General features: G+C 68.1%; 107 protein-coding genes (2 of these 107 only partly in view). 60 read left to right on the forward strand and 47 right to left on the reverse strand.

Features of this window, described 5'->3' with window-relative positions:
• On the reverse strand, window positions 1-38 hold the beginning of the coding sequence (locus ACLBWH_RS04360) for an RluA family pseudouridine synthase (RefSeq protein WP_447797039.1). It extends 910 nt beyond the left edge of the window; the window shows 38 of its 948 coding nt (coding positions 1-38); it begins with the start codon at window positions 36-38; its stop codon lies beyond the left edge, outside the window.
• Window positions 39-55: 17 nt separating this feature from the next.
• Here ACLBWH_RS04360 and ACLBWH_RS04365 point away from each other — a divergent pair, with 17 nt between their 5' ends.
• Entirely contained in the window at window positions 56-514 is a 459-nt protein-coding gene (locus ACLBWH_RS04365) for a M67 family metallopeptidase (RefSeq protein WP_447797041.1), read from the forward strand.
• A complete protein-coding gene (locus ACLBWH_RS04370) occupies window positions 515-1,159 on the forward strand; it encodes a histidine phosphotransferase family protein (protein WP_322847510.1) in 645 nt (214 codons plus the stop codon). It begins immediately after the preceding gene.
• 177 nt (window positions 1,160-1,336) lie between these two features.
• Here ACLBWH_RS04370 and ACLBWH_RS04375 read toward each other — a convergent pair whose 3' ends face one another.
• From ACLBWH_RS04375 to ACLBWH_RS04390, 4 genes are all read right to left on the reverse strand, one after another.
• Entirely contained in the window at window positions 1,337-2,302 is a 966-nt protein-coding gene (locus ACLBWH_RS04375; RefSeq protein WP_447797044.1) for an FAD:protein FMN transferase, read from the reverse strand.
• A gap of 10 nt (window positions 2,303-2,312) precedes the next feature.
• Entirely contained in the window at window positions 2,313-3,152 is an 840-nt protein-coding gene (locus tag ACLBWH_RS04380) for a DUF4198 domain-containing protein (RefSeq protein WP_447797046.1), read from the reverse strand.
• A 14-nt stretch (window positions 3,153-3,166) separates the two neighbouring features.
• Window positions 3,167-3,646, reverse strand: coding sequence for a DUF2271 domain-containing protein (locus tag ACLBWH_RS04385; RefSeq protein WP_038661005.1), 480 nt, complete (start codon window positions 3,644-3,646; stop codon window positions 3,167-3,169).
• A 62-nt stretch (window positions 3,647-3,708) separates the two neighbouring features.
• Window positions 3,709-4,362 (reverse strand): PepSY-associated TM helix domain-containing protein, encoded by a 654-nt coding sequence (locus ACLBWH_RS04390; RefSeq protein ID WP_447797047.1) that lies wholly within the window; start codon window positions 4,360-4,362, stop codon window positions 3,709-3,711.
• 136 nt (window positions 4,363-4,498) lie between these two features.
• Here ACLBWH_RS04390 and ACLBWH_RS04395 point away from each other — a divergent pair, with 136 nt between their 5' ends.
• The 3 genes from ACLBWH_RS04395 to fghA are packed head-to-tail and all read left to right on the forward strand — an operon-like array spanning window position 4,499 to window position 6,861.
• Window positions 4,499-5,605, forward strand: coding sequence for an S-(hydroxymethyl)glutathione dehydrogenase/class III alcohol dehydrogenase (locus tag ACLBWH_RS04395; RefSeq protein ID WP_447797048.1), 1,107 nt, complete (start codon window positions 4,499-4,501; stop codon window positions 5,603-5,605).
• 32 nt (window positions 5,606-5,637) lie between these two features.
• Window positions 5,638-6,021, forward strand: coding sequence for a VOC family protein (locus ACLBWH_RS04400; protein ID WP_447797050.1), 384 nt, complete (start codon window positions 5,638-5,640; stop codon window positions 6,019-6,021).
• A gap of 3 nt (window positions 6,022-6,024) precedes the next feature.
• Window positions 6,025-6,861 (forward strand): S-formylglutathione hydrolase, encoded by an 837-nt coding sequence (gene fghA / locus ACLBWH_RS04405; RefSeq protein WP_447797052.1) that lies wholly within the window; start codon window positions 6,025-6,027, stop codon window positions 6,859-6,861.
• Between the two features lie 127 nt (window positions 6,862-6,988).
• On the opposite strand, the gene ACLBWH_RS04410 is transcribed toward fghA, so the two are convergent.
• A complete protein-coding gene (locus ACLBWH_RS04410) occupies window positions 6,989-7,297 on the reverse strand; it encodes a polyhydroxyalkanoic acid system family protein (RefSeq protein ID WP_322847502.1) in 309 nt (102 codons plus the stop codon).
• 103 nt (window positions 7,298-7,400) lie between these two features.
• Here ACLBWH_RS04410 and purL point away from each other — a divergent pair, with 103 nt between their 5' ends.
• From purL to bfr, 3 genes are all read left to right on the forward strand, one after another.
• Window positions 7,401-9,620, forward strand: coding sequence for a phosphoribosylformylglycinamidine synthase subunit PurL (gene purL / locus ACLBWH_RS04415; protein WP_322847501.1), 2,220 nt, complete (start codon window positions 7,401-7,403; stop codon window positions 9,618-9,620).
• 271 nt (window positions 9,621-9,891) lie between these two features.
• A complete protein-coding gene (locus ACLBWH_RS04420; RefSeq protein WP_081974359.1) occupies window positions 9,892-10,062 on the forward strand; it encodes a (2Fe-2S)-binding protein in 171 nt (56 codons plus the stop codon).
• Window positions 10,063-10,171: 109 nt separating this feature from the next.
• The gene (gene bfr, locus ACLBWH_RS04425; RefSeq protein ID WP_322848041.1) at window positions 10,172-10,687 is read left to right on the forward strand and encodes a bacterioferritin; all 516 of its coding nucleotides are present in this window, start codon (window positions 10,172-10,174) and stop codon (window positions 10,685-10,687) included.
• Window positions 10,688-10,738: 51 nt separating this feature from the next.
• Here the strand turns inward: bfr and ACLBWH_RS04430 are convergent, their stop codons facing one another.
• The 8 genes from ACLBWH_RS04430 to ACLBWH_RS04465 form a co-directional block, all read right to left on the reverse strand.
• Window positions 10,739-11,137, reverse strand: coding sequence for a glycine zipper 2TM domain-containing protein (locus ACLBWH_RS04430; RefSeq protein WP_447797055.1), 399 nt, complete (start codon window positions 11,135-11,137; stop codon window positions 10,739-10,741).
• A 71-nt stretch (window positions 11,138-11,208) separates the two neighbouring features.
• Entirely contained in the window at window positions 11,209-11,856 is a 648-nt protein-coding gene (locus ACLBWH_RS04435) for a peptidylprolyl isomerase (RefSeq protein ID WP_447797057.1), read from the reverse strand.
• A gap of 510 nt (window positions 11,857-12,366) precedes the next feature.
• Window positions 12,367-12,759, reverse strand: a complete 393-nt coding sequence (locus ACLBWH_RS04440) for an Hpt domain-containing protein (protein ID WP_322848040.1) — start codon at window positions 12,757-12,759, stop codon at window positions 12,367-12,369.
• A 114-nt stretch (window positions 12,760-12,873) separates the two neighbouring features.
• Window positions 12,874-14,247 (reverse strand): ribosome biogenesis GTPase Der, encoded by a 1,374-nt coding sequence (gene der, locus ACLBWH_RS04445; RefSeq protein ID WP_447797059.1) that lies wholly within the window; start codon window positions 14,245-14,247, stop codon window positions 12,874-12,876.
• Between the two features lie 215 nt (window positions 14,248-14,462).
• Window positions 14,463-15,788, reverse strand: a complete 1,326-nt coding sequence (locus ACLBWH_RS04450; RefSeq protein WP_322847497.1) for an outer membrane protein assembly factor BamB family protein — start codon at window positions 15,786-15,788, stop codon at window positions 14,463-14,465.
• Window positions 15,785-16,540, reverse strand: coding sequence for a tetratricopeptide repeat protein (locus ACLBWH_RS04455; protein WP_447797061.1), 756 nt, complete (start codon window positions 16,538-16,540; stop codon window positions 15,785-15,787). The genes ACLBWH_RS04450 and ACLBWH_RS04455 overlap by 4 nt, the downstream gene beginning before the upstream one ends.
• Window positions 16,541-16,846: 306 nt before the next feature.
• Window positions 16,847-17,722, reverse strand: a complete 876-nt coding sequence (gene panB, locus ACLBWH_RS04460) for a 3-methyl-2-oxobutanoate hydroxymethyltransferase (protein ID WP_447797063.1) — start codon at window positions 17,720-17,722, stop codon at window positions 16,847-16,849.
• Between the two features lie 92 nt (window positions 17,723-17,814).
• Entirely contained in the window at window positions 17,815-18,162 is a 348-nt protein-coding gene (locus tag ACLBWH_RS04465; RefSeq protein WP_447797065.1) for an ArsC family reductase, read from the reverse strand.
• A 171-nt stretch (window positions 18,163-18,333) separates the two neighbouring features.
• Here ACLBWH_RS04465 and ACLBWH_RS04470 point away from each other — a divergent pair, with 171 nt between their 5' ends.
• The 8 genes from ACLBWH_RS04470 to ACLBWH_RS04505 all read left to right on the forward strand — a co-directional run bounded on the left by ACLBWH_RS04470 (window position 18,334) and on the right by ACLBWH_RS04505 (window position 28,282).
• The gene (locus tag ACLBWH_RS04470) at window positions 18,334-20,379 is read left to right on the forward strand and encodes an NAD(+) synthase (protein ID WP_447797066.1); all 2,046 of its coding nucleotides are present in this window, start codon (window positions 18,334-18,336) and stop codon (window positions 20,377-20,379) included.
• 42 nt (window positions 20,380-20,421) lie between these two features.
• The gene (locus tag ACLBWH_RS04475) at window positions 20,422-21,282 is read left to right on the forward strand and encodes a CDP-alcohol phosphatidyltransferase family protein (RefSeq protein ID WP_447797068.1); all 861 of its coding nucleotides are present in this window, start codon (window positions 20,422-20,424) and stop codon (window positions 21,280-21,282) included.
• Window positions 21,279-22,370 (forward strand): inositol-3-phosphate synthase, encoded by a 1,092-nt coding sequence (locus tag ACLBWH_RS04480; RefSeq protein WP_322847491.1) that lies wholly within the window; start codon window positions 21,279-21,281, stop codon window positions 22,368-22,370. Before ACLBWH_RS04475 ends, ACLBWH_RS04480 begins: the two co-directional genes overlap by 4 nt.
• A complete protein-coding gene (locus ACLBWH_RS04485) occupies window positions 22,370-23,074 on the forward strand; it encodes a phosphocholine cytidylyltransferase family protein (protein ID WP_447797070.1) in 705 nt (234 codons plus the stop codon). The genes ACLBWH_RS04480 and ACLBWH_RS04485 overlap by 1 nt, the downstream gene beginning before the upstream one ends.
• A gap of 142 nt (window positions 23,075-23,216) precedes the next feature.
• Window positions 23,217-24,266 (forward strand): RICIN domain-containing protein, encoded by a 1,050-nt coding sequence (locus ACLBWH_RS04490; RefSeq protein WP_447797072.1) that lies wholly within the window; start codon window positions 23,217-23,219, stop codon window positions 24,264-24,266.
• 64 nt (window positions 24,267-24,330) lie between these two features.
• Entirely contained in the window at window positions 24,331-25,077 is a 747-nt protein-coding gene (gene otsB / locus ACLBWH_RS04495; protein WP_447797074.1) for a trehalose-phosphatase, read from the forward strand.
• 23 nt (window positions 25,078-25,100) lie between these two features.
• Window positions 25,101-26,879: a glycoside hydrolase family 15 protein gene (locus ACLBWH_RS04500; RefSeq protein ID WP_447797075.1), complete on the forward strand. Its 1,779-nt coding sequence runs from the start codon at window positions 25,101-25,103 to the stop codon at window positions 26,877-26,879.
• Window positions 26,861-28,282, forward strand: coding sequence for an alpha,alpha-trehalose-phosphate synthase (UDP-forming) (locus tag ACLBWH_RS04505; RefSeq protein WP_322847486.1), 1,422 nt, complete (start codon window positions 26,861-26,863; stop codon window positions 28,280-28,282). The genes ACLBWH_RS04500 and ACLBWH_RS04505 overlap by 19 nt, the downstream gene beginning before the upstream one ends.
• Here ACLBWH_RS04505 and ACLBWH_RS04510 read toward each other — a convergent pair.
• From ACLBWH_RS04510 to ACLBWH_RS04520, 3 genes are all read right to left on the reverse strand, one after another.
• Window positions 28,221-29,324 (reverse strand): mechanosensitive ion channel family protein, encoded by a 1,104-nt coding sequence (locus ACLBWH_RS04510; protein ID WP_447797078.1) that lies wholly within the window; start codon window positions 29,322-29,324, stop codon window positions 28,221-28,223. The genes ACLBWH_RS04505 and ACLBWH_RS04510 overlap by 62 nt on opposite strands.
• A 366-nt stretch (window positions 29,325-29,690) precedes the next feature.
• Complete coding sequence (locus ACLBWH_RS04515) at window positions 29,691-30,143, reverse strand: hypothetical protein (RefSeq protein WP_447797079.1); 453 nt, start codon at window positions 30,141-30,143, stop codon at window positions 29,691-29,693.
• 16 nt (window positions 30,144-30,159) lie between these two features.
• Window positions 30,160-30,726 carry an HNH endonuclease gene (locus ACLBWH_RS04520; RefSeq protein WP_038664347.1) on the reverse strand — a complete coding sequence of 189 codons (567 nt, stop codon included), beginning with the start codon at window positions 30,724-30,726 and terminating at the stop codon, window positions 30,160-30,162.
• Window positions 30,727-30,833: 107 nt separating this feature from the next.
• On the opposite strand from ACLBWH_RS04520, the gene gluQRS reads away from it, so the two are divergent.
• The 7 genes from gluQRS (at window position 30,834) to ACLBWH_RS04555 (ending at window position 36,151) form a co-directional block, all read left to right on the forward strand.
• Window positions 30,834-31,706, forward strand: coding sequence for a tRNA glutamyl-Q(34) synthetase GluQRS (gene gluQRS, locus ACLBWH_RS04525; RefSeq protein WP_447797082.1), 873 nt, complete (start codon window positions 30,834-30,836; stop codon window positions 31,704-31,706).
• A 3-nt stretch (window positions 31,707-31,709) separates the two neighbouring features.
• Window positions 31,710-31,940 carry a twin transmembrane helix small protein gene (locus tag ACLBWH_RS04530; RefSeq protein ID WP_038664354.1) on the forward strand — a complete coding sequence of 77 codons (231 nt, stop codon included), beginning with the start codon at window positions 31,710-31,712 and terminating at the stop codon, window positions 31,938-31,940.
• 4 nt (window positions 31,941-31,944) lie between these two features.
• Window positions 31,945-32,493 carry a cob(I)yrinic acid a,c-diamide adenosyltransferase gene (locus ACLBWH_RS04535; RefSeq protein ID WP_447797084.1) on the forward strand — a complete coding sequence of 183 codons (549 nt, stop codon included), beginning with the start codon at window positions 31,945-31,947 and terminating at the stop codon, window positions 32,491-32,493.
• Between the two features lie 360 nt (window positions 32,494-32,853).
• Complete coding sequence (gene egtB, locus ACLBWH_RS04540; RefSeq protein ID WP_447797086.1) at window positions 32,854-34,104, forward strand: ergothioneine biosynthesis protein EgtB; 1,251 nt, start codon at window positions 32,854-32,856, stop codon at window positions 34,102-34,104.
• Window positions 34,105-35,082: an L-histidine N(alpha)-methyltransferase gene (gene egtD / locus ACLBWH_RS04545; protein ID WP_447797087.1), complete on the forward strand. Its 978-nt coding sequence runs from the start codon at window positions 34,105-34,107 to the stop codon at window positions 35,080-35,082.
• Between the two features lie 56 nt (window positions 35,083-35,138).
• The gene (locus ACLBWH_RS04550) at window positions 35,139-36,008 is read left to right on the forward strand and encodes a 3-hydroxybutyryl-CoA dehydrogenase (RefSeq protein WP_447797089.1); all 870 of its coding nucleotides are present in this window, start codon (window positions 35,139-35,141) and stop codon (window positions 36,006-36,008) included.
• Window positions 36,005-36,151, forward strand: a complete 147-nt coding sequence (locus ACLBWH_RS04555) for a hypothetical protein (protein WP_322848336.1) — start codon at window positions 36,005-36,007, stop codon at window positions 36,149-36,151. Before ACLBWH_RS04550 ends, ACLBWH_RS04555 begins: the two co-directional genes overlap by 4 nt.
• Before the next feature lie 144 nt (window positions 36,152-36,295).
• Here the strand turns inward: ACLBWH_RS04555 and ACLBWH_RS04560 are convergent, their stop codons facing one another.
• The 4 genes from ACLBWH_RS04560 to ykgO form a co-directional block, all read right to left on the reverse strand.
• Window positions 36,296-37,612 carry an amino acid permease gene (locus tag ACLBWH_RS04560; RefSeq protein WP_447797091.1) on the reverse strand — a complete coding sequence of 439 codons (1,317 nt, stop codon included), beginning with the start codon at window positions 37,610-37,612 and terminating at the stop codon, window positions 36,296-36,298.
• A 25-nt stretch (window positions 37,613-37,637) separates the two neighbouring features.
• Window positions 37,638-38,969: a NupC/NupG family nucleoside CNT transporter gene (locus tag ACLBWH_RS04565; RefSeq protein WP_322848334.1), complete on the reverse strand. Its 1,332-nt coding sequence runs from the start codon at window positions 38,967-38,969 to the stop codon at window positions 37,638-37,640.
• 233 nt (window positions 38,970-39,202) lie between these two features.
• Window positions 39,203-39,850 carry an HAD family hydrolase gene (locus ACLBWH_RS04570; RefSeq protein WP_447797094.1) on the reverse strand — a complete coding sequence of 216 codons (648 nt, stop codon included), beginning with the start codon at window positions 39,848-39,850 and terminating at the stop codon, window positions 39,203-39,205.
• A 10-nt stretch (window positions 39,851-39,860) separates the two neighbouring features.
• Entirely contained in the window at window positions 39,861-39,986 is a 126-nt protein-coding gene (gene ykgO, locus ACLBWH_RS04575; protein WP_003046794.1) for a type B 50S ribosomal protein L36, read from the reverse strand.
• A gap of 138 nt (window positions 39,987-40,124) precedes the next feature.
• On the opposite strand from ykgO, the gene ACLBWH_RS04580 reads away from it, so the two are divergent.
• From ACLBWH_RS04580 to ACLBWH_RS04605, 6 genes are all read left to right on the forward strand, one after another.
• Window positions 40,125-40,736, forward strand: a complete 612-nt coding sequence (locus ACLBWH_RS04580; protein WP_322848332.1) for a DUF4136 domain-containing protein — start codon at window positions 40,125-40,127, stop codon at window positions 40,734-40,736.
• 52 nt (window positions 40,737-40,788) lie between these two features.
• Window positions 40,789-41,898, forward strand: a complete 1,110-nt coding sequence (locus ACLBWH_RS04585; protein WP_447797096.1) for a M14 family metallopeptidase — start codon at window positions 40,789-40,791, stop codon at window positions 41,896-41,898.
• Complete coding sequence (locus ACLBWH_RS04590) at window positions 41,898-42,362, forward strand: GNAT family N-acetyltransferase (RefSeq protein WP_447797098.1); 465 nt, start codon at window positions 41,898-41,900, stop codon at window positions 42,360-42,362. Before ACLBWH_RS04585 ends, ACLBWH_RS04590 begins: the two co-directional genes overlap by 1 nt.
• 13 nt (window positions 42,363-42,375) lie before the next feature.
• Window positions 42,376-43,062: a 2,3-diphosphoglycerate-dependent phosphoglycerate mutase gene (gene gpmA / locus ACLBWH_RS04595; protein ID WP_038664381.1), complete on the forward strand. Its 687-nt coding sequence runs from the start codon at window positions 42,376-42,378 to the stop codon at window positions 43,060-43,062.
• Window positions 43,063-43,534: 472 nt separating this feature from the next.
• Window positions 43,535-44,011, forward strand: a complete 477-nt coding sequence (purE, locus tag ACLBWH_RS04600; protein ID WP_322848329.1) for a 5-(carboxyamino)imidazole ribonucleotide mutase — start codon at window positions 43,535-43,537, stop codon at window positions 44,009-44,011.
• Window positions 44,011-45,066, forward strand: coding sequence for a 5-(carboxyamino)imidazole ribonucleotide synthase (locus ACLBWH_RS04605; RefSeq protein WP_447797099.1), 1,056 nt, complete (start codon window positions 44,011-44,013; stop codon window positions 45,064-45,066). The genes purE and ACLBWH_RS04605 overlap by 1 nt, the downstream gene beginning before the upstream one ends.
• Before the next feature lie 6 nt (window positions 45,067-45,072).
• Here the strand turns inward: ACLBWH_RS04605 and ACLBWH_RS04610 are convergent, their stop codons facing one another.
• From ACLBWH_RS04610 to ACLBWH_RS04625, 4 genes are all read right to left on the reverse strand, one after another.
• Window positions 45,073-45,834, reverse strand: a complete 762-nt coding sequence (locus ACLBWH_RS04610; protein ID WP_447797101.1) for a TonB family protein — start codon at window positions 45,832-45,834, stop codon at window positions 45,073-45,075.
• 10 nt (window positions 45,835-45,844) lie between these two features.
• Window positions 45,845-47,743 carry a CocE/NonD family hydrolase gene (locus ACLBWH_RS04615; RefSeq protein ID WP_447797103.1) on the reverse strand — a complete coding sequence of 633 codons (1,899 nt, stop codon included), beginning with the start codon at window positions 47,741-47,743 and terminating at the stop codon, window positions 45,845-45,847.
• A 78-nt stretch (window positions 47,744-47,821) separates the two neighbouring features.
• On the reverse strand, window positions 47,822-48,121 hold the full coding sequence (locus tag ACLBWH_RS04620; RefSeq protein WP_322848325.1) for a hypothetical protein: 300 nt from the start codon (window positions 48,119-48,121) through the stop codon (window positions 47,822-47,824).
• A 10-nt stretch (window positions 48,122-48,131) separates the two neighbouring features.
• Window positions 48,132-50,981, reverse strand: a complete 2,850-nt coding sequence (locus ACLBWH_RS04625; protein ID WP_447797105.1) for a M16 family metallopeptidase — start codon at window positions 50,979-50,981, stop codon at window positions 48,132-48,134.
• 196 nt (window positions 50,982-51,177) lie between these two features.
• Between ACLBWH_RS04625 and clpB the strand changes: the two genes are divergently transcribed.
• Window positions 51,178-53,757, forward strand: a complete 2,580-nt coding sequence (gene clpB, locus ACLBWH_RS04630) for an ATP-dependent chaperone ClpB (protein WP_447797107.1) — start codon at window positions 51,178-51,180, stop codon at window positions 53,755-53,757.
• A 63-nt stretch (window positions 53,758-53,820) separates the two neighbouring features.
• Here clpB and ACLBWH_RS04635 read toward each other — a convergent pair whose 3' ends face one another.
• From ACLBWH_RS04635 to xseA, 4 genes are all read right to left on the reverse strand, one after another.
• Entirely contained in the window at window positions 53,821-56,829 is a 3,009-nt protein-coding gene (locus tag ACLBWH_RS04635; protein WP_447797482.1) for a TonB-dependent receptor plug domain-containing protein, read from the reverse strand.
• A gap of 335 nt (window positions 56,830-57,164) precedes the next feature.
• Window positions 57,165-58,004 (reverse strand): M23 family metallopeptidase, encoded by an 840-nt coding sequence (locus ACLBWH_RS04640; RefSeq protein ID WP_447797109.1) that lies wholly within the window; start codon window positions 58,002-58,004, stop codon window positions 57,165-57,167.
• Window positions 58,001-58,201, reverse strand: a complete 201-nt coding sequence (locus ACLBWH_RS04645; protein ID WP_038664415.1) for a DUF2093 domain-containing protein — start codon at window positions 58,199-58,201, stop codon at window positions 58,001-58,003. The genes ACLBWH_RS04640 and ACLBWH_RS04645 overlap by 4 nt, the downstream gene beginning before the upstream one ends.
• 14 nt (window positions 58,202-58,215) lie before the next feature.
• Window positions 58,216-59,634: an exodeoxyribonuclease VII large subunit gene (xseA, locus tag ACLBWH_RS04650; RefSeq protein WP_322848320.1), complete on the reverse strand. Its 1,419-nt coding sequence runs from the start codon at window positions 59,632-59,634 to the stop codon at window positions 58,216-58,218.
• Between xseA and purD the strand changes: the two genes are divergently transcribed.
• Window positions 59,633-60,892, forward strand: a complete 1,260-nt coding sequence (gene purD, locus ACLBWH_RS04655; protein WP_447797111.1) for a phosphoribosylamine--glycine ligase — start codon at window positions 59,633-59,635, stop codon at window positions 60,890-60,892. The two genes, xseA and purD, sit on opposite strands and share 2 nt — an antisense overlap.
• 71 nt (window positions 60,893-60,963) lie before the next feature.
• Here the strand turns inward: purD and ACLBWH_RS04660 are convergent, their stop codons facing one another.
• The 3 genes from ACLBWH_RS04660 to tsaD all read right to left on the reverse strand — a co-directional run bounded on the left by ACLBWH_RS04660 (window position 60,964) and on the right by tsaD (window position 66,207).
• Window positions 60,964-64,014 (reverse strand): TonB-dependent receptor domain-containing protein, encoded by a 3,051-nt coding sequence (locus ACLBWH_RS04660; RefSeq protein ID WP_447797113.1) that lies wholly within the window; start codon window positions 64,012-64,014, stop codon window positions 60,964-60,966.
• Window positions 64,015-64,172: 158 nt separating this feature from the next.
• Window positions 64,173-65,150, reverse strand: a complete 978-nt coding sequence (locus tag ACLBWH_RS04665) for an NAD(P)H-dependent glycerol-3-phosphate dehydrogenase (protein ID WP_447797114.1) — start codon at window positions 65,148-65,150, stop codon at window positions 64,173-64,175.
• A 28-nt stretch (window positions 65,151-65,178) separates the two neighbouring features.
• Complete coding sequence (gene tsaD, locus ACLBWH_RS04670; protein ID WP_447797116.1) at window positions 65,179-66,207, reverse strand: tRNA (adenosine(37)-N6)-threonylcarbamoyltransferase complex transferase subunit TsaD; 1,029 nt, start codon at window positions 66,205-66,207, stop codon at window positions 65,179-65,181.
• 163 nt (window positions 66,208-66,370) lie between these two features.
• Between tsaD and hemC the strand changes: the two genes are divergently transcribed.
• The 4 genes from hemC to ACLBWH_RS04690 are packed head-to-tail and all read left to right on the forward strand — an operon-like array spanning window position 66,371 to window position 69,542.
• Window positions 66,371-67,285: a hydroxymethylbilane synthase gene (gene hemC / locus ACLBWH_RS04675; RefSeq protein WP_447797118.1), complete on the forward strand. Its 915-nt coding sequence runs from the start codon at window positions 66,371-66,373 to the stop codon at window positions 67,283-67,285.
• Window positions 67,282-67,971 carry a uroporphyrinogen-III synthase gene (locus ACLBWH_RS04680; RefSeq protein ID WP_447797120.1) on the forward strand — a complete coding sequence of 230 codons (690 nt, stop codon included), beginning with the start codon at window positions 67,282-67,284 and terminating at the stop codon, window positions 67,969-67,971. Before hemC ends, ACLBWH_RS04680 begins: the two co-directional genes overlap by 4 nt.
• Window positions 67,968-68,930 (forward strand): hypothetical protein, encoded by a 963-nt coding sequence (locus ACLBWH_RS04685; RefSeq protein ID WP_447797122.1) that lies wholly within the window; start codon window positions 67,968-67,970, stop codon window positions 68,928-68,930. The genes ACLBWH_RS04680 and ACLBWH_RS04685 overlap by 4 nt, the downstream gene beginning before the upstream one ends.
• A 30-nt stretch (window positions 68,931-68,960) precedes the next feature.
• A complete protein-coding gene (locus ACLBWH_RS04690; protein ID WP_447797124.1) occupies window positions 68,961-69,542 on the forward strand; it encodes a class I SAM-dependent methyltransferase in 582 nt (193 codons plus the stop codon).
• Window positions 69,543-69,757: 215 nt separating this feature from the next.
• Here the strand turns inward: ACLBWH_RS04690 and ACLBWH_RS04695 are convergent, their stop codons facing one another.
• Window positions 69,758-70,549 (reverse strand): DUF72 domain-containing protein, encoded by a 792-nt coding sequence (locus ACLBWH_RS04695; RefSeq protein ID WP_447797126.1) that lies wholly within the window; start codon window positions 70,547-70,549, stop codon window positions 69,758-69,760.
• 34 nt (window positions 70,550-70,583) lie between these two features.
• Here ACLBWH_RS04695 and ACLBWH_RS04700 point away from each other — a divergent pair, with 34 nt between their 5' ends.
• A complete protein-coding gene (locus tag ACLBWH_RS04700; RefSeq protein WP_447797128.1) occupies window positions 70,584-71,867 on the forward strand; it encodes a glycosyltransferase in 1,284 nt (427 codons plus the stop codon).
• Here the strand turns inward: ACLBWH_RS04700 and ACLBWH_RS04705 are convergent.
• Both ACLBWH_RS04705 and ACLBWH_RS04710 read right to left on the reverse strand, forming a co-directional pair.
• Entirely contained in the window at window positions 71,830-73,083 is a 1,254-nt protein-coding gene (locus ACLBWH_RS04705) for an NAD(P)/FAD-dependent oxidoreductase (RefSeq protein ID WP_447797484.1), read from the reverse strand. The genes ACLBWH_RS04700 and ACLBWH_RS04705 overlap by 38 nt on opposite strands.
• A gap of 54 nt (window positions 73,084-73,137) precedes the next feature.
• Window positions 73,138-74,544, reverse strand: a complete 1,407-nt coding sequence (locus ACLBWH_RS04710; protein ID WP_322848309.1) for a helix-turn-helix domain-containing protein — start codon at window positions 74,542-74,544, stop codon at window positions 73,138-73,140.
• A gap of 96 nt (window positions 74,545-74,640) precedes the next feature.
• On the opposite strand from ACLBWH_RS04710, the gene ACLBWH_RS04715 reads away from it, so the two are divergent.
• The 7 genes from ACLBWH_RS04715 to ACLBWH_RS04745 all read left to right on the forward strand — a co-directional run bounded on the left by ACLBWH_RS04715 (window position 74,641) and on the right by ACLBWH_RS04745 (window position 82,410).
• Complete coding sequence (locus ACLBWH_RS04715) at window positions 74,641-76,167, forward strand: acyl-CoA carboxylase subunit beta (protein ID WP_447797130.1); 1,527 nt, start codon at window positions 74,641-74,643, stop codon at window positions 76,165-76,167.
• 44 nt (window positions 76,168-76,211) lie between these two features.
• Window positions 76,212-76,502 (forward strand): hypothetical protein, encoded by a 291-nt coding sequence (locus tag ACLBWH_RS04720; RefSeq protein WP_447797132.1) that lies wholly within the window; start codon window positions 76,212-76,214, stop codon window positions 76,500-76,502.
• Window positions 76,499-76,711, forward strand: coding sequence for a hypothetical protein (locus ACLBWH_RS04725; protein WP_447797134.1), 213 nt, complete (start codon window positions 76,499-76,501; stop codon window positions 76,709-76,711). Before ACLBWH_RS04720 ends, ACLBWH_RS04725 begins: the two co-directional genes overlap by 4 nt.
• A complete protein-coding gene (gene mce / locus ACLBWH_RS04730) occupies window positions 76,708-77,139 on the forward strand; it encodes a methylmalonyl-CoA epimerase (protein ID WP_322848305.1) in 432 nt (143 codons plus the stop codon). Before ACLBWH_RS04725 ends, mce begins: the two co-directional genes overlap by 4 nt.
• Window positions 77,126-79,333, forward strand: coding sequence for a methylmalonyl-CoA mutase (scpA, locus tag ACLBWH_RS04735; RefSeq protein ID WP_447797137.1), 2,208 nt, complete (start codon window positions 77,126-77,128; stop codon window positions 79,331-79,333). The genes mce and scpA overlap by 14 nt, the downstream gene beginning before the upstream one ends.
• The gene (bioB, locus tag ACLBWH_RS04740; protein WP_447797139.1) at window positions 79,330-80,319 is read left to right on the forward strand and encodes a biotin synthase BioB; all 990 of its coding nucleotides are present in this window, start codon (window positions 79,330-79,332) and stop codon (window positions 80,317-80,319) included. Before scpA ends, bioB begins: the two co-directional genes overlap by 4 nt.
• A 93-nt stretch (window positions 80,320-80,412) precedes the next feature.
• Window positions 80,413-82,410 carry an ATP-binding protein gene (locus ACLBWH_RS04745; RefSeq protein ID WP_447797141.1) on the forward strand — a complete coding sequence of 666 codons (1,998 nt, stop codon included), beginning with the start codon at window positions 80,413-80,415 and terminating at the stop codon, window positions 82,408-82,410.
• A gap of 118 nt (window positions 82,411-82,528) precedes the next feature.
• Here ACLBWH_RS04745 and ACLBWH_RS04750 read toward each other — a convergent pair whose 3' ends face one another.
• From ACLBWH_RS04750 to ACLBWH_RS04760, 3 genes are read right to left on the reverse strand one after another with little or no spacing between them, the layout of a single operon-like run.
• Entirely contained in the window at window positions 82,529-82,702 is a 174-nt protein-coding gene (locus tag ACLBWH_RS04750) for a Trm112 family protein (RefSeq protein WP_322848302.1), read from the reverse strand.
• Window positions 82,699-83,325: an LON peptidase substrate-binding domain-containing protein gene (locus ACLBWH_RS04755; RefSeq protein ID WP_447797144.1), complete on the reverse strand. Its 627-nt coding sequence runs from the start codon at window positions 83,323-83,325 to the stop codon at window positions 82,699-82,701. Before ACLBWH_RS04755 ends, ACLBWH_RS04750 begins: the two co-directional genes overlap by 4 nt.
• Window positions 83,322-84,215, reverse strand: a complete 894-nt coding sequence (locus tag ACLBWH_RS04760; RefSeq protein ID WP_447797485.1) for a tetratricopeptide repeat protein — start codon at window positions 84,213-84,215, stop codon at window positions 83,322-83,324. The genes ACLBWH_RS04755 and ACLBWH_RS04760 overlap by 4 nt, the downstream gene beginning before the upstream one ends.
• 381 nt (window positions 84,216-84,596) lie before the next feature.
• Here ACLBWH_RS04760 and ACLBWH_RS04765 point away from each other — a divergent pair, with 381 nt between their 5' ends.
• Window positions 84,597-85,886: a pentapeptide repeat-containing protein gene (locus ACLBWH_RS04765; RefSeq protein ID WP_447797146.1), complete on the forward strand. Its 1,290-nt coding sequence runs from the start codon at window positions 84,597-84,599 to the stop codon at window positions 85,884-85,886.
• Between the two features lie 80 nt (window positions 85,887-85,966).
• On the forward strand, window positions 85,967-86,410 hold the full coding sequence (locus tag ACLBWH_RS04770) for a hypothetical protein (protein ID WP_447797148.1): 444 nt from the start codon (window positions 85,967-85,969) through the stop codon (window positions 86,408-86,410).
• A 33-nt stretch (window positions 86,411-86,443) separates the two neighbouring features.
• On the opposite strand, the gene ACLBWH_RS04775 is transcribed toward ACLBWH_RS04770, so the two are convergent.
• Window positions 86,444-88,546, reverse strand: a complete 2,103-nt coding sequence (locus tag ACLBWH_RS04775) for a RelA/SpoT family protein (RefSeq protein WP_447797150.1) — start codon at window positions 88,544-88,546, stop codon at window positions 86,444-86,446.
• Between the two features lie 156 nt (window positions 88,547-88,702).
• Here ACLBWH_RS04775 and ACLBWH_RS04780 point away from each other — a divergent pair, with 156 nt between their 5' ends.
• Genes ACLBWH_RS04780 through ACLBWH_RS04790 form a run of 3 tightly spaced genes read left to right on the forward strand, consistent with a single transcriptional unit; the run spans window position 88,703 to window position 90,750 of the window.
• Window positions 88,703-89,185: a winged helix-turn-helix transcriptional regulator gene (locus ACLBWH_RS04780; protein ID WP_447797152.1), complete on the forward strand. Its 483-nt coding sequence runs from the start codon at window positions 88,703-88,705 to the stop codon at window positions 89,183-89,185.
• A gap of 43 nt (window positions 89,186-89,228) precedes the next feature.
• Window positions 89,229-89,810 (forward strand): LOG family protein, encoded by a 582-nt coding sequence (locus ACLBWH_RS04785; protein ID WP_447797154.1) that lies wholly within the window; start codon window positions 89,229-89,231, stop codon window positions 89,808-89,810.
• Window positions 89,800-90,750 (forward strand): phytoene/squalene synthase family protein, encoded by a 951-nt coding sequence (locus ACLBWH_RS04790; RefSeq protein WP_447797487.1) that lies wholly within the window; start codon window positions 89,800-89,802, stop codon window positions 90,748-90,750. The genes ACLBWH_RS04785 and ACLBWH_RS04790 overlap by 11 nt, the downstream gene beginning before the upstream one ends.
• 145 nt (window positions 90,751-90,895) lie before the next feature.
• Here the strand turns inward: ACLBWH_RS04790 and ACLBWH_RS04795 are convergent, their stop codons facing one another.
• Entirely contained in the window at window positions 90,896-91,126 is a 231-nt protein-coding gene (locus tag ACLBWH_RS04795; protein WP_322848295.1) for a hypothetical protein, read from the reverse strand.
• A gap of 96 nt (window positions 91,127-91,222) precedes the next feature.
• Here ACLBWH_RS04795 and ACLBWH_RS04800 point away from each other — a divergent pair, with 96 nt between their 5' ends.
• The 4 genes from ACLBWH_RS04800 to ACLBWH_RS04815 all read left to right on the forward strand — a co-directional run bounded on the left by ACLBWH_RS04800 (window position 91,223) and on the right by ACLBWH_RS04815 (window position 95,845).
• Window positions 91,223-93,067 carry an ABCB family ABC transporter ATP-binding protein/permease gene (locus tag ACLBWH_RS04800; RefSeq protein WP_322848294.1) on the forward strand — a complete coding sequence of 615 codons (1,845 nt, stop codon included), beginning with the start codon at window positions 91,223-91,225 and terminating at the stop codon, window positions 93,065-93,067.
• 49 nt (window positions 93,068-93,116) lie between these two features.
• Complete coding sequence (recQ, locus tag ACLBWH_RS04805) at window positions 93,117-94,889, forward strand: DNA helicase RecQ (RefSeq protein ID WP_447797157.1); 1,773 nt, start codon at window positions 93,117-93,119, stop codon at window positions 94,887-94,889.
• A 90-nt stretch (window positions 94,890-94,979) separates the two neighbouring features.
• Window positions 94,980-95,414 (forward strand): TIGR01244 family sulfur transferase, encoded by a 435-nt coding sequence (locus ACLBWH_RS04810; protein WP_447797159.1) that lies wholly within the window; start codon window positions 94,980-94,982, stop codon window positions 95,412-95,414.
• Between the two features lie 5 nt (window positions 95,415-95,419).
• Entirely contained in the window at window positions 95,420-95,845 is a 426-nt protein-coding gene (locus ACLBWH_RS04815) for a hypothetical protein (RefSeq protein ID WP_447797160.1), read from the forward strand.
• A 36-nt stretch (window positions 95,846-95,881) separates the two neighbouring features.
• Here ACLBWH_RS04815 and ACLBWH_RS04820 read toward each other — a convergent pair whose 3' ends face one another.
• Entirely contained in the window at window positions 95,882-96,955 is a 1,074-nt protein-coding gene (locus ACLBWH_RS04820; RefSeq protein ID WP_447797162.1) for an alkene reductase, read from the reverse strand.
• Between the two features lie 51 nt (window positions 96,956-97,006).
• Between ACLBWH_RS04820 and ACLBWH_RS04825 the strand changes: the two genes are divergently transcribed.
• From ACLBWH_RS04825 to ACLBWH_RS04850, 6 genes are all read left to right on the forward strand, one after another.
• The gene (locus ACLBWH_RS04825; RefSeq protein WP_447797164.1) at window positions 97,007-97,957 is read left to right on the forward strand and encodes a DMT family transporter; all 951 of its coding nucleotides are present in this window, start codon (window positions 97,007-97,009) and stop codon (window positions 97,955-97,957) included.
• The gene (locus ACLBWH_RS04830; protein ID WP_322848288.1) at window positions 97,954-98,607 is read left to right on the forward strand and encodes a COQ9 family protein; all 654 of its coding nucleotides are present in this window, start codon (window positions 97,954-97,956) and stop codon (window positions 98,605-98,607) included. Before ACLBWH_RS04825 ends, ACLBWH_RS04830 begins: the two co-directional genes overlap by 4 nt.
• Before the next feature lie 293 nt (window positions 98,608-98,900).
• On the forward strand, window positions 98,901-99,179 hold the full coding sequence (locus ACLBWH_RS04835; protein ID WP_322848287.1) for a FeoA family protein: 279 nt from the start codon (window positions 98,901-98,903) through the stop codon (window positions 99,177-99,179).
• A 2-nt stretch (window positions 99,180-99,181) separates the two neighbouring features.
• Window positions 99,182-101,044 (forward strand): ferrous iron transporter B, encoded by a 1,863-nt coding sequence (gene feoB / locus ACLBWH_RS04840; RefSeq protein WP_447797167.1) that lies wholly within the window; start codon window positions 99,182-99,184, stop codon window positions 101,042-101,044.
• An 18-nt stretch (window positions 101,045-101,062) separates the two neighbouring features.
• A complete protein-coding gene (ssb, locus tag ACLBWH_RS04845) occupies window positions 101,063-101,647 on the forward strand; it encodes a single-stranded DNA-binding protein (protein WP_447797168.1) in 585 nt (194 codons plus the stop codon).
• Window positions 101,648-101,763: 116 nt separating this feature from the next.
• Window positions 101,764-103,236: a sensor histidine kinase gene (locus tag ACLBWH_RS04850; RefSeq protein ID WP_447797488.1), complete on the forward strand. Its 1,473-nt coding sequence runs from the start codon at window positions 101,764-101,766 to the stop codon at window positions 103,234-103,236.
• Here ACLBWH_RS04850 and ACLBWH_RS04855 read toward each other — a convergent pair whose 3' ends face one another.
• From ACLBWH_RS04855 to metX, 3 genes are all read right to left on the reverse strand, one after another.
• Complete coding sequence (locus tag ACLBWH_RS04855; RefSeq protein WP_447797170.1) at window positions 103,237-103,638, reverse strand: response regulator; 402 nt, start codon at window positions 103,636-103,638, stop codon at window positions 103,237-103,239.
• A gap of 87 nt (window positions 103,639-103,725) precedes the next feature.
• Window positions 103,726-104,313 (reverse strand): methionine biosynthesis protein MetW, encoded by a 588-nt coding sequence (metW, locus tag ACLBWH_RS04860; RefSeq protein WP_322848283.1) that lies wholly within the window; start codon window positions 104,311-104,313, stop codon window positions 103,726-103,728.
• Window positions 104,310-105,425, reverse strand: a complete 1,116-nt coding sequence (gene metX / locus ACLBWH_RS04865; RefSeq protein WP_447797173.1) for a homoserine O-acetyltransferase MetX — start codon at window positions 105,423-105,425, stop codon at window positions 104,310-104,312. Before metX ends, metW begins: the two co-directional genes overlap by 4 nt.
• A 60-nt stretch (window positions 105,426-105,485) precedes the next feature.
• On the opposite strand from metX, the gene hisC reads away from it, so the two are divergent.
• Entirely contained in the window at window positions 105,486-106,580 is a 1,095-nt protein-coding gene (gene hisC / locus ACLBWH_RS04870) for a histidinol-phosphate transaminase (RefSeq protein ID WP_447797175.1), read from the forward strand.
• Window positions 106,580-107,485 (forward strand): prephenate/arogenate dehydrogenase family protein, encoded by a 906-nt coding sequence (locus ACLBWH_RS04875; RefSeq protein WP_447797176.1) that lies wholly within the window; start codon window positions 106,580-106,582, stop codon window positions 107,483-107,485. The genes hisC and ACLBWH_RS04875 overlap by 1 nt, the downstream gene beginning before the upstream one ends.
• Window positions 107,486-107,522: 37 nt before the next feature.
• Here ACLBWH_RS04875 and ACLBWH_RS04880 read toward each other — a convergent pair whose 3' ends face one another.
• From ACLBWH_RS04880 to ACLBWH_RS04890, 3 genes are all read right to left on the reverse strand, one after another.
• The gene (locus tag ACLBWH_RS04880; protein WP_447797178.1) at window positions 107,523-110,852 is read right to left on the reverse strand and encodes an error-prone DNA polymerase; all 3,330 of its coding nucleotides are present in this window, start codon (window positions 110,850-110,852) and stop codon (window positions 107,523-107,525) included.
• Window positions 110,853-110,973: 121 nt separating this feature from the next.
• Window positions 110,974-112,527, reverse strand: coding sequence for a Y-family DNA polymerase (locus ACLBWH_RS04885; protein WP_447797180.1), 1,554 nt, complete (start codon window positions 112,525-112,527; stop codon window positions 110,974-110,976).
• Window positions 112,436-112,792 carry the 3' end of a hypothetical protein gene (locus tag ACLBWH_RS04890; RefSeq protein ID WP_447797181.1) on the reverse strand. The gene runs 417 nt beyond the window's last position, so the window shows 357 of its 774 coding nt (coding positions 418-774); its start codon lies off the right edge, out of view — the gene reads right to left on this strand; the stop codon is at window positions 112,436-112,438. The genes ACLBWH_RS04885 and ACLBWH_RS04890 overlap by 92 nt, the downstream gene beginning before the upstream one ends.

The following is a 112,792-nucleotide window of genomic DNA, read 5'->3' on the forward strand; positions in this document are numbered from 1 at the left end:
GCGATCGTCGCTTCGATGATGGAAACCCCCCGGTCCATGACTTAGGGATGTGGGCATGACGGTGATGATTACAAGCGATCTTGTCGGACAGATATTGCGCGCAGCCGCCGCCACGCCGGATGTGGAAGTGTGCGGGCTGCTGTTCGGCAGCGCGACCACGATCACCGCGATCCGGCCGTGCCGCAACGTCGCGGCCGATCCGGCGCGCTGGTTCGAGATCGATCCCGCCGCGCTGATCGCCGCGCATCGTGCGTCGCGCAGCGGCGGGCCGGCGATCGTCGGTCATTACCATTCGCACCCCAACGGCGACCCCCGCCCCTCGCCGCGCGACGCGGCGAGCGCTGCGCCCGACGGCACGCTGTGGCTGATCGCCGCGGGTGGAAGGCTGCGCGGCTGGCGCGCGGGCGCCGGCGGTGCCGTGGAGGGACGGTTCGATCCCGTCGCGCTCGGCGACGACCCTTGCGCAGCGGAGCCGGCTCGGCCACATCGGTCATCGCTTTTTCGAGGAACCTGAATGTCCGTCAGTCCGGTCGATTTCGCCAGCCTGCTCTGCTCGCGGCTGTGCCATGACCTGCTCTCGCCGGTCGGCGCGCTCAACAACGGGCTGGAGCTGCTGACCGACGAGACCGACGAGGAGATGCGCGCCCGCGTCTTCCAGTTGCTCAGCGAGAGCGCCCGCGCCTCCGCCAACAAACTCAAGTTCTTCCGCTTGGCCTTCGGCGGCGCCGGCGGCTTCGGCGAACAGGTCGACAGCCGCGAGGCGAAGGCGGCGATCGAGGGCCTGTTGATCGACAACAAGCGCACCACCTTCAACTGGTGGGTCGAGGCGGAGACGCTGCCCAAGACGGCGCTGAAAGTCATGCTCAACCTGACGCTGATCGCCAGCGAATCGCTGGTCCGCGGCGGCACGCTCGACGTCGGCGGCGAAGAGAACAACGGCCAGCTCGAGATCGTCGTCAAGATCGAAGGGCCGCGCATCATCCTAGCCCCCGAATTGCGCACCGCGCTCAACCATGGCGAAGGCCCCGAGGGCGTCACCCCCCGCACCGCCGCCGCCTATCTCGTCCACAGCCTGGTGACGCAGGCCGGCGGCACGATCCAGATCAGCGAACCTACCGAGACGATCATGATCTTCGGCGCGGTGTTCCGGGGGAAGTAAGCGGGAGCGGCCGCTGCACGTCCGTAGCGGCATCGCTCGTCCCGAAGGCGAAACCTCTCGGGAAGCCCACCGGATACACATCAAGGCTGCACCCCGGCCTTCGCCGGGGTACGTAAGGCGTTTCGCAGAGGTCTCGTTTTCGCGGGCACACACAGTCACGACAACCAACCACCCCGATCAGTCCGCCAGCATCGCCGCCAGCGCCGGCGTTAGCCTTTCGCCCCCAGCCGCCACGACGATCCGCGCCGCGATGCCCTGCTGCGTCGCCAGCGCGATGCCGGCATCCGGCCCGAGCACGGTCAGCGCGGTCGCCCAGGCATCCGCGGTCAGCGCATCCGCCGCGATCACGCTCACCGACACCACACCGTTGTCCGTCGACCGCCCGGTCCGCGGGTCGATCGTATGCCGCCCGCGCCGATAATCCCCCGACGTCGCCACCGCCAGGCCGTGCAACGCGATGCGCAGCGGCGCGACATCGATCCCCGGCGGCGTCTCCAGATCGACCCACCACGGCTGGCCGTCCGGCCGCACCCCGCGCCCGACCAGTTCGCCGCCGATCTCGACCAGCGCATGACCGACGCCGAGCCGTGCCAGCGTCGCCGCCACCGCATCGACCGCAAAGCCCTTGGCGATCCCCGACAGGTCGAGCGCCACCCCGCCCGGCTGCGACAATCGCCGGTCGCCGGCGCTCCAGCCGAGCCGCCGCCAACCGGAAGCCGCCCGCGCCGCTTCGAGCGCAGCCGCATCTGGCGCAGCCGCCGCTGGTACCGGCCCAAATCCCCACAGATCGACGAGCCGCCCGATCGCCGGATCGAACGCGCCGCCGGTCGCCTCGGCGATCGCCAGCCCGCGCGCCATCACCTCGGCGAAGTCGGGCGGCAGCACCATGGCGCTTCCCGCCGGCGCGCGGTTGAAGCGCGACAGCAGCGACGCGGGCAGCCAATGGCTCATCTCCGCGACGATCGTGTCGAGCCGCGCGACCACCGCCGTCCGTAGCGCGATCGCCGCCACCCCGGCCGGCGGGACGGCGCGCACGCTCCACCGCGTGCCCATCGTCTCGCCGCCGAGGTCGGTCACCGCCGCCGCCGGATCGCACGCCGCCACCGCCGCGGCGGAGATCGCCGCAGGAAGCGCGATCCTCACCGCGCCGCCGTCACGGCGTCAGCACTTCCAGCGTCGTGACATAGCTCATCCGCCGCTCGGTCGCGCGCGGCGTGGTGGTCCTGGCGTCGGTAGCGGTGGCGTTGAGCCAATACATGCCCGCCGCCGGCCAGGTGACGCTGACCACGCCATCGGCGCCGGTGGTCAGCGTCATCGCATTCTCGTCGTTGCGATAGCGCTTGCCGCCGGGGATGACGGTGACCTTCAGCCCCGCCGCCGGCTTGCCGTCGATCAGGAAGCGGAACTTCGCCGCCTCGCCGGCGATCAGCTCGTCCGGATGCGTGACCGGCGCAAACTCCAGGCCCTTGCCGGTCGGCGCGAACACCGTCGTCGTCGGGGCGCCCGCGGTCAGAAACACCTCGTTGCGCGACGAGGTCTCGGTCAGCGTCACGTCGGTCGCATTGGCCGGGATGTCGGCGACGGTCAGCGGTGCCGGCTGGCCGGGGCGCGGCGGGCCGCCGCGGCCGCCGACGCGCTTCTCGACGCCATCGACCTTGAAGCTGCCCATCACCCCCGCCATCGCGGTGCCGACCTTCCACGTCCCGGGCTTGTCGAGCTGGACGTCGAACACCGAGCGATAACGCCCGGTCGCGCCATTCTGGAGCTGCCCGGGCGTGCCGTCGGGCTGCCACACCTTGATGCCGTCGAGCCGCAGCGGTTGGTGATCGAAGAAGAACAGATCGTTCGACACCGCGGCGTCGATCGTCACCCAGCTGTCGGTGCCGGAAAAGACCGTGCCCGAGGGCAGCAGCCACATGCGATGCGCGGACAGCATCGCCGGCGTGGCGAGCAACGCCGCGGCGGCGAGCAGGCGGACGGTGAAGGGCTTCATGATCGGCGCTCCTCTCAACGGGCGGACACGGTGACGGCGCCGAGTTCGGTCTTGCCCGAGCCGCGCGCGCTGGGATTGGGAACGGTGAGCGGCAGCGTCACCAGCTCGCGCCCGCCGGTTTCGCGCGCCGCCTCGACGGTGAGCACATAGGCGCCGGGCTTCAGCCCGTCGGGCAGCTTGACGCTATATTGGCCCGGTGCGCGCGTCGCGCCGCTGATCCCGTCGGCGGGGACGGTCATCGACCGCCCGCCCTTGCGCCACCAGGCGCGCAGATCGGCGAGATATTTGGTGCCCGCGTCCTTGCCGGTCTTCTTGGTCTCGTACCACAAGGCCACCGTCCGTGCCGCGCCGCCGCCGGCGGGCTCCAGCCAGATCGCGACATAGGGCCGGTGATATTCGGCGACGTCCTGTTTGGGGATCGTCACGGTGACGGTCGCGGCACCCGCCGGTGCGGCGATCACGCCGCCCAGCAGGGCAAAGGTCGTTGGGCGCATGGTTCGTTCCCCTTTCAAATCAGTCATTCCCCGTCCGTGCTTTCGGTATCGGCGTCACAATATCAGTGGATGAAGACGAGGATCAGCACGACCGGACCGACCACACCGAGCGCGACGATCGGCCAGGTCGCCGGCCGGTGCTTGCCGTGCATCTGGAGCAGCAGCAGCCCGGTCAGCGTGAACAGGATGCAGGCGCCTGCGAACACGTCGAGGAACCAGCCCCACGCACTGCCCGCGTTGCGGCCTTTGTGCAGGTCGTTGAGATAGGCGATCCAGCCGCGGCTGGTCACTTCGGCGGTGATCTTGCCGTTCGTCCGGTCGATGCTGACCCAGGCGTCGCCGCCGGGCCGCGGCAGCGCGACATAGACGTCGCCGTCCGACCATTCGCCCGGTTTGCCCGCCGCATCGAGCCCCACCGCACGCGCCACCGCCGCCGCGACGCGCGGCGGCAAGGCCGCGTCGGCCGCCGTCGGCGCCTTAAGGTCGCGCAGCAACGGCGGCGGCAGCACGCCCGCTTTGTCGGTCACCACCGGCGTCGCACCGATCGATGCGGCATGGTTGAGCGTGATCCCGGTGACCGCGAACAGCAGCATCCCGACCAGCGACACCGCCGCGCTCATCCAATGCCAGGTGTGCAATTGCTTGAGCCACCAGCCGCGCCATTTGCGCTTGGCCTGACGCGCCGGAGCGGCGGAGACGGATCGGACGATGCTCACCGCTCCCGGCTAGCGGGCAAAGCAGCGTATTTCAACTGTCTTGCGAATGATTATCATCCGCACGCACGCGCCCGGCGCTTGCCCCGCCCCACCGACAAGCGGTAACCGCAGCGCACGCATTACCGGAGCCTGCCCCATGAAGACCCGCGCCGCCGTCGCCTTCGAAGCCAAGAAGCCGCTCGAAATCGTCGAACTCGACCTCGACGGCCCCAGGCCAGGCGAGGTGCTGGTCGAGATCATGGCGACCGGCATTTGCCACACCGACGCCTATACGCTCGACGGGCTCGACAGCGAGGGGCTGTTCCCCAGCGTGCTCGGCCACGAAGGCGCCGGCATCGTCCGCGAGATCGGCGCGGGCGTGACCAGCGTCGCGGTCGGCGATCACGTGATCCCGCTCTACACGCCCGAATGTCGCCAGTGTAAGTCGTGCCTCAGCCAGAAGACCAATCTGTGCACCGCGATCCGCGCGACGCAGGGCAAGGGCCTGATGCCCGACGGCACCACCCGGTTCAGCTACAAGGGCCAGGCGATCTTCCATTACATGGGCTGTTCGACCTTCTCGAACTTCACCGTGCTGCCCGAGATCGCGGTCGCCAAGATCCGCCCCGACGCGCCGTTCGACACGAGCTGCTACGTCGGCTGCGGCGTCACCACCGGCGTCGGCGCGGTCGTCCACACCGCGAAGGTGCAGCCGGGCGACACCGTCGTCGTCTTCGGCCTCGGCGGCATCGGCCTCAACGTCATTCAGGGCGCCCGGCTCGCCGGTGCGAAGATGATCGTCGGCGTCGACATCAACCCCGACCGCGAGGAATGGGGCCGCAAGTTCGGCATGACCCATTTCGCCAATCCCAAGCAGGTCGGCGACATCGTCGCGCATATCGTCCAGCTTACCGACGGCGGCGCCGATTACAGCTTCGACGCGACCGGCAACACCGACGTGATGCGTCAGGCGCTCGAATGCTGCCACCGTGGCTGGGGCACGTCGATCGTGATCGGCGTCGCCGAGGCGGGCAAGGAGATCAGCACGCGCCCGTTCCAGCTCGTCACCGGCCGCAACTGGCGCGGCACCGCGTTCGGCGGCGCGCGCGGACGGACGGACACGCCCAAGATCGTCGACTGGTATATGGACGGGATGATCCAGATCGACCCGATGATCACCCACCGGCTGACGCTCGACGAGATCAACAAGGGCTTCGACCTGATGCATGCCGGCGAAAGCATCCGCAGCGTCGTGATCTACTGACCCTCCCGTTCGACGCGACAAGGACCAAATCGATGTTCTCCCACATCATGCTCGGCACCGACGACATGGCCGCCTCGAAAGCCTTCTACGACGCGACGCTCGCCGCGCTCGGCGTCGCGCCCGGGATCAGCGATCCCAAGGGCCGCACCGCCTATCGGCACGCCGGCGGCCGGCTGCTGCTGAGCACCCCGATCAACGGCGAGCCCGCCTGCCATGCCAATGGCGGCACGGTCGGCTTTGCCGCCGACTCGCCGGAGGCGGTTGAGGCATGGCATGCCGCCGGGCTCGCCCACGGCGGCACCGCGATCGAGGAGGCCCCGGGCCCGCGTCCGTCGCCGTTCGGCCCGCTCTATCTCGCCTATCTCCGCGATCCCGCCGGCAACAAATTGTGCGCCGCGCACCGTATGGCGGCCTGAGCAATGACGATCGAAACCGTCTCCACCGCGGCGGCCTTCGGCGGCACGCAGGGCGTCTACCGCCACACGTCGACCGCGACCGGCACGCCGATGACCTTTTCGGTCTACGTCCCACCGCATGCGGAGGGGCAGAGGCTGCCGGTCGTCTGGTATCTCTCCGGGCTGACCTGCACCCACGCCAACGTCACCGACAAGGGCGAATATCGCCGCGCCTGCGCCGAGCTGGGGCTGATCTTCGTCGCGCCCGACACCTCGCCGCGCGGCGAGGGCGTCGCGGACGACCCTGCCTATGATTTCGGCCAAGGCGCGGGCTTCTACGTCGACGCGACGCAGGCACCCTGGGCAGCGCATTTCCGCATGTGGTCCTACGTCACCGAGGAGCTTCCGGCGCTGATCGCCACGCATGTCCCCGCCGACATGGATCGCCAGTCGATCATGGGCCATTCGATGGGCGGCCACGGCGCGCTCACCATCGGCCTGACGCTCGCCGATCGCTTCAAGGCGGTGTCCGCCTTCGCGCCGATCGTCGCCCCGGGGCAGGTGCCGTGGGGCGAGAAGGCACTCGGCGGCTATCTCGGCGACGACCGGGCAGCGTGGCGCCGCCACGATGCCGTCGCGCTGATTGAGGACGGCGCGCGGGTTCCCGCGCTGCTGGTCGATCAGGGTGATGCCGACCAGTTCCTCGCCGACCAGCTCAAGCCGCAGCTGCTGGCCGATGCGTGCGAGGCGGCGGGCATCGACCTGACGCTGCGGATGCAGCCGGGCTACGACCATAGTTATTACTTCATCTCGACCTTCATGGCCGACCACCTCGCGTGGCACGCCGAACGGTTAACGTAAGGCAGCGAAGCAACCCGTCCTCACCCTTCCCACCCGGCTGCGCCGGGCGGGCCCCTTCCCTCTCCCGGCGGGAGAAGGAGAGACGGCGAAGCCGGCGATGGGTGAGGACGATGTCGGCGTTGAAAGGTTATCCCTTCAGCATCTTCTCCGCGCTGGTCTTCACAAAGTCCGCGATCGGGCCGGACATCATCGCCAGCATCATCGGCACCTTCACCGTGCCGCTGACGTTGCCCTCGCCCACCGCCATGTCGACGGCGACCTTCTGCCCCATCGCGACGATCGCCAGCGCCAGCGCATCCGGGCCGGTCCATTCCGCATCGACCGTGCCGCCGCCGGGGATATGCTGCGCCAGCTTGGGCAGCCCCGCCTCGATCCGCCGCCGCGCTTCCTCGCGACCGAGGCTGTGGGGAATGTCGAACGGGATCGCGGCCATCATCGTCTCCGGAAAGCAATTGCCGCGCGCCCTGCCCGTCCCATCCGTACAGCGTCAACCGATCAGCGATGGTGACGAACCCGCCCCGTCCCGCTAAGGCGCGCGCATGACCGAGATCACGCCCCAGATCGTCGCCGACCACGGCCTGTCCACGGAAGAATATGAGCGCGTCCTCCACGCGCTGGGCCGCGAGCCCAATCTCGTCGAGCTCGGCATCTTCTCGGTGATGTGGTCCGAGCATTGCAGCTATAAATCGAGCCGCCTCCATCTCAAGAAGCTCCCCACCGAAGGCCCGCAGGTGATCTGCGGCCCCGGCGAGAATGCCGGCGTGATCGACATCGGCGACGGCCAGGCCGCCATCTTCAAGATGGAGAGCCACAACCACCCCTCGTACATCGAACCGTATCAGGGCGCCGCGACCGGCGTCGGCGGCATCCTGCGCGACGTCTTCACGATGGGCGCGCGGCCGGTCGCGAACATGAACGCGCTGCGCTTCGGCTCGCCGACGCACCCCAAGATGCGCCACCTGATCGCCGGCGTCGTCCACGGCATCGGCGGCTACGGCAATTGCGTCGGCGTTCCCACGGTGGGCGGCGAGGTCAATTTCCACCCCGCTTATGACGGCAACATCCTCGTCAACGCGATGACCGTCGGCGTCGCCGATCAGGACAAGATCTTCTATTCCGCCGCCAGCGGCATCGGCAATCCGATCGTCTACGTCGGCAGCAAGACCGGTCGCGACGGCATCCACGGCGCGACGATGGCGTCGGCCGATTTCGGCGAGGACGCCGACGCCAAACGTCCGACCGTGCAGGTCGGCGACCCCTTCACCGAAAAGCTGCTGATCGAGGCGTGCCTCGAACTGATGGCGACCGACGTGATCGTCGCGATCCAGGACATGGGCGCCGCCGGCCTCACCTCGTCCAGCGTCGAGATGGCGTCGAAGGGCGGCGTCGGCATCGAGCTGGTGATGGACGACGTCCCCCAGCGCGAAACCGGCATGACGCCGTACGAGATGATGCTCTCCGAATCGCAGGAGCGCATGCTGATGGTCCTGAAGCCCGGCCGCGAGGCGGAGGCGGAGACGATCTTCCGCAAATGGGAGCTCGACTTCGCGGTTATCGGCCGGGTCACCGACACCGGCCGCATGGTGCTGACCTTCAAGGGCGAGACCGTCTGCGACATCCCCTTGGGCCCGCTCGCCGACGAGGCGCCGCTCTACGACCGTCCGCACGTGCCGACGCCCAAGCCGGCGCCGCTGACCAACGTACCGCAGAGCAAGGACATCGCCGCCGACCTGCTGACGCTGATGGGCTCGCCCGACGTCGCCAGCCGCCGCTGGATCTGGGAGCAATATGATCACATGGTCGGCGCCGACACGGTGCAGGCCCCCGGCGGCGATTCCGCCGTCGTCCGCGTCCACGGCACCGACAAGGCGCTGGCGATCACCACCGATTGCACCCCGCGTTATTGCTTCGCCGACCCCGTCGAGGGCGGCAAGCAGGCGGTCGCCGAGGCGTGGCGCAACCTGACCGCGGTCGGCGCGACGCCGCTCGCGATCACCAATTGCCTTAATTTCGCCAATCCGCAGCGGCCCGAGATCATGGGCCAGATCGTCGGTTGCCTCGACGGCATGGCGCAGGCGTGCCGCGCGCTCGACTTCCCGATCGTCTCGGGCAACGTCAGCCTCTACAACGAATCGAAGGCGACCGGCGGCGGCAGCGCGATCCTGCCGACCCCGGCGATCGGCGGCGTCGGTCTGCTCAAGGACTGGACCAAGAACGCGACGATCGCCTTCAAGGGCACCGGCGACATCATCCTGACGGTCGGCAAGCGTGGTGGCCATCTTGGCCAGTCGCTCTACCTGCGCGAATGCCACGGCCGCGAGGAAGGCCCGCCGCCGCCGGTCGATCTCGAGGCGGAGCGCAAGACCGGCGACCTGATCCGCACCGCGATCGCCGATGGCCAATTGTCGGCCGTCCATGACGTCTCCGACGGCGGCATCGCGGTGACGGTCGCCGAGATGGCGCTTGCCGGCAACATCGGCGCGATGATCGACCGCAAGCAGCCGTTCGACTGCGCCCGCGCCTTCTTCGCCGAGGATCAGGGCGTTTACGTCGTCACCGTCCACGACCACGCGCTGCTCGACTTCCTCGGCGCCGCGCATGCCGCGGGCGTCGAGGCCGAGCCGCTGGGCCGCACCGGCGGCAAGCGCCTGATCTTCGAACGCCCCGACCGCGACGACGTCGTCACGATCGAGGCGCTGCGCAGCGCACACGAAGGCTTCTTCCCGAAACTGATGGGCGCCGATTCGGCGCTCGCATAAACTCTGCACCTCCCCCGCCAGGGTCCCGCCAGGGGGAGGTAGCGCGCTTAAGGCGCGACGGAGGAGGAGGACAGGTGGGATTTCCGTTATGGAGCTCCCACCCGTCCTCCCCCTCAACCATTCGGCCAACGCCGAACGGTCCCCCTCCCCTTGCCGGGGGAGGATTTTCGCGCATGCGACGAACCGTGCGTCAGCGACTGCGAATTAGTCGCAAATCCACTTGCGAACGCCTCGCAGTATCCGCATACAGGCGGCGAAGCGAGGAGCATCCATGGTTGTCTGCGTTTGCAATGCCATACGAGAATCCCAGGTCCGTGCCGCCGCACGCAGCGGCTGCCAGACGGCGTGTCAGGCCTATCAATCGCTGGGGTGCCGGGCGAAATGCGGCCAGTGCGTCGTGGTAGCGAGAGCCATTATCGACACCGAACGCGCTGCTGCCTGACGTTCGCATCGCAAAAAACCGCAGAATTCTGCGGTTTTTTCCTTGCGGCTTTGCCTATCCGACGCCTAGATCGTGCGCGACACGGACTATCTAGGGTGGACATATGGCGATCAAGGGCGACCCGCGGGTCATCGAATATCTCAACGAAGCGCTCAAGAACGAGCTGACCGCGATCAACCAATATTGGCTGCACTATCGCGTCCTCGACCATTGGGGCGTCTACAAGCTCGCCCAGTACGAGCGGATGGAGTCGATCGACGAGATGAAGCACGCCGACTGGCTGTCGGAGCGCATCCTCTTCCTCGACGGCCTGCCCAATTTCCAGCTGCTTGGCCGCCTGCGCATCGGCGAGACGGTGGAGGAGATCCTCCGCGCCGATCTCGCAATGGAGGAAGAGGCCGTCGTCCAGCTCAAGGGCGCGATCGCTTATTGCGAAGAGGTCAAGGACTTCATCAGCCGCGATCTGTTCACCCGCATCCTCGCCAGCGAGGAAGAGCATGTCGACACGCTCGAGCGGCAGTTCGAGATGATTGAGCGGATGGGCATACACAATTACGTGCAGCTCAATTCGATCAGCGAGCACGATTCGCCCAAGTCGGGCGCCGCACCGCACCTCAACGGCTGATCCGCATAGCAAAACGGCCCCGCGTGATCGCGGGGCCGTTGAACGTTCAGCTTAGCGGCACTTGACCTTGCCGCGATCGACAGACCGGCCGAGCAACGCGCCGCCGCCCGCACCGAGCAGCGTACCGAGCGTCCCGCCGCCGACGAGGTTGCCGAGCACGCCGCCACCCACCGCACCGACCACTAGGCCCGTCGTGCCATCGTTGCGCTTGCAATAGGCGCGGCCGTCGCGACCACGGTAGATCCGGTCGTCACGACCCAGGCGGCGCTCGCGATAGCGACCGTCGCGATAGGAATTGGCGGGGTCCCAATTGCCGTCATTGTCGCCCTGCCAGCGATTGTCGCGCCGCTGGTCCTGATAGCGATCACCGCGCTGCGCGGCGGCCGGCTCCATGGCGATCGGCGACACCATCGCCACGGTCGCCAGCACGGCTAGAAATCCGGTCTTCATCGCTGCTCTCCTGAAAGATAGCGTGATAACCGGGGCGGCGGGCAATGGTTGCACCAGCCCCTTGATCTGCCTCAATTTGGTTTGCGATCACTCGTCTTGACCAGCCATGGCTTGACCAGTCCCGTCGGGTGCGGCGTGCCGGTCAGCCGACGCGCGGCGACCAGCCGGATCGGCTTCAGCAGCAACTGCCCGCCCATCCCGCCCCCGGTCGGCAGCGCGAGGATGCGCTTCACCACCGGCATGCCCGACACGACATGACCGAACGCGGCATAGCCGGGATAGTCGCCCTTGGCGTCCATGCTCGGCATCGCGCCGACGGTGATGAAGAAATTGCCGCCGGCCGACCCCGCATCGGCCCGCCGCGCCATCGAGATCGTACCGTCGACATGACGCAGCCCGGTCATCGCGGTCGTCTCCAGCGGGAACGGCGGCAGGATGCGCCGCGCATCGGTGCGGATACCACCCTGGATGAAGCCATAGGTCGGCGCGCTGCGGTTGCGAGCGGACCGGTAGAAGCTCATCCCGTCGAACCGCCCGTCGTCGACATAGCCCATGAAATTGGCGACAGTCCGCGGTGCGTGGCGTGCATCCAGCGCCAGCACGATCGGCCCATATGGCGTGTCGAGCCGCACCCGGACGATGGCCGGCTCGCGCGGCGCCGCCGCCGGCGTAGCGGTGGATAGACCAAGGGTTGCAAGCAGGATCCGGGGCAAACGCATGCCGCCCCCGCTATGCCGATCGCGTCGCCTGCACAACCGCTACGAACAGCCGCACGATTTACGATTGTCCTTAACGAAAGCGTGATTGCGCCTTTTGCAATTGCAGCGAACCGTGCTGCGATGCACAAAGACCGTGCCTTTCAGGCATCCTCTCCTAAAAACTTTTCGGCCGGTCGCAAGACCGGCCTTTTTTTTGGCACCGGACTGGGGTATTCGATCCTTGCCCAGAACGCGCCGTCAACGAAATATACGGAGCGGAGCCAGCCGGTAAAACCGGCACCGGCACGTTTCGGGACGCGGGGGATCGAGCGTAGCGGCCTACGGACTCTCCCCCGCGGTACCTTTTTCTGAAATCAACCGGATCTATCCGTCGGGACTGCGTATCTATGTGGTCAGATGCGACGAGGAAGTTGGCGCGATCGACGAGCACGACGGGGTTCAACCAGAGTTTCCGCGTCGAATAAGGCGAGTTCCGATCGGCTCGGAACATCCAAGCGTCGACCGCCCTCTTCAGACCTTCCGCCCGAATCCCCCCGGCACCGGCCGGCGCGGGACCAGCGGGTTGGCTTCGCGTTCGAGCAGGCCGAGCGTTTCGAAGAACAGCGGGCGCAATTGCACGACCAGCTCCAGCGCCTCTTCGCAGGTGTCCTGGCGCTCGACGCAGCCGCGGGCGAGTTCCTCGATCGATTCGGCCAACGTCGCCAGCGGCTCGGCGCCGAACTGGCGCGCCTCGCCTTTCAGCGTGTGGGCGGGGATGACCATCGCGGCGGCGCTGCTGCTGCGCATCGCCTGTTCGATCGCGACCACCGACTTGACGCCGTCTTCGCGGAAGTAGCCGAGGATGCGCACGAAACCGGCGCCGAGCTCGCTGCGCGCCTGCGCGAAGACGGCCCAGTCCACCAATGTGCTGCCTACGAACGACACTGCCTTCTCCCCTCGGCCGTGGGGACATCCCACATCGGTTCGCCGGCGATCCTAAGCCCAAGCGGTAAACACGACGTTGCCAAGTCTCGCCGGTTATTCCTTGTTGTCGAACGGGTTCTTCGGCGCGCGGAAGGTCATGCGGACGGGCACGGCGCCGAAGCCCAGCTCCTTGCGCATCGAATTGATCAGATAGCGTTCGTAGCTTGCCGGCAGCTGGTCGACGCGCGTGCCGAACACCACGAAGCTCGGCGGCCGGGTCTTCACCTGCGTGACATAGCGCATCTTGATCCGCTTGCCGCCGGGCGCGGGCGGCGGATTGGCCTCGATCGCGCGTTCGAACCAGCGGTTCATCTCGCCGGTGCCGACGCGCTTCGACCACGCCTCGCGCGTGTCGAACGCCGCCTGCATCAACTGGTCGATGCCCTTGCCGGTCGCCGCGGACACGGTCATCACGGTGACGCCCTTCACCTGCGACAGGCCGTCCTCCAGCGCGCGCTTGACGCCGTTGAACAGCGACGAGGCGTTTTCCGCCACGTCCCATTTGTTGAGCGCGATGACGATCGCCCGCCCCTCTTCGAGCACCTTGTCGGCGATGCGCAGATCCTGCGCCTCCAGCCCCAATGTCGCATCGAGCAGCAGCACGACGACCTCGGCGAAGTCGACCGCGTGCAAGGCGTCGGCGACCGACATCTTCTCCAGCTTGTCCTGCACCTTGGCGCGCTTGCGCATACCGGCGGTGTCGATCAGCCGGACGGGGCGCGGTTCGCCCTTGGGATCGTGCCACATCCAGTCGACCGCGATCGAATCGCGGGTGATCCCCGCCTCCGGCCCGGTGATCATCCGATCCTCGCCGAGCATGCGGTTGATCAGCGTCGATTTGCCCGCATTCGGCCGGCCGACGATGGCGAGCTTGAGCGGCGCATCGGGACGATCGTCGTCCTCCTCCTCGGGGATCTCCGCGAGCGCCTTTTCGATATGCGGCAGCAGCGCGTCGAACAGATCGCCCATGCCCTCGCCATGCTCGGCGGACAATTGCACCGGATCGCCGAAGCCGAGGCTGAGCGATTCGAGGATACCCTGTTCGCCCGCCTTGCCCTCCGCCTTGTTGGCGGCGAGGATCACCGGCGTGGTCGAGGAGCGCAGCCAGCGGCCGATCTCCTCGTCGAGCGGCACGATCCCGGCGCGCGCATCGAACAGGAACAGCGCCACGTCCGCCTGGCCGATCGCCGCCTCGGTCTGCATCCGCATCCGGCCGGGCAAGGTCTGCGCGTCATGATCCTCATAACCCGCGGTGTCGATGACGCGGAAGTCGAGGCCGATCAGATGCGCATCGCCCTCGCGCCGGTCGCGGGTGACGCCGGGGCGATCGTCGACGAGCGCGAGTTTCTTGCCGACCAGACGGTTGAACAGCGTCGACTTGCCGACGTTGGGACGGCCGACGATCGCGACGGTAGGAATACGGGACATGCCCCGGCTCTTAGAAGAGGTGGCGGGAAATACCAATCCTCCCCGGCACGGGCCGCAAGTCCTCCCCCGCCAGGGGGAGGGGGACCGCTCGGCGTCAGCCGAGTGGTGGAGGGGGAGGAAAGGGCGGGAGGCAGGCGACGAAGCTTCCGCCCTTTCCTCCCCCTCCGTCAGCGCTTCGCGCTGCCACCTCCCCCTTGCGGGGGAGGAATGCACGGTTACCGATAGGCGGTGATCTTGCCCGATTGCCCCAGCGTGTAGAGCGTCGACTTCACCACGATCGGCGGCAGCGCGAAGCTGTCCTTCGCCTCGATCGTCGTCGCGATGCTGCCGTCGGTCGGCGAGGCGAACACCACCTGCCCGAGCGAATTGGTCAGCACCAGCCGGCCGCCCGCCAGCACCGGGCCGAACCAGGTGACCTGCGGTCCCTTGTTCTTCTTGGCGTTCTTGAACCGCTGCAATTGCGCGATCCAGCGCGCCTTGCCGTTCGACCGCGCCAGGCACACCAGCCGCGCATCGTCGGTGACGACGAACAGCCATTCGCCCGCGATCCACGGCGTCGAGATGCCGGCGAAATTCTGCTCCCACAGCCGCTGGCCGGTCGACAGGTCGAGGCTGACCATGCGGCCGCCCTGCCCGACCGCGAAGACGCGGCCGTTGTCGATCACCGGCGCGGCGTCGATGTCCGACAGGCTCGACACCGAGGTGGTGATCGACGTGCGCGACAGCGCGTCGCCCCACAGCACGCGGCCGTTCTCATAGCGATAGGCGTTGAGCTCGCCGCTCGAGAAACCGGCGACCACCGTGCCCTGGCTGGCGGCGGGCGCCGCGACGCCGAACACGCCCTGCGTCTCCAGCGTGCCCGACTGCGCCCATTGGACCTTGCCGTCGCTCTGATCGAGCGCGAAGATCTGATTGTCCTGGCTCAGCACATAGACCGAGCCGTTGGCGACGGTCGGCGCGCCGCGCAGCGGCCCGCCCGGCTTGGCGCGCCAGATTTCCTTGCCGTCCGCGGCGTTGAGCGCGACGACATCGCCGACGCCGTCGGCCGCGAAGACGCGGCCCTCGTCGTAGCTCGCCCCGCCGCCGAAGCGCGCCGGGCGATTCTCGTCGCCGCTGCTGACCGAGGCATCCCACAATTTCGCACCGGTGTCGGCGGCGAAGGCATGGACCTGCGCCGCGACGTCGACGACGAACAATTTGTTGTCGGCGACGACCGGCGACGCGCCGAGCCGCTCGCGGTTCGAGCCGCCGGCGATCGACGACTGCCACGCGCGCGACGGCGCCTCGGCAAGCGCGAGATGGCCCATCGACTTGGCGGCATTGCCGCCTGGCTGCGTCCAGGCGTCGTTCGGTGCCGCCGCAGGCAACGTCACCTGGATGTCGGCGATCGTGCTGTCCGCCTCGATCGCGTTTTCGGAGGCGAGGATCGGCACGCGCTCGCCGACCGTCGGGGTCTTCTTGGCGCCGCCCTTGAAGATGCCGCAGGAAGACAGCGCGATCAGCGCGGCCACGGCCACCGAGGCCCGATATCTGGTCGTCATTGCGCAGGTGCTTCCTTCGATTGTGCCGCGGCCGCGCTGGCGGGGGAGACGATGCGCACGTTCGCGCCGCCGTCGGCACCCGCGGTGTCGACACCCATCGTGCCGGCCATCTGAACCGCGCGTTGACGGATCGAGTCGGGGACGGTGTCGCTCTGCGCGAGCTGGCCGAACAGCCGGCCGGCGAGGTCCTTGCGACCGCTGTCGAGATAGGCGATCGCGACCAGCTCGCCGGCGCTGCCGAAATAGGCGTTGCCCGGCACCGCGAGCGGCCGCAGCCGCTCGATGACGACCTGCGGCTTCAGCGTGTCGAATTCGGCGGTGGTCTGGCGGATCAGCGCGATGTCGCGGAACGGCTGCGCGAGGCTGGCGTCGGCGGCGATCTTGGCGAAGAGCGCGGCGGCGGCCTTGTCCTGCTTCTTGCCGAGCAGGATGTCGGCCTGCGTCATCAGCGCCAGCGCGCGATAGCCCTCGCGGCCCGATCCGGCGATCGGCGCGAGCGCCTTGTTCGCCTGATCGGCCTGACCCGCGCCGAGCGCGTCATAGGCCGCCTGCAATTGCTCGCCCTCGACGCCCGCCGCCTCGGTCCGGCGGTGCTGCCAGTAGAGGAATCCGGCGAAGGCCGCGAGCGCCACCACGATCGCCGCGATCGTCCAGCGGCCGTAGCGCTCCCAGAAGCTGGTCAACTGGTCGCGGCGCAGCTCGTCGTCGACTTCGCGCAGGAACGCTTGGTTGTTTTGCGGCGTGAGGGCCAAGGAGGGCTCCGGAACAGACAGAGGAAGTGGCGCGCACTCTTAGCGGCGACGTCGGCGAAACGAAAGCACGGGAAATGTGGCGGGTTGAGGGCGCCCTTTCCCCAGGCGGGATCGACATTCACTATCCTCGCCGATTCGGAACGATGATGGTCGCGGATGCGCTGCTCTTCCGTCACCCCGGGCTCGACCCGGGGTCCCGCTTCTTCCCGATCGGCATCCTCGAAGGACATAGCGGGACCCCGGATCAAGTCCGGGGTGACGGACCCAAGGTATTGAAGTCACCGCGCCAATGGATGTCGATCCAACCTAATCCTTCGCGGGATAGATCTGCTCCGGTCCCGGAAAGGCACGCGAGCGCACTTCGCCGGCATAGGCTTCGGCGGCGGCGGAGATCCGCCCCGCCATGTCCTCGTAGCGTTTCACGAAGCGCGCGGTGCGTTCGAACAGGCCGAGCATGTCCTCCGCCACCAGCACCTGCCCGTCGCATTGCGCCGACGCGCCGATGCCGATCGTCGGACAGGCGATCGTCTGCGTGATGCGGATCGCGATCGGCTCCATCACGCCCTCGATCACCACCGCGAAGGCGCCCGCCTCGGCGATGGCGGTGGCGTCGGCGACGATCTTCGCCGCCTCCGCCTCGCTCTTGCCGCGGGCGCCATAGCCGCCGAGCACGTTGACCGCCTGCGGCGTCAGCCCGACATGGCCCATCACCGGGATGCCGCGCTCGCCGAGGAAGCGCACCGTCGGCGCCATCGCCTCGCCGCCCTCCAGCTTCACCGCCGCCGCGCCGGTCTGCTTGAGCAGGAAGGCGGCGCTCTCGAACGCCTGCTGCGGCGAGGCTTCGTAGCTGCCGAACGGCATGTCGATGACGACCACGGCCTGATAGCTGCCGCGCACCACCGCCGCGCCATGCGCCGCCATCATCTCGAGCGTCACCGGCACCGTCGACGGCAGGCCGTAGATCACCTGCCCCAGGCTGTCGCCGACCAGCAGCATGTCGCAATGCGGATCGAGCAATTGCGCGGTGCGGACGGTATAAGCGGTGAGCATCACCAGCGGCGCGCCGCCGCCCTCCCGGCTCGACTTGCGCCGGCGGATCGCCGGCACGGTCAGCCGCTTGCGCGGCGCCGGGGTGGGATTGGCGCGGCTGGTCGCGGTATCGATCGTGTAGGTGGTGGACATCGCGCGGCTGTACCGCGCGGCGGGGACGCGATCCAGAGCGGACGAGCGGCGGCCTTCGATAGCCGGCGACCATGGCCGGCGGGACGTCGGGTTTACCGCAGCGTCTGCGCCCACTCCGCCGGCTTGAACCCGACGAGCAGCGCGTCCCCCGCCTCGACCACCGGCCGCTTGATCATCGACGGCTGCGCGACCATCAGCGCCACCGCCCGCGCCGTATCGAGATCGGCCCTGTCCGCCTCGGGCAGCGTGCGGAACGTCGTCCCCGCCCGGTTGAGCAGCCCCTCCCAGCCGAGCCGCTCCACCCAACCCGCCAGCCGCGCCCGATCGACGCCCTGCGTCTTATAGTCGTGGAAATCATACGCGATCCCGGCCCCGTCCAGCCAGCCACGCGCCTTCTTCACCGTGTCGCAATTGCGGATGCCATAAACGATCATGCCCATGCCGCGCCCTTACCACGCCGGGACCCTGGCGCCACGCCGCCGCGCTGCCGCGCTGCCGCAATCGTCATCCCGGATTGTCATCCCCGCAGGACCCTCCGCATCGCCACGGGATCATCCAACCCGCTCGTTGCACGGCTAGAACCTGCCCGCCATCACGGCTACCACCGCCTCATGACCGACGCCTTCCCCTCGATCCATCGCCACCAGTTCGCACGCGTCGCGGCGGCGACGCCGCTCGCCAGTGTCGGCGACGTCGCCGCCAACGTCGCCGCGACCGTCGCCATGGCGAGCGAGGCGCATGATCGCGGCGTCGATCTCGTCGTCTTTCCGGAGCTCAACCTCACCTCCTACGCGATCGACGATCTCCACCTGCAATCGGCGCAGCAGCGCGCCAGCGAACGCGCCGTCCGCGCCGTCGCCGACCAGACCGCCGGCCTCGCGCCGCTGCTGCTCGTCGGTGCCGCGCTCGTCCGCAACGGCCGGCTCTACAATAGCGCGGTGGCGCTCCACCGCGGCCGCATCCTCGGCGTCGTGCCGAAGACCTTCCTGCCCAATTACCGCGAATATTACGAAAAGCGCTGGTTCGCTTCCGGCCTCGGCCTGCACGGCCTGACGATCCGCCTCGGCGAGGAGGACGTGCCGTTCGGCACCGATCTGATCTTCGCCGCGGACGATCTGCCCGGCTTCGTCGTCCATGCCGAGATCTGCGAGGATTATTGGGCGCCCACCCCGCCCTCGACCGGCGGCGCGCTCGCCGGCGCGACGATCTGCTGCAACCTCAGCGCCTCCAACATCGTCATCGGCAAGGGCCGCGAGCGGATGCTGCTCGCCGCCGCGCAATCGGCGCGCACGTCCTCCGCTTATGTCTATTCCGCCGCCGGACCGGGCGAGAGCACCACCGATGTCGCGTGGGACGGTCAGGGCTTCGTCTACGAATGCGGCGACCTCATGGTCGAATCGAAGCGCTTCGTGCAGGCGCCCGAGCTCGCCGTCGCCGACGTCGATCTCGAACGGATCGTCCAGGAGCGGCTGCGCAACGGCACGTTCAACGATGCCGCGATCGCCGCCGGTCATCCCGAGACGCGCGTCCGCCGCATCGGCTTCGCGCATCAACCGAGTCTCGCCGATATCGGCCTCGAACGCCCGATCCGCCGCTTTCCCTTCGTCCCCAACGATCCCGGTCGCCGCGACGAGGATTGCTACGAAGCCTTCAACATCCAGGTCGAGGCGCTGTCGAAGCGGCTCGCCGCCACAAGATCGAAGACTCTGGTCATCGGCGTTTCCGGCGGGCTCGATTCGACGCATGCGCTGATCGTCGCGGCGAAGGCGATGGACCGGCTCGGCCGGCCGCGCGCCGACATCCTCGGCTTCACCATGCCCGGCTTCGCCACCGGCGACGCGACCAAAAGCAACGCCTGGGCGCTGATGCGCGCTCTGGGCTGCACCGCCGACGAGATCGACATCCGCCCCGCCGCGCGCCAGATGCTCGCCGACATGGGCCACCCCTTCGCGAACGGCGAGGCGGTCTACGACGTCACCTTCGAGAACGTGCAGGCGGGCCTGCGCACCGATTATCTGTTCCGCCTCGCCAACCAGCGCGGTGGCATCGTGCTCGGCACCGGCGACCTCAGCGAGCTGGCGCTGGGCTGGTGCACCTATGGCGTCGGCGACCAGATGAGCCATTATGCGGTCAACAGCGGCGTGCCCAAGACGCTGATCCAGTTCTTGATCCGCTGGTGCATCCGCACCGGCCAATATGACGAGGGCACCAATCGAATGCTGTCGACGATCCTCGGCCAGGAAATCTCGCCCGAACTGGTCCCGGCCGGGGCCGACGGCACGATGCAGAGCACCGAGTCGATGATCGGCCCCTATCCGCTCAACGACTTCTTCGCGCATTACGTCGTCCGCCACGGCCTCGCGCCGTCGAAGGTCGCGTTCCTCGCGTGGCACGCGTGGCGCGACGCGGCGGCCGGGCATTGGCCGGCGGACTTTCCGGCCGAGGCGCGCACCGCCTACGATCTGCCGACGATCAAACATTGGCTGGAGCGGTTCGTCGTCCGTTTCTTCCAGCTCAGCCAGTTCAAACGCTCCGCTATCCCCAACGGACCAAAGGTTTCCGGCGGGGGCGCATTGAGCCCGCGCGGCGACTGGCGCGCCCCTTCGGACGGCACGGCGGCCGTCTGGCTCGACGAGTTGCGCCGAAACGTTCCATAGAATCTTGCCTTTATAAGGGGGCGGGCGCATTATGAAGATCTGATGACACCGCCTCCCCGGGATGGCTCGCGCGATCGCCGGATCGAGGACCCATCGAATCTCTACCTGATTCACCCCGCGTCGCACGCTTTGCTCCCCCTTGCCCTGCGACACGGCGTTTCGGCCAATATGGTCTCGTTGATCGGTCTTGCCTGCGGTACGATCGCGGCGATCGCCTATGCGCATTGGAGCAATCCGGCGATGGCGCTGGTCGGGCTGGTCTTCTCGGTCGCGTGGCTGGTCGCCGACGGGCTCGACGGCATGATCGCGCGCGCGACCAAGACCGCGAGCGCGCTCGGCCGCACGCTGGACGGCCTGTGCGACCATGGCGTCTTCGCGCTGATCTATATCGCGCTCGCCTGGACGATCGGCACCACCGGCGGCTGGATGCTCGCCATCGCCGCGGGCGGCTGCCACGCGGTCCAGTCGAGCCTCTACGAGGGCGAGCGCGCCCGCTTCCACCGCCGCACCCGCGCCGCGCCGCTCGCGGCGGTGCCGGTGCCGGCCGGCATGTTCCTCGTCCGTCTCTACGACAGCGTCGCCGGCTCGGTCGATCGCATCTCGATGCCGTTCGAGCGCCGCTTCGGCGCCGCCGAGGATCAGGGTGCGTTCGCCGCCGCTTATGCCGCCGCCGCCGTTCCGGTGATGCGGCTGCAGTCGCTGCTCACCGCCAACGTCCGCGTCTGGGCGGTGTGCGTCGCGTGCCTGCTCGGCAGCCCGCGCCTCTTCTTCTGGTTCGAGATCGTCCCGCTGACGCTGGTCTGCGCGGTCGGCCTCTACCGTCACCGGCGCGTCGAGCGCCGTTTCGTTCACGGCGTTACGCCGCATTCCATTCTTTATCCAAGCGAACAGGGTCATTCATGAAGAGCATCAACATCGCCATCGTCGGCATCGGCAACTGCGCGAGCTCGCTCGTCCAGGGGCTGGAGCATTATCGCGAAGGCGCCAACGATCTCGTCGGCCTGATGCACTGGGAGCTGGGCGGCTATAAGCCCTCCGACATCAAGGTCGTCGCGGCCTGGGACGTCGATACGCGCAAGGTCGGCAAGGACGTCGCCGAGGCGATCTTCGCCAAGCCCAATTGCACCGCGGTGTTCGCCGCCAACGTGCCGGCGACCGGCACCGTCGTGAAGATGGGCGCGGTGCTCGACGGCGTCGCCGACCATATGGCCGACTATAAGGACGACCGTACCTTCATCGTCGCCAACGACACCCAGCCGAGCAAGGCCGAGATCGTCGCCGAGCTGAAGGCGTCCGGCACCGACGTGCTGATGAACTATCTGCCCGTCGGCAGCCAGCAGGCGACCGAATTCTACGCCGAATGCGCGCTCGAGGCGGGCGTCGCCTTCGTCAACAACATCCCGGTCTTCATCGCGTCGAATCCCGAATGGGCGAAGCGGTTCGAGGATGCCGGCGTCGCGATCATCGGCGACGACATCAAGGCGCAGCTCGGCGCGACGATCGTCCATCGCGTGCTGACCGATCTGTTCGCCAAGCGCGGCGTCAAGCTCGACCGGACCTATCAGCTCAACACCGGCGGCAACACCGACTTCCTCAACATGTCGAACCACCGCCGTCTCGAATCGAAGAAGATCTCGAAGACCGAAGCGGTCCAGTCGGTCGCCGCCGAGCGGCTCGACGACGACAACGTCCACATCGGCCCGTCGGATTACGTGCCGTGGCAGAACGACAACAAGGTCTGCTTCCTGCGCATGGAAGGCCAGTTGTTCGGCGGCGTACCGATGAACCTGGAACTGCGCCTGTCGGTCGAGGATTCGCCCAATTCGGCGGGTGTCGCGATCGACATGATCCGCTGCGCCGCGATCGCCAAGGACCGCGGCATCGCCGGCGTCATCGATCCCGCCAGCGCCTATTTCTGCAAGCATCCGCGCACCCAGATGACCGACGACCTCGCGCAGATCGCGGTCGAAGAGTTCATCAAGGCCGCCTGATGATCACCACGGGCCTGTTGCTCGCCGCCGGACAGGGCAGCCGGCTCCGTTCGGTCACGCCGTTCAAGCCGCTCTGCCCGGTGGCGGGGCGTGCCTTGATCGACCATGCGCTCGACGGCATGGCGGCGGCAGGCCTCACCCGCGCGATCGTCTCGCTCGGCTATGGCGCCGATGCGATCGCCGCCCATCTCGCCGGCCGGCAATGGCCGCTCGAGGTGGTGACGGTGATGACCGACTATCACCAGCCCAACGGCGTCTCGGCGCTGGCGGCGCGGGCGCTGGTCGGTCCGGAGGGCGCGGTGCTCGCGATGTGCGACCACCTCGTCCAGCCGCGCCACTATCGCCGCCTGGCGAAGGCCGGCGCCGGCGCCGGCCTGCGGCTCGGCATCGATCGCCGTCTGGGTCATGCCTGGGTCGACCCGCTCGACGTCACCTGCGTCGCGACCCGCGGCGACGCGATCGTCGCGATCGGCAAGGGCCTCGAACCCCACGATTGCTACGACACCGGCATCTTCGCGGTCTCGCAGCGCTTCTTCGAGGTGCTGGCGACGCTCGACAGCCCCTCGCTCACCGAAGGCGTCCGCCTGCTCGCCGCGGAAGGCTCGGCGAAGATCGTCGACTGCAGCGACCTCGACTGGCTGGACGTCGACGACGCCCCCGCCTTCGCACACGCCGAAGGCTGGATGACCAAGCTGGCGGCGTGATCCGCCTGGAAGCAGGCACCGCTGATCGGATATGGCCAATGTGAACTTAGTTCTTTAACGCGTTTGGACGTAGTGCGACGATCCCGGTGCCCCGACACCATGGTCGAGATCGTCGATGCTATCCCTTCGCTGCTTATCCTTATTGCTGACGGTCGGAGTTCCGCTTGCGGCATGCGGTGGGGCAAGTAACGGATCATCCGCACCGGTCGCCGTCACGCCGGCGCCGACGCCTTTACCGACGGCGACCGCCTCGCCGGCGCCGAACGCCTCTCCGACGCCAGCACCCGCCGCAGCGGTCGAGCCTTATACGATCGGCAGCCTTACCTATACGCTCGCCGCCGACACCCCCGCCGACAAGGTCGTCGCGATCCGCGACGCGATGGATTTCGCCGTCGCGCACACCAATGCGATCGCCGACTTTCCCGGTACCGTATCGGTCGTCTACGGCGCCGCGACGCCGACCGCGGACGCCGGCTATCAGGGCCAGATCCGCTTCGGCGGTTCGATCGGCCGCCGCATCGCCTTGCACGAACTGGCGCATTGGCTGGGATCTGGATCGGTCGCGGCATGGGGCGACCTCGTCAGGAACGGCCATTTCACTGGCGCGCTGACCGTAACCCGGCTCAGGGGGTTCGACGGCGACGACGCGCTGCTCAACGCCGACACCCAGCATTTCTGGCCATACGGCCTCAACTACGACTCCGAATTTCGCGAGACGCAGCGCAACACGCAGCTCGTCAGCGCGCAACGCGTCGACATGGGGTTGGCGACCGATGCCGCCGCTGCGGTCGCCGGCACCCGCCGCTTTCAGAACCGATCGAGCGAACGAGTGCTGCAAGGCGCAACAAGCGGCAGCGCGCCGGTCGGCGCAGCCAATGCGACCGGGGCGACGCAGCAATGGCGGGTCGGTTTCGCCCACGGCTTCGTCACTCTTACCAACGTAGATTCGGGTCTCGCCCTCGCATCGACCGGCGTCACTGGCGACAATGGCCCGACGACGCTGGTTGCCGCCGCCGAGGGCAAGCGCCAGCAATGGGAGATGATGCCGGTCGGCGAGCCGGGCTGGTTCCTGCTGCGCAATCGAGAGACGGAGACCTGTCTCGACAATATCGGCAATCTCGCGATTGGCGCGCCGCTGCGGCTGTGGAGTTGCGGCTTCCACCCTAATCAGCAATGGCGGCTCGTCCGGTAATTGTCCGGGCCGTAGCGCCACCGCCACCTTGACCCCCGCCGCCCGATCCCCGACACCGCGCCGCGTGACGCACCTCCCCCCGCCCCCCGCCGACCTGCTGCGCGACGCCGCGTTGTTCCTCGACTTCGACGGTACGCTGGTCGAGCTTGCCGAGCATCCGGAGGCGGTCGCGGTCGACGCTCGCCTCGCCGCGCTGATCGAGCGGCTGTCGGACCGGCTCGACGGCCGCGTCGCGATCATTTCCGGGCGCCCGGTCAGCGGCATCCGCGCGCTGTTCGGCGATCCGCATTTCGCCGTCTCGGGTAGCCACGGCCTCGAGGTGCTCTGGCCCGACGGTCGTCACACCCGCGCGGAACGCCCGGCCGCCCTCGACCGTATAGTGACCGAGATGAAAGCCTTCGCAACTGCAACATCCGGGGTGTTGGTCGAGGAGAAGCCACTCGGCGCCGCACTCCACTATCGCGCCGTCCCCGCTGCCGAAGCCGGGGCGCACGATCTGGCCAGCCGCCTCGCCGCGGACGCCGGCCTCCAACTGCAGACCGGCAAGATGATGGTCGAGGTGCGCGTGCCCGGCGCCGACAAGGGTACCGCGCTCGCCGCGCTGATGCAGAGCCCCGCGATGACCGGCAAGCGCCCCGTCTTCCTCGGCGACGACGATACCGACGAACCCGCGATGATCGCCGCACGTGCGCTCGGCGGCGCCGGCGTGCTGATCGGCGCGCCGCGCGACACCGCCGCCGCTTATCGTCTCGAAAGCGTCGCCCAGACCCTCCAATGGCTCGAAGCCGCAACCGAAAGCCTCGCTGCATGACCTCCACGCCCGATGCGTCCGCTGTGAGCGTCGACCTCTGGCCGATCGGCAATTGCCAGGTCAGTGCACTGATCGACCGCGCCGGCCGCTTCGTCTGGGCGTGCGTGCCGCGCGTCGACGGCGATCCGCTGTTCTCGGCGCTGGTCGGCGGTGCGCAGCCCGACAGCGGCTATTGGTCGATCGGCATCGAGAATTCGGTGAAGGTCGAGCAGCATTACATCCGCAACACCCCGATCCTGGTCAGCACGCATACCGACGATGCGGGCAACGCGCTGGAGGTGATCGACTTCTGCCCGCGGTTCGTGCGCACCGGCCGCACCTATCGCCCGGTCGCCTTTGCGCGCATCGTCCGGCCGACCGCGGGCAGCCCGCGCGTCACCGTCAAGCTGCGCACCACCTGCGGCTGGGGCGGCACCTGCCGCGAGCAGATCGGCGGCTCCAACCATCTGCGTATCCTGCTCGATTCGATGCAGCTCCGCCTCACCACCACCGCGCCGATCGGCATGGTGCAGGAGGAACGCGCCTTCCGCCTCGAACGGCCGCTGCATTTCTTCCTCGGGCCGGACGAGAGCTTCAGCGGCGATCTCGCCGAGACGCTGGAGGCGATGCTCGCGCAGACGATCGCCGAATGGCAGGAATGGGTGCGCGGCCTCGCCATCCCGCTCGAATGGCAGGACGTGGTGATCCGCTCGGCGATCACGCTCAAATTGTGCCAGCACGAGGAGACCGGCGCGATCGTCGCCGCGCTCACCACCTCGATTCCCGAACATGCCGGGTCGGAGCGCAACTGGGACTATCGCTATTGCTGGGTGCGCGACGCCTATTACACCGTGCAGGCGCTCAACCGGCTGGGCGCGCTCGACGTGCTGGAGGGCTATCTCGGCTATCTCCGCAACATCGTCGACAATGCCGCGGGCGGCCATATCCAGCCCTTGTACGGCGTGCTCGGCGAACCGACGCTGGAGGAGCGTTTCGCGCCCGGCCTCGGCGGCTATCGCGGCATGGGGCCGGTGCGCGTCGGCAACCAGGCCTATGAGCAGATCCAGCACGATGCCTACGGCCAGATCGTGCTGTGCAGCGTCCACGCCTTCTTCGACCAGCGCCTGTTCCGCCTGTCGGGCCGCGAGGATTTCGAGAGCCTGGAGCATGTCGGCGAACGCGCCTGGCAGTTCCACGACCAGCCCGACGCCGGCCTGTGGGAGCTGCGCACGCGGCAGAGCGTCCACACCTATTCGTCGGCGATGTGCTGGGCGGCGTGCGACCGGCTCGCCAATGCCGCGCATGCGCTCGACCTGCCCGATCGCTGCGCCTTCTGGCAGCAGCGCGCCGACACGATCCGCGCCGAGATCGAGACGCGCGCGTGGCGGCCCGAGACCAACCGCATGTCGGCGACCTTCTCGGGCGACGATCTCGACGCCAGCCTGATCCAGTTGCTCGACCTGCGCTTCTTCGAGCCCGACGATCCCCGCTTCATCGGCACGCTGGAGGCGGTCGAGAAGGGCCTGCGCCGCGGCAGCCACATGCTGCGCTACGACACCGAGGACGATTTCGGCCTGCCCGAGACCGCGTTCAACGTCTGCACCTTCTGGCTGATCGAGGCGCTGCATTTCACCGGCCGCCACGCCGATGCGCGTGCGCTGTTCGACGAGATGCTGGCACGGCGCACCGCAGCGGGGCTTCTTTCCGAGGATATCGACCCGACATCGGGCGAATTGTGGGGCAATTACCCGCAGACCTATTCCCTGGTCGGCATGATCAATTGTGCCGCCCTGTTGTCGAAACCATGGAGTTCGATCCGCTGAGCCGTCTGATCATCATATCCAATCGCGTTTCCGCCCCGAAGGGCTCCGATTCCGGGGCACAGGGTGGCCTTGCCGTCGCGCTCGCCTCCGCGCTGCGCGAATATAAGGGCATGTGGTTCGGCTGGTCGGGCGATCAGACCGACGAATATACCGGCCAGATCACCTTCCAGCGCAACGAGGGCGTCACCACCGCGACCGTCGACCTCGAAGAGCAGGATATCGACGAATATTACAACGGCTATGCCAACCGCACCTTGTGGCCGCTGTTCCATTACCGCGTCGATCTGGCGGAATACGAACGCGAATTCGCCGGCGGCTATCAGCGTGTCAACGAACGCTTCGCCGACACCGTCCAGCCGCTGATCGAAGAGGACGATGCGGTCTGGATCCAGGACTATCACCTGTTCCCGCTCGGCGAGGAATTGCGCAAGCGCGGCGCGACCAACCGGCTCGGCTTCTTCCTGCACATCCCCTGGCCACCGCGCCGCCTGCTGTCGATCCTGCCCGAGGCGCAGGCGCTGGTGCGCAGCCTGTTCGCCTATGACGTCATCGGCTTCCATACCGAGGAATGGCTGCAGAGCTTCTGCGACTATGCCATGCACGAACTCGGCGCGCATATGGAGGGGAGCGACCTCGTCCTCGACGACCGCCGGGTCAGGGTGATGGCCTGCCCGATCGGCATCGATGCCAGGGAATTCGCCGATCTCGCGACCAGCACGCGCGGGCGGCTCGCCTTTCGCCAGATGCGCGACGCCGCGGTCGGCCGCGACATGATCGTCGGCGTCGACCGGCTCGATTATTCCAAGGGGCTGGAGGAGCGGTTCCTCGGCTACGAACGCTTCCTCGTGGAACATCCCGAGGAGCGCAAAGAAGTCACCCTGCTCCAGATCGCGCCCCCCAGCCGCGGCGCGGTCGGCAGCTACCAGAAGATCCGCAGCACGCTCGAAGGGCTCGCGGGGCGGATCAACGGCGGCTATGCCGATATCGACTGGGTGCCGATCCGCTACGTCAACCAGGGCTATCCGCGCGACGTGCTCGCCGGCATCTATCGCGCCGCCAAGATCGGGCTCGTCACGCCGCTGCGCGACGGCATGAACCTCGTCGCCAAGGAATATGTCGCCGCGCAGAATCCGGAGGATCCCGGCGTGCTGATCCTGTCGCGCTTCGCGGGCGCCGCCTGCCAGCTCACCGACGCGCTGCTGATCAATCCCTATTCCGCCGAGGAGATGTCCGACGCGATCATGCGCGCGCTGCGCATGCCCAAGGAAGAGCGGATCGAGCGCTGGACCAAGATGATGGATGTGCTGATGCGCGAGGATATCGGCTGGTGGCGCAAGACCTTCACCGATGCGCTGATGGGTCCGACAGTGGAGACGGAGCAGGAGCAGACGGAGCACGCATGATCCGTTCGCGGGGCAAGGCCTCGGGCATTTCCGCGCGGATGAAGGCGTAGATCGCCTCGCGCACGTCGCAGCGCAGGTCGAACGCGGTCGAGGCGTCCTTGGCGGTCATCAGCCCGCGCACTTCCATCGTCCCGTCGGGCTTGGAATCGGTCACCTGAAGGTTGAAGAAGCGCTGGTCCCACCGCGGGTTGGCGCGGACGACCTCTTCCAGTCTGGCGCGGATGCGCGGCACGTCGGCGGCGGGGTCGAGATACCAGAACACCGATCCGAGCAGCGCGCTCGTCTCGCGCGTCCAGTTCTGGAAGCTGTTCTCGAGGAATTTCGACACCGGCACCACCAGCCGCCGGTCGTCCCAGATGCGGACGACGACATAGGTCAGGCGGATGTCCTCGATCCGCCCCCATTCGTTGTCGATGATGACGACGTCGTCGATGCGGATCGGCTCGGTGAACGCCATCTGGATACCAGCGATCAGATTCTTGAGCGCCGGTTGCGCGGCGGCGCCGATCGCGAGGCCGGCGACACCGGCGGATGCCGCCAGCGTCACGCCGATCGTCCGGACGCTGGGAATGCTCATCAGCATCATCATCACGGTCAGCAGGACCAGCACGAACACGCCGATCCGGTGGAGGATGCTGATCCGCGTCCGCCGCCGCCGGGCGCGCAGATTGTCGGTCGCGGTGATGTCGAACCGCACCTCGCTGAGGTCGCGATAGGCGGTCAGCGCGGCGAGCAGCATCCAGCCGAACATCGCCGGGGTGAGCAGCCCGATCACCCGCTGCCAGATCGTCTCCCAATAGCGCGGCAGGTCGAGCCCCGGCCCCGACGCCGCGAGCGCGACGCCGATCATCAGCCAAAAAGTCGGCCGCCCCAGCCGCGCGATCAGGATATCGTCGGTCTTGGTCGCGGTCCGGTTGGCGACCTTGCGCAGCACCGCGAACAGGATGCGATGCACCAGTGCCAGGATCAGCACGAACACCAGCACCCCCGCCAACCGGGCCTGCCATTCGGGCAACGTCACGTCGAGATAGGGGATACGCATCGAGCTAACACGCACGACCGAGGTTAAGGCTCCCTTGCCCACGGCGAATATGCTGCGGGTGCGAAGAGGGTTGTTCACGCGAAGACGCGAAGAGAATGGTTCACGCGGAGGCGCGGAGAGAAGAAGAAGTGCGCAGAGGCGCAGAGAGCATTCCTTGTAATTCCTCCCCCGCAAGGGAGTGCCGGGTTGAACGGCCCCCGGCCGTTCAAGGTCATGCCGGGGGCATGACCGACCCGGCACTGTGGCGCGGCGAAGCCGTGACGGAGGGGGAGGTAAGCGACGACTTGCGTTCCGTCCTCCCCCTCCGTCATGCCTGCGGCATGCCACCTCCCCCTGGCGGGGGAGGAATTGCTGATTGTCGCCCCCCTAGGACTTGCCGTTCCCCAGCGGATCGCCCGGCACCGGTGCGGTCGGGCGCGTCGCCGGCTCGCGGCCCGCATCGCGGGCGGCGCGCCATTCCTTTTCCTCTTCCGAGGTGACGGTGCCGTCGTGGTTGAGGTCCATCTGGTCGAAGCGCTTGAGCGTGCCCTCGTCCCATTCGATCAGGCTGATGACGCCGTCGCCGTTGCGGTCGAGGCTCATCAGGCGGCTGTTCTGGCGGGGCAGCTCGGTCTTGTCGAGCCGGTCGTCCGCGTTGCGGTCGAGCGTGCGGAAGCGCCGCTCCATCGTGCTGGTGAAGTCGACGCGGCTGGTCACCGCGGGCGGCACGAAGCCGGCGGCATTGGCGTCCGCTGCCGCCACCTTGTCCTCGCGTTGGCCACAGCCGGCCAGCGCGCCCGCGGCGGCGAGGCCCGCCGCGATGATGATCCCCGTTCGCAAACCCGGTCTCCGTTCGTTACGCTTCCAGCTCAACGTCCCAGTAGAGCCAGTCGTGCCACGTGTCGTGGAGATAGTTGGGCGGAAAGGCGCGGCCATGTTCCTGCAAATGCCAGTTGGTCGGCCGGATCGGCTCGACGTACAGCGGCATATGCGCCTGTTTCGGCGTCCGCCCGCCCTTCTTGAGGTTGCACGGCGCGCAGGCGGTGACGACATTCTCCCACGTCGTCCGTCCGCCCTGCGCGCGCGGCACGACATGGTCGAAGGTCAGGTCGCGCCCGACGCCGCAATATTGGCAGGCGAAGCGGTCGCGCAGGAACAGGTTGAAGCGGGTGAACGCCGGAAACGCCGAAGGACGCACATATTGTTTCAGCGCGATCACCGAGGGCAGCTTGATCTCCGCGGTCGGGCTGCGCACCGAGCGTTCGTAATGCGCGACGATGTCGACGCGATCGAGGAACACCGCCTTGATCGCGGTCTGCCACGGCCAGACGCTCAGCGGATAATAAGACAGCGGCGTATAATCGGCGTTGAGCACCAGCGCCGGACAATTGTCGGGGTGACGGATCAGATCGGGATGAAACACGGCTCCTCCCACGGATTACCCGCGGGCCATGTCGCCCACGAGAGTGACGCTGGTATGACAGCACGGCGGGTCGATCCCGGTCAAGCCTTCTGCGGCGGGGTGCGGGCGTGAGCGGCGCGCGCACCCGTTTCGCGCCGAGCCCGACCGGGCGGCTGCACCTCGGCCATGCCTATGCCGCGCTCCAGGCGCACGATCACGCGCGTGCGGCGGGCGGCGGCTTCCTGCTGCGCATCGAGGATATCGACGGCACGCGCAGCCGCGAGGGCTTCGTCGCGGCGATTGAAGAGGATCTCGCGTGGCTCGGGCTGCGCTGGGACGGGCCGGTGCTGCGCCAGTCGACCCGGCTCGCCGTCTACGAAGCGGCGCTCGCCGGGCTGCGCGCGCGCGACCTGCTCTACCCCTGTTTCTGCACCCGCGCCGATATCGCGGCGAGCGCCTCGGCCCCGCATCACGGGCCGGACGGGCTCATCTATCCCGGCACCTGCCGGCATCTGTCCGCGGGCGACGTCGCCGCGCGGATCGCCGCGGGCACGCCGCATGCGTGGCGGCTGGCAATGGACCGCGCCGTCGCGCAGGCCGGCGCGCTCGACTGGACCGACGGGATCGCCGGACCGCAGCGCGCGGACCCGCAGGCGTTCGGCGACGTCGTCCTCGCGCGCAAGGACGCGCCGGCGAGCTACCACCTCGCGGTGACGATCGACGATGCCGCGCAGGGGATCACCGACGTGGTGCGCGGCCGCGACCTGATGCGCGCGACCGACATCCACCGGCTGTTGCAGGCGCTGCTCGGCCTGCCGACGCCGCGCTACCGCCACCATCCGCTCCTGCTCGGCCCCGACGGCACGCGCCTCGCCAAGCGCAACGGCGCGCCCGCGCTCGCCGATCTGCGCGCCGCGGGTCGGGACGGGGCGGCGCTGGCGGACGATATCCGCGCCGGCCGGCTTCCCATTGGCTTTGCGGTCGCAAGCGCTTACCTATAGCGGATGAACACCTTCCTCGTCCTCCTGCTGATCGCGGCGATGCTGGCGACGGTGGTCGCTTTGGTCCGGGGCGTCATCGCCTTCCTCCAGGAATCACACGCGCAGGTCCGCGACGGCCAAGGCCCCTCCGCCGCCTCGCTCAAGTCGAACAAGATGATGCAGATGCGCATCTTCTTCCAGGCGATCGCGATCCTGATCGTGGTGCTGATCCTGTTCCTCGCCGGACGCACCTGAGCCGTTGGTCAAGCTCAACCGCATCTACACGCGCACCGGCGACGCCGGCACGACCGGCCTCGTCGACGGTTCGCGCGTGTCCAAGGCGGATCCGCGCATGGCGGCGATCGGTGACGTCGACGAGGCCAATAGCGCGATCGGCGTCGCGATCGCCGCGCTCGGCGAACGGTCCCCCGCCGCGACGCTGCTGACCATCCAGAACGATCTGTTCGACCTCGGCGCCGACATCGCCACCCCGCTGGGGATCGACGGCGCGTTGCGCATCGTTCCTGCACAGGTCGCGCGGCTGGAGGCGGAGATCGACGCGATGAACGCCGATCTCGGCCCGCTGACCAGCTTCATCCTGCCCGGCGGCGATCCCGCCGCCGCGGCATTGCACCTCGCCCGCGCCATCGTCCGCCGTGCCGAGCGCAGCGCGGTGGCGGTCGACGGGCTCAACCCGCCGGCGCTCGCCTATCTCAACCGCCTGTCCGACTGGCTGTTCGTCGCCACCCGCGTGGTCAACGGCGCCGGCGCCGGCGACGTGCTGTGGCGGCCGGGCGCGAGCCGCTAGGACCGTCGTTCCTCGCGGGACATTCGCTCCGCCTGCTCCTGCACCAAGGATTTTTGTTCACGCGAAGGCGCGAAGACGCGAAGGTGTCGCGCCCGCGGCAAGCGTGGCCCTGTCATCGCAAGCGGTTGATATGACGGGCCGCCACTGCGGCAAGCGCGACACCTTCGCGCCTTCGCGTGAACCATTCTTCTGCTCAGCGGAGCGCATCGCGATGCTCGATCCGCGTAACCGGAGCGAGTATAAAAAGCCCCAACTCATCGAAATCGCATGACATCTGCCAAAACGTCCGTCCCGGCTGCAACCCTTTGCTGTTTCGCGCGCTGTCCTGACTTGCGTTAAGGCGCGCGGGGGAGGCCAGCCATGTTGAAGATCGCACCCGAGCCGCTCGCGCCGCTTTCCGAACGCTACCGCGCCGTCCGCGCGCTGACGCTGGCGCTCGCCGCGCCGCTGTCCGACGCCGACGCCACCGTCCAGTCGATGCCGGACGCGTCGCCGACCAAATGGCATCTCGCGCATACGACATGGTTCTTCGAAACCTTCGTGCTGCGCGACCACGTCCCCGGCTATCAGCTCCACGACGACCGCTTCCCGTTCCTGTTCAACAGCTATTACGAGGCGGAGGGGCGCCGCCACGCGCGCGACCGGCGCGGCATGATCACCCGCCCGACGCTCGACGAGGTCCGCGCCTATCGTGCCCACGTCGATGCCGCGCTCGCCGCCGCGCTGCCCGATCTGCCCGCGGCGGCGCGTGAGCTGGTCGCGCTCGGCTGCCACCACGAGGAGCAGCATCAGGAGCTGCTCGTCACTGACATCCTGCACCTGTTCGGCGAGAATCCGCTCGAACCGGCGATCTGGCCCGCCGCGCCCAAGGTGCCGGTGGCGATGCCCGGCCCGATCCGCTGGATCGACCATGCCGGCGGCATCGTCCGCATCGGCCATGACGGCGACGGTTTCGCCTTCGACTGCGAAGGCCCGCGCCACGACGCCCTGCTCGCGCCGCATGCGCTCGCCGACCGCACCGTCACCAACGGCGAATGGGCGGCGTTCATCGCCGATGGCGGCTATCGCGATCCTGCGCACTGGCTCGCCGACGGCTGGGCGTGGGTAAAGGCGGAGGCGATCGTCGCGCCGCTCTATTGGGAGGAGCGCGACGGCAATTGGACGCGCTTCGGCCTCGACGGCCGTCGCGCGATTGATCCCGCCGCGCCGGTGACGCACGTCAGCCTGTACGAGGCGGACGCGTACGCGAGCTGGGCCGGCGCCCGCCTGCCGACCGAATTCGAATGGGAGGCCGCGGCGCAGGCACGGGACGCGCGCGGCGGCAACCAGATGGATGCCGCCGGCCCGGTCGAGCCGCGCCCCGCATCCGGCCCCGCCTTTTTCGGCGACGTCTGGGAATGGACCGGCAGCGCCTACCGCCCCTACCCCGGCTTCCGCACGATCGAGGGCGCGGTCGGCGAATATAACGGCAAGTTCATGAGCGGCCAGTTCGTGCTGCGCGGCGGCAGCTGCGCGACGCCGCGCGGCCACGCCCGCGCCAGCTACCGCAACTTCTTCTACCCGCATCAGCGCTGGCAGTTCACCGGCGTGCGGCTCGCCAAGGACCTCTAGATGTTGAAGCCCGAAGTCGAGGACGGCGAGCAGACGCTCGCCGATCCGCAGTTCCGCGCCGATGTGCTCGCCGGGCTGGAACGGCGTCCGCGGGCGATCCCCGCGCGCTGGTTCTACGACCGTCGCGGCTCCGAATTGTTCGAGGACATCACCAACGTCCCCGAATATTATCCGACCCGCACCGAGACCGCGATCCTTAAGACGATCTGTCCGGAAGTCGCCGACATCGCCGGCCGCGGCCGCGCGGTCGTCGAATTCGGCTCGGGCTCGTCGGTCAAGACGCCGCTGCTGCTGCGCTGCACCGAACCCTCCGCCTATGTCCCGATCGATATCTCGGGCGATTTCCTGCGCGAATCCTCCCGCGCTCTGTCGGAAGCCTTCCCCGGCTTGCTGGTGCTGCCGTTCGAGGCGGATTTCATGCGCCCGCTCACCCTGCCGCACACCGTCGCCGATACGCCCAAGCTCGGTTTCTTCCCCGGCTCGACGATCGGCAACATGATCCCGCTGATGGCGGTCGACCTGCTCCGCACGATGCGCGCATCGCTGGGCGAAGGCGCGATGCTGCTGATCGGCATGGACCGGATCAAGGACGAGGCGACCTTGGTCGCCGCCTACGATGATGCCGGCGGCGTCACCGCGGCGTTCAACCGCAATGTGCTCGACCGCATCAATCGTGAGCTTTCCGGCACGATTCCCGTCGAATCCTTCGCGCATGAGGCGCGCTGGAACGACGATCGCGCGCGGATCGAGATGCACCTCGTCGCCACCCGCGACGTCGCCTTCACGGTCGACGGTCGCGCGTTCGAAATGGCGGCCGGCGAGAGCATCCACACCGAGAACAGCCACAAATACGGCTCGCGCGACGCACGCATCCTGCTGCGCTCGGGAGGCTGGACGCCGGTCCGCGAATGGACCGATCCCGACGGCCTGTTCGGCCTGTTCCTCGCCGAAGCGCAGGCCGAGCGCCCCGCCCCCTGACGGCTGGCAGACGCGCCGAAAGCGGCTATGGCGTGTCAAAAGCATAGGAGATGGACGTGCAGGCAGTCGGAGTCATCGGTTCGGGCCAGATGGGCGCGGGCATCGCGCAGGTATCGGCGGCGGCGGGCTATCGTGTGCTGTTGAGCGACGTGTCGGTCGAGCGCGCCGAGGCGGGTAAGGCGGGAATCGCCAAATTGCTCGCCCGCGCGGTCGACAAGGAGAAGATCGACGCCGCGAGCCGTGACGCGACGCTCGCCCGGATCGAACCCGTCGCCAGCGTCGAGGCGATGGCCGATTGCGGTCTCGTCATCGAGGCGGCGACCGAGCGCGAGGAGATCAAGCGCGCGATCTTCGGTCAGGTCGGCAAGGTGCTCGGTCCCGACGCGATCCTCGCCTCCAACACCTCGTCGATCCCGATCACCCGGCTGGCGCAGAGTTCGCCCGATCCGCAGCGGTTCATCGGCGTGCATTTCTTCAACCCGGTGCCGGTGATGGGGCTGATCGAGGTGATCCGCGGCCTCGCCACCTCCGATGCGACCGTCGGCGTGATCGAGGCCTATGCCGACCGGCTCGGCAAGGCGGTGGTCCGCGCCAACGATGCGCCGGGTTTCATCGTCAACCGCGTGCTGATGCCGATGATCAACGAGGCGGTGTTCGCGCTGGGCGAGGGCGTCGCGACGATCCGCGACATCGACCTCGCCTGCCAATTGGGGCTTAACCACCCCATGGGGCCGCTGACGCTCGCTGATTTCATCGGTCTCGACACCTGCCTGGAGATCACGCGGGTGTTGTTCGAAGGGACCGGCGACCCCAAGTTCCGCCCTGCCCCGCTGCTGGTGAAGTACGTCGAGGCCGGCTGGTACGGCCGCAAGACCGGCCGCGGCTTCTACGATTACAGCGGCGCCACCCCGGAGCCGACACGATGAGCCTCGACGATACGATGGTCGACACGCCCGACGGGCCGATGACCTACAAGGAATGGAAGAAGAAGAACCCGGTGCAGCTCCCCTCGCGCCGCACCAAGGGCAAAGACCTGCCCAACAAGGTGAAGATGCGGACCGACGAATAACTCCGCCAATTCCTCCCTCGCTTTAGCGGGGGAGGGGGACCGCGGCCGAAGGCCGTGGTGGAGGGGGCGTTTCCGCATACGGCCAGCGTACCGTATCCTCCCCCTCCGTCAGCACTTCGTGCTGCCACAGTGTCGGGGGAGGACTTAGCGCGGGACTCGAAACCACATCGCATACACCCCCGCCAGCACCACCAGAAACGGCACCCCATACACCAATGTCAGCGCGAACGGCGCGGTGAACGGCGTCGTCAGCAGGATCGCGACGATCGCGACGACCCCGGCAAGGCTCGTCCACGGATGCCCCCACAGCCGGAACGCCGCAGGCGGGCCATGCCGCCGCCGGAAGGCGAGATGCGTCACGAAGATCATCCCCCAGGTGAACAGCGCGCCGAAGATCGACACCGCGATCATCACCCCGAACGCCGCGTCCGGCCGCCACGCATAGACGCCGCCCGCCACCGCGATTCCCCCCGCCGACACCAGCAGCGCCGCCGCCGGCACCCCGCGCCGGTCAACCCGCGCCAGCGCGCGCGGCGCGAGGCCGCTCTCGGCGAGGCTGAACAGCATCCGCGACGCCGCATACAATTGGCTGTTCATCGCCGACAGCGCCGCGATCAGCACCACCGCGTTGAGCAATCCGGCGGCATAAGGCACGCCGCTCGCCTGCATCACCGTGACGAACGGACTGGTCGCCGTCCCCGCCTGCGTCCACGGCACGATCGCCAGCATCACCGCGAGGCTGCCGAGATAGAAGAGCGCCAGCCGCAGCATCGTCGAGCGAAAGGCGCGGACGATCGCGCGTTCGGGATCGCGCGCCTCGCCCGCCGCGACCGCGATCATCTCGATGCTGATATAGCTGAAGATCGCGACGATCACCGCGGTCCATATCCCGCTCAGGCCGTGCGGCGCGAAGCCGCCCGCGTCGGTATAATGGGAAAAGCCGATGCCGTGCACGGCGATCACCCACAGGCCGACCGCGATGAAGATCAGGATCGCGGCGATCTTGATCGCCGAGAAAACATATTCGACCGCGCCGAACAGCCGCACGCTGGCAAGATTGACGCCGAGCAGCGCCAGCGAGAAACCGGCGATCCACCACAGGCCCGGCACGCCCGGCGCCCAATAGCGCATGTAGATCGCCACCGCGGTCACCTCGGTCCCGATCGCGAGGATCACCGCCGCGGCATAAGCGTAGCGGACGAGGAAGCCCGCGAACCGGCCTAGATAGCGTTCGGCGAACAGCCCGAACGACCCCGTCACCGGATCGGCGACGGTCATCTCGGCAAGGCAGCCCATCAGCGCCAGCGTGACGAGCCCGCCGATCGCATAGCTGACCAGCACCGCCGGCCCGGCCAGCCCGATCGCGAGGCCGCTGCCGAGGAACAGCCCGGTGCCGACCGCGCCACCGATCGCGATCATCGCGAGCTGGCCCGGTCCGAGCGTGCGGCGGAGGCCGGTCATGATGCCCCGCCCTTCCGGTCCGGCCTCACCCGATCAGCAGCCCGGCGAGCGCCGCGCTCATCAGATTGGCGAGGCTGCCCGCCGCCAGCGCGCGCAGACCCAATCGCGCGATCGTCGGCCGCTGGTTGGGCGCGAGGCTGCCGGTCACCGCCATCTGAATCGCGATCGACGAGAAATTGGCGAAACCGCACAGCGCGAAGGTCACGACGGCGACGGTGCGCGGCGACAGGCTCGTCTGCGTGCCGAGATCGATATAGGCGACGAATTCGTTGAGCACGATCTTCTCGCCGAACAGGCCGCCGGCGATCCCCGCCTCGTTCCACGGCACGTTGAGCAGGAACATCACCGGCTGGAAGACATAGCCGAGCAACGCCTGGAAGCTCAGACCCGGCAGCCCGACCATATTGCCCAGCCCGCCGAGCAAACCGTTGGCGAGCGCCACCAAAGCGACGAACGCCAGCACCATCGCGCCGACCGCCACCGCCAGCCGCACGCCGGTCTGCGCGCCCTGTGCGGCCGCCATGATGAGGTTGGCGGGCTTCTCCTCGTCGTGCGTCGCGTCGGGCAACGGCTCGCCCGGTACGCCCTCGGGCAGCAGCGCGGCGGGACCGGCACCGCTGATCCGCGCCTCGGCGAGGTGGATCTGGCGGTTCTCGTCGGGCGTGTCGCCGAGCGGCAGTTCGCCCTCGGGGGTGACGCGGCGATCGGGCATGATGATCTTCGCCATCAGGATGCCGCCCGGCGCCGCCATGAAGCTCGCCGCGAGCAGATATTCGATGCGGATGCCCATCGAGGCATAGGCCGCGAGGATCGTGCCGGCGACGCCCGCCATGCCGCTGGTCATCACCGTGAACACCTGCGGCGGGGTGAGGCCGGCGAGATAGGGGCGGATGACCAGCGGCGATTCCGATTGGCCGACGAAGATGTTCGCCGCCGCGCAGAGCGATTCGACCTTCGAGGTGCCGATGACGGTCTCGATCGCTCCGCCGACCCAGCGCACCACGACCTGCATCACCCCGAGATAATAAAGGATCGAGACGAGGCTGGCGAAGAAGATGATGACGGGCAGCGCCGCGATCGCGAAGCTCTGGCCGCCGATCTCGGGCGCGGCGAGCTTGCCGAACAGGAATTCGGTGCCCTTCTGCGAATAGCCGAGCAGCGCGGCGACCCCCGCCGAGGCGCCGGCGAGTGCCTGCCGTCCCGGTCCCCAATACAGGACCATGGTGGCGATCAGCGCCTGCAACGCGAAGGCGGCCCCGACGACGCGCAGCCGGATCGCGCGGCGATCCGCGGACAGCAGCACGGCGATGCCGAGGATGACGAGGATGCCGGCGACGCCGATCAGGATACGATGCATGACTCATCCCGCGGGGAAGTGAACGACGCGGCCCCCCGGCAGCGCGGCCGCACCATACACGGCGTTTATCAGGAGGCTAGCGACGAATGGGCGGGGGGGAGCGCCCCTCCCTTCCACATCTGTCATCCCCGCGAAGGCGGGGATCCAGACGCGCGGGTCCCGCTTGAGCCGCACCGTCGGCGTGTATGGATCCCCGCCTTCGCGGGGATGACATGTAATTGGAAGGTCGAGACTTAAACCGGCTGCGCCAGCAACCCCAGCGCCACCAACTCCCGCCGCAGCGTCGGCTCGCCGGTGAAGTGCAACCCGATCAGCCCGACGCTGCGCGCGCCGGCGATATTCGCCGCATTGTCGTCGATGAACACCGTCCGCGCCGCCTCCAGCCCGAACCGGTCGAGCGCCAGCCGGTAGATCGCCGGATCGGGCTTCACCAATTTCTCCACCCCCGACACGACGATGTCGCGGAACCGGTCGAACATCGCCGCCTCGCGCGCGCGGAACGGCGGCCAGAATTCGTGGCTGAAATTGGTGATCGCGAACAACGGCACGTCCGCCGCCTCCAGTTCGTCGACCAGCGCCGGCATGCCGGCGATCGGCGCGCCAATACTCTCCAGGAACCGCGGTCCCCAGAGTGCGATCAGCGCGTCATGCTCCGGATATAACGCGGCGAGCTCCGCCGAGGTCTCGGCGAAGTCGCGTCCGGCGTCGTGCTGGAAATGCCATTCGTGCGTGACGACATCGCGCAGGAACGCATCGAGCGCCCGATCGTCGTCGATCAGGCGCCGGTAGAGGATCCGAGGATCCCAATCGTACAGGACCCGGCCGACATCGAAGATCACGGCCGTCGGAACGGCCGCAGGAGAGATGTCGACCGTGGGCATACCCAAAGGGTTAGCCCTGGCGCGCCTTGAAGCGGCGGTTGGTCTTGTTGATCACGTAGGTACGGCCGCGACGACGGATCACGCGATTGTCGCGATGACGGTCCTTGAGCGACTTCAGGCTATTGCGGATCTTCATGATCGATTCGCTTCTTTTTAGAAATTGACGGTGTCGGTGAAAGCGCGAGCGCCTAAGGGCGGAGGGCGTAATAGTCAAGCAACGCGACACGCGTTAGAGCGTTTCACAGACGCAACGTATCGCAAAGGTGTCCCCGTCATGATCATCCGCCCGTTCCTGGTCCTCGGCGTCGCCGCCGCGGCGCTCGCCGGCTGCGCGACCACGTCGTCGCTGCCGCCGACGGAGGTGATCCGCTACCATCTCGGCCAGCCGATCGCGCGCGGCACGGTCGCGGTCGAGCCGATGTCGGGCGGCGCCCCCGCCAGCCTCGAATTCAAGACCTATGCCGCCGCGGTCGAGGCCGAATTGCTCAAGGTCGGCTATACCGTGCCGCCCCAGGGCACGACCCCCGATTACGTCGCGACCGTCGCCTTCACCCGCACCAGCCGCGAAGGCCCGCCGCGCCAGTCGCCCGTCAGCATCGGCATCGGCGGCGGCGGGTTCAGCGGCGGTGGCGGCCGGCGCGGTGGCGGCGGCGTCGGGCTGGGCGGCGGCATCGGCTTCCCGATCGGCCGCAGCCGCCCGACACAATTGCTCGTCGCCGAGCTTGCGGTGACGATCAAGCGCCGCGCCGACCAGTCGCCGATCTGGGAAGGCAAGGCGCAGGGGATCAGCGACATCAAGGGCGCCGACGAACAGGCCGGCAAGCTCGCCCGCGCATTGTTCACCGGCTTTCCGGGCGATTCGGGCCGCACCATCACGGTGCGGTAACCGCGTCCACCCGCATCTTCGCCGAGCATCCTCTCCCAATCAGGCACGCTTCATGACCATCAGCATCAACGCCGCCTTCGACGGCGGCAACATCCGCGTCGTCGCCATCGACGGCGACCGCGTCGACCTCGAGATCGTCAAGGACCGCGAGTCCGACTTCTTCCAATGGTTCTATTTCCGCGTCGCCGGGGCGCACGGCCGGCGGCTGAGCTTCCGCATCGTCAACGCCGGCCAGTCCGCCTATCCCTTCGGCTGGCCCGGCTATAAGACGCGGGTCAGCACCGACCGGAGGGCATGGCGGATGATCGACACCGCCTATGCCAACGGCGTGCTGTCGTTCGACCATAGCGTCGCGGGCGAACTCGCCTGGTTCGCCTATTTCGCGCCTTATACGATGGAGATGCATCACGACCTCGTCGCGCGCATCGCCGCCCGGCCCGGCGTGACCCACCGCGAGCTCGGCACCTCGCTCGACGGCCAGAGCATCGACTATTTCCGCATCGGCGACGGTCCCAAGCCGGTGTGGCTCTACGCCCGCCAGCATCCCGGCGAATCGATGACCGAATATTGGATGGACGGCGCGCTCGACTGGCTGACCAGCCCCGCCGCCGCGCCTTTGCTCGCGAAGGCGACCGTCCACGTCGTCCCCAACATGAACCCCGACGGCACCCGCCGCGGCCATCTGCGTACCAATGCGGCGGGCGTGAACCTCAACCGCGAATGGCACGCGCCGACGCCCGAGCGCAGCCCCGAAGTGCTCTGCGTCCGCGATGCGATGGACGAGACCGGCGTCGCCTTCGCGATCGACGTCCATGGCGACGAGGCGATCCCGGCGAACTTCATCGCCGGCTTCGAGGGCATCCCCAATTGGACCGAGGCGCACGGCGCCAAATTCTACGCCTTCGGCCAACGGCTTGCCGAGCACACTGCCGATTTCCAGACCGAAAAGGGCTATGACAAGTCGAGCGCGGGCAACGCCAACCTCTCGATGTCGACCAACCAATTGGCGCAGCGTTTCGGTGCGGTGTCGGTGACGCTGGAGATGCCGTTCAAGGACCACGACCCCAATCCCGACGCCGAATTCGGCTGGTCGCCCGAACGCTCGCGCGCGCTCGGCGTGTCGTGCCTTGAGGTGCTCGCCGGGATGATCGACGAGATCTGATGGAGATCAGGCAGGACGATCCGGCCGCGCCTTATGTCGCCGACCTGCTCGCGCATCACCTCGCGGAGTTGCGCGGGCAGATGGCGGATTTCGCCTTCGCGCTCGACGCCGGCGGCCTGTCGGCGCCCAACGTGACCTTCTGGACCGCATGGCGCGACGGGACATTGGTCGGTTTCGCCGCGCTGAAACAGCTCGATCCCTGCCACGGCGAGGTCAAGTCGATGCGCGCCGCGCCCGCCGCCCGCGGCACTGGCGTCGGCCGCGCGCTGCTCGATCACGTCGTCGCCATCGCTCGCGCGCGCGGCTACGACCGGCTCAGCCTGGAAACCGGCACCGCCGACCTGCACGCCCCCGCGGTGGCGCTGTATCGCCGCGCCGGCTTCATCGACACCGGGCCGTTCGCCGACTATCGCCCCAGCCCGCACAATCGATTCTTCGCTCTCGATCTCCATCCCACATCCTGAAGGGAGTCCTTCGATGCCTCGCCTCGTCCTGATCCGCCACGGCCAGTCCAGCTGGAACCTCGAAAACCGCTTCACCGGCTGGTGGGACGTCGACGTCACCGAAAAGGGCGCCGCCGAGGCGCGCGCCGCGGGCGAGATGATGGCCGCCAAGGGCCTCGACTTCGACATGACCTTCACGTCGCTACAGACGCGCGCGATCAAGACGCTCAATCTGGCGCTCGAGGCGATGGGCCGGCTGTGGCTGCCGACCGAGAAGGACTGGCGGCTCAACGAGCGTCATTACGGCGGCCTCACCGGGCTCGACAAGGCGGAGACGTCGGCCAAGCACGGCGAGGCGCAGGTCAAGATCTGGCGCCGTAGCTTCGACGTGCCGCCGCCGCCGATGGAGGCGGGCAGCGACTATGATCTGTCCGCCGATCGCCGCTATGCCGGCATCGCCATCCCCGCGACCGAGAGCCTCAAGGACACGATCGCGCGCGTCCTGCCTTATTACGAGGAGCGCATCGTCCCCGCGCTGCGCGACGGCCAGCGCGTGCTGATCTCCGCACACGGCAATTCGCTGCGCGCTTTGGTCAAGCATCTCTCCAACATCCCCGACGACGAGATCACCGGTCTGGAGATCCCCACCGCGCAGCCGATCGTCTACGAACTCGACGACGCGTTGAACGCCACCGACCGCTATTACCTCAGCGAGCGGTAAGACCGGCCGCCGAGATTCGGAACGGCGCGCCCCCACCCGTCCCCCGGACTGGTTCCGGAATCCACTCTGCGGCGGGGGAACGGCTTGAGCCTCCATCGCGCTCCTACGGCCCAATGTACCCCGGCGAAGGCCGGGGCCCAGTTGGGCAAACCGTTGTAAGTCGTTACAAACCTTCACCCAACTGGACCCCGGCCTCCGCCGGGGTACACGCTCGGTGTGTCAGCGACCGGCTCGCAGAGGTCTCGCACGGGGCCAGGGTGACTGGTGGCGCGGCAGAGCACTGCCCCCCTGTCCTACACGACCCGCACGCGCTAATATCCGCACGCTCTGTCTCATCGTGACCTCGATCATCGCCAAAACGGAAACGATAAACCCGGATCGTTTCCATTAAGGTGTCCAACTTGTCCATGTTGGCCGGTCCGGACGGGCGCAAGCCGTTGCCCTCCCTCCGCTCTGCCGCTAACCGCCGTCTATGACATTGGTCGGCATCATCATGGGTTCGACGTCCGATTGGGACACGATGCGGCATGCGGCGGACGTGCTCGCCGAACTGGGCGTCGCGCATGAGACGAAGGTCGTCTCGGCGCATCGCACCCCGGATCGGCTCTACGATTACGCCAAAGCCGCCGCCGGCCGCGGGCTCAAGGTCGTCATCGCCGGCGCCGGCGGCGCCGCGCATCTGCCCGGCATGGCCGCGGCGATGACGCATCTGCCCGTGCTCGGCGTACCCGTCCAGAGCAAGGCGCTGTCCGGACAGGACAGTCTGCTGTCGATCGTCCAGATGCCCGCCGGCATCCCGGTCGGCACGCTGGCGATCGGCAAGGCCGGCGCGACCAACGCCGGGCTGCTTGCCGCGGCGATCCTCGCGACGCACGACGCCGCGCTGTCCGAACGCCTGCAAGCCTGGCGCCAGCGGCAGACCGACGCGGTCGCCGACGAGCCCGCCTGATGCTCGCCCCCGGCAGCACGATCGGCATCCTCGGCGGCGGCCAATTGGGCCGGATGCTCGCCGTCGCCGCCGCGCAACTGGGCTATCGCACGCACGTGCTCGCCCCCGAGGCGGACAGCGTCGCGGCGCAGACCGCGTCGAGCCTGACCCGCGCCGATTATCACAACCGCATCGTCCTCGCCGATTTCGCCGCCGCCTGCGACGTCGTCACCTACGAGTTCGAGAATATCGCGCTCGGCCCGGTCGAATGGCTCGCCGGGCGCGTGCCCGTCCATCCGCATCCGCGCGCGCTGGCGGCGGCGCAGGAGCGGATCGCCGAGAAGCGCTTCGTCGAACGCGTCGGCGGCCGCCCGGCACGCTGGGCCGCGGTCGACAGCCGCGAGACGCTGGTCGCCGCGCTCGACCATGTCGGCACCCCCGCGGTGCTCAAGACCGCGCGCTTCGGCTATGACGGCAAGGGCCAGATGCGCCTCCACGGCCCCGCCGACGCCGATGCGGCATGGGATGCGATCGGCGGTCCCGCCGTGCTGGAGGCGTTCGTCGATTTCAGCCATGAATTCTCTATCCTGATCGCGCGCGGACAAGACGGCGCCACCGTCCGCTACGATCCGCCGCAGAACGTCCATGTCGACGCGATCCTGCGCACGTCGACCGTGCCGGCGCCGCAGCCGATCCTCGACCAGGGGGAGGAGGCGACCGCGCTCGCCTGCCGCATCGCCGCTGAGCTCGATTATGTCGGCGTGCTCGCGTGCGAATTCTTCGCTACCGCCGACGGCCCGGTGTTCAACGAAATGGCGCCGCGCGTCCACAATTCGGGCCATTGGACGATCGAGGGCGCCGAGACCTCGCAGTTCGAGAACCATATCCGCGCGATCTGCGGCCTGCCGCTCGGCAGCACCGCGCTGACGGGAAGCGCGGTGGCGCTCGAAAACCTGATCGGCGACGATCCGTGGCAGCCGGCGCTGACCGAGGCCGGCGCCCACCTCCATCTCTACGGCAAGGGCGCGGCGCGGCCTGGTCGCAAGATGGGCCACATCACCCGCGTCCGGCGCTGAACCGGATCAGCGCGTCTTCGCCGGGGGCGATTTCGCGATATCGAACACCACCGGCACGATCACCGGTATCGACAGCACCTTGCCGTTGCGCAGCACCGGCCTGATCCGGAACAGGGGCGCCATCTGCACCGCAGCCGTGCCGAAGCCCATGTCGGCGGGTGTGTCCGACACCAGCCAGCAGCGCTCGGGCCGGCCCGAGCGCGGCACCTGGCAGGCAAGCAGGGCGCGACCCGAGATGCGGTCGCGGACCGCATCGGCCGGCCAGAAGCGCCTTAGCTCGGCATCCGAAGGCCGGTGGATCCAGCTCGCCCGGGCGTAGCGCGTCTTGCCGCCGCCACCGTCGCCCGCGCCGCTGCCCGCGCCGCGCCCGGTTCCGGCGTCCATCCCCGCCCCGGTCGAGGGCGGCCCGACGAGCTGCGCCACGTCCTGATCCGCACCGAACGGCGACGGCACCACCGCGCTCGGCGGTGACGGCGGCGCCAGCGGCTGCGGCGTGGTGTCGATCGGAGGCGGCGGCGGGCGCGAGGCGGTCGGCGGTGCGCCACCCGGCGGCGCCGGGGCGGGCGGCAGTGGCCGTATCGGCGGCGGCGGCAACTCGGGCGGCGGCGGCGGTGGCGGCGGCGCCACGTCGAACAGCGCGAGCGTCGGGATCGACGGCGGCGCCGGCGCCGACGGCGGCCGCATCGTCAGCACCAGCAGCAGCAATACGCCATGCACCCCGATCGTCAGCGCGAGCGCCGTGCGGTCGGGGGCATGGCGGCGTCTCACCGCGGCACCGTCATTTGACGACCGGCAGCGCGATATAGCTCGCGTCCGGCCCGGCGACGGTGATCTTCTGCGTCGCCGTCACATAGTCCTTGGGCTGCGCGAAGAAGATGTTCGGGACGAAGGTCTGCGGGTTGCGGTCGTAGAGCGGGAACCAGCTCGACTGGACCTGCACCATGATGCGATGCCCGGGCAGGAAGACGTGGTTGGTCTCGGGCAGCGCGAACTGGTATTTGAGCGGCGCATTGGCGGCGAGCGGCTTGGCCACCGCCAGATCCTCACGATAGCGGCCGCGGAAGATGTCCATCGCCACCGCGAGCTGATAGCCGCCCATCTCCGCCTGCTTGGGCATCACCTCGGGATAGACGTCGACCAGCTTGACCACCCAGTCGCTGTCGGTGCCGCTGGTCGAGGCGGTGAGATGGACTTCGGGCGCGCCGGCGATCGTCACCGGCGCGGTGAGCACGTCGCTGGTGAAGGTGACGACGTCCGGCCGCCCCGACACGCCGCGCTGATCGTCGACCAGCCAGTTCTTCCACGTCGAGCCATCGGCATAGATCGGCCGCGTCGGCCGCACCCGATAGGAGACCGGATGCGCGGGATCGGAAACGTAATCCGCGGTCTCGGCCGCACCGCCCGCCGCCGCGAAACCCAGCGCGCCGCCGGGCTTGAGGTAGAGCGGCGTCGGCGCCGGCTGGGTCCACGCCTGCAACCGCTGCCACTGGTTGGCGCCCGACTGGAAGGCGGTGACCGGCGCGACGTCCATCGCCGGCTGGTCGCTCTTGAGGTAATGCGCCAGGAACGGCCGCAGCACGTGCCAGCGCCACCATTTGGCGGTGTCCTGATCCCATTTGATCGCGCCGAGCGCGCTGCCGTCGCCGACCTCCTGCCCGTGATACCACGGCCCGAGCGTCAGGAAGACCATGTCGTTCTTCGTGTCCTTGGGCTCCAGCGCGCGATAGACCGCGGGCGCGCCATAGATGTCCTCCTGGTCCCACAGCCCGGCGACGAGCATCGTCGGCACCTTCAGCGGCTGCGCGGCGAGGATCTTGTCCATCGCCGCGCTCGACCAATAGTCGTCATAGGCGGGATGCGCGGCGACCTTGCGGTAGAAGCCCGACGCCTGATCGACCCCCTGCGCCTTCGCCACCGCGCCCGCCGAGACGTTGCGCAGCCAGTAATCGTAATCGTCGGCGGTGTCGGTGATCCACGGCGTGCTCGCATCGCGCGTCCCCTGCTGGCCGAGCATATAGGGCAGGCCGATCTGGCGGAAGGCGCCGTTGTGGAACCAGTCGTCGCCGCGCCAGCCGTCGACCATCGGATTCATCGGCACCGACACCTTGAGCGCGGGATGCGGGTTGATCAGCGCCATCAGCGGCAGGAAGCCGTCGTAGCTGATGCCGCTGATCCCGACGCGTCCGTTGCTCTCCGGCACGTTCTTCACCAGCCAGGCGATCGTGTCGTAGGTGTCGGTCGAATCGTCGGTCTTGGTCGGATTGTTGGGCGATCCGGCGGGCGTCGGGTTCATCAGCGTGATGCCCTGGCTGCCGTGCATGCCGCGCACGTCCTGGATGACGCGGATATAGCCGTCCGCCGCGATGAGGTCCCACGGCCCGTCGCCGTGCGACAGGATGCCGGCGAAGGTGCCGCTGTCCGCCTTGGTCTGATCGTCCGCATCATAGGGCGTGCGGGTCAGCAGGATGCCGGCGTCCTTCGTGCCCTTGCGGATCACGATCACGGTGTGGAGCTTGACCCCGTCGCGCATCGGAATCTCGACCGCCTTGCGGACGTATTCGTACTGCGTGTCGCGCGGCGCCAGCTTGGCGGGGCGTTCGTCGTAACTTTGCGCACCGGCGAGCGCGGCGGTGGCGAGCGCGCCCAAGGCGCAGGCGGCGAGAAGCGGACGGATCATGCGGCGGAAACCTCAAAACGAAGCGGCCCGCCTCCGGTGGGAGGCGGGCCGCAATGTGTCGCGATTATTGCCGGCGAATCAAGCGCTACGCTTGCCCGACAGCGGGAAGCTGCCGAATGCGCCGGCGCCGACCGTCCCGGTCAGCGTATCGCCCTCGGCGGTCGCCTCGCAATCCAGCGTCATTGGCATCGGCACGGTCATCTGGAGCTTCCAGCTGATCGTGTTGCCCGACACCGTACCGGTAATGTCGCCCGCGCCCATCGCACCCGAGGCGCTGCCGGTGAAGGTATCTCCCTCGCTCTGCACGGTGAGCGTCAGATTCTGGTCGCCAAGCGGCGACTTCACGGTGCAATCCCAGCTGCCATCAACATCGGCCATCACACTCTCCTCATTGCGCTGTGGTCACAGCACCGGCGGGGGCGCCGGCGACTGCGCTTGCCGGGACGACCTCGACCGGCAGGCCAAGGCTGTCAAGCTGCGGCTTTACCTTGGAAGCGTCGCCGACGACGATCCAGGTCAGCTTGGCAGGATCGATCGTCTGCGCCGCCGCGCCGCGCAATTGCGGCAGCGTCATCGCGCGATAGCGGGTGGCGACCGTCGCGTAATAATCGTCGGGCCGCTTGAACAGGTCGTTCGCCTGCATCGCGCCGAGCACCGCCTGCGAGGTTTCGAACTGGCCGGGCAATTGCAGCGTCGCCCCCTTGATGGCGAGGCCGAACTCAGTCTCGGTCATCGGCTTGGTGGTTACGAACTGCGCGACGTCGTCGCGAGCCGAGGCGATCGACGGGCCGGTCTTGTCCGCCTGCACGCCCGCCTGCAACAGATAGGGCGCGGCGAACTCCGACGGCTGGAAGCGGCCGCCCGCGCCATAGGACCAATGCTTCTCCTCGCGCAGGTCCATGTTGATCCGGCTGAGGAAGCTGCCGCCGAGCGCATCGTTGACCGTGTTGAGGACGAGGAGGTCGTCGGTACCCTTGAGCCCGGTCCGCTGCCCGGCGACGACGATCGACTGCGGGCTGTCCGGCCGGTCGACCAGCACGATGCCCGGCTTGAGCGGCGTCTGCGTGCCGCCGAACGTCTTGGTCCCCGGCGCACCCGTCCCCTTCCAGTCGCCGAACCGCGCCTCCAGCGCCGCCTGGACCTCGGCGAGCGGCCGGTCGGACACGACGAACAATTTGGCCTTCTCGGGCCGTAGCCACGCCTGTTGATAGCGGCGCAGGTCGGCCGGCGTCAGCGCCGCCACCGCGACCGGATCGCCGCTGCCCTGCGCCTTCTCGTACGGCGTGCCCGCAGCGAGGATGCGCGTCGACATGCGCTGCGCGAGCGCGCCGGGGTTGGTCAGCTCCTGCTGGATCTGCGCGACCTGCTGTGCCTTGAAACGGGCGACCTCCGCCTCGCCATAGGCCGGCCGCCGCGCGACCTCGGCGAACAAATCGAGCGCCGCACCCAGATTGGCGCTCGGCACGCCCATCGACAACGTGCTGCGATCGTTACCCGCCCCCGACGAAAGCTGCATTCCGAGCCGTTCGCGTGCTTCGGCAAGCGCGTTGACGTCGTAATGTTCGGTGCCTTCGTCGAGCATGTTGAGCGCGACGAGCTGCGTGCCGAGCTTGCCCGCGACATCCGCGGCATAGCCGGCATCGAAGCTCAGCACCGCCTGCGTCACCGGCACCGCATTGCGCTGCGCATAGACCAGCTCGATGCCGTTCGACAGGCGGCTGCGCTCTACCTTGGGGAAGGTCAGGCCGGTGACCGGGCCGACGCCCGGAATGGCACCGCGGGTGCCCTTCGCCGGCTGTTCGGGCGCGGCGACCACGTCGACCTTCGGCGGCACCTTCGCCTCGGCATAGGCGTCGCGTGCCCCGGGCACGACGTTGACCGCCAGCGCCGGGCGGGTCAGCCACTTGTCAGCGGCGGCCTTGACGCTCGCCGGCGTCTGCGCGGCGAGATCGGCAAGCTGTTTCTTGTAGAAGCCGGGATCGTTCGAATAGAGCGCGCCCTCGGCGAGCGCGACCGCCTTGCCGCCGAAGCCGCCGACCGCCTCGAGCCCGCGCACGCGCCCGGCGACGCGGGTGGTGACGAAGCGCGACACCTCGTCCTGCGTCGGCCCGGTGCGCAGGAACTCGGCGACCACCTCGTCGAGCCGCTTCGCCGCCACCGCCGGATCGACGCCGGGACGCACCAGCCCCTCGACCGCGAACATGCCGACCTGCGCGAAGGCGCTATTGTCGGCATTGACCGAGGTGAACAGCTTCTCCTGCCGGATCAGCACGTTGGTCAAGCGCGACGAATCCAGTCCGCCGAGCACGCCGGCCGCGACCTCCAGCGCCGCATTGTCCTTGTCGTTGAGCCCCGGCACCGTCCAGTTGCGGCTGATCATCGTCGCGGCGACGCGATCTTTGAGCGTCACCGTCTTGGCGGCGGGCAAGGTGACGACCGGGGCGGCGGGCAGCACGCTTTTGGGGCCGGGCTTGATCGCGCCGAAATATTTCTCGACCAGCGGCCGCGCGGTGGCGGCGTCGATGTCGCCGGCGAGCACCAGCACCGCATTGTTCGGGCCGTAATGGCCGCTGAACCAGTTCTTCACCGTGTCGAGGCTGGCGGCGTCGAGATCCGCCATCGAACCGATCGTGTCATGACCATAAGGATGGGTCGCCGGGAACAGCCCCTCGGTCACCGCATAGCCCATCAGGCCATAAGGGCGGTTGTCGCCCTGCCGCTTCTCGTTCTGGACGACGCCGCGCTGCTCGTCGAGCACCCCTTGCGTGATCGCGCCGAGCAGATAGCCCATACGATCCGATTCGAGGAACAACGCGCGCTCCAGCGCCGCGGTCGGCACCGTCTCGAAATAATTGGTCCGGTCGAAATAGGTTGTGCCGTTGAAATCGGTCGCGCCGACCTGCTTGAGGGGCGCGAAGAAGTCGCCGGGCGCATTTTCCGACCCGTTGAACATCAGATGCTCGAACAGATGCGCAAAGCCGGTCGAGCCCTGCGGCTCATGCTTCGAACCGACATCGTACCAGACGCTGACCGCGACGACCGGTGCCTTGCGATCGGTGTGGACGACGACGCGCAGGCCGTTCTTGAGCGTGAACTGCTGATACGGGATGTCCACCGCCTTGACGAGCGCCGCCACCGGCGCGGCCTTCACCGGGGCGGGGGCGGGCGTGGTCTGCGCGTACAGCGGCGCCACCAGCGCGATCGATGCGACGCCGGCAAGTGCGAATAGCTTCGTCATGAGAATAGAGTCCCCCGCTTCATCCTGAACCTATGAACTGGTCGAGCATAACCGGGGGGCGAACACTGACAAGCGACCGCGGCGGCTTTTTTGAAAATGCGTCGCGGCGGCGGCGCAATCATCACGCACCGATGCCGATACCCTTGTGTTGCACAATGGCAACACTACATCCGGGCCATACAGGCAAGGGGATTTTATGAACCTCGAACGATTTACCGACCGCGCCAAGGGATTCCTCCAATCGGCGCAGACCGTTGCGATCCGCATGAACCATCAGCGGATCGCCCCGGAACATCTGTTGAAGGCATTGCTCGAGGACGAGCAGGGCATGGCCGCCGGGCTCATCCAGGCGGCTGGCGGCGATGCGAAGCGCGCGGTCGGCGAGACCGACGCGGCGCTCGCCAAAATCCCCGCCGTATCGGGATCGGGCGCGCAGCAGACGCCGGGCCTCGACAACGATACCGTCCGCGTTCTCGATCAGGCCGAACAGGTCGCGCAAAAGGCGGGCGACAGCTTCGTCACCGTCGAGCGGCTGTTGCTCGCGCTCGCGCTGGCGACGACCACCACCGCCGGCCGTGCGCTGGCGACCGCCGGCGTCACCGCCGAGGCGCTCAACGGCGCGATCAATGCGCTGCGCGGCGGTCGCACCGCCGACACCGCCAGTGCCGAGGATCGGTACGACGCGCTCAAGAAGTTCGCGCGCGACCTGACGCAGGCGGCACGCGACGGCAAGCTCGATCCCGTCATCGGCCGCGACGAGGAGATCCGCCGCACGATCCAGGTGCTCGCCCGCCGCACCAAGAACAATCCGGTGCTGATCGGCGAGCCCGGCGTCGGCAAGACCGCGATCGTCGAGGGGCTGGCGCTGCGCATCGCCAACGGCGACGTGCCCGACGGCCTCAAGGACAAGACGCTGATGGCGCTCGACATGGGCGCGCTGATCGCCGGCGCCAAATATCGCGGCGAGTTCGAGGAGCGGCTGAAGGGCGTCATCGACGAGGTGAAGCAGGCCGACGGCCAGATCGTCCTGTTCATCGACGAGATGCATCAGCTCATCGGCGCCGGCAAATCCGAAGGCGCGATGGACGCGGGCAATCTGCTCAAGCCTGCTTTGGCGCGCGGCGAACTGCATTGCGTCGGCGCGACCACGCTCGACGAATATCGCAAATATGTCGAGAAGGACCCCGCCTTGCAGCGGCGCTTCCAGCCGGTGTTCGTCGGCGAACCGACCGTGGAGGACACGATTAGCATCCTGCGCGGGCTCAAGGAAAAATACGAACTGCACCACGGCGTGCGGATCACCGACGGCGCGCTGGTCGCGGCGGCGACCCTGTCGAACCGCTACATCACCGATCGTTTCCTGCCCGACAAGGCGATCGACCTGATGGACGAGGCGGCGAGCCGCATCCGCATGGAGGTGGAGAGCAAGCCCGAGGAGATCGAGACGCTCGACCGCCGCATCCTGCGCCTCAAGATCGAACGCGAGGGACTGCGCCGCGAAACCGACGAGGCGTCGCGCGACCGGTTCGAAGCGCTGGAGGAGGAACTGGTCAATCTCGAGGAGCAATCCGCCGCGCTGACCCGGCGCTGGCAGGCCGAGAAGGACAAGATCGGGCGCGAGGCCAAGCTCAAGGAACAGCTCGACGCCACCCGGCTCGAACTGGAGCAGGCACAGCGTGCCGGCGACCTGACCAAGGCAGGCGAGCTCGCCTACGGCCGCATCCCGCTGCTCGAAAAGCAGCTCGCCGAGGCGCAGGGCGCGACGCAGGGCGCGATGCTGTGCGAGGAGGTGACCGCGGACGATATCGCCGGCGTCGTCAGCCGCTGGACCGGCATCCCCATGGAGCGGATGTTGCAGGGCGAGCGCGACAAATTGCTGCGCATGGAAGAGGTGATCGGCCAGCGCGTCATCGGCCAGGCGCAGGCGGTGCGCGCGGTCTCCACCGCGGTGCGGCGTGCGCGTGCGGGGCTACAGGACCCGAACCGGCCGTTGGGCTCGTTCCTGTTCCTCGGCCCGACCGGCGTCGGCAAGACCGAGCTGACTAAGGCGCTCGCCGAATTCCTGTTCGACGATCCCTCCGCAATGGTGCGCATCGACATGAGCGAATTCATGGAAAAGCACGCAGTCGCGCGGCTGATCGGCGCGCCGCCGGGCTATGTCGGCTATGAGGAAGGCGGCGTACTCACCGAAGCGGTGCGGCGCCGGCCCTATCAGGTCGTGCTGTTCGACGAGGTCGAGAAGGCGCACGGCGACGTGTTCAACGTCCTGCTCCAGGTGCTCGACGACGGTCGGCTGACCGACGGCCAGGGGCGGACGGTGGATTTCAGCAACACGCTGATCATCCTCACCTCCAACCTCGGCTCGCAGTATCTCGCCGCGGTCGAGGAGGGGCAGGAGGTCGAGAGCGTCGAGCCGCAGGTGATGGAGGTCGTCCGCGCGCATTTCCGGCCCGAATTCCTCAACCGGCTCGACGAGATCATCCTGTTCCACCGATTGGGACAGAGCCACATGGCGCCGATCGTCGATATCCAGGTGGCGCGCGTCGGCAAATTGCTCGCCGACCGCAAGGTGACGCTCGACCTGACCGATGCAGCGCGCCACTGGCTGGGCCGGGTAGGCTACGATCCCGTCTACGGCGCCCGGCCGCTGAAACGCGCGGTGCAACGCTATCTGCAGGACCCGCTCGCCGACATGATCCTGCGCGGCGAGGTAAAGGACGGCGCCACGGTCCACGTCGACGAAGGCGACGGCAAACTGGTGCTGACGGTGGCTTAGGCGGAATAAACAAAAAGGGCGGCTTCTTGCGAAGTCGCCCTTCTATCTAGCGATGTTGGAAGATCAGAATCCGACTTTGACGCCGGCCTTGAAGTACCTGCCGAGGATACCTTCGCCGCCCTGCACCGGATTATAGCCGTTGGCACCATAGGTGACGGTGTCGATCGGCGGGAAGTCGTCGAGAATGTTCTGCGCCGTCACATAGAAGGTGAACTGCGCGTTGATTTTGACCTGCGCCGTCAAATCGACGGTGGCATAGTCACTGGTGCGGCAAGGCAGCGATCCGTCGTTCAGAGCGCAGTCCTTGTAGCCGGTACCCTGATCCATCGCCGAGAGGTCATAGCCATCGAAATAGTTGAGGGTCCCACTCAACAGGAAAACGTCATCGATGTCGACCGTCGAGGTCAGCGTCCCACGCCACTTCGGCGTGCCCGAACCTGCCGTCAGGTTGAAGTTGCCCAGCGTGCCGTCATAGCGTTCAACCGTGCCGTCCGGAAACTCGGTTTCCAGCTTCAGGATGTACGTCGCCTGCGCATTGGTGCTGAACTTGACGTGATTGCCGATGGGGAAATTGATGTCGGCGCCAAGAGAGGTCTTCAGCGTGTTGGCGTTGATGAAGCCGGACTGCACGAAGGCGATACGCGGCGTGGCGTTCGGGTTGTTCACATCGACTGCGTCGGGGATGATGTTGTAACCCGCGGGGACCGTCTGGCCGCTATAATAGGCCAGGATCGCCGGTGCGTTGTTCGCCGTCGTGATGACGTTGGTCTTCTTGATGTTATAGTAGCTGGCCTTGATCACGAAACCGCGGAACGGCTCCAGGATCGCGCCACCGGTGAAGCTGCGCGACTTTTCCGGCTTCAAATTGGCATTGGACAGCGACGTCGCACCGTAGCTGGCGCCCGTCAGATAGGTGGGGCAGCTGGTATAGGTCGCGAGCGAGCAGCCATATTGCGCCAGATAGCTGTCGTTATAGATGCCGCGCGTGGCGTTGACGTAGCCGGTCGTCGGGAAGGTTGCGCTTTCCTCACCGAAGCTCGGAATGCGGAAGCCGCGCGAATAGGTCCCACGCAGCGTCAACTGGCGGATCGGCTTGAAGACGATGCCGGCCTTCGGCGAGAAATTGTCGATGCCGTTGGGATACCGATCGTAACGGCCACTGGCGCTGAGCGTCACCTGGTCGATGATCGGCGCGTTGATCTCGCCGTAAGCCGAATAGACGGTACGGCTGCCCTTAAGGGCGAAGCCGTTCAACGTGAAATACCGCTGCGTCGCACCGTTGATGTCCGAGTTGATGCTCGGTGAATCCACCGCCTCGTACCGCACCGCACCGCCGAAAGCGAGCTGGAGCGGGCCGCCCGGCAGATCCATCAGCTTGCCGGTCACGCTTGCGTCCAGCTCGTCCAGATCCGACGTCGAGTTCGCAATCGCCGTCGGCGCGATCAGCGACAGGGTCGCCGCGCTGTTCGCCGATGGATCGAGGAAGTTGTAGCTGCCGGTGTTGATCGCGTTCAACAGGTTCTGGATGTAGGGATAACCATCGCTCTTGCGGCGCAGGTCGATGTGCATCGCCGTCGCGTTGATGTTGTACTGCCAATCGCCGGTGAGCGTGCCCTTGGCCCCGATCGCAGCACGATAGCCGCGGGTACGGGTCTCGTCACGGGTCGGCAGGTTGGGAATGCGGCCGCCGATCGCAGCGGTGTAGCCCTGCGCCGCGAACGGATTGTTCGGGTTCAGGCGGCGATCCGCTGCGGCGGCGCAATTCACGCCCGACGAGCAGACATAGACCGGCAATTGCAGGATCGTGTTGTTGCCGTACGCGGCGACATTGGCGGCGGTGCTGTACCGCGGGAAGTAGAAGGGCGCCGGCGCGTTGTTGCGGATCGCGATCGGAGCACCGTCGACGCGCGTGTTGGTCTGGATGAAGTTGAACGCGGCATAGGCCTCGCCGTCCGTACCGTAACGCGCGGTCACGCGGGCAGACGCGCCATAGCGCTGGATGAACGGGTTGATGACGCCGTAGCGGTTGACCAGATCTTCCTGGCAGACGGTGTTCGGCGCGACGGCGTTGACCGGATTGGCGCGATCCGCGCCGGTCAGCGTGTACGGCGTACCGCTCGTGCACCCGCTGAGATACTGGTACTGGGAGCTGACACCGGGAATCGCCGCTCCCGTCGTGGCATCGCGCGGACGAACGGCGAAAGGCGTGCCGAAGTTGAAGCCGTTGAGCGTGCCATCGGCCTGTACACCGTTGATGGTGTTGTTGACGCCCTGGATACCGTCCTGCGACACGCCGCGGAAATCGTTGGAGTTGTACGGATATTTACGGTCGCGGTTGAACAGCTCGGCCTGCTGGTAATAAAAACCGCTGACGTAGGCGTTGTAACCGTTTTCGCTGAGGTCGCCGACGCCGGCGGTCATCGACAGGCGATATTGCGAGGCGTCGCCGCGCTCGGAAATGCCGCCTTCGGCGCGGCCGGTTACGCCCTTGACCGTCTTCTTGGTGATGATGTTAACCACGCCGGCGATCGCGTCGGCGCCGTAGGTCGACGAGGCACCGTCGAGCACGGTGTCGATCCGTTCGACGATGTCGTCGGGGATGGTGTTCAGATCAACGAAGGCGCGCGTCCCGTCATCCGCGAGCGGATAATAAGCGGCACGCAGACCATCGAACAGCACCAGGGTCGAGTTCGTGGACAGACCACGCAACGACACGGCCGATGCGCCCGACGCGAATGCGCCATTCGCGGTAAAGCTGTTGGTCAGCGCCGGGCCATTGTTCGACGAGAGGCGCTGAATGCCTTCCTGAATGGTGCTGATGCCGCGCTGATCCAGATTCTGTGCGGTGATCGTGGTCACCGGCGACGCGGTCGTGTCGGTGCCGCGGAACAGCGTACCGGTGACGACGATGTCCTGGTCGGCGCTGGCAGCCGCATTCTGTTCGGGCGCGGTACGCTGCGTCTCGACGGCGGTAGCGGTTTCGCTGCCCGCAGCGGCCGGCGGCACGGCTTGCGCATCAGCCGGCGCGGCGGTGCCCGCGTCCTGCGCGAAAGCGGGTGTGGCCAACGCCATGAGCAACGCCATGGCAGACGTGCCCGACGCTAGCGCACAGCGCGACGTAAACGATGAAATCATGACTGCAATCCCATGCTGAACCCGGCCGGTCGCTGTGACGATCCACCCGGTTGATCTGCGTCCCCCCATCCACCGAAGCGGCTCTCAAGAGACATGTGTATGGAATGCGGTCGTATTTTTTCGCTGTAAACCCGCCTTACGGGGAGCTTACAGGTTTAACGCAGAGTGTCGCTCAAATGACACAATTCCCCTGACCTAACCCGTCCGGCTATGCGATGACTGCTCGCAATTGCAGCATTGGGACGCGATCTGTCCTTTTGACGGGCAGTGGCTCACACCCCCGGCATCGCCCCCGCCACCAGCAGCGGGTCGAGCCGTGCGTCGCGCCAGCGCAGGCTCCAGTGCAGATGCGGCCCGGTCGCGCGACCCGTTGCGCCGACGGCGCCGATCGGATCGCCCTGGCGGACGTGGTCGCCGACACGCACGTCGATCCGCGACAGGTGGAGGAAGGCGCTGTTGAGACCATGGCCGTGGTCGATCATCAACAGATTGCCTTCGAGCGTGAAGGGATGATCCGCCGCGAGGATGACGACGCCGTCCGCCGGCGCGAGGACGGGGGTGCCGGTCGGGCGGGCGATGTCGATCCCCGAATGGTAGCTGCCGGGTTCGCCGCGATAGATGCGTTGCGCGCCGAACAACCCGGATATGCGGCCGATCGCCGGCCAGCGTACCGTCTGGCGCCAGCCGGTCGCGTCGGTGACTTGCGCGCGCGCCGCGGCGATCTGGGCGAGCTCGGCGGGGCGCAGTTGCGCCATGACCGGATCAGGCGCGGGGAATTTGGGCAATGTGTTCAGCCGCTCGATCCGCCATGCGCGCGGCGCGACGGCGAGCGGCTGAGTGATCCGGCGGCCATCGGCGAGCGTCGCGACGAGCATGGCCTGCGCGCCGGCGTCGCGATCGAAGCCGGCGATGAAGCGGTCCGCCTCGACCGCGACCGGCTGGCCGTCGAGCGTCACCGCCACGCTTCCGGCCGGCACGGTGCCGGCGATCAGTCCGCCCTGCGTCGGCGTCCCGGTCCAGCGAAACGCGGGTGCCGCGACCGGTGCGAGCGCCTGCGGCGCCGCGGCGGCGGATAGACAGACGAGCGGCACGAGTGCGGCGGGCAGCCTCATCGCGGGCTGAGCGCCTCGCTGGCGAGATGCGCGCTGGCGAAGGCTTCCTGCCGCGCGACGCTCCAATAGCGCAGTAGCTCGATCGGGATGCGGGCGCCGCTCACCGCGCAGACGACATGGTCGCCGGGGGTCAGCACCCGGAAGCCGTTGGCCATATAATGAAGCCGCGCCGGGCGATCCGAGTTGGAAACGAGCATATCTTGAGGTCCTGTCAGAGCAACGTCGGCTGGTCGGGCTTGGGATAGGCCCTGGCGGGTTTGCGCTCAACCTTGCGCTCGGCGGGCTGGCCGCTGCCGTCGTCGACGACGGCATCGACGCTGCCGTCGCGGAAGCGCAGCGTTACCGCCCCCGCCTCGCGAACCGCGGCGGCGGACGCCAGTGTCTCGCCGCCCCCACCCTCACGCCGCGCGGTGACCCGCGCATAGCCGCGGTCGAGCACCGCATCGGGGTTGAGCGACTGGACCAGCCGCCACGTCGCCGCCAGCCGGTCGCGGTTGCGGTCGACCTGTTGCTGGAGCACCGCCGGACGCAGCGCGCCGCTCGACCGGTCGAGCTGGCCACGCGCCAGCGTCACCCGCCGTTCGAGTCCGCGGTCGAGCCGCTGGCCGGCATCGTCGGCACGCTGGCGCTGCGGCCCGAGCAACGCGTCGCGCTTGGGAAGCAGCCGGGCGAGCCCGGTCAGCCGCTCGCGGCCACGCTCGACATAGCGGTTGGCGCAGCGCTGCGTCCGCAGGCCATGGCTCTGGATCGTGTGGCGCAGGTCGGCGAGCACCGGCACCGCCAGCTCCGCCGCCGCGGTGGGGGTCGGCGCGCGCAGGTCGGCGGCGAAGTCGCACAAGGTCGTATCGGTCTCGTGGCCGACTGCGGAGATGATCGGGATGGTGCAGCCGGCGACGGCGCGGACGACGACCTCTTCGTTGAACGCCCACAGATCCTCGATCGAACCGCCGCCGCGCGCGACGATGACGAGGTCGGGGCGCGGCACCGGGCCGTCCGCGGGCATCGCGTCGAAGCCGCGCACCGCGGCGGCGACCTCTTCGGCCGCCCCCTGCCCCTGCACCTTGACCGGCCAGACGAGCACATGCGTCGGGCAGCGATCCTCCAGCCGGTGGAGGATGTCGCGGATCACCGCGCCGGTCGGCGAGGTGACGACGCCGATCGTCTGCGGCAGATAGGGCAGGCGCACCTTGCGCGCGCCGTCGAACAATCCCTCGCCCGCCAGCTTCGCCTTGAGCTTCTCGAACAAGGCCATCAGCGCGCCGGCGCCGGCGAGCTCCATCCGCTCGATAACGATCTGATATTTGGAGCGGCCGGGATAGGTGGTGAGCTTGCCGGTGGCAATCACTTCGATGCCGTCCTGCGCGGCGAAGGCGAGCGCATTGGCCTGCCCCTTCCACATCACGCCGTCGATCACCGCCGCATCGTCCTTGAGCGCCAGATAGACGTGGCCCGAGGTCGCGCGCTTGTAGCCCGAAATCTCGCCGCGGATGCGGACGTGGCCGAACTCGCCCTCGACCATCCGCTTGAGCTTGAAGCTGAGTTCGCCGACCGACATGGCGAGCGCGTTGTCGCCGGGCCGCTCCTCGGCTAGCAGCCGGGCGTCATCGGTATCGGATAGGAACTCTGGCATGAACGTCCTGCTGTTGGGCTCAGGTGGCCGCGAGCACGCACTCGCATGGAAACTGGCGCAATCGGCCCTCCTCGATACGCTCTATGCCGCGCCTGGCAACCCCGGCGTCGCGCGCCATGCGACGTGCGTCGCGCTGGATGCGACCGATCATGCCGCAGTGGTGGATTTCGTGGCCGGCCATGACGTTGGCCTCGTCGTGATCGGGCCGGAGGCGCCGTTGGTCGACGGTCTCGCCGACACCTTGCGCGCGGCGGGCGTGCCGGTGTTCGGGCCGGGCAAGGCGGCGGCGCAGCTCGAGGGATCGAAGGGCTTCACCAAGGATCTGTGCCGGCGCGCCGATATCCCGACTGCGGGCTATGTCCGCGTCGGCGCGCGCGCCGAGGCGGAGGCGGCGCTGGCGAGCACCTTCTCCTATCCGGTCGTGATCAAGGCGGACGGGCTCGCCGCGGGCAAGGGCGTGGTGATTGCGACCAGCGAGGCGGAGGCCGCCGCCGCGTTCGACGCGATGTTCGCGGACGGCGATGCGCCGGTGGTGATCGAGGAGTTCCTCGACGGGGAGGAGGCGAGTCTGTTCGTGCTCACCGACGGCGTCGCGCTGCTGCCGTTCGGCAGCGCGCAGGACCACAAGCGCGTCGGCGAGGGCGATACCGGGCCGAACACCGGCGGCATGGGCGCATATAGCCCGGCGCCGGTGCTCACTCCCGAGCTGGAGCGACGCGCGATCGACGAGATCGTCGCGCCGACGGTGAAGGCGCTCGCCGAGGACGGAACGCCGTTCAGCGGCGTGCTCTATGCCGGGCTGATGCTGACCGCGACCGGCCCCAAGCTGATCGAATATAACGCGCGGTTCGGCGATCCCGAGGCCCAGGTGCTGATGCCGCGGTTCGATGGCGATCTGGTCGAGACGATGCTGGCGGTCGCCGAGGGGCGGCTCGGCGACATGCCGGCGGCGGGGTTCGCGGACGCCGCGGCGATGACGGTGGTGCTGGCGGCGGCGGGCTATCCGGGGACGCCGAAAGCCGGCGGCGCGATCCGCGGCATCGAAGCGGCGGAGGCGACCGGCGCGATCGTCTTCCAGGCGGGAACGCGGCTGGCGGGCGACACATTGGTGGCGTCCGGCGGCCGGGTGCTCGCGGTGACCGCGATGGGGGCGGACATCCGCGCGGCACGCGATGCGGCCTATCGGGGGGTGGATGCGATCGACTTCGCCGATGGCTTCTGCCGGCGGGACATCGGCTGGCGCGAACTGGCGCGCTGATCGCTCGGTACGAACACACGGAAGGGCCCGTCGGATCGCTCCGACGGGCCTTTTTCATTTTCGTAAACCGATCAGAAATTGATCGTGGTGCCGATCGCGATCTGGCGGCCGAGCGCGTCATAGCGCTGCGGGATCGTGTTGTTGCGCGCCAGACTGATATTGTACGAATTCGCCAGGATAGGCGGGTTCTTGTCGAGCAGGTTGTTCGCGATCACGCGGAAGGCGAACTGCCGTGCAATGTTGAAGGTCAGGGCGAGGTCGAAATAGCTCGCCGGCGCGATACGGTAGAAGGTCGTCTGCGCCCGATCGGGCGTGCCGCCGATCGCCGCGTCGCCCGAGTTGTTCGCGCTGGTCAGCGAGCCGATGTAGCGCCAGTTGAACGAGGCGTTGAAGATCCCGTCCGAGGTCGAATAGGTCGTCCGCAGGCCATGCGTCCACTTTGGCAGCAACTGGCTGCATCCGTTGGCGAAATAGCCGGTGCAATTGCGCTGCGGCTGGACCGGCGAATCCTGGCTGCCGGCGAAGGTGGTCAGCGAGCCGTTGAAGTCGAAGTCCAGCCGGCCGACGCTGCCGAGACCGAGCGCGTAGCTGCCCTGGAAATCCCAGCCCCGGGCAATCGAATAATAATAATTGGTCGTGCCCGCACGGATGAAGCCGCTGCTCGGATTGCCCGATGCGGCGGCATAGAGCGTGCCGTTGGCGGCCCGGACGATTCCCGAGCAGAAGAACGGATCGCCGTTCGAGCGCTGGCAGCCATCGGTATAATAGCTGTCATCGTTATAGCCGAGCGAGTTGTTGATCTTGATCCGGTAGCGGTCGACAGAGAAGACGAGCCCCTTGATGAAGCGCGGCTTGACCACCAGACCATAGGTCTGGGTGTAGGCGGTTTCGGGATCGGCGGTGAAGCCGCCCGAGCGCACGGTGCACTGGTCGTTGGGGCACAGCAGCGTCGTGCTGCCGTAAAGCGCATCCGACAGGCCGGTGGCGCGGCAGACCTCGCGCGAGGCGATCGGCGCGCCATAGGTGATCGTGCCATTGGTGTTGGTCGCCGTCGGCGCGCAGAAGTCGTTCTGCGAGCCGCCCTGGCGCGAGAAGCTGATGTTCGATGCCTGATAGGCCTCGACCACGGTCGGCGCGCGCTGTGCCTTGTTGAACGAGGCGCGAAGGGTCAGATCGGCGACGGGTGCGTAGAGGCCCTCGATCTTCCAGGTGGTGAACTTGTTGGGATTGCTGCTGTACTTGGACAGGCGGTAACCGCCGTTGGCCTGCAGCAGATGCGCGAACGGGCGATCCTGGATCAGCGGCGCCTGCACCTCGATGTTCGATTCCCAGACGTGCTGGCTAAGGTCGGACGGCGCGCCGCCGTAGTCCTCGATGAAGCCCGGCGTCAGCTCGGAAAATTGGCGATCCTTGCGGAATTCGGTGCCGAGCGCGAAAGCGACGCCGTCGGTGGCGAGCGGCGAGGTGATGCCGTAGCGGCCGAGATCGCCGGTCATGTTCGCCTGCACGTTGTAGAGCAAGCCGACGGTCTTCTGCCGGGCCGGGTCGAGATCACCGTACAGATAGTTGATCAACGCCTGATTGCCGTTGCCGGCGCTGAATGCGTCGAACGGTACGCAGGCGCCACCGGACACGCAGGTCGGCGTGCCGTTGACGTTGACGACGTTGAGCGAATTGTTGACCCGGTCGAAGCTCGGCAGGCGCGACGAGTCCCAGATCTGCTGATTGCGCGAGAAGACGCCGCCGATGTCGTAGGTCCAGGCATCGCCAACCTTGCCACGCACGCCGCCGGTCGCCCGGATACCGGTGTTGGTATAGGTATCGGTCATGAACGGCGCATTGAACCGGTAGCGGATGTCGACCGGCACGGTGGTCGCCGTCCCGGCGGCGGTGCCGCAGATGATGCCGGCCTGCTGCGTCGACAGGAACGGGTTGTTGCAATTGACCCGGAAGAGATCGGAGCCGTAATTCGCCGCCGCGAAGACGCGCGTCGGATAGCGGTTGATCGACTTGTCGCGGAACCACAATGCCGAGCCATAGAGTTCGAATTCGGGCGAGAGCTTCAGCGTGACGAAGCCGCCAGCGTTCACGCGATTGTCCTGCCGTTGATAGGAATAGCCGTCGTAGGGATTGGCGGCGTTACCCACCCCGGTGCCATAAGGCACGAAGGTGCGCGTACCGTTGGGATCATTGACGAACTGCCGCCCGGCGTTGGTGCCGCTGCCCGGCGAGACGAAACCGCTGACCGAATAGGTCGACAGCGAGCAGCTCAGCGGGCCGTCCTTGCCAGTCTGGACGAGCTGGCATGCCGAGGTCGAACGCGCGTCATAGGGCACCAGATCGGCATGGCGGTAATTGACGAAGCCCGACACGTTGAGCTTGCCGTCGAACAGCGAGGTGCCGGCGGTGAGCGCCAGATCAGCACGGCCACCGTCGTTGACCTGGCCGAGCCGCGGCGAGAAGCCCGAGTTCTGCGCGGTCTGCGTCACCACGTTGGACTGATTGACGTGATTGTAGAAATTGTAGTTGGCGTCGATCCGTATGCCGGTAAAATTCTGCTTCATCACGAAGTTGACGACGCCGGCGACCGCGTCCGAACCATACACCGACGAGGCACCGCCGGTGAGCACGTCGACACGTTCGATCAACGCCACCGGGATGATGTTGGTATCCTGGCCGTTCTGCGTGCCGAGCCGCTTGCCGTCGACCAGCACCAACGTCCGTTCGAACCCGAGACTGCGCAGCTTGATCCGCTGGCGACCATCTGAATCCTGATAGTTCTGCTGGCTGTCGGGCGAAATCTGCGGGAGCCGGTTGAGAACCTCTTCAACGTTGATCGGGGCCTGCGCGCGGATGTCGGCGGCGGTAACCGAGGTGATTGGCGCGGCAGCAGTGCTGTTGGGGCGGACGATGCGCGTGCCGGTGACGACGATCTCACCATCGCCACTGCTCTCCGGCGCCTGACCGCTGATCGCCGCGGCCTTGACGTTGCTGCTGTCGGCGGCGGTGTCGGTCTGCGGTTGCATGCTATTGGTATCATTAACGATTTGCGCCGTCGCCGGCGCGGCGAGCAGCAGCCCGCCCGCGAGGGCGAGCAGCGACACATGGGTATTCAGGTTCATGACAGCAGCCCCTTTGGCGAGCCGCGATTATTCGCTGGCTCGATACGTCGAAGCTTCGTCAGACGCCCCGGTCAGTCAATACCGAAACATGACCTTTACAATACTTTATTGCGGTATTGTGACCCGGTTGCATCACTTCTGTCGCCGCATGGCGCCGATCAGCTCGCTTCTTGCCGCAACGGCCGCGCGAGCAGCGCGCCGATGACGTTGTCCACCGGTGCGCCCTCCAGCAAGCGGCAGACCGCGGCGGTGACGGGCATGTCGACGTCCGCCGCCGCGGCGGTCTCGCGCAGGACGGGGGCGGTGAAGGCGCCCTCGGCGACGGTGCGGCGGTCGGCGAGCAGGTCCGCGGCCGCCCTGCCCTGCCCCAGACCGACACCGAGCGAGAAATTGCGGCTGCTGGTCGAGGAACAGGTGAGGACGAGGTCGCCGAGCCCCGACAGGCCGGCGAGCGTCTCGGCGCGCGCGCCGCGGGCGAGGCCGAAGCGCGTCATCTCGGCAAAGCCGCGGGCGATCAGCGCGGCACGGGCGTTCTGGCCGAGGCCGGCGCCGTCAACCACGCCGCAGGCGATGGCGAGCACGTTCTTGACCGCGCCGCCGATCTCCGCACCGACGACGTCGCGGCTGGCATAGGGACGGAATTGCGGCGCGGCGAGGCGTTCGGACAGCGCCCGCCCGAGCGCCTCGTCCGCCGCCGCCAGCGTCACCGCGGTGGGCAGGCCGGCGGCCACCTCGTGCGCGAAGGTCGGGCCGGAGAGGACGGCGACGGGCGCCTGCGGATGGACCTGCCGCGCGACCTCGCCGACGAGCAGCCGGGTGCCCGCCTCGATCCCCTTGGCGCACAGCACCAGCGGGCGCGTGCCGACCGCGATCTGCGACAGCACGCCGCGGACGTGCTGCGCGGGTGCGACGACGAGCAAGGCGTCGCAGGCGGCGAGATCGCCGAAGTCGGCGGTGGCGCGGATCGACGGCGACAGCGGCACGCCCGCCAGGAACAGGCGGTTTTCGTGGCCGGCGTTGATCCCCTCGACCACCTCGGGCTCGCGCGCCCATAGCGTGACGGGCTCGCCGCGATGCGCCGCGACCTGCGCGAGCGCGGTACCCCAGGCGCCGCCGCCGATGACGCCGATCTTCATGGCCTTGCCCTCCCTCGATAAACCCCGCTCACGCCTTCACCCCGGCGCCGCGCACCGCCTCCGCATCCGGATCGAGCGGCCAGCGCGCGCGCGCCGGCGTGTCGAGCGGGTCGGTGAGCCCGGCGGCGAACCGCTCGGCACCCGCCCAGGCGATCATCGCAGCATTGTCGGTACACAGCCACAGCGGCGGCGCGACGAAGCGCAGCCCGTTGGCGGTGGCGAGATCCTGCAACGCACCGCGCACCGCGCCATTGGCCGCGACCCCGCCGGCGACGACGAGCGCGGTCGCGTCGATCCCGGCGATGCCGCGACGGGTGCGATCGATCAGGCAATCGACCACCGCCGCCTGGAACGATGCGGCGATATCCTCGGGCGCATGCTGGCCGACGGCGCGGGCGACCGCGCTCTTGAGCCCGGCGAAGGAGAAATGCGGTTCGGCCGAGCCTTTCAGCGGGCGCGGCAGCGGCACGATCGGACGGCCGAGCGCCGCCGCTTTCTCCACCATCGGCCCGCCGGGAAAGCCGAGGCCGAGCAATTTGGCGGTCTTGTCGAACGCCTCACCGGCGGCATCGTCGATCGTCGTGGCGAGCCGGCGATAGCGCGCGACCCCCTCGACCAGCAGCAACTGGCAATGCCCCCCCGAGACGAGCAGCAGCAGATAGGGGAAAGCGAGATCGGGATCGGACAGCCGCGGGCTGAGCGCATGGCCTTCGAGATGGTTGACCGCGATCAGCGGCTTGTTCGCGGCATGCGCCAGCGCCTTGCCGGTGACGAGCCCGACCATGACGCCGCCGATGAGGCCGGGGCCGGCGGTGGCGGCGATCACATCGACCTGGTCGAGCCGCAGCCCGGCATCGGCGAGCGCGCCGCGGACGAGCGGTTCCAACGCCTCGACATGCGCGCGTGCGGCGATTTCGGGGACGACGCCGCCGAACGGCGCATGCGCCGCTTCCTGGCCGAGCAGACGGTGGCTGAGCACGCGACGATCGCTGGTGACGAGCGCGGCGGCGGTCTCGTCGCAGGAGGATTCGAGGCCGAGGATGATCCGGGGGGGCATGGCCCAAGTCTTTACGCGCGTTGCCGGAGGTTGTCGAAGGGTGGGGATTTCGGCCATGGCGGTCGTTGTAGGATCATGGTCGCCCTCGCCCATCGCCGCCTTGGGGCGTCTCTCCCTCTCCCGAGGGGAGAGGGAAGGGTGGGGGTGACGCAAGGAGCAGATTGTGGCGATCAAATTCAGGCTGGGCACGCGGGGATCGCCGCTGGCGCTGACGCAGGCGGGGATGGTGCGCGACGCCCTGTGCGCCGCGCATGGCTGGGCGCCCGACGCGGTGACCTTGGTCGTCATCCGCACCACCGGCGACCGGGTGCAGGACCGCCCCCTCGCCGAGATCGGCGGCAAGGCCTTGTGGACCAAGGAAATCGACCGCGCGTTGCTCGACGATGAGATCGACGCGGCGGTCCATTCGATGAAGGACGTCGAGACGATCCGCCCGCCCGCGATCCGCATCGCCGCGATGCTGCCGCGCGCCGACGTCCGCGACCGGCTGATCGGCGCGGAGAGCGTCGCCGCGCTGGCGCAGGGCGCGGTGGTCGGCACCAGCTCGCCGCGGCGGCGCGCGCAATTGCTGCGGCTGCGCCCCGATCTGACCGTCGTGATGTTCCGCGGCAACGTCGATACGAGGCTCGCCAAGCTGACCGCGGGCGAGGCGGATGCGACGCTGCTCGCCGCGGCGGGGCTCGACCGGCTCGGACGCGACGGCGTCGGCCGCGCGATCCCCACCGACACGATGCTGCCCGCGCCGGCGCAGGGCGCGGTCGGTATCGAGGTGCGCAGCGCGGATGCCAATGCGGCGCGGATCGTCGCGGCGATCGACGATGCCGCGACCAGCGCCTGCGTATTGGCGGAGCGCGCCTTGCTCGCCGGCCTGGGGGCCGACTGCCATTCGCCGGTCGCCGCGCTCGCCGCTTTGTCGGGCGAGATGCTGACGCTGCGCGCCGAACTCATCGCCGAGGACGGCAGCGCCTTCGTCGAGGGCAGCGGCGAGGGCACCGACGGCAGCCTCGTCGCCGCCGAGCTCGCCGCCGACCTGCTGGCGCGGGCACCCGAAGTGGTGCGGCGACTGTTCCAGCCGTGAATCCGTCCGGCCTGCTGGTGGTGCGGCCCGAGCCGGGCAATGCGCGCACCATCGCGCGGCTGCGTGCCGGCGGCGGCGCGGTGCTCGGCCGGCCGCTGTTCGCCGCCGCGCCGATCGCGTGGACACCGCCCGATCCGGCGGCGTTCGATGCGCTGCTGGTGACCAGCGCCAATGCGGTGCGCCTCGCGGGTGCCGGGCTGGCGCGGCTCGCCGGGCTGCCGGTGATCGCGGTCGGCGCGGAAAGCGCGGCAGTGGCGCGCGACGCCGGGCTGCACGTCGCGGTCGTCGGCGACGGCGGCGTCGCCGATGCGCTGACGGCGGCCGCCGCGGCGGGACTGGCGCGACCGCTGCACCTGGCGGGCCGCGAGCATATCGACAGCGGCCATCCGACCGCGATCGTCTACGCCAGCGCCGAGCTGGACGTCGACGCGGCGGCGTTCGCCGCGGCGGCGGCAGGGCGGATCGTGCTGCTCCATTCGGTCCGCGCCGCGCATCGCGTCGCGGCGCTGGTCGCCGACCGGCAAGCCACGGGGATCGCGGCGCTAAGTCCGACGGTCCTTGCCGCGGCGGGGGACGGCTGGGCGCTCGCCTGCGCCGCCGCGATGCCGACCGACGCCGCCTTGTGCGCGCTCGCGCTCGCACGGACGATTGACCGTGCGGCGGGGGGCGGGGATAAGAGGCCATGACCGACTATACGCCGATCGATCCCAGGCCCGCGGCAACGCCCGTGCGCGGGCCGCGGACGGGGGTGTTCCTGGCGATCATCGCCCTCGCCTTCGTCGCCGGAGCGGTGCTCACCGGCTATCTGATGAAACAGGCCGGCTGGCTGAGCACGACCTCCGCCGCCGAGCGGGCGCTGGCGGCGAAGCGCACCCAGCCCGACCCGGCCAATTTCAACCCGGCGCAACCGCTCAACGCCAATGGCCAGACGACCAATGCGGCGCTCGAACCCGCCGCGCTTGCCTCGCGCGAGGCGACTCTGGCCGGGCAATTGACCGCGCTGGAGGCGCGCACCGCGGCGGTGGCGAGCGATGCCGTGATCGCGGGCACGCAGGCGGGCCGCGCCGAGGGGCTGTTGGTCGCCTTCGCGTCGCGCCGCGCGCTCGATCGCGGCGTCGGCCTCGGCTATCTCGAGGAGCAGTTGCGCAACCGCTTCGGCACCGTCCAGCCGCGCGCGGTGGCGGCGGTGATCGAGGCGTCGCATCAGCCGGTGACGCTGGAGGACCTGCGCCAGGGCCTCGACGCGATCGCGCCCGAGATCGCGACGGTGAGCAGCGACGGCTGGTGGGCGAGCCTGCGCCGCGAACTCGGCGGGCTGGTGGTGCTGCGCAAGGCGGGCACGCCATCGCCGCGCCCCGCCGACCGGCTGGCGCGGGCACGCCGCCTGCTCGAAGGCGGGCAGGTCGAGGCGGCGCGCGCCGAAGTCGCGCGGCTGCCCGGCGCGAGCGACGCGGGCAATTGGATGCAGGCGGCCGACCGCTACGTCACCGCGCGCCATGCGCTCGACCAGATCGAAAGCGCGGCGATCATGGGCCAGGCGAGCAAGCCCACCGTCGCCGCCGCCGCCCCGGCCCCCGCGGCGGAACTGCCCGCGATGCCCGATACGCTGTCGAACGAGGAAGCGACGACCTCGGTCGGAATGTGAGGCTAGCTTCCACCGATCGGGGGACAAGGGATGACGACCGACCATTCCGCGGGCTGGGATGCCGTCGCTGAACGGTTCATGGCGATCCGCTCGACGGTCGGCGCGGAGCTGATGCGATCGTGGGCGAAGAGCAATTTGCCTGCATCCGCTGCGATCCTCGACATAGGATGCGGGTCCGGCGTACCGATCGCGCGCGCCCTGGTGGAAGACGGCTATTCGGTCTGGGGAATCGATACGTCCCCCTCCCTCATCGCCGCCTACCGACGCCACTTTCCGGATATGCCCGCCGCCTGTGAGCCGGCGCAGCGTAGCGCTTTCTTCGATCGCACCTTTGTTGGCGCCGTATCGATCGGGCTCGTCTTCCTGCTCGCGCCGAGCGACCAGCAACAGCTTCTCGGTAACGTTTCGAGCGTGCTGGAACCAGGCGGACGGTTCCTCTTCAGCGCCCCCCGCGAAATGTGCGAGTGGAAGGATACGCTGACCGGTCGCACCTCGACTTCGCTTGGATCGGACGCATATGCGGGACATCTTGCCGCCGCCGGCCTCGACCTGATGCGATGCCATTCCGATGAAGGCGGTAACAACTACTACGAGGCGGTCAAAACGATCTGACGTGCCGTCACGAAGCTTCGCGACGTGGGCTTACCCGGCAAGACGGCCTGCTTTCCCGCGTGTCTTGACCGTAGCCGGCGCAATCCGCTGTGCGAAATTCCCCTGCCTGTGCCTCCTCTCGAGAAGGCGCTTCTCATGGATGCCAGAATCGGCAGCTTCCATGACAAGGGGATCGCTATTCTGGAAAGGCCACCCCTCCGTCATCACGGCTGCCGTTACGCCGAAACCCGCTCGATCAGCGCTATCGCGCCCTGGGGCGCGCGGATCTTCGCGCCGTTGATGAAGAAGACGAACGTGTCGCGCTGCGCCTTGGCCGGAGCGTCGGCGACCACATAGGGTAGCCCCTCCGGCTGGCCGCCGGCCTGCCACGTCCGCGCCGCCTGCGCCCAATCGTCGAGCGCGGCATCGGTGTAGCCGGCCGGATTCTGCTCCTCGGCCGCTTCCAGCCGCGCATAGACGAAGTCGGCGGTGACGTCGGCGATCGCCGGATAATCCGTGGAATCGGCGTAGACGATCGCGACGTTCGCCGCCCGCGCCATCGCGACGAAGGCGGGGTCGGCGAAGCTTTCGTGCCGCACCTGAACCGCGTGGCGCAGCGGCACCCCGGCATGGCTGGCGGGCAACAGCTTGAGGAAGGCCGCCATGTCGTCGGCGTCGAACGCCTTGGTCGCCATGAACTGCCACAGGATCGGCCCCAGCTTGTCGCCGAGCTCGACGATCCCCTGCCCGACGAAGCGTTCGACCGATTCACCCGCCTCGGCGAGCACCTTGCGGTTGGTGCAATAGCGCGACGCCTTCACCGCGAAGACGAAGCCGTCGGGCGCCGCGGCGGCCCAATTGGCGAAGCTCGCCGGCTTGAAGCTCGAATAATAGGTGCCGTTGACCTCGATCGCGGTGACCTGCGAGGCGGCAAAGTCGAGCTCGCGCTTCTGCGGCCATTTGGCGGGATAGAAGGTCCCGCGCCACGGCTCGTAGGTCCAGCCGCCGATCCCGATTCGGATTGTCATGATGCCATCATATCACCGCGGCAGAGCCGTGACGATGAAGGCGATCTTGGTGACGATCGGGTCGCTCGACGATCTCCACCCCTTTATCGCGATCGGCCGGGCGCTGGCGGGGCGCGGGGTCGACGTAATGCTCGCGGTGCCGGCCGATCATGTCGACAAGGTCCGCGCGGCGGGGCTCGCCGCCGAGCCGATCCTGCCGAGCTTCGCGTCGATCTGCGCACGGCTCGGCATCGACACGGCGACCGCGGCTCGGCGGGTCATCACGCAGCGCCGCTTTGTGCTCGAAGCGGTGATCCTGCCTTCGCTCGCCGACAGCACCGCCGCGCTCGACGCGCTGGCAGGCGACGCCGATGTCATCGTCGGCTCGCTGTTCGCGCCCGCGGCCGGCATCGTCGCCGAGAAGCGCGGGCTGCCGCTGGTCGCGATCAACCTTCAGCCGATGGCGCTGTTCTCCGCCTGGGACCCGCCTATCACCCCCGACGGCGCGCTGATGATCGATCGGCCTCGCGGACCGTTGGGGCGAGGGTGGAATCGCGCGCTGCTCGGGACGGTCCGCGCCACGGTGCGCGCGCGCTACGGCGGCGCGGTGGCGTCGGTGCGGCAGGCGCACGGCCTCGCGGCGGGCAAGCTGGCGCCGGTGTTCGATCCGATGCCGGCGCAATGCGCGACGTTATGCTGCTATTCGCCGCTGCTCGCGCCGGTGCAGCCGGATGCGCCGCCGCGCTGCGAGGCGATCGGCTTTCCGCTCTACGATCGCGGCGATGTTGCGCTCGATCCCGTCCTCGCGGCGTTTCTCGATCGCGGGCCGGCGCCGATCGTCTTCACCTTGGGATCGTTCGTCGTCCATGCGCCGGGGCGCTTCTACGACGTCGCGGCCGCGGCCGCCCCCGCGCTGGGAAGGCGCGCGGTGCTGCTGACCGGCACCGCGGACAGCCCCTGCGTCGACGGCGATCTCCTGCGGCTCGGCTATGCGCCGCATTCGCAGCTCTTCGGCCGTGCCGCGGCGGTGGTCCATCACGGCGGGATCGGCACCACCGGCCAGGCGATGCACGCCGGCGCGCCGCAACTGGTCCTGCCCTTCTTCGGCGATCAGTTCGACAATGGCGCGCGGATCGCGCGGCTCGGCATCGGCCGGTCGCTACGCCCGGCGGCGTTCCAGGGCGCCGCGGCCGACGAGGCGCTGCGCGCGTTGCTGGGCGATCACACCATCGCCGCGCGCGCCGCCGCGATCGCTACGCAGCTCCGCGGCGAACGGCCGACCGAGACGGCGGCCGACCGGATCATTGCGGCGGCGTTGCGGCGGCGACCATCTCCTTGAGCGGCACCGTCGCGTCCGCAAGCCGCGCGGGGTCGATGACCGCGCCGGCCAGCACCAGCGCGCGGCCCTGGACGTAATCCTTGGTCGCATTGACGCAGTCGAGCGCGATCACCCGGCCCGCGCGCAGGTAGATCAGCGAGAAGCTGCGGCTGGCGACGGCGCCGCGCACCACCAGCGCGTCGTGGCCGGTCGACAGGCCCACCGTCTGCAGGCGCAGGTCGTATTGGTTCGACCAGAACCAGGGCACCGCATGATAGTCCACCGGCGTGCCGGCGATCGTCTTGGCGACCACCGTCGCCTGGTCGTTGGCGTTCTGCACCGATTCGAGCCGGATGCGCGCGCCGTCGGCGAAGGCATTGGCGTGCATCGCGCAATCGCCGATCGCGAAGACCTGCGCCAGGCTGGTGCGGCACTGCGCGTCGACCTCGACGCCGTTGCCCCCCGCCGCACCCGCGTCGAGCAACGGCTGGACGGCGGGGACGATACCGATGCCGACGATCACCATCTCCGCCGGCACCGTCTCGCCGTCGGCGAGCGTGACGCCGCACGCCCGGCCGTCCGCTTCGGCGATACAGGCGACGGTGACGCCGAGCCGCACGTCGACGCCATGCGCGCGATGTTCGGCCTCGTAGAAGCGCGACAAGGGCTCGCCGGCAACGCGCGCGAGGACGCGCGGCAGCGCTTCGAGCACCGTGACCTGCTTGCCGAACTTGGCGAGTACGGCGGCGGCCTCCAGCCCGATATAGCCGCCGCCGATCACCGCGACGCGGGTCACGCCGGGCAGTTCGGCGATCATCCGGTCGACGTCGGCGCGGGTGCGCACGCCATGGACGCCGGCGAGGTCGTGGCCCGAACAGGTCAGCCGCCGCGGACTGCCGCCGGTCGCCCAGATGAGCTGGCCATAGCCGATCGTCGCGCCATCGTCGGTGGCGACGGTGCGCGCCTGCGGATCGACACGCACGACGCGGCGGCCGAGCCGCAGCGCAACGTCACGCTCCCCCCAGAAGGCGGGCGGACGGATCAGGATGCGCTCGAACGGCTTGTCGCCGGACAGATAGTCCTTGGACAGCGGCGGGCGTTCGTAGGGCGGTTCGGGCTCGTCGCCGATCATCGCGATGCTGCCGGCGAATTTGGCGGCGCGCAATGCGATCGCCGCCTGCGCGCCGCCATGACCGGCCCCGACGATGACGACGTCATAATGGGATTGCACGCTGATATCCTCCGCTTTGCCCTCTCCTGCCGTAGTCGCCGGTTTTGGGAAACCCCCGGCTCAGTCGAAGCCGTAAGGCACGATCGAACGCCGGTCGGGATCGACCAGCAACTCGCGCCCGGCCGGCGGAAAGGCGCGCTGGTCGCAATCGCGGCGCGGACAGATGCGGCACGACGGGCCGATCGGCGTCGCGCTGTCCGCCCCGGCGAGGTCGAGACCGTCGCCATAGATGAACGCGCCGGCATGTTCGACCTCGCAGCCGAGCACCACCGCATAGCGCCGGGCGACGCGGCGATAGCTCGACGTCGCCTTGACCAGCCCCTTGGCCATCGACACGTAGCGCGCGCCGTCGGGCATTTCGGCGACCTGGACGAGGATCCGGTCGGAGATCGCCACCGCCTCATGCGCCACCCACAACGGGCAGGCGCCGCCATATTGCGCGAATTGCAGCCGCGTCGCCGAATGGCGCTTGGTGATGTTGCCCGCCATGTCGATGCGGCAGAAGAAGAACGGCACGCCGGGCAGCCCCGGCCGCTGCAACGTCGACAGGCGGTGGCACACCTGCTCGAAGCTCACCCCGAAGCGCTGGCGCAGCGCGTCGACGTCGTGACGCCGCGCCCGCGCCTCGGCGCGGAAGCGCGCATAGGGCATCAGCAGCGCGCCCGCGCCGTAATTGGCGAGCCCGACGCGCAGCAGGTCGCGCGCCGCTTCCGAACGCAGTGGCGCGTCGGCGACGATCCCCTCGATCAGCGCCTTGGCCTCCAGCCGGATGAGCTGGTGCGCGAGCTGGAAATGCCGCGTCTCGATCGGCTGCGCGCCATCGATCGTCAGCGTCCCCGCCGCAGCGTCATAGGCGCGCATCGGCGCGGCGATGCCGTCGTCGATCACGCGCACGTCGTGTGCCGCCTGCAACCGGTCGACCAGCGCCCGCCCCGGCGGCAGGTCCGCCGCCAGCGCCTCGGCAAAGCGATCGAGCGGATCGATGTAATTGCCCATCCCCTGAAACCAGTCGCGCACCTCCTCCCACGGCAGCAGGTGCGGCTGGCTCCCCTGCGCGTCGACGCGATCGTCGAGCACGCGCAATTGCTCCTGCGAACGGCGCAGCGCGGCATGCAGCGCGATCATCCGTCGCGCCACCAGCGGCTGCTGCTTGAGCCCGCGCAGCACGTCCGCCTCGTCGAGCAGCGCCGCGGGCACCGACGGATCGGTCCCCGCCTCGAGCGCTCCCACCAGGGCGGCGCTGTCGTCCTCGGGCGCGATCTCGACCCAGTCGAGCGGGAAGGCACGCGCCAGCGCGCCGAGCACGCCGCCGGTGATCGGCCGGTCGCCGCTCTCGATCTGCGACAGATAGCTGGTCGAGATGCCGATCCGCCGGCTGAGCGCGATCTGGCTGAGCGAGAGCCGGGCACGCAGCGCGCGGACCTGATCGCCGGCGAAGATGCGCGCGCGGGGCGGTTGCTGGATCATGTGCCGCTCATAGTTTGCAAACAGCCCCGTTGCAATTTTGCAAAACCACAGTTGCGGCGGCAGGCTAGGATCGGGAAAGAAGAGGCAGGAGAGAGTATGTCATCGACGCAGACCGAACTCGACCGCCGCCGATCCGCCGCCAGAGCGGGCGGCGGCGAGAAACGGGTCGCCGCGCAACATGCCAAGGGCAAGCTCACCGCCCGCGAACGGCTGGAGATCCTGCTCGACGAAGGATCGTTCGAAGAGATCGACATGTACGTCGAGCACAATTGCGTCGATTTCGGCATGGCGGATCAGGTGATCCCCGGCGACGGCGTCGTCACCGGATCGGGGACGATCAACGGCCGGCTCGTCTATGTCTTCAGTCAGGATTTCACCGTCTTCGGCGGGTCGCTGTCCGAACGCCATGCGCAGAAGATCTGCAAGGTCATGGACACCGCATTGAAGGTCGGTGCGCCGGTGATCGGCCTCAACGATTCGGGCGGCGCGCGCATCCAGGAGGGTGTCGCCAGCCTCGGCGGCTATGCCGAGGTGTTCCAGCGCAACGTGCTCGCCAGCGGCGTGGTGCCGCAGCTCAGCCTCATCATGGGGCCCTGCGCGGGCGGCGCGGTCTATTCGCCGGCGATGACCGACTTCATCTTCATGGTGAAGGATTCGAGCTATATGTTCGTCACCGGCCCCGACGTGGTCCGCACGGTGACCAACGAGGTGGTGACGCAGGAGGCTTTGGGTGGCGCGGTGACGCACACCACCAAGACCTCGGTCGCCGACAACGCCTTTGAGAACGACATCGAGGCGCTGCTCGCGGCGCGCGACTTCATCGACTTCCTGCCCGCGTCGAACCGCGAGAGCGTGCCCGAACGCCCGACCGCCGATGCCTGGGACCGGCTGGAGCCGAGCCTCGATACGCTGGTGCCCGCCTCGGCGAACCAGCCCTACGACATGCATGAGCTGATCCGGAAGACGGTCGACGAGGGCGATTTCTTCGAGACGCAGCCGGCACATGCCGCGAACATCATTACCGGCTTCGGCCGGATCGAGGGGCGCACGGTCGGCTTCGTCGCCAACCAGCCTATGGTGCTCGCCGGCGTGCTCGACATCAACAGCTCGAAGAAGGCGGCGCGCTTCGTCCGCTTCTGCGACGCGTTCGATATCCCGATCGTCACCTTCGTCGACGTACCCGGCTTCCTGCCCGGCACCGCGCAGGAGCATAACGGCATCATCAAGCACGGCGCCAAATTGCTGTTCGCTTATGCCGAGGCGACCGTGCCGAAGATCACCGTCATCACGCGCAAGGCCTATGGCGGCGCATACGACGTGATGGCGTCGAAGCATCTGCGCGGCGACCTCAATTACGCCTGGCCGACCGCCGAGATCGCGGTGATGGGCGCCAAGGGCGCGGTCGAGATCATCTTCCGCGGCCGCACGCCCGAGGAGATCGCCGAACGCACCGCCGAATACGAGGCGCGCTTCGCCAACCCCTTCGTCGCGGCGAGCAAAGGCTTCATCGACGAGGTGATCCAGCCGCACTCCACCCGCCGTCGCATCGCGCTGGGCTTGCGCAAGCTGAAGGGCAAGGCGCTGGAAAACCCGTGGAAGAAGCACGACAACATCCCGTTGTGAGCCTGTCTCCTGAACATTATAAGCACATGTGAAGGAGACGGCTCATGCAGACCGAACGCGTGACCTTTTTGACCACCCCCGATCACAAGGCGGCGCTCGATGCGTTCGCTGCGAGCAACGGCATGTCTGTCGGCCACGTCGTTCGCGAGGCCTCGGCGATCTATATTGCGCAGACAGCAGCGGAAGAAGACGAAGAGCAACTGGCGGCGTTGGTCCGCGAGGTGAACGAGGCCGTTCCCCGTATGCGCGAGGACATCAAGAGCGCGATTGCCAGCATCAATCGTGCGAACGCGGCGGTCGATGCGGTGCTCGCTGGCGAAGGATCGCGGCGATGAGTTTCATCGGCGATACGATGAAGGCGCTTCGCAACGTCCTATTGCTGCAAGAAGACGTACGCCAGCTCAAGGATATGGTCACCAGTCAGAGCGGACGCCTCGCGGCACTGGCTGACGCGCACGCCGCGTTGCGCGACCGCGTCAGCCGACTGGAAGGCGTGATCGAGGGCGCCGCGATGGCGACGCGGCAGCGGCGGATCGAGGAATGACCGAGCACGCGCCGTTGGGCCGCCTCAACCATGTCGGCGTCGCGACGCCGTCGATCGCGCGGTCGATCGAGACGTATCGCAGCCTGCTCGGCGCGACCGCGATCGGCGTTCCGTTCGACCTGCCCGCGCAGGGCGTGAAGGTGTGCTTCATCGACACGCCCAATACGCAGATCGAGCTGATCGAGCCCTATGACGAGAGTTCGCCGATCGCCGGCTTCCTGCGCGCCAATCCCGCCGGCGGCCAGCATCACCTGTGTTTCGAGGTCGCCGACATCCATGCCGCGATCGCCGACCTCACCGCCAAGGGCGCGCGCGTGCTCGGGAGCCCGCGGATCGGCGCGCACGGTACGCCGATCGTCTTCGTCCACCCGAAGGACATGGGCGGCGTACTGGTCGAACTGATGGAGACGCCGCTTGCCGGACATTGAGGTCAACACCGGCGAGGACAGCGGCGCCGCCCCCGCCCTACCGCCCGCGCCCGAACCGACATCGCAGCCGGGCCTCGCCGACTGGCAGGCCGCCGCCGCGAAGGAGGTGAAGGGCAAGGACCTCGTCTGGCACACGCCCGAGGGCATCGACGTCAAGCCGCTCTACACCGCCGCCGATGCGCCGGTCGATCCGGGCCTCCCCGGCTTCGCGCCCTTTACCCGCGGCGTGCGCGCGTCGATGTACGCCGGGCGGCCGTGGACGATCCGCCAATATGCCGGCTTCTCGACTGCGGAGGAATCGAACGCCTTCTACCGCCGCAATCTCGCCGCCGGGCAGAAGGGGCTGTCGGTCGCCTTCGATCTCGCGACGCACCGCGGCTATGACAGCGACCATCCGCGCGTCACCGGCGACGTCGGCAAGGCGGGCGTCGCGATCGACACCGTCGAGGATATGAAGATCCTGTTCGACGGCATCCCGCTCGACCAGATGAGCGTCAGCATGACGATGAACGGCGCGGTGATCCCGATCCTCGCCTTCTTCATCGTCGCCGGCGAGGAACAGGGCGTCGACCGTAGATTGCTCGACGGGACCATCCAGAACGACATCCTCAAGGAGTTCATGGTCCGCAACACCTATATCTACCCGCCCGAACCGAGCATGCGGATCATCAGCGACATCTTCGGCTATACCAGCCGCGAGATGCCCAAGTTCAACAGCATCTCGATCAGCGGCTATCATATGCAGGAGGCGGGGGCGACGCAGCTCCACGAGCTCGCCTTCACCATCGCCGACGGTATGGAATATGTGAAATACGGCGTCGCGTCGGGCCTCGACATCGACAAATTCGCCGGACGCCTGTCGTTCTTCTTCGCGATCGGCATGAATTTCTTCATGGAGATCGCCAAGCTGCGCGCCGCGCGCGTGCTGTGGCATCGCGCGATGACGCAGCTCGGCGCGCAGGACGAGCGCAGCAAGATGCTGCGTACACATTGCCAGACCTCGGGCGTGTCGCTGACCGAGCAGGACCCGTACAACAACGTCATGCGCACGACGATCGAGGCGATGGCGGCGATGCTCGGCGGCACGCAGTCGCTGCACACCAACGCGCTCGACGAGGCGATCGCGCTGCCCACCGATTTCTCCGCGCGGATCGCGCGCAATACGCAGATCGTCATCCAGGAAGAGACCGGGATGACCAAGGTCGTCGATCCGCTCGGCGGCAGCTATTATGTCGAAAACCTGACGCGATCTTTGGTGGATGGCGCGTGGGAGATCATCGAACGCGTGCAGGCCGAAGGCGGCATGGCCAAGGCGGTCGGCGCCGGCTGGCCCAAGGCGATGATCGAGGAAGCCTCCGCCGCGCGCGCCGCGCGCGTCGACCGCGGCGAGGACGTGATCGTCGGGGTGAACAAATATCGCAAGGATGGCGAGGACCCGATCGACATCCTCGACGTCGACAATGTCGCGGTGCGCGAGGCGCAGATCCGCCGCATCGAACGCGTCAAGGCGACGCGCGACGAGGTGGCGTGTCGCAAGGCACTGGACGCATTACGCGAAGGCGCGCGCGGCACGGAGAACCTCCTCGCGCTCGCGGTCGATGCCGCCCGCGCCCGCGCGACACTCGGCGAGATCAGCCAGGCCATGGAGGATGTCTTCGGCCGCTTCGGCACGCAGCCGACCCCGGTCAAGGGCATCTACGGCGGCGCCTATGCCGACGATGCGCGCTGGCTGCGGCTTGAGGACGGCGTCGCCGCGACCGAACGGCGACTGGGGCGCAAACCCCGCATGCTCGTCGCCAAGATGGGGCAGGACGGCCACGATCGCGGCGCCAACCTCGTCAGCAGCATGTTCGGCGATCTCGGCTTCGAGGTCGTGCCCGGGCCGCTGTTCCAGACGCCGGAGGAAGCCGCAACGCTGGCGGTGGAGAAGGACGTCGACGTCGTCGGCGCCTCCAGCCTCGCCGCAGGCCACAAGACGCTGATCCCCGAGCTGATCGGCCATCTACGCGATGCCGGGCGTGCCGACATCAAGGTGATCGCCGGCGGCGTCATCCCGGCGCAGGATTATCAGGCGCTGCGCGACGCCGGGGTGCAGGCGATCTTCGGCCCGGGCACCAATCTCATCACCGCCGCCGAGGATGTGCTACGGCTGCTCGGCCACAATATGCCGCCGCAACAGGATGCTGCCGAATGACCCGTACCGACTGGACCCGCGCCGAGATCGCCGCGCTGTTCGACCTGCCGTTCGACGAACTGATGTACCAGGCGCAGACCGTCCACCGCACGCACCATGCGCCGTCGGAGGTGCAGCTGTGCACGTTGCTGTCGATCAAGACCGGCGGTTGCCCGGAGGATTGCGGCTATTGCTCGCAGTCCGCGTCGTCGGACAGCGGGCTGAAGGCGGCCAAGCTGATGGACGTCGACGCGGTGCTCGCCGATGCGGCGGAGGCCAAGGCCGCGGGGTCGCAGCGCTTCTGCATGGGCGCGGCCTGGCGTAACCCCAAGGAACGCGACATGCCCGCGATCGTCGCGATGGTCGAAGGCGTCCGATCGATGGGGATGGAGACGTGCATGACGCTCGGCATGCTCCAGCCCGAACAGGCGCGACAGCTCGCCGCCGCCGGGCTCGATTATTACAACCACAATATCGACACTTCGCCAGAGAATTACGGCAACGTCATCACCACGCGCACCTTCCAGGACCGGCTCGATACGCTGGAGAATGTCCGCAGCGCCGGGATCAACGTCTGCTGCGGCGGCATCGTCGGCATGGGCGAGACGCGCGCCGATCGCGTCGGCTTCGTCCATGCGCTCGCGACCTTGCCGCGCCATCCCGAGAGCGTGCCGGTCAACGCTTTGGTGCCGGTGAAGGGCACGCCGCTCGGCGACATGCTGGCGGGCACGCCGATGGCGCAGATCGACGACATCGAGTTCGTCCGCACGGTGGCGGTGGCGCGGATCACGATGCCGCTGTCGATGGTGCGCCTGTCCGCCGGTCGCGAATCGATGTCGGAAGCGACGCAGGCGCTGTGCTTCATGGCAGGCGCCAATTCGATCTTCACCGGCGACAAATTGCTCACGACCGGCAACGCCGGCGACAGCGCCGACGCGGCATTGTTCGCCAAGCTCGGCCTGACGCCGATGGAAAGCGCCGAGCCGATGCGGGTGGCGGCCGAATAGCCCGCAGGGGGGACGGCCCGTCCTCCCCGAAAATCATCAAACCCGCAGGCGGACCGGCCCCGGCCCGTCCGCCAAGCGGGAGGAGAGTTGAGGATGTTCAAGAAAATCCTGGTCGCCAATCGCGGCGAGATCGCCTGCCGCGTCATGCGTACCGCCAAGCGGATGGGGATCGCCACCGTCGCGGTCTATTCCGACGCCGATGCGCGCAGCCCCCACGTGCTGATGGCGGACGAGGCGGTGCGGCTGGGGCCGGCACCCGCCGCCGAAAGCTATCTCAAGGCCGAACTGATCCTGCTCGCCGCGCGCGAGACCGGCGCCGATTGCATCCATCCCGGCTATGGCTTCCTGTCGGAGCGCGAGAGCTTCGCGCGCGCCTGTGCCGAGGCGGGGATCGCCTTCGTCGGGCCTCCCCCCAACGCCATTGCGGCGATGGGCGACAAGATCGAATCGAAGAAGCTCGCCAAGGCGGCCGGCGTCAACGTCGTTCCCGGCTTCTTGGGCGAGATCGCCGACACCGACGAGGCGGTCCGGATCGCCGCGGACATCGGCTATCCGGTGATGATGAAGGCGTCCGCCGGCGGCGGCGGCAAGGGCATGCGGCTGGCCTATAGCGAGCAGGACGTCCGCGAAGGCTTCGAGGCGACAAAGCGCGAGGGGCTGGCAAGCTTCGGCGACGACCGCGTCTTCATCGAGAAGTTCATCGAATCTCCGCGCCATATCGAGATCCAGGTGCTCGGCGACCAGCACGGCAACATCCTCTACCTCAACGAGCGCGAATGCTCGATCCAGCGCCGCCACCAGAAGGTGGTCGAGGAGGCGCCCTCGCCCTTCGTCACGCCGGCGATGCGCAAGGCGATGGGCGAGCAGGCGGTCGCGCTCGCCCGCGCGGTGGGTTATTTCAGCGCGGGCACGGTCGAACTGATCGTCTCGGGCGCGGACACCACCGGCCAGGGCTTCTACTTCCTCGAGATGAATACGCGGCTGCAGGTCGAGCATCCGGTGACCGAGGAGATCACCGGACTCGATCTCGTCGAACAGATGATCCGCGTCGCCGCCGGCGAACCGCTGACGATCACGCAGGACGAGGTCGGCATCCATGGCTGGTCGATCGAGAACCGCGTCTATGCCGAGGACCCGTATCGCGGCTTCCTGCCGAGCATCGGGCGGCTGGTGCGCTACAATCCGCCGCTCGCGTCGACCGCCGACGAAGCGCGCATCCGCGTCGACGACGGCGTCGTTGAGGGGGGCGAGGTGAGCATGTTCTACGACCCGATGATCGCCAAGCTGATCACCTGGGCGCCGACGCGCGAGGCGGCGATCGATGCGCAGATCGCCGCGCTCGACGCGTTCGAGATCGAGGGGCCGGGCACCAACATCGACTTCCTCTCCGCGCTGATGCAGCATCCGCGCTTCCGCTCGGGTGCGATCACCACCGGCTTCATCGCCGAGGAATATCCCGACGGCTTCCACGGCGCCCCCGCCGACGGCGACCTCACCCGCACGCTCGCCGCGGTCGCCGCCTTCGCCGCGACCGCGCAGGCGGATCGCGCGCGGCGGATCGACGGGCAGCTCGGCCGCCGCCTGCCGCCGCCGTCGGAGTGGACGGTGCGGATCGACGGTGCGGACCATCAGGTCGCGGTGGCGACCGACGGGATCGGCGTCGACGGCGAAGCGCTCGACATCGCGCTGGAATATACGCCGGGCGACCGGATGGTGGAGGTGGAGATCGGCGAGGACGTGCATCTCTCCGTCCGCATCGCGCCGGTGCGCAGCGGCTTCCGCCTGACGACGCGCGGCGCGAGCCATGTCGCGCGCGTCCTCCCCGCGCATGCCGCGCCTTATGCGCGCCACCTGATCGAGAAGGTGCCGCCCGACCTGTCGCGCTTCCTCATCGCGCCGATGCCGGGGCTGCTCGTTCGGCTCGACGTGGGCGCCGGCGATGCGGTCGAGGCGGGGCAGCCGCTCGCGGTGGTCGAGGCGATGAAGATGGAGAACATCCTGCGCGCCGAGAAATCGGGCCGGGTGAAGAGCGTCTCCGCCGCGACCGGCGACAGCCTCGCGGTGGATCAGGTGATCCTGGAGATGGAGTGAGCGCGGCATACCGTTCGTGCTGAGCGTGTCGAAGCACGGGCGACCGCAGGTGAGCGGTTCGCGCAGGCGCTTCGACAGGCTTAGGACGAACCGGGACGGAATCGAGACCGTCCCCGGCTCAGAGCCGCCGCGCTTCCTCTTCCAGCATCACCGGCACGCCGTCGCGGATCGGATAGGCGAGCCCCGCCGCCTCCGACACCAGCTCCTGCGCGGCCGCGTCGTAGCGCAACGGCTGGCGCGTCACCGGGCAGACCAGCCGTTCCAGCAGCCAGGGATCGATCCGGTCGGTCATTGCAGCGTCACCCGGTCCTCGCCGTCGTGCCGGCCGAAGAATTGCATCAGCTGGATGATCAGCTCGGCGCGCGTCTCGATGTCGCGCGCTTCCAGCAGCGCCTGTTTGGCGGCGGTGTCGAACGGCGCGATCTGGGCGATGCCGTTGACCAGGCTCTCGTCGTCGAGCCGGCCGACCGCCTCCCAATCGACGCTATAGCCCTGCGCGTCGGCGAAGCGGCGCGATTCGAGTTCGAGCGACGAGCGACGCCCGAGGGAAAGCATGTCGTCCTCGACCGCGGGCAGCAGCTCCGCCTCGACCTGACGGAACGGCGTCGTCACGTCGAGTTCGCGCAGCACGCGGAACAGCGCGACGCCCTCCAGCACCAGATTGTAGCGGCCGTCGTCGAGCGCCTCGACCTCGGCGATCTTGCCGACGCAGCCGATGTCGTACAGCGCGTCGTGGCCGCCGGTGCCGTGTACCGGCTGGATCATGCCGATCCGCTGGTCGCGCACCATCGCGTCGCCGATCATCGCGCGATAGCGCGGTTCGAAGATGTGCAGCGGCAGGTGCATGCCCGGGAACAGCAACGCCCCCGGCAGCGGGAAGATCGACAGGCGCCCGAGGACGGTCGGCGAGGTCATCCGAACAGGATCGCGGACAGGCGCCGGCGCTGCGCCGAGACCCAGGGGTCCTCCAGCCCGACCACCTCGAACAGCGTGAGCAGTTGCTGGCGGGCGGCACCTTCGTTCCAGCCGCGGTCGGCGGCGACGATATGGAGCAGATTGTCCGCCGCGGCGTCGCGATCCCCCGCCGCCATCTGCGCGTTGGCGAGTGCGAAGCGACGCTCGTGATCGTCGGGGTCGGCGGCGACCTCGGCGGCGAGCCCGGCGAAATCCTCGACCGGCGGCGCGCTCTGCGCCAGCGCGAGCGCCGCCTTGGCGCGATCAATCCCCGCGTCCTTGACGTCGGCGGGCAATGCGTCGATCGCCGCCTGCGCATCGTCGGTCAGCCCCGCCGCGACGAGCGCGCGGATGCGGCCCGACAATACGGCGGGATTGTCCGGCGCCATCTCGAACAATTGATCGAAGATCGCCAGCGCACGCTCGGCATCGCCGCTCGCCAGCACCTCTTCGCCCATCGCGATCAGCGGCTCGATCTCGGCGGCGGCATCGTCGCCCGGCGCGGCGATCGGCAATTGCTTGAGCAGCTGGTCGAGGATCACGCGAAGCTGCGATTCGGTGCGCGCACTGGTCAGGTCGGCGACGAGCTGGCCCTGGAACATCGCATAGACGGTCGGGATCGACTTGATCTGGAATTGCGCGGCGATGAACTGGTTCTTGTCGGTGTCGATCTTCGCGAGCACGACGCCCTTGTCGGCATAGGCCGCGGCAACCTTCTCCAGCGTCGGCCCCAGCGCCTTGCACGGCCCGCACCATTCCGCCCAGAAATCGATGATGACGAGGGAGGTCATCGACGGTTCGACGACGTCGCGACGGAAATCCTCGATCGCCTGCTTTTCCGCGGGCGCCATTCCTAGCGTGGCCAAGTCATGCTCCTTCGTATTCGGTAGCCGCCCATGTGGGGCAGCGGCGCGCCCGCGCCAAGGTGTTAAGCGACCTCTACCCGATCACGCCCGCGGTTGCACCCGTGCGACCACCGGACCGCCAGACGCCATCGGCCGGGCCGGTTTGCTTGCGGTCGCGCAAATGAAAGCCCGCTTCCATCTGTTTTATTCAAGAAAGCTTGGTTTCATCATACGATCCGATAGATGCCGAAACTATTGTCAGTGTCAACGATAGAAAAAGGAATCACAATATTCCGGTTATTTGCAATGAATTCTTCCTCCGGCCACGATCGGCATCTTATCGTCCTCTATAATGATGCGTGATGCGATGCGTGAAGGGATCAGACGATGATCATCAGCAACAGTGCAACGACGACGACGGTGCAATCCGGCGAGGCTTCGAAACCGAACAGCACGCCGCCCGCCGATACGACCAGGACCCCGGTGGCCGATGCCAAACCCGGTGCGCAGGGGATCAAGCGCCTGTCGAGCGACGCGGCAACCGTGGTGCTGACCGAACAGGGCACGAGCAAGACGAGCCAAGCGCCCGCAAAGACGCCGCCGCCGCCACCCAAGCTCGATCTGCACGGTCAGGATTTGCGCACAGCCGATTTGACCAAGCTCGATCTGCGCGGCGCCGATCTGACCGGTGCCGACCTCTCCGGCAAGAACCTGTCGGGCATCGATCTCAGCGGCGCGACGCTGACCGGCGCGAAATTCGACGGCGCTACGTTCAGCCGCACCAATCTCCACGGCGTCACCGCCACCGGCGCCAGCTTCACCAAGGCGAGCTTCGACGAGACCGATCTCGACAATGGCAATTACACCGAAGCTAAGTTCACCGGCGCTACCTTCAACGCCAACTTTCAGCTCCCGCCGACTGACGTTCAAACGTTCGAGAAATGCTACATTATCAAGGGCATCAATTTGACAAAGGCCGATTTCTCGAACGTAACTTTTCAACGCGACATCTTCATCAAACAATTTGTCGCGGACGGCGCATCATTCAATAACGCTCTCAGTACTTCGAAAATTAAGGAAATTACATTTTCCGATGGGAGCGCCAAAGGCGCTAATTTTCAGGGAATAAAAGGCGGGTTGTTTATCGGTGGCACAGATGCGTCCGAGGCAAACTTCAGCCGCATCGACGGTGGAGCGGTAGGTTTCGGCCGATCGAAACTGGATGGCGCGACATTCCGTGAGAGCGACACCAAGCTTTGGTTTGCCGATATGGAAATCAGGAATGCCGACCTTTCCACCAAGGGCAAAAGTCTAAGGCAATCAACGTTCGTCAACTGCGATATGAGCGGCATGGATTTTTCCGGTTACGATTTCTCCGGCGCCGATTTTAGCAGCGACAGCCCGAAGCCCGACAGACTTTACGGATCCAGCTCGTCTATCGATGCCAGTGAGCTGGTTAGTGGAACGAACTTTCGTGGTGCCAACTTCAGCGGAACAAGGTTCTCCAACATGCAAATGGCCAAAGCTTTGGTCGATTCCGGGGGCTTTCGCGGCGCTATCGTTTCGAACTGGCTGGGCGCTAACCTCCATGTTGCCGATGCTGGCTACGACATCAAGACGCTATTCCCCAACATCTGGCCCGAATGGAAAGCCAACTTGGCGAGTATCAGACGTTAGACTTTACGATGAGGAGAAGTGAAATGACGTTATCGCGACGCTTAACCTTCATAGCTGCCGCATTTCTAGCGTTTATATGCATGCCGACGCTGGCGACGTGCGATACTGTATCGAGCGCAGAAATTTGGGCAACATTCGTTAACAACACACCATTCCAAGTAACTTTCTCAAAAGTTCGCTGGAGTGGCCGCTATGGCACAGCAAACAGTGATGGAACAGTCGCTGATCGTATTCAAGGCACAGTAGAACCAGGAAAGACTGTTCAGAGCCACCATCGGATGGGCGATCCACAGATCGGCGAGCGCTATACTGACTTATCATTCGACGCCACATTTACCAGACCAGATGGCTCAACCGGAATCTGTTCCTTTTATTACGCTTACAAATCCGACACAGGAGAGCGTTCGGCTTATGCCGCGTCGAGAGGAGGCAGTGACAAAGATCGTCTGGCCAAATGCAATCTCATCTTCAATTCTTATTACAACATTACATTTGACATGAAGGAATTTAATAGTCCGGAGTGATTTTTGCCGGGTGGCACGCCACCACGTGCCGCCCTACACCCGCTCCACCGCATTCACCGCATCCGCCGCGCGTAGCGCCGCGATCAGCCGCATCAATTGGTGGATGTCGTGGACCTCGACGTCGATGACGTTGGTGTGGAACATCGAATCGCGCGTATCCAGCCGCAGCGCAATGATGTTCGCCCGATGCGCGCCGATGATCGTCGAGACGATGCCGAGCGCGCCGGGTTCGTTCTTCACCTGCACCGCGATCCGCGCCACCGCGCCGTCGCTCTTGTCGCCCCAGTCGACGTCGACCCAGTCGGTCTCGTCGGTACCGCGCTCGGCGAGTTCGGCGAGCACCTGGCAGTCGATCGCATGCACCTCGATCCCCGCATCGGGGCGGCGCAGCCCGACGATCCGGTCGCCCGGTACGGGGTGACAGCATTCGGCGAGGTCGAAGGCGACGCCGGGGGTCAGCCCCTTGATCGAAATCGCGGTCGATTGCGGCGCGAGCAACCCGACGTCGGCGCCGCCCGAGCCCGGCATCAGCGCCTCCATTACCGCATGGTCGGAGATCGTCCGCCGCGCGATCGCCGCCATCAGCGCCGCCTCGTCGCCGAGCTTGAGCCGCGACAGCGCATGGTCGAGCGCGTCCGCCCCCAATTGCGCCGGCACGCGGCGCACGATGTCGTCGTACAGCTTGCGGCCCAGCGCGATCTGCTCGTCGCGCTCGCGGTTGCGCAGATGGCGGCGGATGCCGGCCAATGCCTTGCCGGTAATCGCAAAGTTGAGCCAGCCGGGCTGCGGCACCTGCCCCTTGGAGCGCAGCACCTGCACCTGGTCGCCATTCTCGATCACCGTCGACAGCGGCACGACACGGCCGTTGATCTTGGCGCCGACCGCCTGGTCGCCGAGGTCGGTATGCACCGCATAAGCGAAATCGATCGGCGTCGCGCCCTTGGGCAACTGGATCAGCTCGCCCTTCGGCGTAAAGGCGAAGATGCGATCCTGATACATCGCCATGCGGGTGTGTTCGAGCAGCTCTTCCGGGCTGCCGGCGGTCTCGAGGATTTCGACGAGGTCGGCGATCCAGCTGTGCTGGCTGTCGGCGCGGACCTTCTTTTCCTTATACGCCCAATGCGCGGCGAGGCCGAATTCGGCCTCCGCATGCATGTCGGCGGTGCGGATCTGGATTTCGATGCGCGCATTGTCGGCGTGGATCACGCTGGTGTGCAGCGAGCGATAGCCGTTGCGCTTGGGCGTCGAGATATAATCCTTGAACCGCCCCGGCACCATCGGCCAGCGGCGGTGGATGATGCCGAGCGTGCGGTAGCAATCCTCGACCGTCGGCACGATCGCGCGGAACGCCATCACGTCCGAAAGCTGCTCGAAGCTGATGTGGCGCTCGCTCATCTTGCGCCAGATCGAATAGGGATGCTTCTCGCGGCCCGTCACCTCGGCCTCGACCCCGGCGCGGCCCAACAGCAGCTTGAGGCCGGAGGCGATCTTGGCGATCCGGTCGCCGCCGCCGGTCTTGAGCTGATCGAGCCGCTTGCTGATCGATTCATACGCTTCGGGCTCGAGCTGTTCGAAGGCGAGCGTCTGCATCTCCTTCATGAACTCGTACATGCCGATCCGCTCGGCGAGCGGCGCGTAGATGTCCATCGTCTCCTTCGCGATCCGCCGCCGCTTCTCGGGCTTGGCGATGTGATGGAGCGTGCGCATGTTGTGCAGCCGGTCGGCGAGCTTGACCAGCAGCACGCGGATATCGTCCGACATGGCAAGCAGGAACTTGCGCAAATTCTCGGCGGCGCGCTCGTTCTCGGTCTGCGCCTCGATCTTGCTCAATTTGGTGACGCCGTCGACCAGCCGCGCGACGTTGCCGCCGAACAGCCGGGTGATCTCCTCGGGCGTCGCGACCGTATCCTCGATCGTGTCGTGGAGGATCGCGGTGGCGATCGTCTCGTCGTCGAGCCGCAGGTCGGTGAGGATGCCCGCCACCTCGATCGGATGGCTGAAATAGGGGTCGCCGCTCGCGCGTTTCTGCGAACCGTGCGCCTGCATCGAAAAGACGTAGGCGCGATTGAGCAGCGCCTCGTCCGCATCCGGGTCGTAGTCGAGCACGCGGTCGACCAGTTCATATTGCCGTAGCACGCTGGACACATGGGGTAGGGTCGTACCGCTTTGCAACATATTGTTACGACTCGCCGATCGATTTCGACAGAAGGCAGCGAGACCGCCGGGAGTGGCACGTCGGCGTCGCGATCCGCGGCGATGTCCGCTACACACGGCGTCTTGGAGAGGATCATCATGGCGACACCGGCCCAGCCGCCCAAATTGCGCGAGACGCTGCGCGGATGCAGCCTGCCCGCCGCGCTGGCGGCGATGGGGGAACGCTGGTCGTTCCTTATCCTGCGCGCGGCGTTCAACGGGCTGCATCATTTCGAGGCGTTCCAGGCGGAGCTCGGCATCGCCCGCAACATCCTCGCCAACCGGCTGGCGCGGCTGGTCGATCACGGCATCCTCCAGCGCGAACCGCTGCCCAAGGATCGCCGCAAGATCCGCTATACGCTCACCGAGAAGGGCCATGCGCTGCTGCCGACGATGGTCGCACTGCGGCAATGGGGCGAGCGCTGGGAGCTCGGCGAGCCCGCCTTTCCGGTGCTCGTCGACACCCGCGACCGGCGGCCGATCGCGCCGGTGGCGGTCCATGCTCATGACGGTCGCAAGCTCGGCCAGGGCGATCTGATCTGGGCGCTGCCCGAAGAGGTGCGCGCGGCGGCGGCGGAATGACGACGGCTTGTTCCCGCCCGCGCGCTGGCGTAGCGGCAGGCGTATGAAACGCCTCGCTATCTATTGCGGCTCGGCCACGCCGTCCGACCCCGTCTACATCGAGTCCGCGCGCGCGATAGGGCGGACGCTCGCCGAGCGCGGCATCGGCATCGTCTATGGCGGCGGCCGGCTCGGCCTGATGGGCGCGGTCGCCGACGGCGCGCTGGCGGCGGGCGGCGAGGTGATCGGCGTGATCCCGCAGGCGCTGGTCGATGCCGAGGTTGCGCATCGCGGCCTCACCGAGCTGCACGTCGTCGCCGGCATGCATGCGCGCAAGGCGGCGTTCACCGACCTCGCCGACGGCTTCATCACCATCCCCGGCGGCACCGGCACGATGGACGAATTGTGGGAGGCGCTGAGCTGGGCGCAGCTCGGCTATCACGCCGATCCCGTCGGGCTGCTCAACGTCGCGGGCTATTACGATCACCTCATCGCCTTCTGGGAGAAGTCGGCGGAGGTCGGTTTCCTGCGGCCGCAGCATCGCGACCTGCTGATCGTCGACGACACGCTCGATCGCCTGCTGACCAAGATGGCCGCGCACGTGCCGACGCAGCCGATCGTGCGGATGAAGACGTCTGACCTCTAGCGCCGGCCCGACGCGCGACGCGATCGTCGCCACCGCGCACGAATCGATCGCGCGCGGTTCGAAGAGCTTCGCCGCGGCGAGCCTGTTGTTCGACCGCGCGACGCGCGAGCGCGCGTGGCTGCTCTACGCCTGGTGCCGCGCCTGCGACGATATCGCCGACGGCCAGGATCACGGCCACACCATGTCGGTGGTCGAAAATGCGCCCGAGCGGATCGCGGCGATGGCGGTGCTGACCGATGCGGCGCTCGCCGGGCGGGTGATCGGCGTGCCGGCGTTCGACGCGCTGCGCATCGTCGCCGCCGAGACGCGGCTGCCGGCGCGGTTCGCGCACGATCTGATCGAGGGGTTCCGGCTCGACGGGCAGGGCTGGCGACCGCGGACCGAGAACGATCTGCTGACCTATTGCTATCATGTCGCCGGGGTGGTCGGCTGCATGATGGCGGTGATCATGGGGGTGTCGCCCGACGACGACGCGGTGCTCGACCGCGCGTGCGACCTCGGCCTCGCCTTCCAGCTCGCCAATATCGCGCGGGATATCGACGAGGATGCGCAGGCGGGGCGGTGCTATCTGCCGACCGACTGGCTCGATGAAATGGGGATCGCGCCGGAGGCGGTGATGGCGGCGCAGCATCGGCCGGCGCTGGCGATACTCGCGCGGCGGCTGACGACGCGCGCCGCGCAGTTCGAGGCGAGCGCGCGTATGGGGACGCGGGCGCTGTCGTTCCGTTCGGCCTGGGCAGTGCTGGCGGCGGCGCAAATCTACGGCGCGATCGGGCGCAAGGTCGCGGGGCGTGGCGAGCGCGCGTGGGATGGGCGAGTGACGACGTCGAAGGGGGAGAAGCTGGGCTTCATCGCGCGGGCGGCGGTGGAGGCGCGGGGACGGATGAGGTTGGTCGAGGTGCCGAGGGAGGCGGGGTTGTGGCGGCGGCCGAGATCCTAATTCCTCCCCCGCCAGGGGGAGGTGGCAGGCAGAAGGCCTGACGGAGGGGGAGGATACGGTGGGCTTGCCTTATGCGGAAACGCCCCCTCCACCACCCGGCTGCGCCGGGCGGTCCCCCTCCCCCGCTTCGCGAGGGAGGAATTACTTACGATCGCTTTGTCTTGCTTTCGGCCTTTGCCACCTGCGCGCCCGATGTCCGGCAGGCCGCACCGATCATCGGATACGGCACATCGGTATTCTGCGCGAGCTGGTCGGGCAACGCCGCGCGGCATTGCGCCATCGAGGTATAATGCGTCGGCACGATCCGCGCCTCGGTGCACTGGACGTTGCCGTCCGCGCAGCCCATGATCGCCATGACGTAGAACAACGGTTCCATGATCGCCTCGCTTCCGTGGGGTAAAATCCGTGGCGGCCGCATTATGTTCCGCCGCGTCGCTTTCGCGCGCGGCTGCCAGCGCTTACATGAGGCGTAATGCCTCCCGTCGATCCGACCAGTCACACCCGCGCCGACCAGCCCCTGTTGCCGACGCTGCGCCGCTTCCTGCCCTATCTCTGGCCCGCGGGTCAGACGGGGCTGAAGGTGCGGATCGTCGGCGCGATGACGCTCGTCGTGATGAGCAAGATCGTCCAGGTATTCGGCGCCGCCTATACGCTGAAATATGCCGTCGACCGGATGGCGGTCGGCGACCGCGGCGTCGCGACGATCGTGATCCTGCTGGTCGTCGGCTATGCCGCCTCGCGCTTCGCGACGACGCTGTTCGACAATCTGCGCAATGCGGTGTTCGAGCGTGTCGGGCAGGATGCGACACGGCGGCTGGCGGCGAACGTCTTCCGCCATCTCCACGGCCTGTCGCTGCGCTTCCACCTCGAACGGCGCACCGGCGCGGTCACCAAGGTGGTCGAACGCGGCACCAAGAGCATCGATACGATGCTGTATTTCCTGCTGTTCAACATCGCGCCGACCGTGCTGGAACTGGCGATGGTGCTCGGCATCTTCTGGCACAGCTTCGGCTGGCCGATGGTCGCGGCGACGGTGGTCATGGTCGCGATCTATATCCTGTTCACGCAGCGCGTGACCGACTGGCGCAACGCCCTGCGCGCGCAGATGAACGACCTCGACACCGGCGCGGTCGCGCATGCGGTGGATTCGCTGCTCAATTTCGAGACGGTCAAGTATTTCGGCGCCGAGGAGCGCGAGGCGCGGCGCTACGATTCGGCGATCTCCGCTTATGCCGCGGCGGCGACCAAGTCGGAGAACAGCCTCGCCTGGCTCAACGTCGGGCAGGCGCTGATCACCAATCTGATGCTCGGCGCGGGCATGGCCTATATCGCCTGGGGTTGGAGCCGGGGCAGTTTCTCGGCGGGCGACGTCGTGTTCGTCTCGACCCTGCTGTCGCAGCTGTTCCGACCGCTCGATCTGCTCGGCATGGTCTATCGCACCATCCGCCAGGGGGTGATCGACATGGCGAGCATGTTCGCGCTGATCGACACGCCGGCCGAGGTGGTCGACGCGCCCGGCGCCGCGCCGTTGAGGATCGCCAAGGGCCATGTCCGCTTCGAAGGCGTGCGCTTCGGTTACGACCCGGGTCGCGAGATCCTGAAGGGCCTCGACCTCGACGTGCCGGCGGGCAGCACGCTGGCGGTGGTCGGGCCGTCGGGCGCAGGCAAGTCGACGCTCGCGCGGCTGATGTACCGTTTCTACGACGTCGCCGAGGGACGGATCACGATCGACGGCCAGGACATCCGCGACGTCCAGCAGGCGAGCCTGCGCGCCGCGATCGGCATCGTGCCGCAGGACACGGTGCTGTTCAACGACACGATCGGCTACAATATCGCCTACGGCCGCGAGGGGGCGGGCCGCGCCGAGGTCGAGGCGGCGGCGGCGGGCGCGGCGATCGCCGGCTTCATCGAGCGCCAGCCCGAAGGCTATGACGCGCGCGTCGGCGAGCGCGGGCTCAAATTGTCGGGCGGCGAGAAGCAGCGCGTCGCGATCGCGCGGACGTTGCTCAAGAACCCGCCAATCCTGATCCTCGACGAGGCGACGAGCGCGCTCGACAGCCGCACCGAGGCGGAGATCCTCGACACGCTGGAGGCGATCGAGCGCGGCCGCACGACGATCGTCATCGCGCACCGCCTGTCGACGGTGATCCACGCCGACCAGATCGTCGTGCTCGACGGCGGCCATGTCGCCGAGCGCGGGACGCATGCCGAACTGCTGCGGCTGGGCGGCGTCTATGCCGAAATGTGGGCGCGCCAGGCGCAGGAGCAGGACGAGGACGTGCCGGGCGCCAGCGAGGGCGCGCTCGCGGCGGAATGAGGCGGGCGCGGGTCGACGCTGGCGGCCCCCGCCCCTACATGGCGCGGTGATGATCCCCGATCCCCTGCCCACCCTGTCGCGCGTCTTCGGCTTTCCTGCGTTCCGCGGGGTGCAGGAGGACGTCGTGAGCCGCGTGCTGGCGGGGCAGCGGACGCTCGGCGTGATGCCGACCGGTGCGGGCAAGTCGCTCTGCTATCAATTGCCGTCGGTGATGATGGAGGGGACGTGCGTCGTCGTCTCGCCGCTGATCGCGCTGATGCACGACCAGCTGCGCGCCGCCGAGGCGGTCGGGATCCGCGCCGCGACACTGACCAGCGCCGACCAGAATCGCGCCGAGTCGATCGCGCGCTTCCGCGCCGGCGAGCTCGACCTGCTCTATATCGCACCCGAGCGCGCCTCGACCGGCCATTTTCGCGAATTGCTGGCGAGCGCGAAGCTCAGCCTGTTCGCGATCGACGAGGCGCATTGCGTCAGCGAATGGGGCCACGATTTCCGCCCCGATTACCGGCTGCTCGCGCCGCTGATGGACGCCTTTCCGGAGGTGCCGCGGCTGGCGCTGACCGCGACCGCCGACGCGCACACCCGCAGCGACATATTGCAGCAGCTCGGCATTCCCGCGGACGGGCTGATCGTCTCGGGCTTCGACCGGCCCAATATCCGCTATGCGATCACCCCCAAGGCGAACACCACCAAGCAGATCGCCGACGTGATCGCCGCCACCCCCGGCCCCGGCATCGTCTATGCGCAAACCCGCGCTGCGACCGAAAAGCTCGCCGAGGCCTTGGGCCGCACCGGGCGGCCGACGCGCGCCTATCATGCCGGGCTCGACGCGCACATCCGCCAGAAGAACCAGGCGGATTTCGTCGCGTCGGAAGACATGGTGATCTGCGCGACGGTCGCGTTCGGGATGGGGATCGACAAGCCCGACGTCCGCTTCGTCGCGCATGCCGGCCTGCCCAAGTCGATCGAGGCTTATTATCAGGAGACCGGCCGCGCCGGGCGCGACGGCGATCCGGCGGTGGCGCATCTGTTCTGGGGCGCGGAGGATTTCGCCCGCGCCCGCCAGCGTATCGGCGAGGTCGAGCCCGAGCGGCAGGCGGGCGAGCGCACCCGGCTGGCGGCGCTCGGCGCGCTCGTGGAGACCGCGGGGTGCCGCCGCCGCATCCTGCTCAAGCATTTCGGCGAGGACCGGCAGGAGGATTGCGGCAATTGCGACAATTGCCTCGGGTCGCCCGATGCGGTCGACGCGACGCAGATCGCGATGAAGTTCCTCTCCGCGGTGTTCCGCACCGGGCAGATGTTCGGCGTCGGCTATGTCGAGCAGGTGCTGCTCGGGCAATCGACCGAGCGGAGCGTCGATCGCGGGCATGAATCCCTGTCGGTCTGGGGAATCGTCGAGGGCGAGGAGGCGGCGCTGATCAAGCCGGTGGCGCGCGCGCTCCTGCTGCGCGACGCGCTGCGCACCAATGCGCATGGCGGGCTGGAATTCGGTCCCGGCGCGCGGCCGATCCTCAAGGAGGGGCAGCAGGTGATGCTGGTCGTGCCGCCCAAGCGCGCGCGCGGCGGGCGCAAGCGCGATGCCGGTGTCGCGACCAATCCGGCGGACAATCCGCTGTTCGAGGCGCTGCGCTCGTGCCGCCGCGATCTCGCCAAGGAGGCGGGCGTGCCGCCCTATGTGATCTTCCACGATTCGGTGCTGCGCGAGATGGCGGCGCAGCGGCCGGCGGGCCGCGCCGAGCTGATGCACCTGTCGGGCATCGGCGCGCGCAAGCTGGAGGCTTATGGCGATGCCTTTCTCGACGTGATTCGATCGCACGGCTGACTGCCGCAGGGTTAAAAAACACCCCACAAAACCGTCGGAATCGCGACCAAAATAGCTGACGTATCTCGACCGATCGCGTAATGGGACCGGATGGCCGACATTCGCAGCATCAACGACCGGATCAGCGTCGCCCCGCAGATCGCTCCCGAGGATATGGCGGCGATCAAGGCGGCGGGTTTCGTCGCGATCGTCAACAACCGTCCCGACGACGAGGAAGGCGGCCAGCCCAGCGGCGATGCGATCCGCGCCGCGGCGGAGGCGGCAGGCCTTGCCTATAGCGCGATTCCCGTGACGCATGCCGGCTTCTCGCACCCGCAGATCGACGCGATGGCGGCGGCGCTGACCGCCGCGGACGGGCCGATGCTCGCTTATTGCCGGTCGGGAACGCGCAGCTGCAACCTGTGGGCGCTCGCCGCGGCCAAGGCGGGGCGCGATCCCGAACTGCTCGTCGCGCAGGCGCGCGGGGCCGGCTACGACCTTGCCGGCATGAAGCCGACGCTGGACGCGCTCGCCGGCGGAGCGTGACGGACGTGACCGATCGGGAGATGTGGATCGCGGTCGGCGCGGCTTTGGTCGCGATACTGGTGACGCTCGGCGTCGTGCTGATGCTGCGCGGGCGCCGCAAGCCGCGGATCGCCAGCCCCGAGGAAGCGGCGGAGGCGGCCGAACGCGCGCTCTCCGGCTTCGACACGCAGGGCGCGGTGGTCGGCGCCGACGGCGGCGGCGCGCTCGCGGTCGATCGCGGCGGCCGCGTCGCGGTGATGACGCGCGACGGTGCAGGGATTGCGGTGCGCGAGGTACCGTGGGGGGCATTGCGCTCGACTGCGGAGGGCATCCTGATCGATACCGGCGAGCGGCGGCTCGGCGCGGTGCTGGTCGCCGGGGTGGATGCGCTCGACGTGCGCCGGCTCGCACCGGCGGATCTCAAGCGGCTCGTGCCGCATCTCGGGCGGTAGCGCTGTATTCCTCCCCCTTGCGGGGGAGGAACCGGGTTACGCCGCTTCGGTTTCGAGTGCCGGATAGTCGATATAACCCTCCGGACCCTTCGAATACCAGGTCGCCTGATCGTCGTCGGCGAGCGGTGCGCCCTGGCGTAGACGATCGACCAGATCGGGGTTGGCGATGAACTTGCGGCCGAAGGCGATGCCGTCCGCCAGACCCGAATCGAGGTCGGCCTGCGCCTGCGCCGGGGTGTAATCCTGGTTGAGGATCAGCGGCCGCTTGAACACCTCGCGGATCTGCGGGCTGAGCTTGGGCACGTCGGTGCTGCCGAAGGTGCCGTCGGGCGCCTGTTCGCGCAGCTCTAGGAAGCCGATGTCGAGCGCGTCGAGCGCCGCCGCGGCGGGAACGAAGACGCTGGCGGGATCGCTGTCATCGGCGCCCTGCGTCTCGCCGTTGGGCGACAGGCGGATCGAGGTGCGGCCGGCGCCGATCGCGTCGATCACCCGCTCGACCACTTCGCGCATGAAGCGGATGCGGTTCTGCGGGCTCCCACCATAATCGTCGTCGCGCAAATTGGTGTTGTCGCGCAGGAACTGGTCGATCAGATAGCCATTGGCGCCGTGGATCTGCACGCCGTCGAAACCGGCGCGCAGCGCGTTGGTCGCGGCATCGGCATATTCGTCCTGCGCGCGGCGGATGTCGTCGAGCGTCGCCGCCTGTGCCTCGGCATAGGGATTTTCGGGCTTGTGATAAGGCGCGCGCGTCGCCGAGGACGACAGCGGCGTCATGCCGATCACGTCCGGGCGGGCGAGCCGGCCCATGTGCCAGATCTGCGCGACGATCTTGCCGCCGGCCTCGTGCACCGCGGCGGTCACCGGCTTCCATGCCTCGACCTGCGCGTCGGTCCACAGGCCCGGCGCGTTCGGCCAGCCCAGACCCTGACGGCTGACGCCGGTGCCTTCGGTGATGATGAGGCCGGCGCCGGCGCGCTGGCGATAATAATCGACCATGATGTCGGTCGGCACATGATCGTCGGTGGCGCGGCCGCGGGTGAGCGGCGCCATGAGCACGCGGTTGGCGGCGTGGATATCGCCCAGTTGAATGGAGTCGAAAAGGCTCGGCATAGAAGCTCCCAAATGGCCTGACGGGCGGAAGATAGGACGCTACAGGGCGGCATGCATCAGGCGGGGCCCAGAAGAAAAACTGTCGCGGCGGCAAATTGGCAGACGCCGGGCGCCGCTTTCGCCGCGCTGGTGGTCGCCAATGTCGCGCTCGCGTTCGGGCCATGGTTCGTCAGGCTTGCCGATGTCGGGCCGGTCGCCGCCGGGTTCTGGCGGATCGCGCTCGCCATCCCCTTCCTCGCCGGGCTCGCGCTGGCGAGCGGCGGCCGGCCGGCACGGCTGACCGCCGGCCTGTGGATCATGCTCGCGATCGGCGGCGTCGCCTTCGCCGCCGACCTTGCGAGCTGGCATCTCGGCATCGTCAGGACGACGATGGCCAATGCGACGCTGTTCGGCAATTCGGCGATCCTGATCTATCCGTTCTACGGCTTCCTGGTCGCCAGGGCGTGGCCGACGCGGATGCAGGGGATCGCGCTGCTGCTCGCCGCGATCGGCGCGGCGCTGTTGATGGGGCGCTCGTATCAGCTCGATTCGCGCAACCTTGCCGGCGACCTGCTCTGCATCCTCGCCGGCATCCTCTACACGCTCTACATCGTGCTGATGGCGCGCGTCCGGCTGGCGATGCGGCCGCTGCCGGCGCTGGCGCTGGCCAGCGCGGCGACCGCGCTGCCGATGCTCGCCTTCGCGCTGCTGCTGCGCGAACAGGTGATGCCGCAGCATTGGTCGCCGCTCGTCGGCCTCGCCTTGGTCAGCCAGGTGATCGGCCAGGGCTGTATGATCTTCGCGATCGGCCGCCTGTCGCCGCTGGTGATCGGCATCGGACTGCTGATCCAGCCGGTGGTGGCGGGCGCGATCGGCTGGGTCGAATATGGCGAGCGATTGCAGGGACCGGATTGGGTCGGCGTCGCGTTGGTCGCGCTGGCATTGGTGCTGGTGCGCCGCGCCGAGGTTGCACCGTCGCGCCGGCGGGCGCAGGAGGCAGCCGTGCAGGAGATGGAAGCATGACGCAGGACCTGACGCTCGACGAGATCCGCGCGGCACTCGCCGAAGGGATCGCCGCCAACGCCGCCTTCGACGGCTGGGGCGACGCCGCGCGCGACCTGGCGGCGGACGGTGCCGGCATCGACCGCGATGTCGCGCGGCTCGCCTTTTCCGGCGGCGCGATCGAAATGATCGACGCCTGGTTCGCGGCGATCGACCGGCGGATGGCGGCCGCGCTGCCGCCCGAGACGCTGGCGGCGATGAAGATCCGCGCGCGGATCACCGCCTTGGTAGAGACGCGGCTGGAACTGGTCGCGCCGGATCGCGAATCGCTGCGCCGCGCGCGCGCGATCCTCGCGCTGCCGCAGAACGTATCGCGCGCCGCGCGGCTCGGCTGGCGCAGCGTCGATCTGATGTGGCGGATGGCGGGTGATACCGCGACCGACTACAATCATTATACCAAGCGCACGATCCTGCTCGGCGTCTATACCGCGACGATGACCGTCTTCCTCGACGACGACAGCGAGGGTCATGCCGACACGCGCGCCTTCCTCGCGCGCCGGATCGACGGGATCATGCGCTTCGAGAAGACCAAGGCGGCGTTCACCAAACGCTACGAGCACCGGCCGAGCCTGTCGCGCTTCATCGGAAGGCTGCGCTACCCGGCGGTGTGATTCCGGTGATCTTAAGTTCCTCCCCCGCCAGGGGGAGGTTGCAGTGCGAAGCACTGAGGGAGGGGGAGGATACGGTCAGCTCGGCGCTTGCGGAAACGCCCCCTCCACCACCGGCCTGCGGCCGCGGTCCCAGTGCAAGGTCGATCATGCCGCCGGCATGATCTTGGATTGCCGGGGGCAATCCAACCTTGCACTCCCGCTGAAGCAAGGGAGGAATTTGAGGTCCACATCCCCCGACATTTCGCCTCGCCGCCGCTTTACTCCCCCGTGGGTAAATGATAATCAGTCGCATCATGGATATGTCGCGTACCGTCGTTCCTGCCCTCGACCTCGTGTCGCTGCCGCGCCGCCAACCGGCGACGGTCGCGGCGATCGACTGGACGCGCCTCGCGGCGCCCGAGGCGCGGCGATTGCGCGAGCTCGGCTTCGACGAGGGCGTCGCGGTCGAGGTGTTGCACCGCGCGTCGCTGGGCAGCGGCCCGATCGCCTGCCGCATCGGCCGGATGACCGTCGCGTTGCGCCGCGCCGTCGCCGGTGCGGTGCATGTGGCTCCCGCCGCCGCCGCCGAATAAACGTGCATGCAGCCCCGCTGGTCGCGCTGGTCGGTAATCCCAATGCCGGCAAAAGCGCGCTGTTCAACGCGCTGACCGGCGCGCGGCAGAAGGTCGGCAACTATCCGGGCGTCACCGTCGAACGCCATTCCGGCCGGCTGGTGCTCGACGACGGCCGCCCGGTCGAGCTGATCGACCTGCCCGGCGCCTATAGCCTCGAACCGTCCAGTCCCGACGAGCGCGTCACCCGCGACGTCGTCACCGGCGCCAGCAGCCTCGAACGGTTGCCCGACGCGATGATCGTCGTGGTCGATGCCGCCAATCTCGACAACCATCTGCGCTTCACGCTGCAGCTGATCGCGCTCGGCCTGCCGGTGGTGGTGGCGCTCAACATGGTCGATCTCGCCGAGCGCGACGGGCTGACGCTCGATGCGGCGGTGCTCGAGCGCGAACTCGGCGTGCCGGTGATCCCGACCGTCGCGGTGCGCAAGCGCGGGCTCGACGCGTTGCGCGCCGCGGTCGCCGATGCGGTCGGCGGCGGCGGCAAGACGCGGCCGCGCGACGCGGCGGCGGGCACGCAGGACGATATCGTCAAGCTGCAACGCCGCGCCCGCCAGATCGCCGGTGCGGCGACCGTGTCGGAAACCGCCGGCCGGCGCTGGGCGCATATGCTCGACAGCGTCGCGCTGCACCCGATCGCCGGGCCGGTGCTGCTGGTCACCATCCTGTTCGTGATGTTCCAGGCGGTGTTCACCTGGGCGGCGGTGCCCGCCGACGCGATCGACGCGGGCTTCGCCGCGTTGCAGGACGCGATCAAGACCGCGCTGCCCGACGGTTTCTTCCGCTCGCTGCTCACCGACGGGCTGATCGCCGGCGTCGGCGCGGTGATCGTCTTCCTGCCGCAGATCCTGATCCTGTTCCTGTTCATCCTGATCCTCGAATCGTCTGGCTATATGGTGCGCGCGGCGTTCCTGATGGACCGGTTGATGGCCACCGTCGGCCTGTCCGGCCGCGCCTTCATCCCGCTGCTGTCGAGCTTCGCCTGTGCCGTCCCCGGCATCATGGCGACGCGGGTGATCGAGGACGAGAAGGACCGGTTGACCACCATCCTGATCGCGCCGCTGATGACGTGCAGCGCGCGCTGGCCGGTCTATACGCTGATCATCGGTGCGATGATCCCCAATACGCAGATCCTGCCGTTCGTGCGGTTGCAGGGCGTGGTAATGTTCGGCCTGCTCGTGATCGGCATCGCCGGCGCCTATGGCGCGGCGCTGGTGCTGCGCCGGACGGTGACCAAGGGCGCGTCGTCGGGGTTCATGATGGAGATGCCGAAATACCAGGTGCCGCTGCTGCGCGACGTGCTGCTCGGCCTGTGGCAGCGCGCGGTGATCTTCCTCAAGCGCGCCGGCACGATCATCGCCGCGACCACCGTTGTGCTGTGGCTGCTGCTCAGCTTTCCCAAGCCACCCGAAGGCAGCGGGATCAGTCCGGTCGATTATTCGGTCGGCGGCCGGATCGGCCATGGCATCGAATATGTCGTCAAGCCGATCGGCTTCAATCGCGACATCGCGCTGGCGCTGCTGCCGGCGATGGCGGCACGCGAGGTCGCGGTGTCGGCGATCGGCACCGTCTATGCGATCGACGACAAGGAGGGCAGCGGCACCGACCGTATCACCGACCAGATCCGCGGCCGCTGGACGCTGCCGACCGCGCTCGCCTTCTTGATGTGGTTCGTCTTCGCGCCGCAGTGCATTTCGACGATCGCGGTGACCCGCCGCGAGACGAACGGGTGGAAGTGGCCGCTGTTCATGGTTGGCTATTTGTTCGCCGCCGCCTACATCATGGCCGGAATCACATACTGGCTGGCGGTGTTCGCCGGCCTCTAGGCATTTTCGGGGCATTTCATGGCGGGTAGCGTCAACAAGGTCATTCTCGTCGGCAACCTGGGGCGCGACCCCGAAAGCCGAAGCTTCCAGAACGGCGGCAAGGTGGTCAACCTGCGCATCGCCACGTCAGAATCCTGGAAGGACAAGAACAGCGGCGAGCGCAAGGAAAAGACCGAATGGCATTCGGTCGCGATCTTCAACGAGGGCCTCGCCAATGTTGCCGAGCGCTTCCTGCGCAAGGGCTCGAAAGTCTATATCGAGGGCGCGCTGCAGACCCGCAAATGGCAGGACCAGCAGGGCAACGACAAATATTCGACCGAGATCGTGCTGCAGGGCTTCAACAGCGTGCTGACGATGCTCGACGGTCCGGGCGGCGGCCAGGGCGGCGGCGGCGGCGGTGGTCGCGGCGGCGCGAGCGGCGGTGACGATTGGACCGGCGGCGATGATTTCGGTGGCGGCGCCCCGTCGGGCGGCGGCGGCTATGGCGGCGGTGGCGGCAATCGCGGCGGCAGTGCGCCTGCGGGTGGCGGCAATCGCGGTGGCGGCAGCTTCGGCCAGGGTGGAGGCTTCGCCGACGATCTCGACGACGACGTGCCGTTCTGAACGATCCCGCCGCACCCACGGACCTGACGTTGCATTGCGGCGTGCCGCCGGTCGAACCGGCGCGCGCGCCCGTCGCCCCCGGCTGGCACGTCGACGAGGCGACGCGCACCGCGGCGATGCAGGCCTATGACCTCGAATCGCTGCGCGACAGCGCGTCGCTGAAGAAGATCACCGATTTCGCCGCCGCCTTGTGCGGCACGCCGATCGCTCTGGTCAGCCTGGTCGAGGAAACGCAGCAGACCTTCCTGTCGCGCACCGGGCTCGAGATTTCGGAGACGCCGCGCGAAATGTCGTTCTGCCAGCATGCCATGCTGGAGGACCGGATCATGGTGATCCCCGACGCGACGCAGGACCCGCGCTTCATCGACAATGCGCTGGTCACCGGCGACCTGCATCTGCGTTTCTACGCCGGTGCGCCGCTGATCTCCGACGACGGTATCGCGTTGGGATCGCTCTGCGTCATCGACACCATTCCCCGCAAGGGGCTGACCAAGCTGCAGATACAGGGTCTGACGACGCTCGCCGACAACGTCATGGCACGGTTGCGCGACAGCCGCGACGCGGCGGCGTGGCGCGCGACAGACCAGGCGACCCGCCGCCAGTTGACCGACAGCGAGGACCGGTTCCGCACGCTCGCCGATACGATGCCGCAGATGGTGTGGTCGACGCTGCCCGACGGCTATCACGATTATTACAATGCGCGCTGGTACGAATTCACCGGCACGCCGCCCGGATCGACCGACGGCGAGGGCTGGAACGACGTGTTCCACCCCGAGGATCAGGCACGCGCCTGGGAAGTCTGGGGTCATTCGCTCGAATCCGGCGAGCCCTATCAGATCGAATATCGCCTGCGTCACTTCGACGGCACCTATCGCTGGGTGCTCGGCCGTGCGCTGCCGATCCGCGATGCCAACGGCCGGATCACGCGCTGGTTCGGCACCTGTACCGACATCCACGAACAAAAACTGGCGCTGCACGAGCGCGAGGTGATCAGCCAGGAATTGTCCCACCGGATCAAGAACATCTTCTCGGTGATCTCGGGGCTGATCTCGTTCGCGGCGCGCAGCCATCCGGGCTTCGCACCGATCGCCGCCGACTTGCGCCAGCGGATCACCGCGCTCGGCCGCGCGCATGATTTCGTCCGCCCACATAGCCCGCAGTCACGCCCCGCGGTGCAGCAGGACAGCCTGCACGGCCTGCTCGGCGAATTGTTCGAACCCTATCGGCGCGGCGATCATCCGCCGATCGCGGTGACCGGCGACGAGATCGCGATCGACGACCGGTCGGCGACGCCGCTCGCCCTGCTGTTTCACGAGCTCGCCACCAACGCGACCAAATATGGCGCGCTGTCGACCGAAGGCGGCACGATCACGGTCGCCGTCGAACGCAACGAGGATCATGCGACGCTGTATTGGACCGAATGCGGCGGGCCGCCGGTGATCGCGCCCGACGGGCCGCAGGGATTCGGCAGCCAGCTGATCGAATTGTCGGCGGTGCGTCAGCTCGGCGGCACGGTGACGCGCGACTGGCGTCCTGAGGGACTGGTGATGACGATCACCGTACCGCTGGCCGCCTTCCGACGCGGCTGATCAGGCGATATTGGAGCCGAGCATGACGATATCGTCGTTGGCCGGCCGCTCGCCATCGGTGGCGAAGGCGGCCGCGGCGAGGATCGCCGCCTCGCTGAACGGCTTGCGGATATAACCGAGCGCACACTCCATGCCGCGATCGATCTGCGCGGGATTGGCGGTGACGAACACGACCTTGACGCCGTAATCGCGCGCCATCCGCTCGGCGATGCCGGGGCCGGTCGGCCCGTCGCGCAGATTGACGTCGACGAAGGCGAAGCCGCATCCGGGGGCCGCCTGGATCGCGCTGTCGCTGTCCGCCGCGATCGCCGCGACCGTGTAACCGGCATCGAGCAGGATCCGCTCGAGGTCCAGCGCCACGAAAATCTCGTCTTCGACAATGAGGGCGGTCTTGGTCATCATGCGTCCCGGCTTGGGTGCTCCAAACCTTTGTTGATCCGGATAGTTCCGCTTTTTACCATATAAAAGTCAACAACAGACATATCGTCGTTATCGTCGCAACAGGAATATCGCATGTTGGGCGAGCAGATTGGCGGCGGCCGAGCTGCGTTGCTTGTCGCCCGACAGGAACCAGGCGCCCTCCACCACGACCTGGCGCTGCTTCAGGAAGGCGCGGAAATCGTCGATCGTGACATGGTGGATGTTGGGCGTGTCGTACCATTGTTCGGGCAATTGCCGCGTCACCGGCATCCGCCCACCCCACAACAGCGACACGCGCACCCGCCACTGCGCGAAATTGGGGAAACTGACGAACGCGCGCCGGCCGATGCGCAGCAGATGGTCGAGCACCAAATCGGGCGCGCGCGCGGTCTGCAACGTCTGGCTGAGGATCGCATAATCGAAGCTCTGGTCGGGATAGCCGGCCAGATCGACGTCGGCATCGCCCTGGATCACCGACAACCCCCGCGCCACCGCCGCGGCGACGTTGCCCGAATCGATCTCCAGCCCGCGCGCGTCGCAGCCGCGCGTATCGCGCAGCGCCGCCATCAGCGCGCCGTCGCCGCAGCCGATGTCGAGCACCCGGCTGCCCGGTGCGACATGATCGGCGATCACCGACAGATCGGGACGCAGCGTCATCGCCCGCCCCGCAGGAACCCGTCGACCACGCGGTTCATCTCGGGCGCGTCGAGCAGGAAGGCGTCGTGGCCGTAGGGCGACGACAGTTCGACGAAGCTGACCGGCGCGCCGGCGGCGTTGAGCGCCTGCACGATGCTGCGCGATTCGCTGGTCGGATACAGCCAGTCGGTGTCGAAGCTGACGAGGCAGAAGCGCGCGCGGCTGGCGCGGAAGGCGTTGGCGAGCAGCCCGCCATGTTCCTCGGCGAGGTCGAAATAGTCCATCGCGCGGGTGATGTAGAGATAGCTGTTGGCGTCGAACCGGTCGACGAAGCTCAGGCCCTGATGGCGCAGATAGCTTTCCACCTGGAAATCGGCGTCGAAGCCGAAGCTCTTCGCCTCCCGCGCCTGCAAGCGGCGGCCGAACTTCTCGGTCAGCCCCGCCTCGGACAGATAGGTGATGTGCGCCGCCATCCGCGCCACCGCGAGGCCCGCCGCGGGCGGTTCGCCACCGTAATAGTCGCCGCTTTGCCAATTGGGATCGGCCATGATCGCCTGTCGCCCGACCTCGTGGAAGGCGATGTTCTGCGCGGTATGGCGCGCGGTCGAGGCGATGATCACCGCCGCGTCGATGCGGTCGGGGAAGGTCGCGGTCCAGCTCAGCGCCTGCATGCCGCCCATCGAGCCGCCGACGATCGCCTTCAGCCGGCCGACACCGAGATGGTCGAGCAGCATCGCCTGCGCGCGGACCATGTCGCGGATCGTCATGACGGGGAAGGCCATGGCCCATGGCCGCCCCGTCGCCGGGTTGACGCTCGCCGGGCCGGACGAGCCCATGCAGCTGCCCAGCACGTTGGCGCAGATGACGAAGTCGCGCGCCGGGTCGATCGGCTTGCCCGGTCCGATCATCCGCGTCCACCAGCCCGGCTTGCCGGTGCGCGGATGCGCCGAGGCGACGTGCTGGTCGCCGGTCAGCGCATGGCAGACAAGGATCGCATTGCCGCCATCGGGCGCGAGGCTGCCATAGGTCTCATAGGCTATCTCGACCGGCGACAGCAGCACGCCGCCGTCGAGGCGCAGCGGCCCCGGCAGCGTCACATGGCGGTTGCATCCGAAACGGTCGTCCCCGGTCATTACCGGCTCGCTACGGCGCTCTTCTTGTCAACGCAAGCACGCGCCCGCTAAGGCCGTGGCATGACCGCACCCGCCCCCAAATCCTGGATCCTGGGCATCGCGCCCTATGTCCCCGGCCGCGCCACCAGCGAGGACGGCCGCAAGGTCGTCAAGCTCTCGTCGAACGAGAATCCGTTCGGCACGCCCGAGCCGGCGCGCGCCGCCTATCGCGACGCCGCCGACCATCTCGAACGCTATCCGGACGCCGCCGCGATCGACCTGCGCGCGGCGCTCGCCGCGCATTACGGCGTCGAGGCGGAGCGGCTGATCTACGGCACCGGCTCGGACGAGGTGCTCCACCTCGCCGCGGGCACCTTCGCCGGCGTGGGCGACGAGATCATCCACGTCCGTTACGGGTTTGCGGTGTACGAGATCGCGACGCGCCGGGTCGGCGCGACCCCGGTGGTGGTGGCGGATCGCGATTATGCGACCGACGTCGACGCGATCCTCGCCGCGGTGACCGAGCGGACCAAGGTCGTCTTCGTCGCCAACCCGAACAATCCGACCGGCACCTATTCGAGCGCCGCGGAGATCGCGCGTCTGCACGCCGGCCTGCCCGATTCGGTGCTGCTGGTGCTCGATCAGGCGTACACCGAATATCTCGAGCCGGAGGACGACGACGGCGCGCTCGACCTCGCACGTAGCGCGTCCAACGTGCTGGTGACGCGCACCTTCTCGAAGATCTTCGGCCTCGCCTCCGAGCGGGTCGGCTGGGGCTATGCGTCGCCCGAGATCATCAACGCGATGCACCGTATCCGCGCGCCTTTCGCGTTCAGCATCGGCGCGCAGGCGGCAGCGATCGCGGCCTTGGGCGACGCGGATTTCGTCGAGCGCAGCCGCAGCCACAATCGCGAATGGCGCGGCTGGTTCAGCGAACAGGTCGATGCGCTGCCCGGCCTGCGCGCGGTGCCGAGCAAGGCCAATTTCGTGCTGGTGCTGTTCGAGGGGCTGTTGACCGCGGAGGATGCGTACAAGGCGCTGATGGCGGCGGGCTATGCGACGCGCTGGCTGCCCGGCCAGGGCCTGCCGCAGGCGTTGCGCATCACGATCGGCACCGAGGCGGAGATGCGCGACGTCGTCGCGGTGCTGCGCGCCGAGACGGAGCGTGCCGCCTGATGCTGCCGTTCGCGCGGGTGACGGTGATCGGGCTCGGGCTGATCGGCTCGTCGGTCGCGCGCGCGGTGCGGCAGGCGATGCCGACGGTGCGGATCACCGGCTATGACGCCGATCCCGAGGTGCGCGCGATCGCGGAGCGGATCGACCTCGCCGACGATATCGCCGACAGCGCCGGCGCGGCGGTGATCGACGCCGATCTCGTCATGCTCTGCGTGCCGGTCGGCGCGATGGGGGCGGTGGCGGCGGAGTTCGCCGACGATCTGCCCGCCGAGGCGATCGTGAGCGACGTCGGCGGATCGAAGGCGAGCGTGCTCGCCGCGCTGCGCGCGGTGCTGCCGGACGCGACGATCGTCCCCGGCCACCCGGTGGCGGGCACCGAGCATAGCGGCCCCGAGGCGGGCTTCGCGACGCTGTTCCGCGGCCGCTGGTGCATCCTGACCCCCGAGGAAGGCACGGCCGAGGCGCCGGTCGCCCGGCTGCGCGCCTTTTGGGAGGCGCTCGGCGCGCAGGTCGAGATCATGACGCCGCGCCACCACGACCTCGTGCTCGCGGTGACCAGCCACGTGCCGCATCTCATCGCTTATTCGATCGTCGGCACCGCCAGCGACCTCGAAGAGGTGACGCAGAGCGAGGTGATCAAATTCTCGGCGGGCGGTTTCCGAGACTTCACCCGCATCGCCGCCTCCGACCCGGTGATGTGGCGCGACGTCTTCCTCAACAACCGCGAGGCGGTGCTGGAGATCCTGCAGCGGCTGACCGAGGACGTGACGATGCTGCAACGCGCGATCCGCTGGGGCGACGGCGACCAGCTCTTCGACCTGTTCACGCGCACCCGCGCGATCCGCCGCTCGATCATCGAACAGGGGCAGGACGACGCCAAGCCGGATTTCGGGCGGAGCCATTAGGATCGCCGACCGTTCCCCCCGACCGTTCTTCGCCCCCTCAATGGAAATCGCGTGACGGCGGCATGATGCGCACGTCGCGCGGATGCTGGCCGCGGGGGTCGCGACTCGCGATCGGCTTGGGGCGGATCACTTCGTCGACCGGCAGCAGCGGCGTCTCGGCATTATAGTCCGACGACAGCCGCCGCAGCTCCACGCTGCGATCATAGGCCTTGACCGTCATCAAATGGATCACCCCTTCCTCGCTGCGCTGGATCACGCCTTCCAGCACCAGCAGCCGCGCCGCCATCACCGCGCGCCGGTTCGCCTCGAAATCGCGCGCCCACATCAAGGCGTTGGTGACGCCGGTTTCATCCTCGATCGTCACGAAGATCGCATTGCCCTTGCCCGGCCGCTGGCGGACCAGCACAACGCCGGCGATCCGCGCGCGCCGCCCGTCCCTGAGCCGCCCCGCCTGCGCGCTGGAGACGATCCCCTCGGCGGCGAACAGCGGCCGCAGGAAGCGCATCGGATGATCCTTCAGCGACAGCCGCGTCGTCTGGTAATCCGCCGCGACTTCCTCGCTGGCGGGCATCGCGGGGAGCTGCGCATCGACCTCGCGACCCAATTCGGGCGCGTCGGCCGCGGCGAACAGCGCGAGCTGCTTGGGCGGGGTACGCCGCACCTCCCACAAGGCGTCGCGCCGGCCGAGCGCGATCGAACCGAAGGCATCGGCGTCGGCGAGCAGGTCGAGCCCGCGCTTGGGCAGTCCGGCGCGCGCCGCCACCGCCTCGACATCGGCGAACGCCCCCGCCGCGCGCGCCGCGACCAGCTCCGTCGCCCACGTCTCGCGAAACCCGTCGATCTGGCGGAAGCCGAGCCGGATCGCGAGCCCGCCATCGTCGAGCCGTTCGAGCGCATTGTCCCAGCCGCTGGCGTTGACGTCGATCGGCCGCACGACGACGTCATGCGCGCGCGCATCCTGCACCAGTTGCGCGGGCGCGTAGAACCCCATCGGTTGCGAATTGAGGATCGCACAGCCGAACACCGCCGGGTGGAAGCATTTGATCCACGACGACACATAGACCAGCCGCGCGAACGACAGCGCATGGCTTTCGGGAAAGCCGTAGCTGCCGAACCCCTCGATCTGCTTGTAGCAGCGCATCGCGAAGTCGCGTTCGTAGCCGCGGCGGACCATGCCCTCGACCAATTTGGCCTGGAAATCCTCCATGCCGCCGACGTTGCGGAACGTCGCCATCGCCCGCCGCAACTGGTTGGCCTCGCCCGGCGTGAATTCCGCCGCGACGATCGCGAGTTTCATCGCCTGTTCCTGGAACAGCGGCACGCCATAGGTTTCCCGCAACAGCGTGCGCAGTTCGTCGGGATCGTGCGGCGGATGCGGCGAGGGAAATTCCGGCTGCTCCTTGCCCGCCCGGCGCCGCAGATAGGGGTGGACCATATCGCCCTCGATCGGCCCCGGCCGCACGATCGCCACCTGCACCACCAGATCGTACAGCTTGCGCGGGCGCAGGCGCGGCAACATGTTGATCTGCGCACGGCTTTCGACCTGGAACACGCCGATGCTGTCGCCCTTGCACAGCATGTCGTAGACCGGCGGATCGTCGGGCGGGATGCTGTCGAGATCGTGGCTTTCCAGCCCGTTCTCCCGCATCAGGTCGAACGCCTTGCGGATGCAGGTCAGCATGCCCAGCGCGAGGATATCGACCTTCATGATCTTGAGTTCGTCGATATCGTCCTTGTCCCATTCGATGAAGGTGCGATCCGCCATCGCGGCGTGATGGATCGGCACCGTCTCGTCCAATCGCCCCTGCGTCAGCACGTAGCCGCCGACGTGCTGCGACAGGTGGCGGGGGAATTTGATCAGCCGGTCGACCGTGTCGCGCAGCCGCGCGATCTCGGGATTGTCGACGGCAAATCCGGTCTCGCCGAGGTGTTTGGACTCGAAGCGATCGGCGAAGCTGCCCCAGACGGTGCTGGTCAGCCGCTGCGTCACGTCCTCGCTCAGCCCCAGCACCTTGCCCGCCTCGCGCACCGCGCTGCGCGGGCGGTAGTGGATGACGGTCGCCGCGATCGCCGCGCGATGCCGGCCATAGCGGCGGTAGATATATTGCATCACCTCCTCGCGCCGCTCGTGCTCGAAGTCGATGTCGATATCGGGCGGCTCGTCGCGCTCAGCGGAGACGAAGCGCGAGAAGAGCAGGTCGTAGCGCATCGGATCGACCGAGGTGACGCCGAGCAGCCAGCAGACCGCCGAATTCGCCGCCGATCCGCGCCCCTGGCACAGGATCGGCGGATCGCATTCCTCGCGTGCGAAGCGGACGATGTCGTGCACCGTGAGGAAGTAGAAGGCATATTGGCGCTCGGCGATCAGCGGCAGTTCCTCGTCGAGCAGCTTTTGCAGACGCGCCGGTATGCCGTCGGGAAAGCGCTGGCGAGCCGCGGCATAGGTGATGTGCTCCAACCACGCTTGCGGCGCCCAGCCTGCCGGCACCGGCTCGTGCGGATATTCATACGCAAGATCGGTCAGTGTAAAGGCGATGCGGTCGAGGATGCGCCCGCTCTCCGCGACCGCCTGCGGCAGATCGGCAAACAACCGCGCCATCTCGGCGCCCGTTTTCAGATGGCGCTCGCCATTGGCGGCGAGCCGGCGCCCGGCCGACCGGATCGTCGTGCCGAGCCGGATGCAGGTGAGCACGTCGTGCAGCGGCCGATCGGCCGGTTCGGCATAGAGCGCGTCGCCGGTGGCGAGCAACGGCACGCCGATCGCCTGCGCCAGCCGGGCATGGTGCAGCGACCGGCGGCGGTCGCGCCCCGTGCGCGGCATCGTCACGCCGAGCCAGACGCGATCCGGCGCGGCGCTGGCGAGGCCCCGCACCGTCGCGTCGAGCCCCGCATCGGCCCGCGGCGGCGGCAGGATCGCCCCATCGCGTGCCTCGTGCGGACGCGCGCTCGATGCGGGAAGCACGATCACCAGCAGATCGTCGAGATGCCGCAGCAGATCGCCGAAGCCGAGGATGCAATCCCCCTTCCGCGCCCGCAGATTGCCGGTGGTCAGCAGCCGCGTCAGCCGGCCCCAGCCGTGTCGCGTCGTCGGATAGGCGACGATGTCGGGCGTCCCGTCGGCGAACACCAGCCGCGCGCCGACCACCAGCTTGAAGTCGATATCGGCAAAGCCGCCCTCGATCGCGCGGGCGCGGATCAGCCGCAGCGCCTTGTGCGCCCGCACCACGCCGGCGACGGTGTTGCGGTCGGCGATGCCGATGCCGGCATGACCCAGCGCCACCGCCTGCGCGATCATGTCCTCGCCGTGGCTTGCGCCTTCGAGGAACGAGAAATTGGTCGCCGCGACGAGTTCGGCGAACGCGGTCATGAGAGAGTATCCCGTCCCGCCCGACGCCCGATCGCCCCGATCCTGTCTACGGCCGGCCTGCCATCACCGGCAGCGGCTTCGACGGGCTCCGTCCGAACGGCAGGAGGCATGGCCCCAATAGTCACGCGAACAGGCCGTGCAGATACCAGCGCGGATGCGCCTGTTCGTCGTGCATCCCGTGGCGGAATATCCAGAAGCGGCGGCCGCGGCGATCCTCGACGCGGTAATAATCGCGCGTCGGGATCGCGGTGTCGTGGCGACGCCACCATTCGCCGGCGATCCGCTCCGGCCCTTCCGAACGCGCCACCTCATGCACCCGCCGCCGCCAGCGAAAGCGGTGCGGCGGGCCGTCGGGCACCTCGGCCATGACGCTCTCGATCGGTTGCGGCGGGTCGAACAGATAGATCGGGCGCAGCGGCGGCTCGCCCGCCTCGGTCGCCGACCAGGCGCTCGCCGGTGCGTCAGCGGTGGCGGGCAGCATCAGTTCGGCCTGTTCGGGAATATGGCTGTCGCGCGATCCGAACCGCCGCACCCGGCCGCGACCGAGCCGGGTGGAGAGTTGATCGACCAGTTGCGCGACCTGCCCTTCCCCCGCGCCGGTCTCGCGCGCTGCCGCGCCGCCCTCCAGCCGCAATTGCGCCGCGTCGAGCCGCTCGGCGAGCGCGACGTCGAGGCGCACCAGATCGTAACCGAAACCCGGATCGAGCGGATCGGCGAGACTGTCGATCCGCTCGGCGAACAACCGCATCAGCAAGGGCACGTCGCGCGTCGGCTGCCCGGTTTCGACGCGCAGCGACTGGATATGGCCGTCGGCGCGGAACAGCCGCGCCTCCCAGCGCCGCCCGCCCTGATGCCGCTCCGCCAGCGTCCCGGCGGCATCCGCGGCGAGCTCCTCGAGCACCTCCAGCGTATAATCGGTGCGTGCGATCGGCTCGGCGAAGCGGCGTTCGACCGCGACCGGCGCGACGCGCACCCGCGGCTTGACCGGCGCCTTGTGATCGCCCGCCAGCCGCCGCACCGCGGTCGCCGCCTCCTCGCCGAAGCGCGCGGCGATCCCCGCGAGCGGCCGCGCCATGACGTCGCCGACCGTCTTCAGCCCCGCCCGCGTCAGCGCCACCGTCGCATCCGCGTCCAGCTCCAGCGCCGCCACCGGCAGCCGCTTGACCGCGCGCGTCTCGTCGGGCGCCGGCGCGCCGGCATAACGGGCGAGCGCCCGCGCGATCTCGGGCGTGTCGCCGAAGGCGTGGCGCGCGAGGATGCCGCGCCGCGCCATCCGTGCCTCGACATCCGCCGCCAGCGCGCGCTCGCCGTCGAAGGCATGCGCGCAACCCGCGATGTCGATCACCAAAGCATCGGGCGGCATCAGCGCCACCGTCGGGCTGTAGCGCGTGCAGCCGTCCGCCAGCCGTTCGAGCCAGTCCATGTCGGCATGCGGATCGGCGGGGAACACCTCGAGCTCAGGCACCCGCGCGCGCGCATCGGCGAGGGTCAGCCCGGGCTCCAGCCCGGCGCGTGCCGCGGCGAGATCGGTCGCGGTCAGCCGCATGGCGTTGCCGACGGTCTCGACGAAGGCGACCGGCGTCTCACCCCGTCCGGCGAACAGGTGCGGCCGGGTGGCGCGCAGCCGCTCGACCGGGAGCCACGGAAAGACCAGCGCCAGATAGCGACGCTCCACGGAAACTCTTGGCATCACGATCCCACTCCACGCGCCAGCGCTGCCCCGCGGGGCCGCCGCGCCGGCGCAGACATTCGATATCGAAGGCGGCGAAGCCCGGCGCACCCGCGCCCGCGCCCTGGTCGAGCGCGATCGACGGCACCGCCGCCACGCCCCAGCGCGTCGCCGCCGCACTGGCGGTCGGTTCGGCGCCGACCCGCAGCGACAGCACGGTGACGCCCGACGATTCGGCGGCGAGCATCAGCCGCCGCGTCGCGGTGAGGTC

The sequence above is a fragment of the Sphingomonas sp. M6A6_1c genome (genome assembly GCF_053345135.1).

Excerpts from the sequence above, each read along its gene's own strand:
- ACLBWH_RS04365 (WP_447797041.1), top strand. The coding sequence starts at position 56 with ATGACGGTGATGATTACAAGCGATCTTGTCGGACAGATATTGCGCGCA.
- ACLBWH_RS04370 (WP_322847510.1), top strand. The coding sequence starts at position 515 with ATGTCCGTCAGTCCGGTCGATTTCGCCAGCCTGCTCTGCTCGCGGCTG.
- ACLBWH_RS04380 (WP_447797046.1), bottom strand. The coding sequence starts at position 3,152 with ATGAAGCCCTTCACCGTCCGCCTGCTCGCCGCCGCGGCGTTGCTCGCC.
- ACLBWH_RS04385 (WP_038661005.1), bottom strand. The coding sequence starts at position 3,646 with ATGCGCCCAACGACCTTTGCCCTGCTGGGCGGCGTGATCGCCGCACCG.
- ACLBWH_RS04395 (WP_447797048.1), top strand. The coding sequence starts at position 4,499 with ATGAAGACCCGCGCCGCCGTCGCCTTCGAAGCCAAGAAGCCGCTCGAA.
- ACLBWH_RS04400 (WP_447797050.1), top strand. The coding sequence starts at position 5,638 with ATGTTCTCCCACATCATGCTCGGCACCGACGACATGGCCGCCTCGAAA.
- fghA (WP_447797052.1), top strand. The coding sequence starts at position 6,025 with ATGACGATCGAAACCGTCTCCACCGCGGCGGCCTTCGGCGGCACGCAG.
- ACLBWH_RS04410 (WP_322847502.1), bottom strand. The coding sequence starts at position 7,297 with ATGATGGCCGCGATCCCGTTCGACATTCCCCACAGCCTCGGTCGCGAG.
- purL (WP_322847501.1), top strand. The coding sequence starts at position 7,401 with ATGACCGAGATCACGCCCCAGATCGTCGCCGACCACGGCCTGTCCACG.
- ACLBWH_RS04420 (WP_081974359.1), top strand. The coding sequence starts at position 9,892 with ATGGTTGTCTGCGTTTGCAATGCCATACGAGAATCCCAGGTCCGTGCC.
- ACLBWH_RS04430 (WP_447797055.1), bottom strand. The coding sequence starts at position 11,137 with ATGAAGACCGGATTTCTAGCCGTGCTGGCGACCGTGGCGATGGTGTCG.
- ACLBWH_RS04435 (WP_447797057.1), bottom strand. The coding sequence starts at position 11,856 with ATGCGTTTGCCCCGGATCCTGCTTGCAACCCTTGGTCTATCCACCGCT.
- der (WP_447797059.1), bottom strand. The coding sequence starts at position 14,247 with ATGTCCCGTATTCCTACCGTCGCGATCGTCGGCCGTCCCAACGTCGGC.
- ACLBWH_RS04450 (WP_322847497.1), bottom strand. The coding sequence starts at position 15,788 with ATGACGACCAGATATCGGGCCTCGGTGGCCGTGGCCGCGCTGATCGCG.
- panB (WP_447797063.1), bottom strand. The coding sequence starts at position 17,722 with ATGTCCACCACCTACACGATCGATACCGCGACCAGCCGCGCCAATCCC.
- ACLBWH_RS04465 (WP_447797065.1), bottom strand. The coding sequence starts at position 18,162 with ATGGGCATGATCGTTTATGGCATCCGCAATTGCGACACGGTGAAGAAG.
- ACLBWH_RS04470 (WP_447797066.1), top strand. The coding sequence starts at position 18,334 with ATGACCGACGCCTTCCCCTCGATCCATCGCCACCAGTTCGCACGCGTC.
- ACLBWH_RS04475 (WP_447797068.1), top strand. The coding sequence starts at position 20,422 with ATGACACCGCCTCCCCGGGATGGCTCGCGCGATCGCCGGATCGAGGAC.
- ACLBWH_RS04480 (WP_322847491.1), top strand. The coding sequence starts at position 21,279 with ATGAAGAGCATCAACATCGCCATCGTCGGCATCGGCAACTGCGCGAGC.
- ACLBWH_RS04485 (WP_447797070.1), top strand. The coding sequence starts at position 22,370 with ATGATCACCACGGGCCTGTTGCTCGCCGCCGGACAGGGCAGCCGGCTC.
- ACLBWH_RS04505 (WP_322847486.1), top strand. The coding sequence starts at position 26,861 with ATGGAGTTCGATCCGCTGAGCCGTCTGATCATCATATCCAATCGCGTT.
- ACLBWH_RS04510 (WP_447797078.1), bottom strand. The coding sequence starts at position 29,324 with ATGCGTATCCCCTATCTCGACGTGACGTTGCCCGAATGGCAGGCCCGG.
- ACLBWH_RS04530 (WP_038664354.1), top strand. The coding sequence starts at position 31,710 with ATGAACACCTTCCTCGTCCTCCTGCTGATCGCGGCGATGCTGGCGACG.
- egtB (WP_447797086.1), top strand. The coding sequence starts at position 32,854 with ATGTTGAAGATCGCACCCGAGCCGCTCGCGCCGCTTTCCGAACGCTAC.
- egtD (WP_447797087.1), top strand. The coding sequence starts at position 34,105 with ATGTTGAAGCCCGAAGTCGAGGACGGCGAGCAGACGCTCGCCGATCCG.
- ACLBWH_RS04555 (WP_322848336.1), top strand. The coding sequence starts at position 36,005 with ATGAGCCTCGACGATACGATGGTCGACACGCCCGACGGGCCGATGACC.
- ACLBWH_RS04560 (WP_447797091.1), bottom strand. The coding sequence starts at position 37,612 with ATGACCGGCCTCCGCCGCACGCTCGGACCGGGCCAGCTCGCGATGATC.
- ACLBWH_RS04565 (WP_322848334.1), bottom strand. The coding sequence starts at position 38,969 with ATGCATCGTATCCTGATCGGCGTCGCCGGCATCCTCGTCATCCTCGGC.
- ACLBWH_RS04570 (WP_447797094.1), bottom strand. The coding sequence starts at position 39,850 with ATGCCCACGGTCGACATCTCTCCTGCGGCCGTTCCGACGGCCGTGATC.
- ykgO (WP_003046794.1), bottom strand. The coding sequence starts at position 39,986 with ATGAAGATCCGCAATAGCCTGAAGTCGCTCAAGGACCGTCATCGCGAC.
- ACLBWH_RS04580 (WP_322848332.1), top strand. The coding sequence starts at position 40,125 with ATGATCATCCGCCCGTTCCTGGTCCTCGGCGTCGCCGCCGCGGCGCTC.
- ACLBWH_RS04585 (WP_447797096.1), top strand. The coding sequence starts at position 40,789 with ATGACCATCAGCATCAACGCCGCCTTCGACGGCGGCAACATCCGCGTC.
- ACLBWH_RS04590 (WP_447797098.1), top strand. The coding sequence starts at position 41,898 with ATGGAGATCAGGCAGGACGATCCGGCCGCGCCTTATGTCGCCGACCTG.
- gpmA (WP_038664381.1), top strand. The coding sequence starts at position 42,376 with ATGCCTCGCCTCGTCCTGATCCGCCACGGCCAGTCCAGCTGGAACCTC.
- purE (WP_322848329.1), top strand. The coding sequence starts at position 43,535 with ATGACATTGGTCGGCATCATCATGGGTTCGACGTCCGATTGGGACACG.
- ACLBWH_RS04605 (WP_447797099.1), top strand. The coding sequence starts at position 44,011 with ATGCTCGCCCCCGGCAGCACGATCGGCATCCTCGGCGGCGGCCAATTG.
- ACLBWH_RS04615 (WP_447797103.1), bottom strand. The coding sequence starts at position 47,743 with ATGATCCGTCCGCTTCTCGCCGCCTGCGCCTTGGGCGCGCTCGCCACC.
- ACLBWH_RS04620 (WP_322848325.1), bottom strand. The coding sequence starts at position 48,121 with ATGGCCGATGTTGATGGCAGCTGGGATTGCACCGTGAAGTCGCCGCTT.
- ACLBWH_RS04625 (WP_447797105.1), bottom strand. The coding sequence starts at position 50,981 with ATGACGAAGCTATTCGCACTTGCCGGCGTCGCATCGATCGCGCTGGTG.
- clpB (WP_447797107.1), top strand. The coding sequence starts at position 51,178 with ATGAACCTCGAACGATTTACCGACCGCGCCAAGGGATTCCTCCAATCG.
- ACLBWH_RS04635 (WP_447797482.1), bottom strand. The coding sequence starts at position 56,829 with ATGGCGTTGGCCACACCCGCTTTCGCGCAGGACGCGGGCACCGCCGCG.
- ACLBWH_RS04640 (WP_447797109.1), bottom strand. The coding sequence starts at position 58,004 with ATGAGGCTGCCCGCCGCACTCGTGCCGCTCGTCTGTCTATCCGCCGCC.
- ACLBWH_RS04645 (WP_038664415.1), bottom strand. The coding sequence starts at position 58,201 with ATGCTCGTTTCCAACTCGGATCGCCCGGCGCGGCTTCATTATATGGCC.
- purD (WP_447797111.1), top strand. The coding sequence starts at position 59,633 with ATGAACGTCCTGCTGTTGGGCTCAGGTGGCCGCGAGCACGCACTCGCA.
- xseA (WP_322848320.1), bottom strand. The coding sequence starts at position 59,634 with ATGCCAGAGTTCCTATCCGATACCGATGACGCCCGGCTGCTAGCCGAG.
- ACLBWH_RS04660 (WP_447797113.1), bottom strand. The coding sequence starts at position 64,014 with ATGAACCTGAATACCCATGTGTCGCTGCTCGCCCTCGCGGGCGGGCTG.
- ACLBWH_RS04665 (WP_447797114.1), bottom strand. The coding sequence starts at position 65,150 with ATGAAGATCGGCGTCATCGGCGGCGGCGCCTGGGGTACCGCGCTCGCG.
- tsaD (WP_447797116.1), bottom strand. The coding sequence starts at position 66,207 with ATGCCCCCCCGGATCATCCTCGGCCTCGAATCCTCCTGCGACGAGACC.
- ACLBWH_RS04685 (WP_447797122.1), top strand. The coding sequence starts at position 67,968 with ATGACCGACTATACGCCGATCGATCCCAGGCCCGCGGCAACGCCCGTG.
- ACLBWH_RS04690 (WP_447797124.1), top strand. The coding sequence starts at position 68,961 with ATGACGACCGACCATTCCGCGGGCTGGGATGCCGTCGCTGAACGGTTC.
- ACLBWH_RS04695 (WP_447797126.1), bottom strand. The coding sequence starts at position 70,549 with ATGACAATCCGAATCGGGATCGGCGGCTGGACCTACGAGCCGTGGCGC.
- ACLBWH_RS04700 (WP_447797128.1), top strand. The coding sequence starts at position 70,584 with ATGAAGGCGATCTTGGTGACGATCGGGTCGCTCGACGATCTCCACCCC.
- ACLBWH_RS04710 (WP_322848309.1), bottom strand. The coding sequence starts at position 74,544 with ATGATCCAGCAACCGCCCCGCGCGCGCATCTTCGCCGGCGATCAGGTC.
- ACLBWH_RS04715 (WP_447797130.1), top strand. The coding sequence starts at position 74,641 with ATGTCATCGACGCAGACCGAACTCGACCGCCGCCGATCCGCCGCCAGA.
- ACLBWH_RS04720 (WP_447797132.1), top strand. The coding sequence starts at position 76,212 with ATGCAGACCGAACGCGTGACCTTTTTGACCACCCCCGATCACAAGGCG.
- ACLBWH_RS04725 (WP_447797134.1), top strand. The coding sequence starts at position 76,499 with ATGAGTTTCATCGGCGATACGATGAAGGCGCTTCGCAACGTCCTATTG.
- mce (WP_322848305.1), top strand. The coding sequence starts at position 76,708 with ATGACCGAGCACGCGCCGTTGGGCCGCCTCAACCATGTCGGCGTCGCG.
- bioB (WP_447797139.1), top strand. The coding sequence starts at position 79,330 with ATGACCCGTACCGACTGGACCCGCGCCGAGATCGCCGCGCTGTTCGAC.
- ACLBWH_RS04745 (WP_447797141.1), top strand. The coding sequence starts at position 80,413 with ATGTTCAAGAAAATCCTGGTCGCCAATCGCGGCGAGATCGCCTGCCGC.
- ACLBWH_RS04750 (WP_322848302.1), bottom strand. The coding sequence starts at position 82,702 with ATGACCGACCGGATCGATCCCTGGCTGCTGGAACGGCTGGTCTGCCCG.
- ACLBWH_RS04755 (WP_447797144.1), bottom strand. The coding sequence starts at position 83,325 with ATGACCTCGCCGACCGTCCTCGGGCGCCTGTCGATCTTCCCGCTGCCG.
- ACLBWH_RS04760 (WP_447797485.1), bottom strand. The coding sequence starts at position 84,215 with ATGGCGCCCGCGGAAAAGCAGGCGATCGAGGATTTCCGTCGCGACGTC.
- ACLBWH_RS04765 (WP_447797146.1), top strand. The coding sequence starts at position 84,597 with ATGATCATCAGCAACAGTGCAACGACGACGACGGTGCAATCCGGCGAG.
- ACLBWH_RS04770 (WP_447797148.1), top strand. The coding sequence starts at position 85,967 with ATGCCGACGCTGGCGACGTGCGATACTGTATCGAGCGCAGAAATTTGG.
- ACLBWH_RS04780 (WP_447797152.1), top strand. The coding sequence starts at position 88,703 with ATGGCGACACCGGCCCAGCCGCCCAAATTGCGCGAGACGCTGCGCGGA.
- ACLBWH_RS04785 (WP_447797154.1), top strand. The coding sequence starts at position 89,229 with ATGAAACGCCTCGCTATCTATTGCGGCTCGGCCACGCCGTCCGACCCC.
- ACLBWH_RS04795 (WP_322848295.1), bottom strand. The coding sequence starts at position 91,126 with ATGGAACCGTTGTTCTACGTCATGGCGATCATGGGCTGCGCGGACGGC.
- ACLBWH_RS04800 (WP_322848294.1), top strand. The coding sequence starts at position 91,223 with ATGCCTCCCGTCGATCCGACCAGTCACACCCGCGCCGACCAGCCCCTG.
- recQ (WP_447797157.1), top strand. The coding sequence starts at position 93,117 with ATGATCCCCGATCCCCTGCCCACCCTGTCGCGCGTCTTCGGCTTTCCT.
- ACLBWH_RS04810 (WP_447797159.1), top strand. The coding sequence starts at position 94,980 with ATGGCCGACATTCGCAGCATCAACGACCGGATCAGCGTCGCCCCGCAG.
- ACLBWH_RS04820 (WP_447797162.1), bottom strand. The coding sequence starts at position 96,955 with ATGCCGAGCCTTTTCGACTCCATTCAACTGGGCGATATCCACGCCGCC.
- ACLBWH_RS04825 (WP_447797164.1), top strand. The coding sequence starts at position 97,007 with ATGCATCAGGCGGGGCCCAGAAGAAAAACTGTCGCGGCGGCAAATTGG.
- ACLBWH_RS04830 (WP_322848288.1), top strand. The coding sequence starts at position 97,954 with ATGACGCAGGACCTGACGCTCGACGAGATCCGCGCGGCACTCGCCGAA.
- ACLBWH_RS04835 (WP_322848287.1), top strand. The coding sequence starts at position 98,901 with ATGGATATGTCGCGTACCGTCGTTCCTGCCCTCGACCTCGTGTCGCTG.
- ssb (WP_447797168.1), top strand. The coding sequence starts at position 101,063 with ATGGCGGGTAGCGTCAACAAGGTCATTCTCGTCGGCAACCTGGGGCGC.
- ACLBWH_RS04850 (WP_447797488.1), top strand. The coding sequence starts at position 101,764 with ATGCAGGCCTATGACCTCGAATCGCTGCGCGACAGCGCGTCGCTGAAG.
- ACLBWH_RS04855 (WP_447797170.1), bottom strand. The coding sequence starts at position 103,638 with ATGATGACCAAGACCGCCCTCATTGTCGAAGACGAGATTTTCGTGGCG.
- metW (WP_322848283.1), bottom strand. The coding sequence starts at position 104,313 with ATGACGCTGCGTCCCGATCTGTCGGTGATCGCCGATCATGTCGCACCG.
- metX (WP_447797173.1), bottom strand. The coding sequence starts at position 105,425 with ATGACCGGGGACGACCGTTTCGGATGCAACCGCCATGTGACGCTGCCG.
- hisC (WP_447797175.1), top strand. The coding sequence starts at position 105,486 with ATGACCGCACCCGCCCCCAAATCCTGGATCCTGGGCATCGCGCCCTAT.
- ACLBWH_RS04875 (WP_447797176.1), top strand. The coding sequence starts at position 106,580 with ATGCTGCCGTTCGCGCGGGTGACGGTGATCGGGCTCGGGCTGATCGGC.
- ACLBWH_RS04880 (WP_447797178.1), bottom strand. The coding sequence starts at position 110,852 with ATGACCGCGTTCGCCGAACTCGTCGCGGCGACCAATTTCTCGTTCCTC.